This is a genomic window from Streptococcus sp. 2022WUSS083 (assembly GCF_044427155.1).
Taxonomy (GTDB): Bacteria; Bacillota; Bacilli; order Lactobacillales; family Streptococcaceae; genus Streptococcus; species Streptococcus hashimotonensis.
Map to the genome: position 1 here is coordinate 1 of NZ_JAOTGK010000004.1, position 115,343 is coordinate 115,343.

The following is a 115,343-nucleotide window of genomic DNA, read 5'->3' on the forward strand; positions in this document are numbered from 1 at the left end:
GGTTCTGTTGCAAAGTTTTAAATAAAGAATAAAATCCCTTACGGTATCTATGATTTAAGCTGGGATTCCCAATAATACCTTGATTTCAGTACAGACCGAAAACCCGAAGAGAGTGCCTTCTTTTCGGGTTTTCTTATATAATCCTCGGATGGCTTCCATACCTTTAATCGTGGTAGAGGCAGTGCGTAAACTTCGATAGAATTTATTGCGTCTCTTTACTGGACGATGGTCTTGTTCAATCAAATTATTCAGGTATTTAATGGTACGATGTTCTGTCCCTTGATAAAAGCCGTATTCTTTTAGTTTCTTAAAGGCACTTGTAATAGAGGGGGCTTTATCTGTGACTACAACCTTCGGTTCATCAAACTGCTTCACTAACCGCTTAAGAAAAGCATAGGCTGCTTGTGTGTCCCGTTTTTTACGTAACCAAATATCCAAGGTTAAACCATCTGCATCGATGGCTCGATACAAATAATGCCATTTTCCTTTAATTTTGATGTACGTTTCATCCATTTTCCATGAATAAAAGGATTTTTTATTTTTCTTTTTCCAAATTTGATAGAGTAGTTTGCCATATTCTTGCACCCAACGATAAATCGTCGTATGAGAAACGTTAATGCCACAATCATATAAGATTTCTTGAACTTCACGATAGCTAAGGTTATAACGAAGATAGTAGCCCACGGCTACAATAATCACATCCTGCTGAAATTGCTTTCCTTTAAAATGATTCATCGTCATTCCTCCTGCTATCTTTTTCTATTATTCTACCTTATTTGATAGTAGATTTAAAACTTTGCAACAGAACCCTTTAGATGATAATCCACAAATTTACCGCTATTCTTATAAGAAAACTACAACATATTTAACATATAAATTTCATCAAGCTCAATGATGACAATGCCGAAGACTACCGAGATCACTACATTCTATTCAATATTAATCCTTTCGAGAACAATATGCTCATCAGAAAATATGTTTACCTAAAGTCCGTTTACTCTACAAACTAAAAAGGAGTCTTATGCTCCTTTTAGTCTATACCACTTTCAATACCAAGCTCCAAATTTCTCAACATCAATTGAGAAATTTGGCTTTTTCCTTTGCTCAGTTAAAGCGTCCTTTAGTTGTATATTTCCTGTTATTATCCCTTTTGAAGCATAACATTGTTTTCAATGATCGCATCCGATTGTTGACACCCATTTTAGAACCTATTCTTTGATTTTCAATAAGCGTAAACTGTTTAATGTTACAAGTAAAGTTGCTCCCATATCAGCAAATATCGCTATCCAAAGTGTTAACCAACCGGGCATGACCAAAAGTAATGCCACTAATTTAATCGCCAAAGAGAAGGTAATGTTTTGCTTGATGATTGCTAAAGCCTTACGGCTTAATTTTATTGTATATGGCAATTTACTCAAATCATCAGACATTAAGGCGATGTCAGCCGTTTCTAAAGCTGTATCAGTTCCAGCACCACCCATTGCTACACCAACGGTAGATGCCGCAAGGGCTGGAGCATCATTCACGCCATCTCCGACCATCCCCACACTTTGATGTTTTTCTCGAAGTTCTTTAATAAAATTAAGCTTATCTTCTGGAAGTAAGTCAGCTTTAATATCCGAAACACCAACTTGTTTTCCGATGGCTGTTGCCGTTCTTTGGTTATCGCCTGTTAGCATCACTGTTTCGATTCCCATATTGTTCAACTTGCCGATAACTTCTTTAGACGATTCCCTCATTTCATCGGCTACGGCAATAAACGAAAGAATTTCTTTTTCTGTTCCTAACACCATCACCGTTTTACCTTGAGTTTGCATATCGGCAATTTTTTCTTTTTTATCGCTTGAAATGCTTCCGTGTAATTCCTCAAAAAGATTTTGACTTCCCACATAATACATTTCATTATTTATTTTGGCTTTAACGCCTTTACCTGTAATGGATTGAAAATCCTCTACTGTTACTTCATTGAATTTTAATCCATTTTCTTCTGCTTTTCGCATAATCGCTGAAGCAAGAGGGTGCTGCGATCCTTTTTCAATGGCTGATGTTATGGTTATTAATTCATTTTCATTTCTACCATATGTCACAATGTCTGTTACAGCTGGAATCCCTTTGGTTAATGTTCCTGTTTTATCAAATGCTATCGCTTTTAAGTGTCCTGCTGCTTCTAAATGGATACCACCTTTAATTAATACACCATTTTTCGCTGCATTTCCTATTGCTGTAACCACAGCAACTGGAGTTGAGACTACTAAGGCACAAGGACAACCAACCACTAATACAGCTAATCCTTGATAAATCCATTGGCTCCAGTCTCCGCCAAATAATGGTGGAACTACTGCAATTAAAAGAGCTAGTATGACAATAGCTGGTGTATAGTATTTTGCAAATTTATCGACAAACGCTTGAGAGGGGGCCCGTTCTGCTTGGGCTTCTTCTACCAAGTGAATGATTTTTGAAAGAGTAGTATCTTCAACTCGTTTTGTTACTTTAACCTCAAGTAACCCTTCTTCATTCAAGGTTCCTGCAAATACTTCATCATTTGTGATTTTCGTTACTGGAACACTTTCACCTGTAATCGCAGCCTGATTTAATGTCGATGTACCTTTAACCACTATTCCATCCATTGCTAACTTTTGACCAGGCTTAACTATCATGATGTCTCCAACTTGAATCTCATCAACATGAATCATCATTTCTTCATTGCCTCGTCGAATTAACGCTTCTTTTGGGGCAATATCCATTAAAGATTCAATAGATTGACGTGCTTTATCCATTGAATAACGCTCTAATGCTTCACTAATCGCAAATAGGATAACAACGGTTGCCCCTTCACCCCATTCACCAATAATTGCAGCTCCTATAATGGCAATAGTCATAAGCGTATTCATATCGAAATTTAATCTGCTTAAATTTTTGAGACCTTTAATAAATAACGAATATCCACCGATTAAAATGGACGCTGCATAACCAATTGTCGGTAGAACATGCTCTTCACCATACTGCTCTCCTAAGAACCAGCTAACTACAAGTAAAAGAGCTGATATATATACCTTAATGTTTTCTTTCTGCTTCCAAAAAGGTTCTCCTCCTACCCTTTGTTCTTTTTCATCTCGAATTTTTAAATTTTCAAATGCTCCTGCTTTTTCTAATTCTTCAATGGTTGTCGTCCCTTTAACATAAACTTTAGATGCTCCGAAATTTACTTTCGCATCCTGAACACCGGGAAGTTCTTTAACATTATTTTCAAAAATGGCTGCACAGTTAGTACAAGTAAATCCTTGAACACGATAGGCTTTCATTTCTTTTTCAGACTGTTTTGCTTTCCCTCTAGACATTGATCTTCACCTCTTTCTTATGTGCCAATGCAATCATCATAATTTGTCTGATATACTCATCATCTAAGGAATAAAATGCAAGTTTTCCCTCTTTTCGAAACTTAACAATCCCTTGCTTATGGAGCGTTCGCAGGTGATGAGAGGTATTTGCAACCGTAACACCTATAATATTTGCAATATCACACACACACAGTTCGTCATCTTGACACAATGCATAGGTAATTTTTGCTCTATTTTTATCTGCAATAGCTTTTAACATTTGGGCAACACTAGAAATATCTACTGTCTGTAAATTACCTTGTATTCGATTGACCTTTTCTTCGTCATAACAATAAATTTCACAAGTATCTTTTTTAATCATATTCTCACCTCAATATCATTCAAGTATTTGTTTGAATATAGTATAACCCTTTTCATTAATTAATTCAAGTGTTTTTTTGAATGAATAAAAAAATTCATAAAAAAAGACTTGGAGTACCCAATTCTAATAACAAAATAACCAATCTGCATAAGACTTTAAGTACATAACATTATTAGTATTGAACTTGTTGAGGAGGTGCTTTATGAATCAGCTTGAGTTTCAGCGTAATCACCTGCAAATGGACTATTATAGCGAGAGCTACCAAGATTTTGAACGTTACTTCTACCGCTACTCTAACATGAATATTCCATTGACCTTTCTGACAGATGATATCCTCAAAACAATGGCAACTTCTCGTAAGAATTATTGATTCTTTCAGTATAGGTTTGTTTTTGAAGTTCAAAACTACCTGACTGAGATTCGTCAAAAGTACTTACTCGACAATAGGCAGCAACACGCAACTTCTTAGTTTTAACATCAGTGAACTCTCGCTTTGCAGGAATAATTTCAACCGTTCTCTCAGATACAAATGCATCTCGAATTTTCTTCTGTTGACGAGTAATTTTAGAATTCCGTCTTACTATTGGTTTTACCTCCTTTCTAGAAATCTACATAATAATTATATATATTAACTACGATTTTCTAAATTAGAAGATAAAAAATGACCTAACCAAAAATCAGGCCATTTATACTTATAAATAAATTTTGAATTTTATGCCAAACTGGTACGAGTAAATGATTCCGCCCATCTAGAGTCTATGTAATATGAATTAGTTTCAAGGTCTTAGGCGATTTTGAAAGGTGGGTACGTTTCTATTCCCACAAACTCCTTGTCAATGGAAATAAACACGTACCCACAGGGTAAATGGAAATAGATTTTGATAATTTCTTGCTATCACTTCTACTCACTCCAAAAAATTACTTACTCTAACACTTCCCCACAACATAACAAAAAGCCTTGCAATCAAGGCTTTCATTACCCCTTTCATTCAAAGGTTTCTACTCCTTTACGAGCAGAGCTACACACTCGACGTGATGCGTATTTGGAAATAAATCAGTCGGCTGGACCTTCGTCAATTTGTACCCCAATTCCTCATAAAGTTTAATATCACGCGCCATGGTTGCCACATTACAGGAGATATAGACGATTTTCTCTGGTTTTACAGAAGTACTTGCTTTGATAAAACTTTCTGTCAAACCTTTTCTCGGAGGATCGACAAAGATCACTGTTGGTTTAATACCATCTGCCACCCATTTTTGCATAGCGGATTCTGCACTATCACAGACATAGGTAACATTATCAATCCCATTTCGAGCAGCATTCTTCTGACTATCAAGGACAGCCTTTTCAACGACTTCTACACCGTAAACATGCTTAACTTGTTTTGCAAAGGAGAGACCAATTGTCCCAATACCTGAATAGGCATCAATCACGACATCATCTGCCGACAATTCTGCAAAGTCAATGGCGGTCTGATAGAGTTTTTCAGCCATTTCTGTGTTGACTTGATAGAAAGACGGTGCAGAAATTTCAAATTCATTGCCCAACATGGTATCTGCAATAGTTTCACTGCCATGCAAAAGACGGAATTCTTGACCGAATATAGCATTGGTATTCTGGTCATTAATATTCTGAACGATAGAAACAAGATTTGGAAATTGGCTTGTCAAACGCTCAATAAGGGTTTCAACACGGAAAATCTTCGGACGAGTCGTAACTAAAACTAGCATCAACTGACCTGAATAATGACCACGACGAACAACAATATTTCTCACAAGTCCTGTCTGTTCTTTCTCATCGTAAGGCTTCAAGTCTAATTTTCTCAAGAGGTCACGTGTCGCTAGAACCAAGGCATCAATTTCCTTATGTTGAATGTAAAAATCCTCAATCGGAACTAAATCATGTGAATTTTTTCGGAAAAATCCTGTTTCTAACTGCCCATTCACACGACGAACTGGAACAGCTGCCTTATTGCGATAAGCAAGAGGATTGTCCATTCCCAAAGTATCTGCTACTGCTATTTCTGGCAGACCTGCAATCTTACGTAGATTATTCTCAACTTGTTTTTTCTTAAAAGCTAGTTGGGCTGGATAAGTAAGATGTCCCAAGTCAGCAATACCTGTTCTTAGATAGGTCAAATCCAAGTCCTGATTACGGTCTGGCGAGAAGCTCTGCCATTGCTCCACCTTACCAAAACCAATATTTTTCTTAAGTTTTAAGATGCGCATGGAAATTTTCTCGCCTGGAAGAGCATTGTCTACAAAGAAGACAAAACCATCAATTTTTGCCACACCCTGACCCTCATGTGTCAAATCTACTACTTCTACTTCGACAATATCGTTTTTCTTTAACATAATTCTACTTTCTATTTTTGGACCACTAAAAAAGTGACCGAAGTCACTTCTAGTATACCATATTTCTTAACGCAAGCCTAACTCAGCCAAGCGCTGCTGGTATTTTTCAAAATCAACACGAAGAGCCATACCACCATACATATCATAGTCGTCAATCCAGTCTCCATTTTCTGGGATTGTAACACGTTCGATACCATTTGCCGCATCCAATAGAAGGCCTGGTCCCTGTAGCCACATAAAGCTTTGTGGCACTGTTGTCGGAGTCATCGCCACAACCTTACCTATAGCTTCGGAGCCAGAGAATAGTTTCATTGGATTTTTAGCCTGTGTCATAACAGCAGATAACACTTCCTGTTGACGTCTCGTACGACCAAAATCACCTTCATCATCCGAACGATAGCGCGCGTAGTTAAGCAAGGTCTTACCATCCATCTGCTGTACACCGACCTGAATCGTTTGATAAGCAGGAGCATTTTCTTCCAGCTGTAAATCATTCGGCACTTCTACTGAGCTAACGACTTCACCATTAATAGTTGAAAACTGTGCATCAATCGTTACACCCTCAGGGAAAAGTGTATCAATCGTTGTCGCAAAGGTTGCAAAATCCACCATCGCATAGTACTTGACATCGATGTCAAAATTATTCTTCAACGCCTTCCGAACTTCTTCAGCCCCTTGCTGATTATCCTGTTCTCCCAAAGTATAGGCAGTATTGAGTTTATATTCATATCCCTCAATATCCACCAAGGTATCCCGCATAAAGCTAACAAGTTTGATTTTGTTATCCGTGTTATTCACATTTAGAACCATGATGGTATCCGTTCGAGTTTCACCTGAGCTTTCGCCAACACGACCGTCTGTTCCCAAAATTAAAATATTTGTCCCATTCGATGTATCTACGCCGTTGAAGACCTCAGCTACTGGCTTCTCACTCACGCTATTCATACCTTTGAAAAAACTATAGCCCATCGCTACAATCACTAGCGCTATAGCAAGCAATACGAAACCAATAAGGCGCTTGAAACCACCCTTTTTACGAGCTTTTTTAGGTTTAGGTACTTTCGCTTTGGGCTCGATACGAGGAGACTGAAACCGTTGAGGTTTGGTTTGTCTTGCTTTTCTGGATCTACGTTCAGAATAGCGAGGCAACAGTTCCTCTTGCTCATCATCCTCTTCAAAATAATCTTCCTCGAAGTCATCTTCGTAAGCCGTTGGTGTGAAGCTACGTAGAGATTGCCTTGGACTTCCATGCCGTTCTCTCAGCTCTTTTTTATATAATAGATAATCCAACTCACGACTTTCTTTGTCATTTAAGTAGTGGATATTTTTTTGCAAATAATCTAACCTCAATTGTTCATGATGGGTTAGGATATTATTGTTTTTATTCATCTGTCTTCATCCTAGCTGGTCATATAGACCAGGTAATTCCCTAGTACTTTATAGGTTATGTCTAAACTAGTCAATTCTTTTTGAGAATAGGCTAATAATTCCTCAGACTGATTATCAAGATCCAGTATGAAAAAATACTCACCCAAAGCCGTTTTCAGGGGTCGGCTTTCTATTTTTGTTAAGCTGATTCCTCTCCATGAGAAAACAGACATGGCCTTATACAAGGCTCCTGGCAGGTTATCTGGCAATGTCAGTGCAAGACTGACTTTTTTAGCTACTTGTTCCAGTGCAATAGACGGAGCCTTATCCCCCAAAATCCAAAAGCGTGTAAAATTCTCGCTAATTTCCTGGATGTCTTGCGCAATTACCTCCAGTCCATATTCAACTGCTGCCGCTTGCGGAGCAATTGCCGCGAATGGTTGTTCAGGGTGTTCTGCCACAAAGCGAGCAGCATAGGCTGTACTAGCTGTTATTTCAATACGAGCCTGAGGAAAATGTTCCTGAATATATTTCTTCCCCTGAGCAATTGCCTGCGGATGAGAATAGATAACCTCTACAGTTTTATCGGCACTCGTGGCTAACAGTTGTTGGGCAATCGGTTGAACAATCTCTGCAACCGCATGAATCTCCGCCTGATGAAAGAGATAGTCAATCGTTTCATGAACACTACCTTCAATCGAGTTCTCTACTGGAATAACGGAATAGGTAACTTCCCCCGTTTCGTAGGCCTTGATAACCTCTGTAATCGTTTCAAAAGCCTGCAAATCCGCAGTCGGAAAGGCCTGCTGGGCCACTTGATGTGTAAAAGAACCACGAGGTCCTAGATAGGCTACTTGCATAAAATTTTCCTTGCTACTTGTTCTGGATTCAGTTTATCTGTATCGATTACAGTATCGGCTAAACCTTGATAAAGTGCCATTCGTTCACGATAAAGGGCTTCAAACTCTTCCTTACTACACTGTAAAAAGAGAGGTCTTTGCGACTGTCTATCCTTACGAATTCTCTGATAGGAAACTTCAAAGGAGGCAGTAAGAAGTACATTGTCCTCCCTATTTGCCAACAGCAATTCCCTGTTTACTTCAGATTTAATCACACCACCACCAGTTGACACGATACAATTACTAGGTAAGTCCAGCAATTCTTTCAACACCTCTGTCTCCAGTTGTCTAAACGAAGCCTCTCCTTCAAGACTGAAATAGTCAGCAATAGGCATACCAATCCGTTCTTCAATGATATGGTCCATATCGTAAACGGGGAGATTTAACAAATGTGCTGTTGTTGTTTTTCCAACTCCCATAAATCCAAGTAAAACGATTGGCATACATTCTCCTAATCCATCAAACTATTTAAGTGTTCAAAGAAGGCAGGATAGCTAGTATTGATAGCTTCTGCTCTTTCCAATACAACTTCTCCATCTTTGGCCAACAAGGCGGCAATGGCAGTCATCATACCGATACGGTGGTCACCAAATGTATTGATTTCAGCACCATGTAAAGCAGTTGGTCCGTGAATAATCATACCATCTTCTGTTGGTTCAATAGTTGCTCCCATACTATTTAGAGCATCTGCAACAACCTGAATACGATCCGTTTCTTTAACTTTCAACTCCTCAGCATCACGAATAATCGTTGTTCCATGTGCTTGAGTCGCTAGTAAGGTAATAATTGGCAACTCATCAATCAAACGAGGTATCAATTCGCCTGCAATCTCCGTAGCCTTCAATTCCGACGTTTCAACTGTAATGGTAGCAGATTTTGCAAGTTCATCTATGTTAGAAAGAGTCATTTTACCGCCCATGGCTTTAATGACATCTAAAATACCAGTCCGAGTTTCATTGATTCCCACATTTTCAAGGACAATTTTTGAACCTGGTACGATTAAGCCAGCAACCAACCAAAAGGCAGCACTTGAAATATCTCCTGGAACTGTAATCTCTTGAGCAATAAACTCCTGAACACCTTGGATGCGGATTTCCTTGCCATTGACTTCCAACTGTCCACCAAACTGGACAATCATATCTTCTGTATGGTTTCGAGTCAACTCTTTTTCTACGATGACCGACTCTCCCTCAGCCTGCAAGGCAGCAAAAATCAGAGCTGATTTTACTTGGGCAGAGGCTACAGGGAGTTGGTAGCGAATTGGTTTTAAATTCTTATTCCCTTTGATGGTCAACGGAGGTAGGTCGCGTTCAGTTTGTCCAGAAATCTCTACTCCCATTTGACTGAGTGGAATAGTCACTCGGTCCATAGGACGTTTGGATAAGGAATCATCACCAAACATAGTCGCCTCAAAATCTTGACCTGCTAAAACGCCTGAAATCAAACGAATCGAGGTTCCAGAATTTCCCATATCCAAATCATTTTTGGGTGCTTGAAGACCATCAAAGCCAACACCGTGTACTTCAACAATATCACCATTGTCTTCAATTTTTACACCCAAGTCACGAAAGACCTGCATGGTTGACAAGACATCTTCTCCACGCAAAATATCGTGGACACGGGTAACACCTTTTGCAAGGGAACCAAAAATAATAGAACGATGACTGATTGATTTATCACCTGGGACACGAATCACACCCTGTAGTTTTTCTACGTTTTTTCTTAATTTCATATCCTTACCCCAAACTAGTATTACTTCCATTCTATCATATTTATTAAATATTTTCTGATTTTTATGACAATGACTTGCAAAAAAATCGATTTCCATTACATTTTTATCCAAAGTGTATGAATCAAAAATCGTTAACCTATTGTAAGTAAAATTTCTTAAATTTTCTTTATATAAAATATTCAGAATTTACTGTAAATTTCACACAAAATCATGAATATTGGTTTTAAATTCTTAAAAATAATGGTATAATTGAGAAATCTATAAATGAAAGAGGAAGACCTATTGTTTACACCAATCAGCGAAAAAATTGACATCAATCAAGTACGAGAACATTCAAAACTTTCTCCAGAAACACTTGCTAAAAAACAAGCTCGTGACCGTGAACTTGAAGCTATCTTAAAAGGTGAAGATGATCGTCTTCTCCTAGTAATTGGGCCATGTTCTTCTGACAATGAAGAGGCTGTCTTAGATTATGCTCACCGCTTGGCCAAGCTCCAAGAAGAGGTCAAAGATAAAATTTTCATGGTCATGCGCGTCTATACTGCCAAGCCACGTACCAATGGTGATGGTTATAAAGGACTCATGCACCAACCAGATACAGATGCTGCACCAAGCCTCATCAACGGAATCAAAGCAGTTCGTAACCTCCACTATCGTGTCATTACGGAAACAGGTTTAACTACTGCTGACGAGATGCTCTATCCTGAAAACCTGCCTTTGGTTGATGACTTGGTTTCCTACATCGCTATCGGAGCTCGTTCGGTTGAAAATCAGCAGCACCGCTTTGTAGCGTCAGGCATCGATGTTCCAACAGGCTTGAAAAATCCAACATCTGGTAACCTCAAAGTCATGTTCAACGGTCTTTTTGCTGCTCAGAAGAAGCAATCCTTCCTCTTCAACAATACTGAAGTTGAAACATCTGGCAATCCACTTGCTCACGTTATCCTTCGTGGCGCAGTCAATGAAAATGGTAAATACCTACCAAACTATTACTATGACAATCTTCTAGAAACCATTGAGCTCTATGACCAATTTGGCTTGAAAAATCCATTTATTATTATCGATACCAACCATGACAATTCTGGGAAAAATTATTTGGAACAAATCCGTATCGTCCGTCAAACCTTAATCAACCGTGACTGGAACGAATCCATTCGTAACTACGTTCGCGGATTTATGATTGAATCCTACATTGAAGACGGTCGCCAAGACAATCCAGATGTCTATGGAAAATCCATCACAGACCCTTGCTTAGGCTGGGAAAAAACACAAGAACTCATCCGAGAAATTTACAACAGATAGGAAGATATTATGGGAATTCACAAACGTAGCACCAGTTTAGACATCGATAAAGTAAAGGAACTTTCCAAGTTAGAAGGAGAATTTCTAGCTGCAAAAAAACAGCGCGATGAAGAACTGAAAAGAATTATCCGAGGCGAAGATGACCGTCTGCTCTTGGTTATCGGCCCTTGCTCATCAGATAATGAGGAGGCCGTTCTAGAATATGCACGTCGTCTCTCTAAGCTTCAAGAGGAAGTCAAAGATAAAATCTTCATGGTCATACGGGTTTACACAGCTAAACCACGTACCAATGGGGAAGGCTATAAAGGACTGGTTCATCAGCCAGATACTTCTAAATTACCAGACCTCATTAACGGAATTGCAGCCGTTCGTAATTTGCATTACCGTGTCATTACTGAGACCGGACTCACAACTGCTGATGAAATGCTCTACTCTGCCAACTACCCTCTTGTGGAAGACTTGGTGTCCTACCATGCTATCGGAGCACGTTCGGTTGAAGACCAAGAACACAGATTTGTTGCATCAGGTGTCGATATGCCAACTGGTATGAAAAACCCAACTTCTGGTAATTTGACCGTTATGTTCAATGGTATCTACGCCGCACAAAACAAACAGAACTTTATTTACCGCGACGCAGAAGTTGATACAGATGGCAACCCTCTAGCTCATGCTATCCTTCGTGGTGCCAATACTGAAAAGGGCGGTTATGAACCAAACTACTACTATGATATTCTCTTGAAAACCATCAAACAGTATGAACAATTTGGTCTTAAAAATCCATTTATTGTAATTGATACCAACCACGACAATTCTGGTAAAAATTACCTGGAACAAATCCGTATCGTCCGTCAAACCCTCATCAACCGTGATTGGAATGAAGCCATTCGCAAATATGTCCGTGGTTTCATGATTGAATCCTACTTAGAAGACGGCCGTCAAGATAGCCCTGAGGTATTCGGCAAATCCATTACCGATCCTTGCTTGGGTTGGGAAAAAACGGAAGCTCTGATTCGTGAAATTCATCAAACTGTCTAATTCTTTCCTTAATTTTTTATAGGATAAATAATTTGGAGGTAAGCTATGAACATTGATGGTTACACTCGTCTTGCTGCCGTTGTTGCAAATCCAATCAAACACTCCATTTCCCCCTTCATTCATAATCTGGCTTTTAAGGAAACAGGGGTAAACGGTGTCTATGTCGCTTTGGAAATTCCAGAAGAGGATTTGGCTGCTACTCTTGAAAATATCAAACGCTACGATATGTTTGGCATCAATCTTTCCATGCCCTATAAACAAGCTGTCATTCCTTATCTAGATGATTTAACAGCCTCTGCACGCCTGATTGGCGCTGTCAATACTGTCATTCATCAGAACGGCTTACTAATCGGTCACAATACCGATGGCATTGGATTCTTCAAAAGTTTAGAAAAACTAAGAAGATTCCAAGTACGCAACAAGCGACTGACCATTCTAGGTGGTGGTGGTGCTTCTACTGCTATCATAGCTCAGGCTACATTGGATGGTGCAAAGGAAATTACTATTTTCTGCCGCCAACAAAGCTTGGAAAGAACACAGGCGAGTCTTACACCTATTGCTCAAGCAACTGGAGTTCCTATGCAGGTCCTAGCGCTCGAAGATAGCCAATTACTACAGGAACATATTACCAACTCCGACTTACTAGTCAACGGAACCAGTGTAGGCATGGATGGGTATTCTCAACCTGTTCCTTCTACCATTCGCTTTCCTGAAAATCTTTTGGTTGCGGATGTGATCTATCAACCATTCGAAACACCTTTATTAAAACTAGCCCAATCTCAAGGCAATCCAACTATCAATGGTTTGGGCATGCTCCTTTTCCAAGCGGCTGAAGCATTCCAAACCTGGACTGGTAAGGAAATGCCGACTGACTTGATTTGGGACCAATTAGTCCAGAAATACGACATCAAATAGAGAGGAAATCTGATGAAACTGACCGTCAATCTTCCCAACACTCCCTACGACATCCTTATCCAAAGAGGAAGTTTAGCACAGACAGGTGCATGGGTCAAAGAACTTTGGAAACCTCAGAAAATCGCCATTATTACAGATGACCACGTTGGCTCACTCTACCGTGAAACAGTCCAGTCAAGCTTAGAACAAGCTGGTTTTGAAACCATTGCTTTTGAATTTCCAGAAGGTGAAGCCTCAAAAAATCTTGATACCGTCAACCAGGCCTACGAATTTCTCGTAAAAAATGGTATGACACGAAGTGATGGAATCATTGCTCTCGGCGGAGGAGTCGTTGGCGATTTGGCAGGTTTTGTCGCTTCTACCTATATGCGTGGTATCCATTTCCTACAAATCCCAACCAGCCTAACTGCCCAAGTCGATTCTTCTATCGGGGGAAAAACTGGCGTGAACACCCCATTTGCCAAAAATATGGTGGGGACCTTCTGCCAACCAGACGGCGTTCTCATCGACCCTGATACCCTCAAAACACTCGGCAAACGAGAATTGATTGAAGGAATGGGCGAGGTTGTCAAATATGGCTTAATAGATGATGTGGAGCTCTGGGAAACCCTAGACCAATTAGACGGCTCTGTCGAGAGCATTCTGGAGCATGCTGACTATATCGTCTACCACTCCTGTGAAGTCAAACGCAAGGTTGTTGTCGAAGATGAATTAGACAACGGTGTCAGACTCTACCTCAACTTCGGTCACACGATTGGACATGCTATTGAAGCGACCGCTGGCTACGGCCAGGTCATGCACGGTGAAGCTGTTGCTATCGGTATGGTACAAATCTCACGCGCAGCTGAGAAAAAAGGACTGATGCCAGCTGGTATGACAGAAAAGATTATCGCCATGTGTGAAAAATTCGGCTTGCCGACTACACACCAACCTTGGAATGTAGATGAATTATACGCCGCCCTAACTCACGATAAAAAAGCACGTGGCAAGACCATCAAACTCGTCATCGTCCCTCAATCGGGACAGGCTGCCATCCATCAAATTCCAATGGAAGAAATGCTAGAATTTCTACAAGTATAGTCTTTTAGTTCACATCAAAAGCCGCAGGTATAACTCAATGCTTTCTTGTTTCTAGGCGACCAGCTGATGTACTTCGCTTTTTTGTTCTCAGGCTCAGGTACGAATAGTCCACTGGACTATTCGTATCCCCCAGATTGCTTGCACAGTTAATGGACTGTGCAAGGTGGGAGATAAAAGAGCGAAGCAAGTCGCTTTTGCAAAATCAGGCAAGGCGAGTTCAAACAATCCAGTAGAGTGTTTGAAGTTGGAAATAAGGAAATGGAGTTTCCTCTTACGTCGAAGTAATAAAAGTCAACTAAATGACGAGATAAGAAAAATGACTACTGATTCAAAATCATCAGTAGTCTTATTTTTTATAAAATCATCTCATCGTCAGTTAGCTTTTCACCACTGTTTTTGTAGAAAAGGTCCATCAAGTTTTGAACGGTCAAGTTCTTCTTCTCTTCTCCTTCTACATCGACAACAATCTGACCACGGTGCAACATGACCAAACGATTACCATATTCAATGGCGTTTTCCATATTATGCGTAATCATCAGAGCTGTCAACTGGTGACTCTCGACAATCTTCTTGGTCAATTCCATGACCATATCGCTAGTTTTGGGATCAAGGGCTGCAGTGTGTTCGTCCAAGAGTAGAACCTTTGGTTTAACCAGCGAAGCCATCATCAATGTCAAGGCCTGACGTTGACCACCTGAAAGAAATTGCGTGTCAACCTTCATACGGTTTTCTAGTCCCAGACCAAGCTCTTTCAAGGCTTCCTTAAAAATAGCACGTTCACTATCCTTAACACCCCAGCCAAGACCACGTGACAATCCACGACGATAGGCAATAGCCATGTTTTCTTCAATGGTCAAGCGGGAAGCTGTTCCCATCTTAGGATCTTGGAAGACACGGCTGATGTCCTTAGAACGTTTGGCTGCTGAGACATGCTTAATGGATTTACCTTCAAGCAAAATATCGCCCGAATCAACCGTCAAGGCACCTGCAAGTGAGTTCATGAAAGTTGATTTACCAGCACCATTACCACCGATAATGGAGATAAAATCACCCTCTTTTACATCTAAGTTCAACCCACGAAGGACATGGTTCTCATTAACTGTTCCAGCTTCGAAGGTTTTATGAATATTTTGAATTGATAAAATTGTAGACATGACTTCCTCCTCCTAAGCATTTCCATTCAATTTTGGACGACGAATATTCAATTTCTTCTGCAATTCTGGCACATAGAGAACGGTTGCCAGAAGGATAGCTGAGAAGAGTTTAACAAGGTCTGCATCCATACCTGGAATTTCCAAAATCGCTAAGATAATCAAACGGTAAACAACTGCACCGAGAACAACCGATAGGAGTCTCCAACCCAGGCGTAAGTTACGCAAGATAACTTCTGCAATAATGACAGATGCTAGACCGATAACAATGGTACCAGTACCTGAATTGAGATCTGCATAGCCATTATTCTGAGTAAGAAGAGCTCCACAAAGGGCAATTAGACCATTCGACAACATATAGCCGTAGATTTTCATATTATCTACATTGATACCGTTGGCCTCACTCATTGGAATGTTATCCCCTGTTGAACGAATGGCTAGACCAATTTGTGTATTGAGCAAGAGCGTCAATAGGCCCACAACTGCTAGTACAAAGACCAGACCAATGACCAAAACAGCATTGGTTTTTGTCAAACCGAAATCCTGCAATTGGGTCACCAGTGTTTCTTGTTTGAGCAGGGCTACGTTGGCCTTATCCAAAATTTTCAAGTTGATGGAGTAGAGTCCCGTCAAGGTTACAATACCGGTCAAAAGGGCTGGAATTTTTAGTTTTGTATGAAGTAAACCAGAAATCAATCCTGCACCCATACCAGCTACCATAGCCATAAAGGTTGCCAGCAAGGGATTCACTCCGTTCACAATCCCTGTCGCACAAACAGCAGCTCCAAGCGGATAAGACCCCTCAGCTGTCATATCAGCAATATCTAAAATACGAAACGTCAAGTAAACACCAATCGCCATAACTGACCAAAGCAAGCCTTGCGAGATACTTGATAAAATAATATCCACGATTTTCTCCTTTTTCTAAATTCGTAGTCAATACTAGGTTCTATACTTACCGATCTTATTCAGATACAGCAAGCTTAGAAGTATCGATACCTAATTTCTGAGCCATTTCTTCATTAACGTGAAGACTGACGGTCTCTGGGTATTCTACCGCTGTTTCTGACACATTGGCTCCTTCGATAATCTTAATAGCCATTTTTGCAGTTTGACGACCTAAAGCTTCATAGTTGGTACCGTAAGTCAAAAGACCTCCTTCATCCACCATGTCCGTTGAACCACCGATTACTGGAACCTTATGCTCCACAGATAATTCACCGATCATGGTCATGGTTGAAGCGACAGTATTGTCTGTTGGAATAAAGAGAGCATCTACATCCTTCATCAAACTTGTTGTAGCATCTTGTACTTCATTAGTCGAAGTGATTCCTTTTACCACTACCTTATAATCTGCTTTTTCTAGCAATTTCTTAGCTTGCTCTACCTGGACTTCTGAATTACGTTCGCTAGTAGTGTACAAAATACCAACTGTCTTAGCATCAGGAACAGCTTGTCCTAGCAATTCAACCTGTTTGTCAATTGGAGCTTGATCAGAAGTACCTGTCAACAGTCCACCTGGTTTTTCAATGGATTCTACCAAGTCAGCTGACAAGGGATCTGTAACCGCAGTAAAGACAATCGGCGTTTCAGTAGACACAGTCGCTAAACTCTGGGCAGACGGCGTAGCGATTGCCAAGACAATATCATTTCCATCGATTAATTGTTCTGAAATGGTTTGAAGGTTAGCTTGATCACCTTGGGCATTTTGATAATCCAAAACCAATTTTTCACCCTCTTTATAGCCATTTGCTTCTAATTCCGCCACAAAACCCTCACGGGCAGCTGTCAATGATTCATGCTCCATATATTGGAGAACTCCAACTTTGACCACATCTGAGGAAGCTTGTTCTGATGATGAGGAACAAGCTGCAAGTGTTAGCAAACACATACTTGCTACTGAAATAGTTGCCAATTTTTTTACTAGCTTATAATACATAAACGTTTCTTCTCCTAAATATTTTACTCTTCTAATGCTTTTATAGTCGCTGCATCAATACCAACAGCTTTAGCCATTTCTTCATTGACGGTAATAGCCGCTGTATTTGGTTTTTCAACTGCTAAGTCAGCTGGCTTTTCACCCTTCAAAATCTTCACGGCCAATTCACCAGCTTGAACACCGATAGCATGGTAGTCGACACCGTAGGTAAATAGAGCTGCGTCAATAACTGCTGCGTCACTTCCCATAGCTGGAACTTTTGCTTCTTTTAAAATATCACCGATTGTTGAAGCTGTAGAGGCAACTGTGTTATCAGTTGGAAGATAGATAGCATCGACTTTTCCTGCAAGTGAAGTAATAGCTTGCTGAACATCGTTTGTCGTCGTGACAGTTGTCACTTCTACCTTTACACCTTTTGCTTCGAGTGCTTTTTTAGCCTGCTCAGCTTGAACCTCTGAGTTTACCTCGCTAGAATTGTAGAAAATACCGACAGTCTTCGCAGTTGGTACAACTTTGAGCAACATCTCGATTTGACCTTCCACATCAGTTGCATCAGTAGATCCTGTCATGGTCCCACCTGGTTTTTCCAATGATTCAACCAAACCTGCTTCAACTGGATCTGTGACAGCTGTAAATACACTTGATGTTTCACTATCTGCATTAAGCATGGCTTGGGCTGCCGGTGTTGCGATGGCAAAGTTAAGATCATTTTTCCCTGCCAATTTCTCAACCATTGTCTGTAAGTTTGCTTGATCACCTTGGGCATTTTGCAAATCAATCGTCAGATTTTCACCTTCCTTGTAGCCTGCTTCTTCGAGTGCCTCTACAAAGCCTTCACGAGCTGAGGTCAATGCTTCATGTTCAGCATATTGAATAATACCAACATTGACTGAACTTGAATCTGACGAATTGGAACTGCATGCAGCAAGCGTTACTGCTGACAAAAGTGCCACTGAACTAAGTATAATTTTTTTAAATCCCATGATTATTCTCCTTTTATAAATATAATTGCAAACAAGAAAGGACCGCTTAGACTACACTCTAAACGGTCCTTATATTTCATCTGTATAGGAAAACAGAATGAATTATCCGTGCCATCTAGATGTATCATCTATGGGCACATGTCAAAATAGCTACAGCCACATAGATACAAACTTTACGTTCCCGTGTTTGCATCCATGTTTACCATGTCTACAAACACTATCTAAAATAGCCGTAGAAATAAGTATGATTAGCTGAATGATTTTGACACATTTGTAACATCTCTGTTTCCCTTTCTCATTTATTTGTAACTATCATAACTGTTTTCAAATTATTTGTCAATAGGAAATTGCGTAAATTTTCAGATTTTTCAAGTTTTTTTGAATTTTTCTAAAAATAACCCCCTATATTATTAGCTATAAAACGATCTGTCAACAGCCGCAGCTATAACTCAATTTCTAGCATTGACTTGAATCAGTCTCCTAGATTGCTTGCAAAGTAAATGAACTGTTCAAGGTGGGAGATATAAGAGCGGAGTGCAAAATCAGGTCAACGACGACTGATCTTGATTTTCGAAGGGTATAAATGACTATATTTGATGTCACAAAAAGGTCTGAACCTAAGCCCAGACCCTACTAAAACAATTATTTTACTTCAACTTTTTCAGTCCAAGGACGCGCTGTAGTTGCTAGAACCTCGTTGAGTTCTTCTACGTTGCGGCGGCCTTGATCTGCCAACCAAGCTTTGGCTGCTTCTTCACCCTCGCTTGCAAAGATGGCTACTGCATCCTTCCAAGTCGCCCGACCACAAAGGACACCATTAAAGCTTGAACCGGCTTCTTTGGCAAAGACAAGTGTCTCTTGGAAGAGTTTAGCAGACACACCTGCACTCAAATAAATGAAGGGCAAGTGAGTACTGTCTGTTTGTTCCTTGAAGAAGGCCTTAGCTTCTTCAACTGTGTAGACTGGGTCTTCATCTGTGTAGCCTTCTACAAAGTTCATATTGACAGGCACTTCAACCTTGAGCACGTCGGCATTATAACGTGACTTGCTAAATTCACGCATGGCTCCATTGACCTTGTGTGGTTTGAGGGCTGCGTATTCACGAGAAGTCACATCCATATCGCTGGCATCGTAAGTCAAGATTTCGACGAAGTAAGGAATATCTTCTGCGATACACTCACTACCAATGCGTTCTACCCAGGCATGCTTAATGTCGTTGATTTCTGGCTTGTCATCCACATCATAGTAAAGCAAGATTTTTACGGCATCCGCTCCCAATTCTTTGATGCGTTTTGCAGACCAGTTTGGCAAAAGGTCTGGCAAACGACCTGGTGTGGACGCATCGTAACCTGTTTTTTCATAAGCAGCAATGAAGCCACAATCTGCATGACGTAATTCTGAAGCTGGAACACCATACTCAGCATCCAAGAGGATAGAGCTTGCATAAGGGGTCAAATCGCTTGAAATGACTTTCTTGAAATCAATCAAAATGTCATCTCCAAATTCGCCACCACCTGCTGCAGCAGCAAGCAAGCGTTTCAAAGCCCCCCGTTGGTCAATCGCCAAGGCCGCAATCACCTGTTCGCTGTTTGACAAGCGGGTCATGTGATTGAATTTAGCCTGAGAAAGTTGTAATTTTGTCATTAGTTTCCTCCTAAGGAATTTTATTAACCAAATCGTTTCACGCCATCTAGATAGGTCGCTTGTAAGCGTCCTGCATCATCTACGACGATAAAGTCTGCAGCTCGGCCTTCTGCAATCCGACCACAAATATGGTCAATATTGACAGAGCGAGCTGGTGCCAGAGAGGCCATACGAAGGGCATCAGGTAGGGACACCAAGCCCCATTTCACAACGTTCTGCACTGCTTCGATCAATTCTAAGATAGAACCTGCCAAACTACCACTTTCTTTTAAACGAGCAGTTCCATCTTTTACAACAACTTCAAATTCACCGAGGCGGGACTCCCCTTCACCCATACCGCCAGCTCGCATACAGTCCGTAATCAAAACAGTTTCCTCTGCTCCACGTGCTTTGACCACGATTTCTGCCGCAGCTGGATGAACATGGTGTCCATCACAAATCATTTCCGCATAGACATTTTTTAAATTCAAAGCAGCCCCGACCATACCTGGTTCACGGTGATGAAGCCCACTCATCCCATTGTAAACATGGACGAAGATATTGGCACCAGCTTCTACTGCCGCTTCCGCTTGCGCATAGGTCGCATCGCTGTGAGCCAAGGCAGTATGAATTGCCTTGCTGTTAGCAAACTCGATGAATTCTTTGACACCTTCACGTTCTGGAGCAATAGCAATTTTATTGACTAAACCTTTCGATAAGCTGTGCCAGTTGTCCAACTTTTCAATGGATGGATCGCTCATGTACTTAGGATTTTGTGCTCCCTTGTATTTTTCCGTAAAGAAGGGACCTTCTAAGAAAATACCTTGAATCTTGGCGCCTGTTTCCTGCCCTGCATAAGTCCCAATCGTTTCACAAACTGCATCTAAATTTTCAGTCGTATCTGTTAAGGTCGTTGGAAGCCAAGAGGTTACCCCACAAGACAAGAGGCCTTCTGAAATTACCTTGATCCCTTCAAAATCATTGTCCATAACATCGTGAGAAGCGTAGCCGTGGATATGTGTATCAACTAGCCCTGGTGCTAAATGAAAGTCAGAATAATCAACAATCTCCCCTTCAGGCTTTTCAGTCACAATCCGTCCAAACTGACCATTGTCAGTAATTTCCAAATAGGCTGATTTGACCTCACTCTCTGGTAAAATAATAGATTTTGCTTTTATAAATACTGTCATACTATCTCCTTTATTGATATATATACTTATCAAACTGGTTATAACCATATACTAAATATATTGTAGAACTTCTATTAGAAAATGTCAAGTAATTACCATAACTTTATAAGAAATGGATGCTGTGAGAAGGTAGAAAAAAGAGTTCTTACTCCCCAAAGTACCGTTTCTGAATCTGTACTTGGAGATAAGAACTCTACGTAAGCAGTGTATACTAGGCGTCAATCCATGACCTAACACCCTGCTCCTATCAAATATAAATATATTACAACAATTCGTTGAGAGGCTTGAAGATGATACGTTCCAAATCAGCTACATAAGTTCCCAACTGTTGTTGCTTGCTGAAATATTCCGTCAAAAGTGGATTTCCCTGAACTTTCTTGTTGAAATCCAACATTTTCTTTTGGTCAGCTTCAGTAGGAATTTCACCAGCCTGCAATTTAGATTGGATTTCTTTTTGGAAAGAAATATAACTTTCCAATATTTCTTTGGCTTCTGAATCCCCCTCAACTGAGACCTTAACGGCTTCCACCGCCTTATATTCAGGCAGGTTACGGATTGCACGTTCCAATTCATTTGCTATATCATAGATATTTGTTGACATAATTTTCTCCTAATCTAAATGAATTTTGTAAGTCGTCTGCTCTCTTAAACGTTTCGCAGCGTCTTCCAAATTTCCCTTGTTTTTAAACGTAATTTGTAAAATACCGTGTATATCTTCACGGTTCTCTTCATTGATACGAATATTGACAATGGAAATACCCCGTAAGACTTCCAAAACCTTCAAAATCGTATCTTCCTCATCAGGAACACTAAGGAATAAATCGTAGAAAGAATCAACACCTGCACGCTTGTGAATTTCCATAGCTTTACGAGTTTGACGTCCCTTATCAAAAAAATCCCAAATTGCTTTTTGATTGCCAGATCTGAGCACATCTGAAATTTCTGAAAGACGTTCTTGAAATTCCTCGATTCGATTTAGAATAGAATCTGCATTGGTCAGCAAAATGCTAGTCCACATGCTCGGCTCACTTTCCGCAATCCGTGTCATATCTCTAAATCCTCCAGCTGCAAAATTATTCGTAAAGGGATGATCTTGGGCATACTCACCAGCTTGATGCATCAAACTAGAAGCCAATACGTGTGGAAAATGTGAAATTTGACTGGTCACACGGTCATGTTCTGCTGCATCAATCTGAACAAAACGTGCCCCCGTTCCAGATAACAAATCTGTCAATCGGGGAACCGCATCCCGCTTGGTAGCCTGACACGGTGTCATAATGTAGTAAGCATTCTCAAATAGATAGAGATCTGCTGCACTGGCACCAGATTTATGACTACCTGCCATAGGGTGGCCACCGATAAAATTAATTTTTCTTGGCGCCAAATGTTCCTCTGCAGCAGCCACAATTGCAGACTTCGTTGAACCTGCATCTGTAATCAAGACCGTATCCTTCAATTCAAGGGCACTAAATTCTTCAATCAAACGCAAAGAAACTTGAATTGGAACACAAAGAAGAATCACATCTGCCTGCTTTGCTACACCCTCCAATTCCGTTGATACCTCATCAACCATCCCCTTGCCCAAGGCAATTTGGCATGATTGTTCGTTAGGATCAAAGCCAATGAGGTGATAGTCAGGATGGTCTTTGCGGATACAGAGCGCAAGTGAACTTCCAATCAACCCTAGACCTACAATTAAAATCGTTTTTTTCATTAATTACCTAGAAATTTTTGACATAGTCGCGATGACTGGCTACCGCAGCTTTCAATTCCTCCATATTGTCGGAAGAGAACTTCTCTAGGATTTCTGTCGCTAGAGTTGTAGCTACGACTGATTCCATGACTACACCAGCTGCTGGGAGAGCCGTTGGATCTGAACGCTCCACAGTAGCTTTATAAGGCTCATGAGTATCAATGTCAACCGACATCAATGGCTTATAGAGGGTCGGAATTGGTTTCATAACACCACGAATAATCAGAGCCTCGCCATTGGTCATACCACCTTCGAAACCACCTAGATTATTGGTTCGGCGTGTATATCCTTTTTCTTGGGACCAGAGAATTTCGTCCATGACTTGGCTCCCTTTGAGATAACCAGCTTGGAAGCCTACTCCAAATTCTACTCCCTTAAAAGCATTGATTGAAACAACAGCCTGCGCTAATTTTGCATCTAACTTTTTATCCCATTGCACATATGACCCCAAGCCAGCTGGAACTCCTCCGACAACAGTCTCAATCACTCCGCCAATAGTATCTCCATCTCGCTTAATTTGATCAATATAGGCTTTGATTTCTTCTTCACGCTCTTGGTTGACAATGGATACTTCGGACTGGGCTGCACGCTCTTTGATTTCTGCTACGCTTAAACCATCTGGGACATCAATTTCCTTCCCTCCGAAAACGACTACATGGTTAGCAATTTCAATATCCAACTCAGCCAAAATCCGTTTGGCAACCGCACCAACAGCCACACGCATAGTTGTCTCACGCGCACTAGAACGCTCCAAGGAATTACGCAAATCATCAAAGCGATATTTCATACCACCAACTAGGTCAGCATGTCCTGGGCGTGGATGTTTGATACGACGCTTACTTTTGAGCTTCTCTTCGATGTCCTCAACTGCCATAATATCCAACCATTTTTGATGGTCTTTGTTGGTCACATTCAATGTAATCGGGGCACCTGTTGTCTTACCGTGACGAACACCAGCAGTAATCTCTACGCGATCTGTTTCAATCTGCATCCGACTACCACGACCGTATCCCCCCTGGCGGCGTTTTAAATCTTCATTAATATCCTCAGCTGTTAAAGGAAGACCAGCTGGAACTCCCTCAATAATGGCTGTTAGACGTGGTCCATGAGACTCACCAGCTGTTAAATAACGCATACTTAATTCTCCAAAATTTCCAAAAACTTACGAGTATTGCCTAAAGACATCTGTCCAGGTGCAGATGTTTCATCTAAGCTGGCAAAAGTCCAGCAGGATCCTGTAATCACACCTGCAATACGCGTTAACTTCCCTAGTTCACCCATAGCGATTGTCGCAAATGTCTGCTCGGTGTTCAGCGATTTAAAACCACGAGTATAATTCATAACATCTAGGACATCCTGCTCTGTCTTAGCCATTACAGCCATTTTAACAACAGCTGGTGACAGGCTAGTTAGTTCAGACATGATTTCCATATAATTAGACGGTGTTTCCTCAAAATTATGATAACTCAACACAAGGTTAGGAAACTCCAACATCTGCTCAAAAACCAACTTATAAGAATAATATTCAAAATCAATATAATCTGGCTGATAAAGCGCTGCAACTTCTTTGATTAAATTGACATATTCTTGATCGTCCAAATCCAAGTGGCCACCTTCACGTGTTGTCCGAATAGTGAAAACCACTTCCTTACCATTACATTTTTCAAATATAGCAGGTGCTACTCTTAAAATATCATCTTTCGGAAGGTAGTCTGCTCGCCATTCAACAATATCTGCCTCTGCTAGACGTTCTACATCAATGGCCTCTACATCTTCCAGATTTCTAGGCATAATAGGAACTACTATTTTCATTTATCTACCTGTATCGTAAAGACCTTTAGGTAATTACTACTTTCATCATTTTTATTGATTACAAAATCGGCTGGCAAGCGATAACTTGCCTCATAACGGTGTTTTCTAACACCAAAACCTTTTTCAATCTGCCGCTTAAATTTTTCAACAGAAACATTTGCGGCGTTGGTCGAAGCGATAATAGTTCCACCTGTATTTAGTATTTCCAAAGATTGAGAAATCAACTTGTGATAATCTTTGGCTACTGAAAAGGTTTGTTTCTTATTTCGTGCAAAGCTTGGCGGATCTAAGACAATCACATCATAAGTCAAGCCTTTACGTTTGGCATATTTGAAATATTCAAATACATCCATTACCACAAAGTGATGATTATCTAAGTCTAAACTATTAACCTTAAAGTGAGCTTTAGAAAGTTCTCGCGAGCGTTTGGCTAAGTCAACAGAAGTCGTTTCCCCTGCTCCGCCCATGGCAGCAGCAATAGAAAATGCTGCCGTATACGAAAACATGTTCAAAAGTGACTTGCCTGCCGCCAGGCCATCCACCAAGGAACCACGTACCTCATGCTGATCCAAAAAGATTCCCGTCATCAGACCATCATTCATAAAGACCTGATAGTGAACTCCATTTTCCAACACAGTGAAATACTCAGGGGCTTCTTCTCCATAAAGATGAGCAGACTCAAAAGCCAAACCTTTAAAACGAATCTTCTCATAAGCTCCTCTTACTTCTGGAAATACCTGTTGAAAGGCAGCAACAATCATCTCTTTGACAGAATAAATAAAGGTATTATACCATGAAAAAACTGCGTATTCATCATACAAGTCAACCGTCATTCCACCAAAATTATCTCCATCTTGATTAAATAAACGAAAAGCATTCGTCATCTCAGATTGATAAAAATGTTGACGTTTCTGTTTGGCATCCACGAATAATTTAACAAAAAAATCCATGGTCAAGTCTTGATTGCTTCTACTAAACAGCCAGCCTATTCCCTTATTCTGTTTGGACAAATAAGCCTGGCCCAAATAGCTTCCAGACTCTGAATACAAAACAGCCAGCCTGTCCTCATCAAACGAAAAACCTGAAAAATCAGCGCTATCCAAGAGTTGAATCCCTCTGTTTATTTTCTGTTCTGCAATACGGTTTACCTTTATTTTCATAGAATTATTATAACATGTTTCTTCATATATGCCAAAAAAACTCTAAACTTTGAGGCTTATTTTAAAATTATGGTATAATGAACTAAGCTTTTAGAAAGGACCATGAGGCTTTATTGTGAAAAAACTAATTGACTACGTCAAGAAGATCGGACAAACTCGACTTGGCTTCGTCTTGATTTTGCTAATCATTTACTGGCTCAAAACACTCTGGGCCTACTATGTTGATTTTAATTTAGATACCCAAGGATTTTTCCAAAATTTTATCGCTATTATGAATCCTCTACCAGTAGGAATTTTATTGCTTGGTCTCTCGCTTTATATAAAGAATACGAAGGCATTCTATGGTGTAGCGATGACCATTTATATTGTTCTTTTCGCCTGGCTCTTTTCAAATGCAGTCTATTATAGAGAATTTTCCGATTATATCTCCATTTCTACCATGATGGCTACCTCTAGCGTATCTGCTGGATTAGGAGAAGCAGCTCTTAAGTTATTTAGGCTATGGGATATTGTCTATTTTCTTGATTTTATAGCTTTTGGTTTCTTAGTCTACCGTAAGGCATTTCACTGGGACAAAACTCCATTTCATAAAAAATCTAGCTTTGCCATCACAGCCTTTTCAGTATTATTATTCTCTATCAATCTCTTTTTAGCAGAAATTGATAGACCTGAGCTACTTACGAGAGGATTTTCTAATACTTATATCGTCAGAGCCCTTGGGTTACCAGCTTTCCTTGGCTACAATGCTAATCAAACCTACAATGCCCATAAGGATCGCTCTGGGGCCACCGCCTCAGACCTGGAGCCTGTAAAACAATATATTACAGAACATTATGCTCAGCCGAATGACAACTACTTCGGTATTGCCAAAGGGCGAAATGTTATCTATCTCCACCTAGAAAGCTTACAACAATTTGTTATTGACTATAAGTTGAATGTCAACGGTGTCGAATACGAAGTCACACCTTTCCTCAATTCTCTGTATCATTCTAGCTCTACTCTCGCCTTTTCCAATTTCTTTAACCAAGTTAAGGCAGGTAAGACCTCTGATGCCGAAACCATGATTGAAACCTCACTTTTTGGACTCAATCAAGGCTCTTTCATGGTCCAATATGGCGGAAGCAATACCCAGCAAGCTGCACCATATATTCTCTCTCAAAATGGTGGCTATACATCTGCTGTATTCCACGGAAATGCAGCCAGTTTCTGGAATAGGAACAACACCTATAAACAATGGGGTTACAATTACTTCTTTGATCAATCCTATTTCTCTAAAGCCACTGCTGAAAATTCATTCCAATACGGTCTGAATGATAAAATCATGTTCGCCGACTCTATCCAATATCTGGAACATTTACAGCAACCCTTCTATACCAAATTTATCACAGTTTCCAACCACTACCCCTACACAACCAGCTTGATTGGGGATGAGATTGGCTTTCCATTAGCCAATACAGATGATGAAACCATTAATGGCTATTTTGCTACTGCCAACTATCTCGATGCGTCCATAAAGGCATTTTTCGATTACTTAAAAGCGGCTGGCTTGTACGAAAACTCCGTCATCGTCCTCTATGGTGATCACTATGGAATTTCTAATTCACGCAATCCTGACTTGGCACCGTTGATTGGAAAAGATTCTCAGACTTGGTCAGATTTTGACAATGCCATGATGCAACGTGTTCCATATATGATTGTTGTACCTGGAATGACCAACGGTGGGGTTTTTGATACCTATGGTGGTGAGATTGATGCACTTCCTACTCTCGAACATCTTTTAGGAATTAAATCCGATAACTATCTTCAAGTTGGTCAAGACCTACTTTCCAGCCAACACAGCCAAATTGTGGCTCTTCGAACCGCTGGCAGTTTCATCACACCAAAATACACTAGCTATGAAGGTAAAATCTACTATACAGAAACTGGTCTTGAAATTACAAATCCAGATGAGACAACTCAGAAAGAAATTGATGCAATTAAAGAAGCTACCGCAGCACAACTAGCGACTAGCGATGCCATTCAAACTGGTGATCTTATCCGATTCTTCGACAATGGATTGCCAGCCTTGGATTCAAGTCAATATAACTACATTGACTCATTGGCTGCCGAGATTGCTCTGGAGAATAAACTTGGTACACAATCGACAAGTTTGTATAGTAAAAACGGCAATAAGTCAACTATTGAACTATTTAAAGCACCAAGCTACCTAGAACTTCACGGTAGTACAACTGCCACTAGCACACCAAATACTGGTACTAGCTCAACAAGTACCAGTTCAAACTCGCAATAATACACTAAAAGGCTTAGAATCATGTCAGTTACTACATTGATTCTAAGCCTTTTTATACTCAATGAAAATCAAAAACAGACTAGCTCCAAAGGTTTGGGGAACCTTTGGAGGTTGGAGATAGAGCGAACGTAGTTCGTTTCTACTTAGCAGATAGAACCCTGTTACTATTTTGTTTCAAGGTAACAGGCTGAAAGGCTCTACTGGAGCCTTTCACTCATCAAATCAAGTCAACAACGTCTGATTTTGATTTTCGAAGAGTATTAGACCACTATTTCAAATCACTCATCTCTATTGCATCAAGGAAATATAGAATCCTCACTAGACTCTTCCCCTGCTGATGGATTCTTAGGGACATCTATGGGTGCAACAGTACTACTTTCTGTTGCTTTTGTATCTTCTGTTGTAGTTTCAATGTCTGTTACAGTTTCTACTTCTGAACCAGGTGTCAACAAATCATCTAACCAGCCATCTGCATCCTCTTCTCCATTAGGGACATCTGGAGTATTCGGCAATGGATTCCCAGGCAACCAAGTATCATCTGGCTCAACTGTCCCATCTTTGCTATCACTTTCAACTTTATCGAAATGAATATCGTAGACAGTATCTTCCAAAATAGGTGTGTCCCATGCTACATTTGGAATAACAGGTTTTGTATAATCTCGTTTATAACCTGTATCACTCTTCAAAGATGGCGGAAAAATTCCAGCTTGGTTCAGTGTTAACCCTTTTCTAACAAGGTAAACAACTGTTTTACTAGTTCCCAAATGGGTCTGAAGTTGGCCGCCGTCACCTGCTCGAAATGCAAGAGCTACATAATTCTTTGGATCATGCCAATGGTAATTTGGATGTCTACTTGGATCATTGATGTCCGTTGGATTATCCGTATTTTCGGCAATATATGGCCCTATACGAGGAGCTGTTGTCCCAAATGCTGCCAAGCTCGTTGTGGCACTAACATAATCTGTATCTTTTTCTCCACCGGTAATAACTGTCCTAAACTCGATGAATTCATAATCTTTGCTTGGAACCGGTTCTGGTACAACAAGCCCCTGCTCCTTAGCTTGTTTCCAAGTTAAGTCAGATTTCACAAAGTATATGAACCCTGCTCGAATCTCACCATTTAATTTTAAACGACCATTGGCTATCGCACTATATTTAACAGGTACATAGTCTGATAGATCAATATTTGAAACATCATCACTTGGAGTGTAAATATTTTTTGTCGGCTTATGATAAACATTATCAAAATCAGCATAAAAACTCTGATGTTCTCTTGCCATCTTGCCAGACTTTGGCAAAGTAGCATTCCAACCATTAAAGACGCGTCCCTTTTGTTGAAGGGTCTGCGGGTAGGTGATGTTCAAATCTTCCCAGTTTAAATCTTTACGAACCAAATAATAAACTCTCTTCGTTTTTTTACCATTAACGACAAAATCACCAAAATCACTATTTGTACTGAATGTTACTAGAATGAAATTTTTAATATCCTGAAGCCCTTCTGGATGATACTTTTGATGGACACCATTACGTGTTAAATTTTCTGTTGAACCTTCTGTATAAAAAGGCCCATATACCGATTGTTTCTCAATAGCGAGATTTACCGTTTCGGTCTTAACATCACGCTCAGGATCATCTGGCAAACTAGGATCAATTTTATAAACGTGCGCATGGTCCCCATGGCGTACACTCATATAGTTCCCGTCAATTGTAATGTCCTCACGCTTGACTTTAAAACGCTCCATGTACTGCTTAATGAGACGTTCTTTTCTCTGTTCAAGAGTTTCTCCATCCTTTTGCTTAAGAATACGATCTTCTGGACTTTCAAACGGCTTCCTTGTATCAATTTCCTTTAATAAAACAATATGTGTGTGATCTCCATGCGGATACTCTAATCCAATTTGACCGTCAACGATGACTTTCTTAAAACGTGATGGCTCTAAATTCAGTTCTTTTGCTAAGTAGTCCAACTTGGTTTGATACTCAGTATTTTCTACCTCAGGTTGTGACTTCTTATCAGATTCTACATTTGGTTTATACTGATTCACAAGATAAGACCATTTACTCTTTTTCAATGTTTCAAAATGAATAAGATGCAAATGTTTCCCATGCCTTACTAGAATCCCGGTTTCCGTTACACCGCTGATATTTTGCCCATCAAACAAGAAACCATCACTCGTTTGAAAATCAATCCCGGGAATCCCTTCCTGTTGGTGAACGATAGGAAGAGTTGACGATTGACGACTACCGGAGGTCAATTGCCTGTGTGTCATACCACCTAAGCTTGATTTTAAAATATAGTGATAATGATCCCCATGCCGAACAGTATAGCCATTTGCATCCTCTGCGACAATATCTTTAGGATCAAAAACGTATTCATCTTCGGTCTGTTTCGAACCAGATGGTCGCTGATTTCTATTAGGTTGAGAAGAATGTGTTTTTTCTTGATAGTTCTCAGGAATTAAATAGGACCATTTTGTATTCTTTAAATCTGAGTAAAAGAAAAAATGCTTATGATCACCATGATTGACAATAATTCCTAAATCAGTTTTTTCCTCAATTTGTGACTCATCAGTGAGTAAAAAACCATCATCTGTCGCCTTATCAATCCCTGGAACTTCCTTTTTCGGATCTGAAGGAATCTCTTTTGATTGCTTTGATTGCGATGTTTCTATGCTTGTTGTTTTTTGATGGTTCGATTGCTCTTTATAATTTGACACTTGATAGGTTACCAATGCTACAGCACAAATAAGCGATACTCCTGCTACACAAAGCAAAGTCTTACCTTGTTTCATATCTATGTTTCTCTCCTTACTTACTATTATATTTATATTATTGACATGGTAAATGGATTCTACCATTGTAGAATGCCATCGCCATATCTATTTACTTTATAAAATAAAATTTGTCGCCTTTTTAATTTACCAGTTAAGTATATCGTTCATATTGAAATTTAGCAAGCTCTGTGCGAATTAAAACAAAAAAAGAGCTTGGCACACAGACCAAACTCTTTATTTTATATACTTATTTAGCAAGCTTTGCTTTAGCAGCAGCTGCAAGAGCTGTGAAAGCTGCTGCATCGTTTACTGCCAAGTCAGCAAGCATTTTGCGGTTTACTTCGATTTCTGCCAATTTCAAACCGTGCATCAATTGTGAGTATGACAAACCGTTCATGCGAGCAGCCGCGTTGATACGAGTGATCCACAATTTACGGAAATCACGTTTCTTCTGACGGCGGTCACGGTATGCATAGTAGTAAGAGTTCATTACTTGTTCTTTCGCAGTGCGGAACAAGAGATGTTTAGCTCCATAGTAACCTTTAGCTAATTTTAAAATACGTTTACGGCGTTTACGAGAAACAACGCCACCTTTAACACGTGCCATTTAATTTTCCTCCAAATAATTCAAATAATAAGTAGTGCTATATCAGTGCTTAGCGCATTTGAGTAAGCATTGACTTGATACGCTTGAAGTCACCTGAATGTACCATACCTGCTTTACGAAGGTGACGACGTTGTTTTTTAGTTTTACCGTGGAAACGGTGTGAAGTATAAGCGCGGAAGCGTTTCAATCCACCAGAACCTGTACGTTTGAAACGTTTAGCTGATGCGCGGTGAGTTTTTTGTTTTGGCATGTTAATTCTCCTTTTGCTTAAAAAGCTTATTTTTTATCTGAAGCTGGGGCCAATTGCATAAACATTTGACGTCCGTCCATCTTAGCGCGTTGTTCGATAATGGCAATATCTTGGGTTGCTTCAGCGAACTCAGCTAATACTTTCGCTCCAACTTCTTTGTGGGTAATCATACGACCCTTGAAACGGATAGAAACCTTAACCTTATTTCCTTTTTCAAGAAATTTACGGGCATGACGAAGTTTTGTCTCGAAGTCCCCTTTATCAATAACTGGACTTAGACGCACTTCTTTTACAGTGACAACACTTTGTTTTTTGCGTTGTTCTTTCTGTTTCTTCTGATATTCAAATTTGAACTTACCGTAGTCCATAATTTTCGCTACTGGTGGTTTAGCTTGTGGTTGAATCAATACTAAATCCACGTTGGCGCTATCAGCAATGGCCTGAGCCTCATTGAGCGGTTTGATTCCCAACTGTTCACCCTCAAGACCGATAAGACGAACTTCACGCACTCGAATTTCATCATTGATGAACAAATCTTGCTTTGCTATGGCTTTTCACCTCATTTTATATTTTTCGAGAAAAACGAAACGGACTTGCTAAACAAGTCCGCACTACACCATTATTCTTTCCGAAGAAATCTTAATCCGTAGAGCCAGACAACGTTAGTCGCAAGGCGAGAAGCTCTCACTTCTGCTTTTCTCAATACGACTATTCTAACATGTCTAAAACTACTTGTCAAGAATTTCTTTCGCTTTTTCGGAAATAAATTTCACTACACCTTCGATGGATACTCCTGTTGTATCAAAGGTAATGGCATCGTCTGCTGCCTTTAAAGGAGAAACTTCTCGATGGGAATCTTTATAGTCACGAGCCGCAATTTCCTGCTTTAGAGATTCCAAGTCGGTCTCAATGCCACGTTCCGTATTTTCCTTAAATCGACGGAGGGCACGCTCTTCAACAGAGGCAATAAGGAATATTTTGAGTTCTGCCTGTGGTAAAACAACTGTTCCAATATCGCGACCATCCATAACAATGCCGCCAGCCTGGGCAATTTCCTGTTGCAGGCGTACCAATTCTTCCCGTACTAGAGGAAGTGCTGCTACTGCTGATACATTATTTGTAACTTGGTTATCACGAATAGGCAAAGTGACATCTTCATCACCAACAAAAACTAATTGTTGGCCATTTTCATCACGCCCAAATCGAATAGGATACTGAGCAAGCAAGGCCACGATTCTATTTTGATCTGTGATCTCTATGCCGTTTGTCAAGGCTAGATAGGTAGCCGAGCGATACATAGCTCCTGTATCTAAGTAAGTATATCCAAAATTTTTAGCAATAATTTTAGCAACCGTTGACTTCCCACTTGAAGCTGGACCGTCAATTGCAATTTGAATTGATTTCATAACTCCTCTTTATCTAATACGGACTACATCACCTGGATGCGCAAGCCAAGACCCTGTGGTCATTTTCTCTGGATTTAACCGCTCTAACTCAGCAATTGAAATCCCGCCACGTGCGGCTAATTGTCCAACACCTTCACCTGCTTGAACAGTAAGGGTAGAGCCATCCGTAGCTTCTGCTAGACTGGAACTTGTTTCCGTTGTTTCTGTTTCTGTCGCATCAGTAGAAGTAGACTCCTGTGTTTCTGCAACTGAAGTTGAACTTTCTGCTACAACTGCCGCGGAGCTTGGATTATAAAATTCTTTAGTTGAATCTGTTTTACTACCTCCAACCGACAAATAGATGGCAGTGATACCAATAATCAGTACGATAACAAAGAAAATAATTGCCAAGACTGTAAATACTGTTGTACTTGCTACTCCCTTGTTTAGACGTTCTTTTCGACTAACTGTTTCTGTTTGATAAACTTCTTCATTCCATGGCTCTTGTGACATTATCGAGAAAACTCCTTGTATTTTTATTAAAATATGATTACAATACTAATATGAAAATAAAACTTATTCCTGAACGGTGCATTGCCTGCGGGCTCTGCCAAACCTATTCATCTATATTCGATTATGATGACGACGGTATCGTTATTTTTTCAGACGACTCACAATTTGAGAAAACGATTGAACCCAATCCAGATATTCTCAAAGCCATCAAATCATGTCCTACAAAAGCCATTTCAGCGGATTGATTTGGCTTTTTTTGTATAATACTCTTCAAAATAATCCTGTTTTATTAAATGGTCTATTAATTCAATCTCACCCTTGAAGCAATTATGAATAGCTAAATGGTTAATAAAGTATTTTTTCGGCCATTTGCGCATGTGATACACCTGCCCATTGGGAAATTCTTGTGAAAATATGCGAATGGCTAGATAAGAAACTTCAATTTTTTCTATGGTAGCAATTTCAATTTTCTGTACTGCAAAAGGATTAGCCGAAGCAATCCGTAAATGCTTTTCTTTTATCTCGAAATAGCGATGTAAGCCAAGCACTACTAATACAGCAAAGAGAGAGAGAAGTAAGATAAATAATCTTGAAACTCTCAACTTTTCCAATAAAAGTGTCATACCAATGAAAATAGGCGTGAAGGTAAGTGACCAGTAAATAATGGCCCATGATAAATCCGGTTGCCAATGGTAACGAATTTTACCAAAAATTTTGATCATATCGGACCTCCATCTATTATTCTAGCACAAAAAAAGAGATTTTCCTATGAAAACCTCTATCTTTTGAAATTTTTTATTACATTTACATGACAATATTAGTTAGTTTGTAAAACTTCTGAAATGCTTTTGAAATATTTTGAGTAGAAATTGGTGGGAACACAATGATTAACAACCAAAATATTTTAGCCGTTCGTCTCTTGACTCTTAACATAGTAACTCAGGAGAAACTTGGCAATAAACTTTGGCCAGAACAACAAATACATTTCATAGTCTTCTTTTGTACGAATATTGTTTTCAATGCTATTTGTCGTCTCAGATTCCTCATGGATACGATGATACATCAGTCTCTCATCTACAAAGGTAAAGCTCCCATTTTTTTGTGCAATCTGATACCAAGCAAACCAATCAAGAGAAACTTTCATTTCTTCATTAAACTTGAAATCATTCAGTTTCTTCAAATTATAGGTCACAGCTGGACAAGAAATTGGATTACCAAAGGCTAAAACCCTATTCCGCCAAAACTTCCATTTGGGAAACATGGCCATTGTCCGTAACATGAGTTGCTTGATTTTCAAATTTGAAGTTAAGGGAATAGCCACACCTTCCTTAACTTCCTGGTAATCTGAATAAGCAATCAACGTCTCCTCTGTCATCTGAGACATTATTTTTTCACAATAGTCTGGTAAATAAATATCATCTTGATGAGCAATTGTAGCATAAGGGGTTGTTACAAAAGAGAGTGCTAAATTCCAATCTTTTCCAATACCTCCTCCTTGTGCGGTATGCATTACGATTGCATTCTTTTGGCAAATTTGTTCTATATATTCACTCGGAGTACTAGTGTATAGGATGAGTTGTGATTGAAGTGTTTGCTGCTTTAACGAATGGATACATTCTTCTAGATACTTACTGTCTCCATAAGCACAGATAACAAATGTATGGTTATTCTGCATGATGCTCCTCCAACTCAGAGATTCTTTTTTTAGCCATTGATACTTCTTGAATTAAATTTTTAATCTGCTGCTTTTGTTGAGATAAAGCCATACTATGCAAAAATCCAATCACCAAGAGAACAAAAATTGCCACAGATAACAAGAAATTAGAAGTCAGACCAAACCCGAATAAGTAAGCCAATTTAATAGGAATAACATCAAAGAGCGCAAAAACAATCAGTCCGAAGCCAATAACAATCCACATAAAGGCATGTTCGAATAAAATCTTATTTTTATTAATATTCCTAAAAATAAAATACAAAAAACCTAGTGAGGCAAGAAACATAGCTAATGCTTGTATGGTCATTATTCTCCCTCCTTCATTAATGATGCAATCAAGATTGATGAACAAACCTCAACCATATAACGAATCGATTTTAGAGGTGTTATGGATGAAACCCCTCCCGCTCTTTCAAACATATTTGCCGGTGCTTCTACTACTTGGAAATTTTGCTTTAGTAAATGAACAGTTGATTCCGGTTCCGGATATTTAATTGGGTATCGTTTTGCAAATTGTGCAATCACTTTTCTATTTCCCAAACGATAACCTGATGTAGTATCCCAAATTCGGTTTCCAGTTGTTAATTTAATCATATTTGAAATAACACCTATTCCAAAACGCCTCATAAAGCTAGTTTGAAATTCCGACAAAGTATCACCAACAAAGCGTGAGCCAATCACCATATCAGCCTGACCAACTAAGATTGGCTGAATTAAGCTATTTAAGGAACGAATGTCATGCTGACCATCACCATCAAATTGAACTGCTACATCATAGTCATTGTCCAAGGCATATTTATATCCCGTCTGAACAGCTCCACCAATACCTAAATTTTGTACTAGGTGAACAGCATTTAATTTATTTTGAATCAAAATTTCTTTCGTGTGATCTGTTGAGCCATCATTAATGACAACATAATCCAATTGGAAATTCACACTATTTCTATAATCTATAATTCCCTGAACAGTTTGAAGGATACTTTCTTCTTCATTGTAGGCAGGGATAATCATTAATACTTTCATTTTTTCTCTCTAAAACTAGAATTCTATATAATTTTTCAGATTCTACTATTCATTTGAAGAAACTGTAATATAAATATTTTAGCATAGCTATCCTATTATTCATTAAAGTCGAAGTTTATGTCTGATTTTTGTCGCGATATTGCTGATCAATCTTGCATAACGCTCCAATCTTGTTGGATGCATATTTAAAGTCAGTAACTCTTTTATGTGACTTAAATTTGTATTTTGGTGTCCAGTATATTCTAAGTGATTGATGCCGTTCAGTATTTCTTTATAGGCAACCTCCGGTGTATATAGAGTACGTAAACGTTCCACATCAAGCCGAGCCCTATCTGAAAAATCCCTAAAGGATTCAAGCACTTGCTCTAACTTAGTCACCAACTCTTCTATATCGCCCAATTTATAAATTTGACCTGCTGAGAATATTTCAAATGCCGTCAAATGTCCTAAATTATCTGATAGAATTACTGGAAGCCCTCTTAAGATTGCTTCAACATAGACTAAGCCAAAAGTTTCCATAGATGAGGGGAAAACACAGATATCTCTATCAGTTACTTCTTCCCAAGGATTATCTAAGTTACCTAAAAATCTAACATTTTTCTGTAATTTATTTTCATGGATATATTCATCACAAATAGCTTTGTATTTACTATCCCATCCTCCAATAAAAACCAATTCAATATCTAATCTATTTAGTGTCTTATATGCTTTTATAAGTTCTAATTGATTTTTTCCTTCTGTTAATCGACCAACAGAAACAATTCTAACTTGGTTGCCTTTTTTTAAATCTTTTGTTTCTTGCTCAGTATAAGAAATAAACGGATGGACTCTCTTATTAAATAGTGGTGTTAAAAAATTATTTAACTCTCCAGTCACACTAAATAATTCTGAAGAATACTCTTCTATGAAGTCAATTTTATCAGCATAATAAGCAAACTCATTTTTAGGGAATTCATGAATTAGCCAAAAATGGGGAACCTTTTGACATGAGGCAGCAATTGCTCCCTGAAAAACATTAACAGTATTTGAAATAACCAAGTCTATCTCATTTTGCTCAATAATTTCAGCTATGTCTTGAACATTCTGGCGATAGTAGCTTGTAGCCTCTTCTCTATTAAGGATTTCTCCACCTGGTGCATCCGGCCACCACCACTTGACAGTTGGTAAATAGTAATTCTTAACCCCTATCATTTTATAAAGTTGCTCATGCTTATCTTGTGGTTCCCCTCCTATTGCATGAGTAACATTTATAACTGTGTGTCCCAGTTGAATAAGGTACTTCATTAGATAATAAACAGACTTCTCCGCACCATTATCCATACTAGTAGTAGGAGAAATAAACAAAATACGTTTCATTAGACTAACTCTTCTTTCAAAAAATCATTAATTCTATTTGCTGTAGTGCAATGATTCATTACAAATTCAAAAGCATTTTCTGCTATTTGTTCTCTCAAGTCTTGTTCAAGAATCAATCTCTCCAATTTACTTTCCCATTCGTTATCATCTGCTAGAACTCCAGTCACTCCATCTTGAATCATTTCTTCAAATGCTCCGAGATTACTTGCAACGGTCACAACTTTAACTGCTGCCGCTTCTATCCATTTAATTTCCGACTTTGCTTCATTAAAAGTTGTGGTTACAAGCGGCGCCAAGTTAATATCAACTTGTGAAATTAAATTTGGAAGCTTTCTCCAATCAACATACTCATGACTCACAATCTGTTTTTTGAATTTTTGGAATGGTTTAGGAATGTCTAAATATCCTACTATATGTAATTCCACTTGCGGGTACTTTTGAAGCAGATGTAGCAATGCTTGACTAATTAAATCAAAATTTTCGTTGTGTGTAATTGACCCTGAGAAATATCCTATTTTGACTTTATTGTCGTTCGAATTTTTCTTAACTTGTAAACTACGCTCAACTAATTCTTTAGACATGACGTTGCGATTCAAGATAACCTTGTTTTTATATTGTTCAAGCTCGTCTTTCAATTTCGAAGTTGATGTGATAGCATAGTCGCAGAGAGAAAGCATTTTTTTGTAAGCTAAGACACTTGTATCATAGCCTTTTTTCTCTCTCTTGCTCAAACCTTGGGTAAATTCAAGTTCATCTGTAAATTTTGTATCAAAAACCAAATCATCAATATCAAAATAAACAGGTCTGTTCTTTATGTGTGCCGCCCTACAAATTTCTTTCAGCATATCATTGAATGGAGCTCTATAAATAATAATATGACTAGCAAACTGTGCATCCTGAAGTTGTACAAGAGAATTATTTATCACTCGAACTGTATAACCAAGTTCTCGCAATTGCTCAGCCTTATTTAACACACGATAACGTGTACATTGTGGAATAATATTTTCGACACCATCAATAATCAAAATATAAGATTGATTTTCTCTAGTTTTAAAATCTTCTAATATAGAAGACACCACTTCAATCGGATAATCTGTTTCCTTAGCAATATACTCCATCAAATCCGGAATCTCAGATTCTCTTTCTAAACCATGCCAAAAATATTGTTCTCTGTCATAATTTCTAAAGGCCGAATACTTAACTAATGGACAACCTTGCTTTAATAATTTAAGCGGATGAATATACAATGCACTATCTTTCGTGTCTTTAATCAATGCATCATACTTAAAGCCTCGATCATAAAAATATTTTGCAAACACAGTTTCATGTTTTCCAATTGCCTTATTACGAGAATCCGTATCAGAGAGCTTTTCCCAATAATCATAAAATCCTTCATACCTAAGCAAGCTATTTTCAACAACAACAAAATATGATTGTAAGTGCTTAGGAATTTTACCATAAGGGTTATAACCAGTAAAGTCTAGCTGCTCCTCACCCATCGAAATTCCCCAAAAGTCTAGCTGATCGGAATTAAACTCAGAGAAAACCTCTTCCAAATCTCTAAAAGGACCAATATTCGTATCATTAACCAAGATGAGCTGATTATATTGTTGTAACGTCTCTTTTCCAGTATGTATTATCCCATGTCGGAAAGCCGCAACATCATACCCCTCATTTTCTCTTTCCACAACCTTACCATATTGTGCTAAACGATTTATATCAGCCTGTGGAAGTTTACCATTTACAACAATTAAAACATCTCGAGAAATTTTAGCCAATGCCTCTAAAAAAATTACTTTATAGTCCTGTAAAGACGATTGATGTTCATAAATTGTGTAAATCAAGTAACGATTTTTGATATCTGAATAATTATTTCTACGTTGTTTATCACGTTGTAAAGCTAGTAGAGTTCGCTTTATATATTTTGGAATTCTCCAGAAAAACTTTGCAATATTTTTGGTAAGCTCTAATATATAAAACAATAGCTTGTATTTACCTGATAAGATAAATAATCGCGTTGTGAAATTTCTAATCCACCTTTTCACAGTGTTACCAATCACTTTCTATTATTATCTACTTTTATAAATTTTCAAAAGTTTGTTTTGAATAAATGTTGATACATATATCCCCAGAACTCTGGTCATTAAACCTGAGATTCTAAACGAAACAAGTTCTACCTTCTGTGAATATTTTAGCAAATATCTAAATTTTTTCACAAACATTTTTATATCAGAATTATTCAGATATGGAAATACAAATGGCAAGATGGAAATATAAGAATTTGATAAATAAATCAAAAGTGCTTCTTGTTTCTCATGCGATAGTTGTTTAAAATTCTTTAAATTTTCTTCAATTCCTCTAAAGGCATGATAGACTTTTTTTTGTGTAATTTTGTTAGTAAAACTTCCATCTCTATTTTGTCTATACATATAATTAGAATTTTCAATGACACAACAACAAGTTATTATTTTTAATAGGTCTGCACACCAAATACCATCTTCGTACATTAACCCATCTGGAAACATCAAAGAATCTGCAAATAGTTCTCTGCGAACACACTTGTTCCAAACAGGAGCAATCAATGCGCCTGTTTCTACAAGTAGAACAGAATCAGTAATAATTTCATGTCTAGGTAATTTTTGAGGGAAATCACGAACTCTTATATCAGCATTACCATACCAGTATGAAAATGGATAAATTACTGCATCTACCACTTCCTCGTGAGAATGTAGTTCTTCATTGATTTCATCTAAAAAATGCACATCAGTCCAAAAATCATCACCATCTAGGAATAAAATATAATCACCACTAGCATTTTTTATTCCCGTATTTCTCGCAATTGATTGCCCACCATTAGTTTGATGAAATACCTTCACCCTATCATCTTTAGCTGCTAATTTATCGCATATATTGGAGGTTTTACCATCTGTAGAACCGTCATCTACCAACAATATTTCAAATTCTTCATAAGTCTGATTCAGTACACTATACACACATTCTTCCAGATAATCAGCAACATTGTACGCTGGGATAATAACGGAAAACTTCACACCTAGACTCCTTTTTGTAATCTAATTTTCCTATATTTCATGAATACAGGAATTAAGACTGTAATAATTTTATAACGCAACATAGGAAAAGGCTTCATAACCATGTTAAAAAGATTAAAGCAGAAAAAGTAAAGCTGCCAACCACTCTCAAATTGAGTACCACTCCATGGCGTCTGATTTAATGCAGAAACATAGTCCTCTCTAAATCGATGTTTATTTCCGATTCTCCATGGGCGTTCTTCGCCTAAAAAATGAACAATACGTGGTTGCTTACGAATTTTTACAAATTCTTCTTTTGAAATAAACGTTGAAGGACTACTTAATTTTTCCAATGTACGATATGGATAAACATCAAAAATATTAAAATAATTATAAGTGATTGAGAGTGTTTTTATCTCTTCTTTCAATGCTCCATTCAATGCATCTTGATCATTAGCAAAAAGCTCTCCATTTTTTTCTTTATAATAATCAAAAATAATTGTTCCTATACTTTTTGAACGCCACCGTTTCAAATCGATTAGAAGAACTCCCGCATTATGATATGTATACGTACCCAAATTTAAGCTTTCTCTTCTCTCAGACGAAGCTGTCGGTTCTGGGCACATTCCAAGGACTTTCCCCTCCAAATCTACTTCCCATAGCTCCCGAATATTTTCTAAAACTAAGGTATCTCCATCTAAATAGATGATTCTATCAACTTCTTCGGGCAGTAATTTATCTACAAGTAATCTTGCAAGTACAACCGAAGCCCAACCATTTGTGTCAACTTCAAAATCAAAATATGATTCCAAGTTTTCCAATTCAACGATTGTCAATTTATTTCCTCCGTCGGTAACAAATTGATGAAGTTTTTCTTTATTCTGTTGACTTATACCATCTGAGAAAAGATAAAAATGGCATGTATCGTCTTCGTTTAATGTTCGCATGATTGAGCCCATACAAGCCGCTACTTGCGGAACAAAAGCATCATTCAATGTAAATAATATATTCACGTTTCCCTCTTCCACTATCTTCTTACAACCAATAATAATCCACTATCAAAAATAGATACATGATAAAGTTAATGACTACTGTGCCAGTGATCAACCGTATCAAATACTTCTGTTTTACCGATACACTTACCTGCTCTTTTAATATTAAACATGCCGGAAATAGATAGACTAAAAACGGAGTAAAGTATCTTCCTTGTGCCCCCTGAGAAATTATTGCATTTGGTCCAATAGCTGTCGGTGTCCATGCAAAATACATGCCCGCTACAATGATAGCTACCTGAACAGGGAGTACAAATAACGAAGCAAGACCTTCTGTTTTACTTATCTTTAAATTTCCATCATTAAATAATAATAACGTAAAAATGAAAATATCTATGAAAATTAACCAGAGAGGTAGTTGAGTGACAAACCAGCCAAAATAACCAAAAATACCAACTGTTAAAATACCATTAAGATGATCATTTCTGTTATTGATAAATAAACTGTTTATCATCACTTTCACAAAGTGCACGACACCACCTCTGTTATGTAGGAATATATAGCTAACAAGTAAAACTAGTCCAAACCCTAAAATAAGAATTGGTAATCTTCTCTTTTGAATCCATTTTAAAAGAGAATTAAACTTAGATAAGACGCCTTCAAATTCAAAATCAACAAAAAACAATAGTGCCAAAAGTAAAATATTATTTGCTTTTGTTAAATATAGTAGCAAGGATAGTAATATTAAGTTGATAAATTTCCTGGTGGTCAGTACCTTGTCTACCAATAAGTTAACATAAAAAACAAAAAATGCAACAACAGCCAGATAGTTCACCACATCATAAGACAGTGAGCCAGCCTGCTGAATCATCATAGGTAAAAGTGAGACAAAAAACAGGGTCATCTTTCCATACTTTATTTTTTTTATCAAATAGTAGATACCTATAATATAGACTATTGTATTAAAAAGGCGCCCTATAGTGACCATCATACCATATGACGGATAAAGCAATTTTCCTACAACTAGACCAATTAGCTGAGGTGTACTCATTAACGATTTCAGAGAAAAATCGATAGATAATTTGTCCTTTGAAAAATCACGAATTTTGGTAAAAAGGCTTGAATATTCTGTAGAATCAACTGCATGAATCTCCGGTTTTGAATATGCAAAATCTGTTGTCCGTAATTCATTCATTGCCTCTGTATCTCTACTTGTCGGAGAATCAAATAATATATTCCACGACATAAAAGCATGTGTTGCTTCATCAGGAACCTTTGTCACAGGCATAACAAATATTGAAATTAACAAAAAGGGGATTGCTAACCTTAAAAATAATTTTTCTATCTTCATTCTTGTACTTCCCAATTCAAATGTTTTTGCAATTTTAGATATATTACTAAAGAAATTAAAAACCAAGTCCACATCGAACTAACAAAAGCAATAGCTGCCCCCAATATTCCATAATATTCTACCAGTGGATTAGAAATCAATATGGATAATAAACAAGAAATTGCAAATGAAATTACGAGATACTTTTGCTTCCTCAAAACAGTAAGCATGTTATCACAAATGGTTGCAAAGGTACTCGCAATTCCCCCAAGCATTGTTATAATAAAGCTGAGCCAATATTTATTAAGATTCGTTCCGTAGAGAATATTTAATGCTGGAATCCCCAATACTATTCCCCCAACCAAAACTAACACAGCTAATCCGACAACCATTTTAACGATACGCTTCTGATATTGTTTAAATTGATTATAGTCCCCAGCTCTTCTATATATAGCCAACTGAGTTATCATGGGTCTAAACAAAATCAACAAAATATTCATTGAAAAAACAGGCATAAATAAAATGTTAAAATCTCTTTGAACACCTGTTCCTATAACACCTCTCTCAAAAAAAGTATTGAGAGCATATTTAGGTTGATTATAGATAGTAACAAGTAAAAATGCATTAATAAATAACGGCAAGCATTCTGACAATATATTTTTAATGGCTTTCAAATTAATTTCTTCTTTGATAATCCTCGTAAATTGAAACAAATTCGGAACATCAAAAAAGAAAACAAATAAATATGAACTAATTACTAGATAGATTAATGAGAGTAGCAGGTTATTGGTTATAAACAAACCAATTCCAAATGTCAAAATCACAATAGAGTTTCTCAAAAAAAGTGATTTACCTGCAATATCTAGCCGAGCATTTTGTTGGAACAATCCTTGAAAAACGTCCGACAGAGCATCACTTCCGCGATACAAACATATTAGGAAAATACAAACAGATTTTTGAAATTCATATTTAGACAGAAAAATATAGCTTAAGGCAAGTAATAGCATAATAGTGATTGTTATAAGCCTTGTTGCAAGATACTGGCTAAACGAAAACTTTTTCGAAACATCAGTAGCTTGATAATCTCTTACCTGAAAACTAGCAATGATTACAAAAAGATTTGCTACTGCATAGGCAAAACTAAAAATATCAGCCTCTAATTCCGTCAACAAACGTGTTACTAGTAACAATAAAAATATTGATATTGCTGCTGAAGAAATACTTCCTAATAAATTCCAAATAAATATTGTTTTTGGTGATACTATTTTGCTCTTCACACTATCTTCCCCTTGTTTGTCATCCGTTATCCCTAATTTTTTAATAGAGATTTCTTTATCATCTTAAACACACTCACAATCCCAACAGATATTATCTTTAGTGTCCTTCTCAGTCCAATTTGTAAAAATTCCTTCTCTTCAATAATCAAACGCAATTCCCTTTCGCTGGAAAAACTAATCTTTTCCAATATTGGACTCACATTTTCAGTATTCTCGACCACTGCATAATCATTTGATAAATCCCACGCGCTATAAATAAATAATATTGGAACCAGCAATAATCTATCTTCTTTTGAAAAATCAATGTTTCTAAATTTCTCCTCAATCTTTTTATAGTGTTCTGTTTTTATCCAATACCAACTTACTTCTTCTCCGATTATATAAGGCACTTTATAAAAATTAACTTTCTTAGTTCTCGCAAGTGATTCATAGAGTATATTCAATTGACGAATAAGTTCTGGATTGGCCTCACGAAGGCTTTTTCTATCATATCTTTGATTAGTTGTTAAGTCTGGAATAACTACAGCCAAATTAGATTGTGATTCAAAATTAGAAATCACTGCATCAAATGATGTAAAAAACATTTTCCTCAACTGATACCTGTCAATAATATCCTCTACAGAATATTTTATTTCGTTTGTTTGTTTGACAGTTATATGAGCAAGATATTTGGCATCTCCCATATAGTTATTTACTATTTCAAAAAAATGCAATTCATCTGTGAGTTTTACAATCTGTGCTCTCAATTGGTAGGTGAATAAATATCTCTCAACTATACTAAAATTATTTGAAAAATCAGTTTCTGGCAATGTTATTAGTAACTGGCACCTATCGGCTATTTTGCATAACTCTTCAATATACTCTTCAAAAATAGACACTGATTCTATGTGAATACGAAGAAGCACCGATGTCGAATAACGAGCGGTTTCTGTTGTTTGCGAAACCCGTATTTGAGGAATAAAACTCGTACCCGGAATAATTATCTGCCTCAAATGCCTCTCGATTAATTCAACTGGATATTTCGTTTTCATCCTAATAAGATGTAATAAAGAATATATTCTGTCTGGATATTCGGTAAAACTCTTTATTTTTATGAATGGAACATTATTTTTAAGTATAACTTCTGGATATTCTAGTGTAATGTTGCTATTTTCAAGGCTTTTACAACAAATGGACGTATCTAATACACACTTATAGCTATAGCCCTCTGATAAAAGTATTTTTGTCAATTGGCTCTCATATAATTTTATAACATCTTGAATATCTGTTAACTCACTTACCGATGACCAAAAACCAACAAATGCTTGACTCTGCAAGATTCGTTTTTTAAATACCATAAAATATGACTGTAAATGTTCCGGGACAACTACACTATCTATTTTTGTCTCTAAGTGATTGGTCATCCCCCAAAAATCTACATCAACATCACTGTCAAATTGACTATAATAATCCTCTAGGTTCCAGAGGGGGCCGAAACATGTATCATTCATCAGAGTTACCGAATCATATTGATAAAATGTTACCTGATTCAGCCCTTCTTTCCATGCCGCAAAATCATAACCAATATTATCTCTTTGGATAAAAAAATCAATCAGTCGTTCCGACTGTAAATATTGTACTATGTCCTTTGAAACATGGCTGTTAGAAACAAAAACTATGTCTGAATAAATACTTCGTATCGACTTTAATTGATAATAAATATATTCACTGACAACATTATATTTATTATAGTGAACATATACCAACAAACGCGACATTCTGCCTCCGTTATATTTTATTATTCTAGTAGTTCCCATTGGCTATTTCTCTGAATAAACCCGGTTGCTGCGTCTTCCTCTGCAATATTATCAGTACTAAACTTCCTACTAATAAAAATAGCTGGTGTGTCAGAAGTCTTGGCAAATAATAACGGCTGCTTATTACTATTTCGTACTGACACCGCCATTTTTAATTTTGCCTGATTAATTGAAGGTAGCTTACATTTCACTCGGAAAAACTTCTCGCCTTTGCCAAACGTTTTTAAATCCATAGAATTGTCGTTATATACATCAAAATGACGTTCTAAATCTAAAAATGTAAATGCAACATGTGTTTCAATATCTTCTAAAACCGTATATCTAAACTCGATTTCAATTGATTCATCTGGTTCAATTTGATTTTTTGAGACCAAGTTAATCTGCAAATCTTTTACAATATCACTCTGATGCAGAGGTTCTTCGTTTTCTGTAACTTCGCTTATTGAGGCAAGCACATTATCAAAACTGTATTGATTAGCTACATCATCAGGTTCTCCTAATGCCTTGACGTATCCTTTCTCTATAAGAAGAGCTTTATTACAATACTTTTTCACAGCTCCCATATCATGGGTGACAAGAATGGTCGTTTTTCCACTTTTTTTACGCTCTAGAAAATAATCATTACATTTACGCTGAAAGGCCTCGTCACCGACTGCTAGAACCTCATCAAGTATCAGAATATCTCCTTGAGCTTTAATGGCAACTGAAAAGGCTAAACGTACCTGCATACCACTAGAATAATTTTTTAGCTTTTGATTCATGAATTCACTTAATTCCGCAAATTCAACAATATCATCATACATTGCATCAATTTCTTCTGCAGTAAATCCTAACATCGCACCGTTTAGGTATACATTTTCCTTACCAGTTAGTTCCGGATTAAAACCAACACCAAGTTCAATAAAAGAAACTAATTTACCATCCACAGCTACAGTCCCTCTTTCAGGAACATATATTTGAGATAAAATTTTTAACAGTGTCGACTTACCAGAACCATTGCGACCAACAATTCCAAAAAAGTCCCCTTTTTCAACTTCAAAACTGATATCCTGCAAAACATTATACTCTACGTAGCCTTTAATCCCTTTAAATAAATTGACTAAAGTAGTTCTTAGACTCTGACTACTCTCCGTTGGAAGCTTAAAACTCTTGCTAACATGTTCTACTTTTACAGCAATATTATTATTATTTTTTACCATTACAAAATCTCCGCAAACTTTTTGGCATTTTTTCTAAACACAGTTATACCCAATAGGTAAACAACGACTGGAAGAATATACGGAATTGCCACAATAACAGGATTTTCAATCAATTCACTAACTGTAGTATTCCCAGAATAAACAATAAAATGTCTCAAGTCTTGAATAATTTGTGCAACAGGGTTCAACATCATCAATTTAGCAAATGTTACTTGCCCACGCTGTAAAATAAATGTCAATGAATAAATAATTGGTGTCGCATACAATCCAGCCTGTAAGAACACTTCCCAAATTGGACCAATATCTCTAAATCTTACAAATAAAGAAGATAGGATGAAAGCTATACCTGTTGCTAGTAATGCCAATTCAAAAAACAGTGGGATTATAACTAAAACGGACCAAGTAAAGGGAACCCCATTAATAGCAGCAAATACAAACACAACCATTAAGTTAATGGCGTAATTAATTGCAGCTCCTGCAACTGAAGAAAAGACAATAATTTCTTTCGAAAAATTCAATTTACGCAACAAATCTCCACGAGAAACAATGGACATCATTCCCATGTTGGTTGCTTCAGTAAAAAAGTTCCAAGTAACCATACCAAGCAGTAAGCTTACTGCATAATGAGGTGTCCCATCATCAAAACGTAAAAATTGTACAAATACTAAGTACATAATTGTAAATAGCATTAGCGGTTTCAAAATCGACCATAGGTGTCCAATCAAAGAACCTTGATAACGCAGTTTAAAATCAGTTTTTACCATTTCTTTCAAAAGAATCTGGTTTTCTCTATTCAATAAGTTCATAACTATTCCTTATAAGCAAATTTTGTAATAATGAGTGTTATAAATACCAATGTATGGAAAGCCTTATTTTTCCTCAATCCATATTTTCTTAAAATCCTGAATCGTTCAAGCATTGGTTTATCCATAATGGTTACAAATGCTTCAATTAATTCTCTATTTGACTGAGATAGAGGCATTTGTAGTAAGTGGCGGGCTTGTTTTTGACTATTTTTTATCAAATCCCAATAGACAGCAAATAAAATATGAGGGCGAATCCATTTTTTAAAGCGTTTTGAGAGAGTTCGAGCTCCTAAAACATTATCAGAATGCTGGCGGTACAGCTCCCCTGGTTGATCAATAAATACCAAATTTCCAAAGGCTGACGCAAGCAGGGCCAGATACCAATCATGCATCAAAATATCCTCAGTTACTTGCCACATTTCAGCAAGATGATGATTAATCATGGCGACACCGCCAGTCACAGTATTCTCAGTCAACTCTTGCACCAATTCCGTATTGGCATGATGAGATTGAGATTTTACCATGCTTTCTGCCATAACCTCTAGATTTTGATTGACAACTTTGAGGTCCATATAAACCATCAATGGCAAATTTGTTGGATAGGCTTGTGCTTTTTTCAGGCTAACTTCCAGTTTATTTGGTAGCCAAACATCATCTTGGTCACTGAAAAAATAGAAATCAGCAGTATCATAATGAACTAGCCTATGAAAACTTTTGATGACACCGAGATTTTCATCTGTCTCAACATCTATGAAATGAATTCGCTGATCTTGTTCAACAAAATCTTTAATAAGCTCTCTTGTTCGATCACTGGAACCATCATCACGAATAAATAGTGTCCAGTCTGTGTAAGTCTGTTCTTGGATAGAGCGAATTTGCTCAGCTAAGAACTGTTGACCATTGTAGGTCGACATGAGTATGTTTACTTTCATTGTAAAAATAATTCCTCGTACTCTTGGACGATTTTTTCCCAGGTGTATTCATCCTTCATGTGTTTTTTCGCAATTTCTCCTAATTCCACCGCTTCAGCATTCTCATCAATTTGGTTAATTAATTGACTCAGGCTACCTGACTCCTTACTCCAATACCGAGCACTTTCTAGGGCAACTTTGCGGTTAAAATCGACACCTAAAACCAAATTTTCATTGGTTTGCGCCAGCGCTTCTAGGAGACTAGGATTGGTTCCTCCAACTTCATGTCCATGAATATAAGCTCGACATTCTTGGCGCAGATACTTAAGTAGTTCTTGGTCATATACTGTTCCTACGAACTTAATCCGCTTATCGGATATAAAGCCTGTCTCATCTTTCAATTTTTGAAAATAGGCAGAGCCTTCATGGTTTGCAACAATAACTAAATCACGTCTCGTGTTGCTTGCCATAAACTCCCTAATTGCTGTCACATAGTTATTCTCAGGTACAAAACGACCGATAATCAGATAAAATTCTTTCTCTTTCATGTCCCAATTTGTAAAATATTGGCGAACTTGTTCAGATTCTTTTGTTAACTTAGTCGGACTTAAATCTGTACCATAGGCAATAAAGCGTGTATTGGTAGCTAAGTATTCAGATTGAATATAATCCTCAATTCCCTCATTATCAGCAATAATCAAATCAGCATATTTGACCATCATTTTTTCAGAAAATTTTAGATACCTCTGGACTGGCTTAGCCCACTTGGCCCGTTTCCATTCCAAACCATCTGGATTGACAAACAAGATACCTCCAACAGAGTGAATCTTTTTCGCAAAAGGTGCTATGAAGCCACCTATGGTATTTCCCAAGATATAGAAAATTGGTCGCTCTATCTGCTGTTCCTTAATGATTTTAAGGGCATAAGCGATCGCCATCATATCATAAGCAATCACACGAGCCGGTCCAAGTTTTGGTGGATTAATGGTGAAGCAATCTGCACCTAAGTAGGTCGAATGTTGGTGATGACTTGTATCCGATAAACAAGCCACATGATAACAAATCTTCTCAGATTGCTGGTGACTGACCAATTGTTGGACAAAGGTCTCAAAGCCACCATATTTTGCTGGCAGTCCACGACTACCGATAATAAAAACGTGTTTCATGAATCCTCTCCATCAAATTGCAGTTCTTTTCATTATACCATTTTTTAGTTTTTTTTCCTAATTCTATCCTAGTTTGGCTATAAAGCCTTTTCTTTTTCTACACTTCTAACTCCACAGTATAGATAAAAACAAATTTTGAGTTAATAAGAAAAATTTGATATAATATGTACTGGCTTTTACATAAAAATATAAAACTTAGAATTGTTAATAAATATGAAATTAATCAAACAGCTTATTCACATACTAATCTCCATCGGATTGATTGGAAGTTTTTTTCTCTATGCACATCTCATTCAAAACGAATTAGGTTCTACCAAAAATGATGGAACTATAGAAATAATCGCAGAACAACCAAACCAAGTAATCGACAGCATCCAAATAAATGGACGCTATATTCATTCATCAGAAATTATAGAAAACCAATGGGGAATCAATGATACTGATTTAATTCCTAACTTCTCTTCTCTAGGTGAGGAAAATTCACTCATAATTAAATCATCCTCTTCTGTAAGAACCTTATCATTTGAATACTTTGTTAGTGAAAATCCGACTATTGTAAAAATTAAAGTTGGTGGACAATTGGTTGAATCCGTTGACACATCAACTGGAGATAAATATAAAAATTTAGCCTTTATTGAACTTCCCTATACTTTACGGATAACTAAAGATAATCATTTTTGGTATCTCCACTTAATAGTTCTTGCTTTAGGCCTATCATGCTTTATCTTAAATGGATCAACACGGAGAATCAAGAGAAGACATATCAGCATCTTAACAATATTATTAATCACTCAATATATATTCACTACTTTTACATTCCCACGTTTATATCGCAACGAACTAGTACTATTTAATTCCAGTTTTAATAAAATGGAAACTCAACAGCTATTAGTTGCACTGACTTACCTGATATTTTTTAGTCTTTTGGGATACAAACAACTCCGAGGTCATATCTCTAAAGCCTTCAAAACGATTAGTCTATCAGTGATTTATCTTCTAGTTCCCATTTTTTCATTATTTATTATTGAAAATAGCTATTCACAATTCTCTACTCTTTCCCCAAACAGTCTTTGGAACAATCTAATCATTATCGGAGTCCTCTACCTAATACTGGTCTTTACAACTAACCTACGATTTGCCAGCCTATTAATTCTGTCCGCTTCAGTATTTATTGGTATAAGTAACCAACTTTTGATTGACAGCCGTGGTGCTCCTCTATTATTTTATAATCTTTTTCAAATCACAGATGGATTAAATGTAGCTTCTAGCGTAGCGATTAATATCAACAATCGGATGCTACAAAGCATGGTATTTTCTTATATTTTATTGACCTTCTTTTTCTTTATCCCTAAATTATATTTACCAAAACTTCTACCTTCTAGAACGTTCTATTCTAGTTATGATTTCAAATGGCCGAAACGTTTCAGCAGAATCTTACTAGGATATATAACTTTAATAACAATCGTTCCAATGATTAATAAAACTGTCGTCTCTAATGCAAATATATCATTGAACTACTGGAGAATGTACGTGACCTACGGTCAATTTGGGCTGCCACTCTCGCTCGCCTCTTTCTATGAAGATAGTAAAATAACTAAGCCTGACGGATACTCAGTTCCCAAACTTAATGAAGTTCTTGAGAATTACTCTCCTGAAACAGAAAAACAAACAATCCGGCCTAATATTATCTTTATACAGAATGAATCACAGAGTGATTTTTCAAACTTACAGGGATTAAATATGGAGCCTGATCCACTTTCAAACCAACATGCTTTAACAGATAATGCTGTTCACGGTACATTAAACGTTTCTGTATTTGGAGGCGGAACAGCTAATACAGAGTATGAAGTTCTGACAAGTAACCCAATCAGTTTACTATCTTCTAATTTATTTCCATATCAACAGATTATCACACAAGAACGACCAAGTTTTGCATCCTATCTAAAAGATAAAAATTATGAGACCGTGGCTCTACATCCTCAATCTGGAAATAATTACAACCGTCATGCAGTATATCCTCTACTAGGGTTTAATAAATCTTATTTTTTAGATTCGGAACCTGCTATTAGTAGCTTAGCACCACTAACAATTAATCGCGGCTGGCCATCTGATCAATTCTTATTCAACGGAATAAAAGAACTTTATGCCCAAAAAGGAGACCAACCACTATTTAGCTTTGTTGTCACTATGCAAGGACATGGAGGCTATCCAAGTACGGAAGAAATTTACCCTCGTGAAGTCAGCATTAATGGTTCAACATCTGAATACTTAGCTGAAACAGAATTTTTGACCAGCATGAAGAAGACGGACGAAGCATTTGCTGATTTAATTACTTTCTTTAGCACTTACAAAGAGCCTACGGTCATCGTCATGTACGGCGATCACCAACCTAGTTTGAGTCAAGAATTTTACGCGCAGTTTATGGATGAAAATAATCCTGCTGCTAAATATTCTACCCCTTTTGTGATTTGGTCTAATTTTGATATTAAGGAACGTGAATCTACAACTATTAGCCCAAACTATCTCGTTCCATATTTGATGGATATTTTATCCGAATCCGACTATGCCATTCCTCGATCACCTTACCAACAATTTTTGAGCGATATGCAAATCGAAGCACCTATCATTACTAGTTGGGGAAACATCGATAATAGCGGTCAACAAATTGAAGACATGTCAAGCCTATCACTTTACCAAACCTACTTACAACTAGAATACAATAGTGCCGTTGATAAACGACCTCTAACAGATCTATATGAGTGATAAAAATAGCCTTGCTCGTTTTTGAGCAAGGCTATTTTATCATCAATCATCCAAAAAACTTAATCATCTAAAAGATAAAGCTTGTAATTCTCGATAATTGATCGTAATTTTTCACCATATTTCGGATCAGTAGCATATCCTGATTGTCTTAACGCAAGAATCGCTTGTTGATAATCAGTTGCCTCCCTAAAACTCTGGTAATTTTTTATTCTCCACGGAGTAGAGGTAAAGAACTTAGCATAGTCTGCTACACTTTCATTCCATGAATTATATTTTCTAAACAAGTGCTTTTCTTGCTTCTTCTCACCATCACGGTATTCATTGGTAATGATTTCAATTGTATCCCCCGTCCATGCAGCATTCGCTTTGATGCCAAAAAGATTATTCCCATGAGTCGCCAAGTATGACGTTCCCCATGCACTTTCTAGGATGGCTTGAGATAACATGACGCTAGAAAGGATAGAATTCGCTTTTGAATTTTGCTCAATTGCAGGCACTAGATTAGCTATGAAACTTTTCTGATCATTAGAAAGTTTTCCTGTTTCAATACCTGTACCTGCAGTTCCTACTTTCCCTCTACAGCACCATACCAGTTCATCACACCTTGTGCCAATGCTTTCGCAAGACGAGTGTGATAAGAATCTTGTTTGATAACTTGTAACTCCGAAGGATTATCCATAAATCCTAGCTCCACTAGAATAGCAGGAATTGCTGTCTCGCGAAGGACTGCAAAAGTTTCTCTTCTTACGCCACGGTTAACTGCACCTGTTTCCTTAATTAAACTCTCCTGAACCTTGTTAGCTAAAATCTCACTTTCAGCTAAACGAGTAGGGTTATTATGCATTTCTTTATTAATTTTAGGTTGGTATTCCGGATCGTATTGATACCAGTATGTTTCGATACCAGTTGCATTCGAAACTCCTGCACCCGTCGCATTAAAATGGATACTAATAAATAAGTCTGCGTTGCTTGCATTCGTCATTCGTGACCTCTCTGTTTTGAAGTCTACATCATAATCACCTGTACGGGTCATCAAAACATTGATTCCATATTTCAAGAGATTTTCACGCAACTTATTTGAAACAGACAAAGCAAGATTTTTTTCATGTACGCCTCCATAAGAAGCTCCTGAGTCTCGCCCTCCATGTCCTGGGTCAATATAGACTGTGTAGGAGCGCTGTACCGACGGGGTTGATAAATGAGTCGTTGTTCCACCTGCACCTGTTAGGCCACCACTTGAGTCCTTATAATATAAGTGAACCGTGTAGGTACCTGTACGATACTTATGGTCTTTCTTATTAACAGTTAACTTATAACTGCCATCTGATTGACGAGTGGCTTCATACCAACGTATATCGTCTGACTGAGACCAGGTAGGTAAGAGAACACTTGCTATATCTTTCGGCGATGAAACATTAGTAACACGAACATCGAAGGTACCTTGGGCATCGTTACGATTTTCAATTGTGATGGTACCTGTTGGCTTCACTTCTGATAAATGAGTCGTTGTTCCACCTGCACCTGTTAGGCCACCACTTGAGTCCTTATAATATAAGTGAACCGTGTAGGTACCTGTGCGGTATTTATGATCTTTCTTATTGACAGTTAATTTATAACTTCCGTCTGCTTGACGCTTTGCTTCATACCAACGTAAATCATCCGTCTGTGACCAAGTGGGTAAAATAACACTTGCTATATCTTTCGGCGATGAAACATTAGTAACACGAACATCAAAGGTACCTTGGGCATCGTTACGATTTTCAATTGCGATGGTACCTGTTGGCTTCACTTCTGATAAATGAGTTATTGTACCACCTGCACCTGTCAAACCACCATTTGAATCCTTATAATATAGATGAACCGTGTAGGTACCTGTGCGATACTTATGGTCCTTCTTATTAACAGTTAACTTATAACTGCCATCTGATTGACGAGTGGCTTCATACCAACGTAAATCATCCGTCTGTGACCAAGTGGGTAAAATAACACTTGCTATATCTTTCGGCGATGAAACATTAGTAACACGAACATCGAAGGTACCTTGGGCATCGTTACGATTTTCAATTGTGATGGTACCTGTTGGCTTCACTTCTGATAAATGAGTCGTTGTACCACCTGCACCTGTCAAACCACCACTTGAGTCCTTATAATATAGATGAACCGTGTAGGTACCTGTACGGTACTTATGATCTTTCTTATTGACAGTTAATTTATAACTTCCGTCTGCTTGACGCTTTGCTTCATACCAACGTAAATCATCCGTCTGTGACCAAGTGGGTAAGATAACACTTGCTATATCTTTCGGCGATGAAACATTAGTAACACGAACATCGAAGGTACCTTGGGCATCGTTATGATTTTCAATTGTGATGGTACCTGTTGGCTTCACTTCTGATAAATGAGTCGTTGTACCACCTGCACCTGTCAAACCACCACTTGAGTCCTTATAATATAGATGAACCGTGTAGGTACCTGTGCGGTATTTATGATCTTTCTTATTGACAGTTAATTTATAACTTCCGTCTGCTTGACGCTTTGCTTCATACCAGCGTAAATCGTCTGACTGTGACCAAGTGGGTAAGATAACACTTGCTATATCTTTCGGCGATGAAACATTAGTAACACGAACATCGAAGGTACCTTGGGCATCGTTACGATTTTCAATTGTGATGGTACCTGTTGGCTTCACTTCTGATAAATGAGTCGTTGTACCACCTGCACCTGTCAAACCACCATTTGAATCCTTGTAATATAGATGAACCGTGTAGGTACCTGTGCGGTATTTATGATCTTTCTTATTGACAGTTAATTTATAACTTCCGTCTGCTTGACGCTTTGCTTCATACCAACGTAAATCATCCGTCTGTGACCAAGTTGGCAAAATAACACTTGCTATATCTTTCGGTGACGAAACATTAGTAATACGAACATCGAAGGTACCTTGGGCATCGTTACGATTTTCAATTGTGATGGTGCCTGTAGGTTGTGTAACATTGACCGAACTGGAAGCTGTACTGACTCGAGCACTTGGAACACTTGTAGAGCCATTCGAACTTCCTGCAATCGTATTGGAAGAACTTCTGGTCAGCGAATTCGAAGTACTACTTGTTGTACCTGCTGTCAAACTAGAATTAACCGTTGAGCTTGTAGTAGCCGAAGTTGCTTCCTCCTCAATTTTAGACGAGATTGCATTGCTATTATTCAAAGCAGTAGGCTTCTCAGCCGCGCTTACAACATCCTTCTTCCACTCGAAACTATAATCTGATAAGGTCTGAAAACTTCCATCTGTTAATTGTGCTGTTAACTTCAGCGAAAAGACTTGGTCTTCCTCCGCAAATGTAGACCGATCCAAAACCGCTACGTATCTCCCCTGCTCATCCATTGAGAATGTGACAGTAATGCCGCTATTTGTTTCAGAGCTAAACTGGGCTGTAACACCAATAATTTCCCCTTGAATGTTCGATAGAATAGCTTTAATCTGACCAGCCTCATCAACGACAGATAGCTGCCCGCCAGTTTCAGCAACCTGAGATGAAGAAACTTGACTAGATGGGGCATTTACCATATCCGCTTGAACAAGCTGAGCATTCAACGCGGATGCACACAAAGAAAGAAATAACAACGTTCTTTTTTTCACAAATATCTCCTTTATGTATTTCACATGTAAAAACAACTATATTTCTCAAAATAGATGTAATTACACTAATCCTTTATTTTTCTTCTTGCTTCTTTGTCAATAGCCAACCAGCAAAAATTATTATGAGTCCTAGTACAGTTAATGGAAGACCAGATTTCCCTGAGGTTTTTGGTAGTACCTTAGCTTTATCATTTGGTATAACCTTTTTCTTATCTGCTTCGGAAATACTACCTTTTCCTGTAGCTACATCAGAAATCTGACCATCCACTTGACCTGAAACATCTTGCAAATCATTTGAGTCATTTGAAACGCTTTGACTTGTTTGTGCCCCAGTATTTTCAATATTAGCTGTACTTTTATCCTCGACTTTTGATTGTAGACTAGCAGTTAGTTCTGCAATCTGTCGGTCTATTTCTGAAAAATCATACGGAAATTTTGGTTGCGAAGCAGTTGCAAGAGCTTGACCATATCCTATAGTTGCAGATGTAATAGATTCTAAATTAGAGTTTCCACTTTCCAACAATCCAGCTAATTCTTGTCCAGTTGCTTCTGCATAAGCAATATAATTATCAATCGCTGCCGACTCTTTATTCAGTAGTTCAACGATAACTTCTCTAGCGTATTTCAATGCAGCCAACTCGGCTTCAGGAGTACTTGCATCATCTTCAGACTCGTACTTAGAAACTATAGCCGCTGCTTCTTCTCTTCCGCTTTTTCCAGCGACTGTAAGTGTCTCAAATAAGTAATGATAATGTTGAGCTATGCTACCAATTAAATTTGCTTTAAGTTCATCTAAAACAACAACTTGCTCTGCTGTTAAGCTTGCCTTCAAGTCTGCAATTTCTTCATCCCATGCAGCTTCAGCACTACTCGATGCCATTTCTTCCATCATTCCCTCAAGAAACGCCAATCTATATTCTTGCATATCGATAGTCATTTTAGCTTGAATATATTCACGTACGGCAACTTTTTCATCATCAGTTAAATGATAGGTCGTACCTTGACTTGTCTCTGCTGCTACAACTGGAACAGATCCGGACGGTAATATAGCACCTCCTAGTAAAGCAAGAAGGATTGCTGACGTCAACAACGGCTTAACAATCGCTTTCTTTTTCATACACATCTCCTGTAGACTATTTCTTTTCTTGTTTATAGAATGCTTCCAAAGCTTCTTGCCAAGTTGGGATGACAAAGCCTGTCGTCTTTGCCTTGTCCAAGCTCATGGTTGAGTTGAATGGACGTTTTGCCTTGGCTGGGAATTGGCTAGAATCCACTGGCAATACCTTGGTGTTAGTATCCTTGAGGATTTCCGTAGCAAAGTCAAACCAAGTCGTATCTTCTACTGCATCGTTTGACAAATGGTAGTAACCAAATGCTTGCTTGGTGTCCACCAAGTGTACCATGAATTCCGCAAGTGTGCGTGTCCAGGTTGGGCGACCGTGTTGGTCATTGACTACTGTTAAAGTGTCTCGTGTTTGAGCAAGATTTTGCATGGTGAAGACAAAGTTTTTGCCATAGTTACCAAAGACCCAAGCCGTACGCACTGTGTAGAACTTGTCTGCAAACTTCTCAACTGCTTCTTCACCCAAACGCTTGGTACGACCATATTCTGATTGAGGATCTGGTTGGTCATCTACTTGCCACTCTTGACCGACTGGCAAATCACCGTTGAAAACATAGTCTGTTGAGATATAGACAAGGGTTGCACCGTATTTTGCTGCTGCCTTGGCAACATTTTCAGAGCCTGTTACGTTAATCTTGTAGTTGAGTTCTTTGCCTTCATCTTCTGCCATATCAACAGCTGTATAGGCTGCACAGTGGTAAACAACGCTTGGCTTAACTTCTGCAAAAAAGGCATCCACCTTGTCGGCATCCGTGATGTCCATTTCTGCTACGTCAGCGGCAACGTACTCAACACCACGCTCATCCAAGAGATAACGCAACTCTGTACCCAACTGACCATTTGCACCTGTAATTAAAATCATATTTGCTCCTTATTTCAAGAAAGGCTTGGGCAAGAGCCCTAGCCTTTAATAGTCTTATTTAATAACTTCCTGTGTCTTAGCATAGTTGGCTTCAACAGCTTCTTTTTCAGCCTTCCACCAATCTTGGTTGTCTGTATACCACTGGATTGTTTCTTCCAAACCTTCAGAGAAGTTGGTAAACTGTGGTGTCCAACCAAGCTCATCACGAAGTTTGCTTGCGTCAATAGCATAGCGCAAATCGTGTCCTGCACGGTCAGTCACGTGGTCATAAGCATCTTTTGGTTGACCCATTTTTTCAAGAATCAATTCAAGCACTTCTTTGTTGTTTTTCTCACCGTCAGCACCGATTAGGTAAGTTTCACCCATACGGCCTTTTGTCAAGATTGCCCAAACACCAGTCGAGTGGTCATTAGTATGAATCCAGTCACGGACGTTTTTACCCTCACCGTAAAGTTTTGGCTTGATACCTGCCAAGATGTTGGTAATTTGGCGTGGGATGAATTTCTCAATATGTTGGTATGGACCGTAGTTGTTTGAACAGTTTGAAATCGTTGCTTTGACACCAAATGAACGCACCCATGCTTTAACAATCAAGTCTGAAGCAGCCTTGGTTGATGAGTATGGTGATGATGGGTTGTAGTTGGTTTCTGCAGTAAATTTCTCACCTGGACCTTCGCCATGACCTGGCAAATCTTCACGCAAAGGAAGGTCTCCGTATACTTCGTCAGTCGATACATGGTGGAAACGAATATCGTATTTACGAGCCGCTTCAAGAAGAGTATAAGTACCGATAAAGTTGGTATGGATGAATGGGCTTGGATCGTTGAGGGAGTTGTCGTTGTGGCTTTCTGCTGCATAGTGAACAATCGCATCTGCCTTAGCAGCCAATTTGTCAACCAACTCAGCATCTGCAATGTCGCCAACAACTAGCTCAACACGGTCACCAAGGATGGCTTCAATGTTAGCTTTGTTACCAGCATAAGTAAGTTTATCCAAAACAGTTACGTGAACGTCTGGATGATTGTTATAAACATAATGTACAAAGTTTGAACCGATGAAACCAGCTCCACCAGTTACGATAATATTTTTAAATTGAGACATTTTTTTCTCCGAATTTTTATTATTTTGATAGTTTCCTTAGGTAGTGGGGACGCCAGCAAACCTTCGGTTTCATGGCTAAATTTTGAACCTAAGGTTTCAAAATTTCCCTGCAAGATTACGTAAAACGTAATCTCGGAACCTGTATTCACAAGTGAAGTACTTTTATATAAGAGATAGTTTTTCGCTAATCAAGGCAGTTTTTTGAGGGAATACTGACTGTATTCTGAAAAAAAACTAACGATGAGTAGCTGAAAAAATAGCCTTAGATGAACGTACTGAACTATGAATGCAGGTTCCTATTTTCACTACGGCGGAAACTATCGCGATTGGCTCGCTTTCTTTACTTCAAGATTTCCTTCAAGTAAGCAATCTTGGCAAAGTCTTTTTGATTATTGTTTTCTGCACGGTAGGAATCTTTTGAAGAGGCTTGGTAGATTTTTAGGTATTGTCCAAGTGTCGGTAGGTAATAGCGAACACCTGCTGTTTCTAGTTCTTCCAAATCTTCTAGCTCTACACCAGCAAATTCAGGCAGTGAATGTAGGCCTCCGAATTCAACAGATAAGCCATCTTTATAAAATTCATGTTCGTGACGGTCAACCAGGACATAGCCGAGTTGATTCATCATGGCAATCAGCTCATCTGCACGGTAAATCCGTTCGTCGTCTGGGGCTTCCCAGCCACGTGGATCACTTGGAACATGAATATCTAAATCTCCTGCCTGCCAGTCCTTCCCTGTGCGCCTTTCCAAACCAACTGAGCCCATTAACAAGGGAGTGAGTCCTAACTTGTTTAACTGCTCTGCTATTTCCAAAAAGGCTTGAAACATTAGAGGTCCTCTTTTCTCAAAGGCTTAACGTCCTTGAGGAGTGGGTGATTCTCATCTGCTTCTGAAACTTCTGCTTCTTCTAGGTTTTCCCACTGGATGTCGAGGCTAGGGTCAGCGTAGTTGACGAAGGCATACTTAGGCTTGAGTTCCAAAGCCCAGTAGTCATTAACCAAGTAGCTGTAAGCCACGAAATCTGACAAAACTTGGAAACCATTGGCAACGCCACGTGGGACAAAGATACCTTTTGAAGCATCAATAACGGTTTGATAGGTATTACCGAAGGTTTCGCCTTCACGAAGATCTACCCAAGTTCCCAAAACCTTACCGCCATCTGCCACTGAAATGTATTTATCCCAAGGCTCAGCGTGAAGACCACGAAGAACATTTTTGCGAGAGAAGGAAACATTATTCTGCAATTTTCCTTCTGCAAAGAAGCTTTCAGGGAAGCCGAGAGGCAACATTTTTTCCTTTTGGAAGTTCTCCTTAAACCAGCCACGGTTGTCACCATGAACAGGAATGTCAAATTCTAACATTCCTGGAATAGCTTCAACTGGGCGAGCTGCTAGTGTTTTACCGAAAAAGTTTTCTGTCATTAGGCTTCTCCAATCAAACGGAGCAAGTATTGTCCGTATTCATTTTTCTTAAGTGGCTGTGCCAATTCATGTACTTGTTCTTTTGTAATATAGCCCATGCGGTAGGCAATTTCTTCCAAGTTAGCCACTTGAACGTTTTGCAAACGTTGAACCGTTTCGATGTACTGTGCAGCTTCCAAGAGGCTCTCATGCGTACCTGTATCCAACCAGGAAAATCCACGACCCATAAGCTCAACAGATAAGTCGCCACGCTCTAAGTAAGCCTTGTTGACATCTGTGATTTCCAACTCACCACGAGGTGAAGGCTTGATATTTTTTGCAATCTCCACAACATCATTGTCATAGAAATAAAGACCAGTAACCGCAAAATTTGATTTTGGCTCTTCAGGTTTTTCTTCGATAGAGATGGCATTCATATCTGCGTCAAACTCGACAACACCAAAGCGTTCTGGGTCTTTTACTTGGTAACCAAAGACAGTCGCGCCCTTTTCTTTGCTTGCTGCACGTTGCAACATCTTGGTCAATCCATTGCCGTGGTAGATGTTATCACCAAGGATTAAGGCTACATTGTCATCACCGATAAATTCTTCACCGATAATGAAGGCTTGCGCCAAACCATCTGGACTTGGTTGTTCTGCATATGAAAGTGAAATTCCAAGTTCAGAACCATCTCCTAACATATCCTTAAAACGTGGAAGATCTTGCGGAGTTGAAATAATCAAAATATCTTTGATTCCAGCCAACATCAATGTTGACAATGGATAATAGATCATTGGTTTATCGTAAATTGGCATCAACTGTTTTGAAGCTGCGCGCGTTAAAGGATACAAGCGTGTACCTGACCCACCAGCTAGAATAATACCTTTCATATAAGAGTACCTTCCCTAAATTAATATCAGTTCATTATACCATATTTTTAAAGATATTGTCATAAGAAAAAAGCCTGTAACAACAGACTTTAACAAATTATCCTAAGGCAACATCCAAAATCATCATGATGATAAAACCGGCCATTAAGCCCAGAGTTGCAATATCCGTATTGCCATTTGTCTGCGACTCTGGAATGAGCTCTTCTACGACGACAAAAATCATGGCTCCTGCCGCAAAGGAGAGGGCATAAGGTAAAATAGGTGTCATAAAGGTGACCGCAAAAGCCCCTATGACTGCTGCAATCGGCTCGACAATCGCTGACATTGATCCCCAGTAAAAAGCTTTCCACCTAGATGCACCGTCTGTACGAATTGGAATAGCCAAGGCTGCCCCTTCAGGAATATTTTGTATACCGATCCCAATAGCAAGACCGATTGCACCAATAAAAGCTGCTGGACTATAGTTAGAAGCAAGTGCACCAAATGTAACACCGACCGCCAAGCCTTCAGGAATATTGTGAATTGTAATAGCTAAGAAGAGCAGGGCTGTTTTGGATAGATTTTTTCTCTCCTTCTCACCACCGCCTTCTGCCTTATCTTTATCATTTCCCAAATGCAAATGCGGAACCCAGGCATCTACCAAGCGTAAAAAAATACCACCTGCTGCAAAGCCTACTGCTGCTGGTATCCAAGCCAAATTGCCGTATGAACTTTCAGCATACTCAATTGATGGGGCTAATAAAGACCAAAAAGAAGCCGCAATCATAACACCAGCTGCAAAGCCTAGCATGGTGTCTAGCAAACGACGACTAACTGTCTTAAAGAAAAATACAACGGCAGACCCCATAATCGTACAAAACCATGTGAATAAACCACCTAACAAAGCCTGTAGAACTACAGACTGATTAGTAAACCAAGTCATAACTAACATCCTATCCTGTTTAATCTTGCATATCCTATAAATTAAGATACCCTAATTTATTATAAAATTCAAGCTTTTTCACTTAAATAAATAAGAAAATATCTAAAAAATAAAAGACCTAAAACTACATTAAATGTCGTCTTGGTCTTTCCATAATCAGGTACTGATTAATTTATCACATATGTCTAAACGGATTGGTTGAAACAGTTGAAGGTAGAATTTCGACATCCCAACCTTCATTTGCCTTCCATGTTTCCAACAATTCAGCAATTTTCTTGATAAACAAGGCTTCGATATGGTGGCCTGGATCAATAGCCAGCAAGCCCTGGGTCAGCATGTCCTGCCCAGTATGGTAGTAAATATCGCCTGTGATGTAAACATCTGCTCCCTTGGCAAGAGCCTCATGGTAATAGGAACCACCACTGCCTCCACAGATGGCTACACGGCTGACATACTGCTTGGCTTGATGCCCATAGGTCACTAGACGGACAGCATCTAGACCAAAGACAGACTTGACTTTCAAAGCCAAATCCTCCAAAGTCTGCTCTGCTATTGTCCCCACACGACCAAGCCCCTGCCCCTCGGAAGTTTCAATCAAGTAGGTAGTATCTTGAATTTCTAATAGTTCACAGAACCAGTCGTTGAGCCCCCCCTCAACCACATCAATATCTGTATGACTGACATAGACTGCAATATCATGCTTAATCAAATCAAGATACATTTTAGTTTGCGGATTGTCAGCCACCAAATCCTTTATAGGACGAAAAATCGGAGCGTGTTTGACGATAATCAAATCCACCTTTTTATCAATCGCCTCTGCCACTGTTGTCTCACGAATATCCAGAGCCACCATGACACGTTGAATCTCTTTATTAAGGGTACCAATTTGCAGCCCTTTGACATCGCCTTCCATAGCTAAAGAAGGGGGACAAAAGGCTTGATAGCGCTCAATAACCTGACTAGCTAACATGGAGTACCTCCTGAATTTGTTGGATTTTTTGGGAAATGGCAAAGCGGTCACCTTGGCGTTCAGATGGAACTTGTTCCAAAGCAAAACTTAATTTTTCAAGTTCTCTTCTCCACTTTTTGACGAAAACTGGTGAAGCCTCCTCTAGTAGATAGGGACCAAAACGATGTTCAACTTCTGATAATCTCATCTGTCCTGATTCTGCAACGAGGATTTCATATAACTTGCCATTTTCTTCCAGAATCTTTTCAGCAACCAATCTAAAACCATTTTTTTCCAACCATCGACGCACATCATCTTCACGGTTATTTGGCTGGAGTATCAACCGTTCAATGGTCGCAAGCTTTTCTTTTCCTGCTTCTAAGATTTCCGCAATCAAGCGCCCTCCCATACCTGCTATGGTCACGGCAGTCATCTGGTCAGACGTCTCAAACGCACCTAAGCCATTTGCTAAACGGACTAGAATTTTTTCTGTTTGTCCCGCCTGCTCTACATTCTGGAGCGCTGACTGATAGGGACCTTGAACGACTTCCCCTGCAATGGCAAAATCAATACGCCCCTGCTCTACCAAAAAAAGAGGGAGATAAGCATGGTCACTCCCTACATCAACTAGACGTGCCCCTTGTGGGACAAAACTTGCGACTGTTTCCAGCCTTTTAGATAATTTTGTTTCCATATCAATCTTTCCAGAGATCCATTGCATCAAGAAAGTCACTTGAAACAGTCACATTCTTAGGAGTCTGAATTTCTCTTTCTGCATTTTTCGCTTCTACTTGCGCAACTGTAGTAATTCCCTCACGGCGCCAGTTTCGTAGAATAGCTTGGATGTATTTCCAATTTGTTTTGTTGTTAAAAACAGCTTCTTTCAAGGCTGCACGAACCAAATCAATCGAAGTTTTGTCTTCCTCAATAGTCTTCTGCAAATCTTCGATTTCAAACGGCGATAAAAAGCGGCCCAATTCACGTTCAAAATCACCCACCAAGGTCTTCAAATCATTCTCTGGCTGCACAATCTCAACTGCCTGTTTTGGAGTTAACAGAGCATCCAATTTTTCAAAAGCAGGAAGCGCATCGAATATCATTTCAATTTCACCAGCAATACTGATTGTCTTAAATTCTAAGAGTCCAGCATCTTGGAGATTTTCAATAGCTTGATTGACCTGGGCAACTGTTTTACCAGTAGCTTGAGCAATCTCACTAGGCGCTAATGATTCGATGGCTGAAGAATTTTGATAAAAGAAAAACTGCCAAATCAAAAAATCATCTGCCGACGGAAAAAGCTCTTGATAGTGGAATAATATTGCTGCTGGCAGGACCAAATGTCCCTGACGAAATTGCTGTGAATAGTTCATACTTCCTCTTTAAAGACTAGCTGACTGGGCTGATTGTTCAAAGATATGCCAGTCGTATGGAGTTTCTTGATAGACAGCGTAATTCACCCAGTTGGTAAAGAATTGTGCTGCTGGTAAATTCCAAGAGAGAGATGGTTTGCTTGTAGGGTCATCTTCTTTGAAATAATTTTCCGGTAAATGGGGATTTTTTCCAGCTATACAATCACGTTGGTATTCCTTAGCTAGGGTATCCCTATCATACTCTAAATGTCCAAAACTATAAATTTCTCTTAAATCCTTGCTGGCCAAAATGGACAGACCAACTTCTGGACCTTGTGATAAAATCGTCAACCCACTCAGATGGGCAATATCTGCTTCTCTTACTTCCGTATAACGGGAGTGTGGCGAACGAAATTCATCGTCAAATCCACGCATAAGAGGGCTAGTTGGATTAGTCACTTCTTGACAGTATACCCCTGATAGTTTTCGATACATACTGTGTTTGGGTACACCATAGCGTGCATACAAACCAGCCTGTGCTCCCCAACAAATGTGCAATGTTGAATAAACATGTGTTTTTGACCAATCAAAAACTTGAGTAAGTTCTTGCCAGTAATCAACTTCCTCAAAAGGTAAGTTTTCAACTGGTGCTCCTGTCACGATGAGCCCATCAAAATAGCTATCCCTGACCTGCTCAAAAGTCTTATAAAACTGCTTCAAATGGTCCGAGTGTGTATTTTTGGACTCGTGACTAGCCATGTAGAGAAATTCAACCTCTAGCTGTAAAGGAGTGTTAGCCAAAAGACGGAGCAACTGAGTCTCCGTCACGATCTTCTGTGGCATGAGATTGAGAATAAGGATTTTGATAGGACGAATGTCCTGATGACTAGCTCGGTCACTATCCATCACAAAAATATTCTCTTTTCTCAAAATTTCAACTGCTGGTAATGATTTTTCAATTTTAATTGGCATAAGCAACCTCCCAATTTTCTTATATTTATTATAAGACAGGTTGCTATGCAATTCAATTAGAATAAAAATAGGACCAGTTATAAGTTTTGGCTATAACCTTAGATTAATAGTGCATCAAAACCTTGTAGTCGTAATCGCCGATTGCTTCGCGGCCTTTCAAATCATCTAGCTCAATCAAGAAGGCACAGCCAGCAACGATACCGCCAAGCTTTTCAATCATTTCGATCGTAGCTTTTACAGTACCACCAGTTGCCAACAAGTCATCGACAATCAAGACACGTTGTCCTGGTGTGATTGCGTCTGCATGCATCGTCAATGTATCTACACCATATTCTTTTTCATAGTCAGCTGAGATAACCTCACGTGGTAACTTACCTGGCTTACGAACTGGTGCAAAACCGATTCCCAATTCAAAGGCAACTGGACATCCAACGATGAAACCACGCGCCTCTGGCCCAACAATCATATCTATTTGCTTATCTGTCGCATACTGAACGATTTCACGTACTGCATAGCTATAAGCATTTCCATCTGCCATCAAAGGGCTAATGTCACGGAATTCGATACCTTCTTTTGGATAGTTAGGAATTGTTGCGATGTAATCTTTTAAGTTCATTTGTCTCTCTCTTTTTAAAAATAATTTTTACTCTTCATTATACCATGAAATTGTTTTTTGGTACATTTCAGACCTATATCTTTAGCAAATCGTCTCCTCACATTCGCCACACAAGCTGCCCTACTATGTCCACCATAGGAAAAGCTCCCTTGCTGATTAAAGTAAGACTGCTCCCAGCCAACCTCATTTCTTCCTTTTTGGTAGCGACGAAAGCGAGTAGGCGATAAATAGACTCCCATCTTTGAGCGTAGCAATTCTTTCCGAAAAACGGGATCCAGCCTGCCAACTGGAGCCATATCAAGTTGTCTATGGCGCTTATTATTAGCTCTGGCATAATTGAAGGAAGCCCCGTTTACCACGCCATTGACCTGAGGTCGTTCTTCTAAAATCAAGGCAAATTGTCCATCTTGATTTAGGATAAATTCGCTGTGAAAATGAATCAAAATCTTCATATTGACTGGCAAGGTCTTCTGATTTTTCTTGCCGAACAGTTGTTTATTGTGTAGGCGGGCAGATTCTCGTAAGCGGTAAGACCACCGAGGTAGGCTACGTAAATAGGCTACCAGAGCCTGCCAGTCTGTTTTTCCTTTTCCAAACTGCTGACGTACCCAAACAGCCTGCTGATAGGAAATAAGGTAGCGCAGTTGATGGACCTGCCTGTTTAACGGCCGTTTGACTTCTAATTCTCGAACTGGAAAAGCCTTATCAACTAGCTTAGCAAAGTACCGCCAAAAGGGATGGTGTGGAGGACAATTCACATCCATCTTCTGCAAAAGTTCAGGTAATATCCCGTGACTTAATTCCTCAGGAAAATCTAACATATTCATACTTTGCTCCAATAAAGCCGTCGCTTTCTCTTGGCTTAAAGAGCGACTGTCAACTTTTATCAACTGATAAAAGCTAGTTGAGGCAAAAATGGCAGCTTCTTTTATGAAATTTTGAACAAATGCTGGGATGTCTTCTTGTTTTAGAGGCAACAGTTGTTTCAGGAAAACCTTTTTGATGGCTCTTTCTGACCATCCTACTCGCCGTAATTCAATCAGTGCGTGCTTTATTTCGGTTATCTGTTCAAGATTTTTCAACAGACTTTTTTGCCTGATAAACCTATAAGTGTAGAGAAGCATTCCAATCACTCCAACAACAACCAGAGCTTCTACTGTCATCAAACACGACCACATAGCCATTCATAAATTTCCTGAACGGTGCCAAGCGCCATCAACTCTTGTTGGATAACTGTTTCTTTCAATTCTTGATATATTTGACTTTCTGAAATCTCTCGCTTCTGCGCCTCTTTGTTGACCCGCATGACCCCATCCGTAATCGTGACGAATTCTAATTCTTGGAAAATCTGAATCATTTTAACCAATAGACTGTCCTTAATTTTTAAGTAACCAGCCAAATCTTTCAGTTTGTAGCGGACATCAAACTCATCAAATTGGTAAATAGTCTTGTACAATTTAGCGAATTGTTCTCGGCTACCATAACCATCTAGATAGTACGGTTTGGCAATTTCATTTTTAAAATAAATGGCTTCAAATTCTCTTTCCTGAAAATAGCTACGCAGACTACTGAGGTCCTCAGGCAAGTTAGCTAAGACAATTGCTTTGTTATCTGCTACTGGATTTTCAATGTCCAAAATTGGGACTCCAGCAGGAATAGGATGGTGCTTTCCACGAATATTATAAAGTTGAACACCATTGACCCGAGCATCAACCAACATGAGCTGAAGACTGGTATTGCCATTCCATTGATTGACAGACAAGGTGACAGCTAGTTCTAAGCTCTTGGCCTGTGAAAATTCCAAGGCTAGATTGCCCTTACCAAAAGCAACCACTTCAAATCCAGCAGCACCTTTAGTAATGCGTAGTTTCAAATGAGCATTATTCTGCCCCATGGTTCTTGCTGATTCTACCTGAAAGTCTCTGATGTAGAATACAGGCTTTTTATTATCCATGCCGTAAGGCGCAAGCTTCTCGAAAGATTTTAGAGTATCTAGGGTTAATTCCTCTAAATCCAATTCTTCATCTAAGACCAGCGAAGACTTGCTGGATAAATCCAATTTATTTTCGATAATGTAGTCTGCCAAGGTTAGAGCAAGCTCTTCAAGTTTGTCAACTTCCAAGGTCATACCTGCTGCACCAGCATGGCCACCAAAGGCGATAAATAGGTCCTGATGATCTTTAAGGGCCTTGAAAATGTCAACCGCTTCAACAGAACGAGCCGAACCCTTTGCCTTACCATCTTCAATGGACAAGACGATAACAGGCTGGTGCAATTCTTCTAGTAGGCGTCCTGCTACAATCCCTAAAACACCTGGGTTCCAACCTTCTTTAGCCAGAACTTGAACAGGTCTATCATGACGGAGCATGGTTTTTGCTTCATCGTAAATTGCTTGGACGACATCCTTACGCTCGACATTCTTACTGTCAATCATGAGAGCAATCTCATGGGCCTCTTCGTCATCAAAACCAGTCAGTAATTCGATGGCTGGATTAGGATCATCAAGTCGACCAAGGGCATTCAACCTCGGAGCAAGTTGGAAACCAACTGTTTCTTCATCAATACTGTCTATGTCAATACCAGCTATCTTTATCAACTCTTGCAAACCTGCTCGCTCAGTCTGTTTGAGAAGGGACAGACCATATTTGACCATGACACGATTCTCATCGGTCAAGCTAACCATATCAGCGATGGTGCCAATTGCGACCAAATCCAGCAAGTCTGCATGAACCGTTTCAAGAAGAGCACAAGCCAATTTGAAAGCCACACCGCAGCCTGCCAAATGTTTGAAGGGATAATTTCCCTCTGGATGCTCTGGATGTACAATCGCATAGGCATTGGGAAGGGTTTCCTGCATGGAATGGTGGTCAGTCACGACTACATCGACACCCATCTCCTGGGCATAGGCAATCGCTTCATGCCCCGCTACGCCATTGTCCACCGTCACAATAAGAGAAATCCCCTGCTGCTCGATAAAATACTTGTAAACTGACTGATTCGGCCCATAGCCATCTGTGAAACGATTGGGAAGATAAACTTGGACTTCTGCCCCCATTTCCTCCAGAGTTTCTTTCAAAATCGATGCCGAGGTCATGCCGTCTGCATCATAATCTCCATAAATCAAAATTTGTTCGTAATCTTCGATTGCTCGGCGAATCCGCTCTACCGCCTTGTCCATATCATGTAGTAAATAGGGATCGTGAAGGTCTTCTAAGCTTGGTTGTAAGAAAGTATGCAATTCTTCCGCCGAATGGATGCCACGTTCATACAGCAACTTAGCCGCTACCGGGTCCACTCCTTCTTTTTTAGCAATTTTGATAAATTGTTCATCAGAAAAACCGGTCAATAATTGCCAGTCATAATTGGGTTTTATCACGTTTTTTTACTCCTTAATACTCAAAATCACAAGTAACCTGTAACTTTTCCGAGTATAAACTATCTTTCTATTATACCATTTTCCAAGAAAAATGGAGCAAGGTAAGACCGAAACAGAATGTCGATCCCTTGCTCCATGAAGAACTAATAGTGCAATTTATAATAAAGGTGAAATAATTCGCAGTAGGGCTCCTCCCAAACGCTTATACCAAGAGTACGTTTTATGGAAGGTTAGAAGGTTAATTTGCTGTGATTTTTTGAAGGAATGAGCAAAGTCATCCTTAATAGCTGCCAAAACTGCCGAGTGATTGTAAATATAGAGGCCACATTCAAAATTAAGATAAAAAGAGCGAAAATCCATATTCACCGTACCAACAGTAGCTTTCTTATCATCGACCAAAACAACTTTGGAATGGACAAATCCAGGCTGGAATTCAAAGATTTCAATTCCTGCTTCCAAGTAAGTCGGAAAATCAGTACGAGCAGCCAAATAGGCTGATTTTTTATCATAGATGTGCGGGAGCAGAATGCGAACCTCGACTCCACGCTTCGCAGCATAAGTCAAATTATCAACCATTTCATCATCCAACACTAAGTAGGGTGTCATGATATAAATATAATCCGTTGCCGACTGAATCATGTCTAGGCAGACTCGTTTGGCTACCTCATCTCCATCAAATGGATTCTCGCCATACGGAAGGAAGAAACCTTCAGCATCAATGGTTTCCGTCTCTAAATCTTTATGCGTTTTGAGGTATTGTAGATCATCTGTCTCTGTCTTTTCATTGTAATTCCACATTTGAAGGAACATCAACGTAAAGTTTGCAACAGCTTCTCCCCTAATCATAATCGCTGCGTCTTTCCAGTAACCAAAACGCACTTTCTTGTTGATGTATTCATCTGCGATATTAATGCCACCAGTAAAGGCAACCTTTCCATCAATAATCGCAATTTTTCTATGGTCACGGTTATTTTGCACTGTAGATAAGGCTGGGATAATTTGAGAAAATACTTTGGCTTTTATCCCATATTTTCTCAAGGTTTTATAGTAATTATAGGGAAGATTGGTCAGTGAATTCATCCCATCATACATAAAACGAACTTCCACCCCTTGCGCTGCCTTTTCCTTCAAAATGTCAAGGATAGAATCCCACATATATCCCATATCGACAATAAAGTACTCCATGAAAATATACTGCTCTGCCTTTTTCAATTCTTCTAGTAGAGCTTCAAATTTTTCCTGACCTGTTGAAAAATAGACGGCATCCGTATTGGTATGAATTGGGTAGCCAACGTACTCACTCATGAAGTGAGCTAATTTCAATTGCTCCTTATCTTCCTGCTCCAATGCCTTCATGACCTTTTCAGACGTCTTACTATACTCCCGAAGTCTTTGTGCTTGCTTATGAAAATTTTTACGATAACGTTTGGTTTCAATGTTGGACTGCAAAATAAAATAGAATAGAGCACCAAAAATCGGAATACCAATGACAAAAATAATCCAGGTTAACTTAAAACTGGTATTCATCGGTCTATTGATGATTGAAATAGCCACAAAAATCGAAAAAATTTGCAAAACAATCAATAAAGCAGGCATATAGGTAGCTGCCGAACCTACCAACCAAAGAATAAGGAAAATGGTTAGAATAATCAAACTAATGACAATAAATGTCCGACTATATATAATTTTCCAAAGTTTTTCCATACATCTCTCCCTTATTTTTTTACCATTATAACAGATTTTAGTTCATTATCCTACTCAAAATAAATAGTCTCTATAATTCGATATTTCTGAATATTTTAAATATATAAACATATTCAATTTATATTGTAAAGACATATATTTTTTGATAAGATAGGCATGAAATAACCCGTTTTAATTTATTACCCCGTACACATTATCAAAAAGGAGGAAGTTCGTATGAAACTTTCATATAAGAAAAGGCTGTTGAATCAAGTCCTACTTGCCTCAACAGTTCTTTTAGCTGCATCTCTCGCTCAGGGAACGGTCTTCGCAAATACAGAGGAGATACCACCTACTACTAGTGAAACAGTGACTCCACTGCCTGAAGAGACTCCTATCATGGAAACTAGCACAAGCGGAGCTACAGATAATCTTGTAGAAGGGAAGGAGGCAGAAAAACAAACTGAAGAAATAGCAGATACTTCTCCTGCAGCTGTTTCCACAGAAGAAGATACAACATCTTCCGAGCCCAATGCCGAGGAAACTATGCTCAGAACAGCTAATAATGATAATCAGGATACTACAGAAGAAAAATCTGCCGTACCGACTATTGATACAGTTACACTCGAAACAAAAACTGTCTATCTATCGGAAGCAGTCACTATCACAGAATCCGCCACACTTCCAGATACGACTGAAAAAATAGAATGGACATTAGATGGAAAACCTATTTCCGAATGGAAAACCTGGAATTTGAAAGAGGGAGATTTCACAGGCGATACATTTATCACAGTAGAAGAAAGCAGACAGGATAACCAACTTCATTTGAATATCCAGCTCGCAGCTCTCTTTGGAGAAGATTTGAGTAAACGGACACCGAGTAATATTCGCCGTACCTATCGACATTTTATAAAAGATATGCTGTTGGAAGGTACTAGTGCCGATGGAAACTTGATAATTTCAAAAACTCTTCATTTCCGTCCTTATGAAGCCTACCGTACACATGAGGAAATGTTGACAGAGATTGAGGAAACTAAAAATAATGCTGCGACCGACCGCCTAGTAAGGATTGAGTCAATTGGTCAATCAGCTGAAGGTAGAGACATTAAAATGGCTGTTGTGGCTAAAGATCAAGCAAGTATTGATAAATATCTTACTGAGACAACACCACTCATGCTGACCCAACCCGACCAGATGCTGAAACAGTTGCAAGCTGGAACCTTCGACTATAAATTACCTATTCTCATCAACAACACTCATGCTGATGAACAACCCGGCATAGATGTGGTAACTAGCCTATTCAAAGAATTTGCACAAAAAGATACCATCACCTTCCCATCTACAGATGCCGATGGAAATCCTGTTACTCTTCATTTAAAAGTGACAGATTTGTTAGATAAATTTATCTTCTTGTTCAATTTCACAGAAAATCCTGATGGCGATGTTAAAAACTTGCGTTCACTAGTAAATGGTTTGGACCCTAACCGTGATACTGGTTTCCAAGTGAATCCAGAAACACAAGCCATCGTCCGTCAAATCCACAAATGGAATCCAATATCTGTTTTAGATATTCACGGTTTTGTATCTGGATTTCTCATCGAGCCTGCCACTCCGCCACATGACCCGAACTTTGAATATGATTTACTAGCCGATATTATGCTGGAAAAAGCTCATGAAATGGGCCGAGCAGGTATTGCAAATTCTAAATATGAACGCTACACCATCCCTAAAGTCCACTGGGGAGATGGTTGGGACGATTCCTTCTCAGGCTATACAGCGGTGTATGCAATGTACCACGGTATTCTTGGACACACAATTGAAATTCCAGAAGGAAATCAAGAATCATTCAAGGCTGGATTTTTTGCAGTTCTTGGTGGCATTCACAATATGGCAACCAAGCCAGACAGTCTTATGGAAATGCGTCTCAAATACTATTCACGCGGTGTCAATAAGGTAGAAGATCCAAAAGCAGAGTCTGAACTAGTCGGACCAGACGGAGCTGTTGTCGGACGTGTCAAAAAAGACCAGCCAAAATTCTTCCCAGACTACTATGTGATTCCTATGACGCTCGATAAACACAACGATATGCAAGAAGCATTTAAGATGATTGAATATTTCAATCGTAATGGGGTTGTTGTCAAGGAATTAACTGAAGATGTTGGAAACTTCCGCAAGGGCGACCTAGTTGTCGATATGGCTCAAGCCAAACGAGGATTCGCTAACCATGTCCTCTACGCTGGTTCTGATGAATCTGCTTGGGGAGCCATGTATGCTGAATTAGTGGTCAACTTCCCAGATATGAAAGGCTTTAGCGCCAAGGCTGTATTTGAAGAAAACGCCTTTAGCGGCAAATTAGGTAGCATCACATGGACAAAAGCTCCACGTACTATGGAAATTGATTTCAAAGCGCCTTATTATGTCGTCGCAAACACCTCTGAAAGCGCCGTTCAGGCCATTAATCAAGCCATCAAATCAGGCGCTAAGGTCTACCTTACAGACGATGGCTACATCATGGAAACTAACCAATTTAGTCACTTACTGGACACCTATGCTCTATACGGCGAGCCTCTCTATAAGAAGCCTATTGGACAAGAATTGAAAGCAATGAAGGTGTATGCTCCTTCTCACTCTTATAGTTGGGCAGGCGACTTTGCCATTCTTGCAAATGCTGCACTTGCGGTAGAACGAATGGGCTTTGAAATTGTCAATAGCGCAGATGAGGCTGATGCTATCATTCTCGAATCAGACCAATTCGATGCCAGTGTATTTGGTAAGAAACCAATTATCATCGTAGGTGGTATCGCCATGCAAAAACTGGAGGAATTAGGAATCTTAGCAGGTTTCAATGCGGAACAATTTACAGATGGTGGTGACTATGAAGGTCTCATGCGGGCTATTATTGATGATAAAGATCCATTAACAAGTGGCTACGCCATGAATGGACTTTTCTATTCCAACTCCGGTAATTGGATTGAAGGCATTCCTGAAGGATTTAAAACGCTTGTTAAAATTGCTGACAAAGATTATTATATCGCAGGTTGGTGGCCTGGTCATGACAAATTAGCCAATAAAATTGTCGCCATCGCTGGAAATTATCAAGACCAACCTGTCTTTATCTATGCAGGTAATCCAACAAACAAGGTCCACCCTGTTCACTTCTTCCGTTGGGTGTCCAACGCCCTATTTGGTAGCCAATTAGCAACCTTAGAAGACTTACCAGCTGTAGAAATTCTTGTACCACAACCTGAAATGCAAAAAAATATTCTGGATGAGGCGCCAAAAACTGCTACAGTAGTACATGCCACCAAGTCTACCGATGCAAAACAACTACCTCAAACAGGTGAAAAAACAAACTATATCGCTATCGCATTAGGTAGCCTACTTCTAGGCAGTATCGCCTTACGTAGAAAAGAGCGTAGCTAGTCTACACGAAAACGCCGAGTTTTATTTCGGCGTTTTTCTATGCTTATTTTAAATTAAATACTGTACTGGCCAAGTAGTCTGCTATTCTTGGAAAGAGAGTATAGAGTTTATGAGCAGCTGCTAGTGACCAAGGAAGGTTGATATCCCGCTTCTTCTTGCCCATAGCCGCCACAATCTTCTTGGCAACATAGTCTGGTTGCAGCAAGAAAGCCTTGACGCTCTCTTGATAGCTTCCGTCAGGATCTGCCTGATCGAAAAAGCTGGTTGCGATTGGACCTGGATTGACCGTAGTAACTGTCACACCATACTGGGCTAATTCCAAGCGAATGGTATTGGAAAATCCCATAGCTGCAAACTTGGTCGCCGAATAAACTGACGACTTGCTTGAAGCAATCAAGCCTGACATGGAAATGATATTGATAATCTGCCCGCTCCGTCTTGCCTTCATTCGTTTACCTACTAAACGGCACATGGTCATCAGAGCAAAAGTATTGATGTCAAACATAGCTTGCACCTGCTGGCTGGAAAAATTCTCAAAATCATCATATATGGCATAGCCAGCATTATTGACTAGAATATCAATCTGACCAAACTGACTATCCAGTTCATCGAAAAATGCCGTCAGAGCTATTTCATTTCGGATGTCTACATCAAAGACAGCCTTTTTTTCATGAAAGGCATAGAGTTGCTCGATTTTCTCCACATCTCGCCCTAATAAAATCAAGAAATCATCTTTGAGCAAAGGTACCATCTCCTGCACCAAACCTCCAGAAGCACCTGTTATCAGAATGGTTCTCATACTTCGATTTCCTCTAAATCCTTAACAATGTGGACATTTTCGAAGACGGTTCTAGCATCCTTGCGCAGCTGACTGACATCCTTGGCCAAAAAGCGAGGACTAATGTGATTGAGAAGCAGCTGTTTGACACCAGCATCCTTAGCAACCTGTGCGGCTTCCATATTGGTCGAATGCCCATGCTTGCGAGCAATCTTCTCATCGCCTTTTCCGTAAGTCGCCTCATGCACCAGCACATCAGCATTGACAGCTAAACGGACACTTGCATAGCACTTGCGCGTATCACCAAGAATGGTCACTACCTTACCAGGCCGAGGTGGAGAAAGATAATCACTCGCGATAATTTCAGTCCCATCTTCTAGCATTACATTTTGACCATTTTTTATTTGCCCAAAGAGGGGACCAAATGGTACACCCGCCGCGCGCAGAGCCTCTGCATCCAAGGTCCCTTCCAAATCTTTCTGGATGACACGATAGCCGACACAAGGAATGGTATGGTCCAGTTTTTCAGCGAATACCGTGAATTTGTCGGTTTCTAGGACCTGACCGACCGTATCAACATCAAATTCATGAAAATGAATGCGATAAGGTAGGCGTGTCCCAGATACTTTCAAACTTGCTAAGACAAAGGAACGAATGCCAACAGGACCGTAAATATCAATATCAGTCTGCTCCTCACTTGACTGGAAAGAACGGCTAGACAAAAAACCAGGTAGACCAAAAATATGGTCTCCGTGCAGGTGAGTGATAAAGATTTTTGCGACCTTTCGTGGACGAATAGTCGTTTCCAAAATTTGATTTTGAGTTCCTTCGCCACAATCAAAAAGCCAAACTTGATTGATTTCATCCAAGAGTTTCAAGGCCAAACTGGATACATTTCGAGCCTTGGAGGGCTGTCCAGCCCCCGTACCTAAAAATTGAATTTGCATTGTTTACTTTCTATTTTCTATAAATATTATCGCTGAGCGACCCGACCAGGCAAAAAATGACTGACCAGAAAAACCTTCCGCTACTTCCAGCACTTCTTCCTGATTAAAGCCTGAAATCTTGACCAAGCCTTCTCCTGTCTCCACTTGAGTCAAAAGGTAGTCTGTCTCAACTTCCTCTAACTCGGCGTCCTCAAAGGGATTGGCTTTCATGAAAATCTTGCCCTCCTCCACAAAGATGACATAGTGGGGAAAGACTTGGGCGATTTCAAAGAGCAAACTTCCTGTCACTTCCTCTACACCTTCCGAAAAAACCTGGGCCAGACCGTCCGCCGACACATAGGCAAATCCGAAGGACTTACCAGATAAATTCAGGCGGACAAAGGGCTTGTCCTCAGCAAAGCTGGGTTCTTTTGGAAAAAGGCTCAGCTGCTGAGATAGAGTGAGATAGTAGTTCGTCGCCTCTTCTGCTCCTTGTTTCTGGTAGATTTCCGCAAAATAAGCATTGATAACCGAAGGTGGTGGCGTGATAAAGTCTAGTTTTTGTTGGTCGGTCAAATCGGCTAATTTCTTAGCCAGATAAACCTTGTCCAGACTAGTAAAGCCACCGTATTTGATTGCCAAATCAAGATAATCTGTCATAAAATTCTTCCAACTTCCATTTATTGCTGGAAGCGATATAGCCTGATACCACTTCTACATCCTCTTCATAGGTTCGATTTTCTATCAGGGCAAGAGTTGCCAAATCATGCAATTTATAAGATTCAGCAAGTGGCACCCTGACCTCAAATCGTTCAAACATGGTCTTAATCTTGGCCAAGACCATCATTTGAATATGGCCTTTGGCATTTTCATCCTTAGCGGACAGCATGACATGAGGAAACTGACTAGGAGTAAAGCTGTCATCGGTCTTGTCCAACTTGTTGTAGAGAGCTAGACGTGGAATGTCCAGCATATCCAGGTCTTTCAAAATATCCAAGACCACCTGCTCCTGCTCACTGTGATTTGGGTCAGAGGCGTCGATGACATGGAGCAAGAGGTCCACATTCATGGACTCCTCCAAGGTTGACTTGAAGGCTGAAATCAACTCAGTCGGCAGGTCCTGAATGAAACCCACCGTATCGGTCAAGGTCACGTTGAACTTGTCAGCCAAGTTAATCTGCTTGGTCGTGGCATCCAGTGTGGCAAAGAGTTCATCTGCCTCATACTGTTGCTTGTCGGTCATGGCATTCATAATCGTGGACTTACCAGCATTGGTATAGCCAATCAAACCAATCTTGAAGACACCTGATTGTAGGCGGCGTTCACGGACAGTCGCTCGGTTTTTCTCAACTGTCTTGAGTTGACGTTCAATGTCGTGAATCTGATTGCGGATACTCCGTCGATTGAGCTCCAACTGGCTTTCACCTGGTCCACGAGAACCGATACCACCTGCCTGACGGCTAAGCATAATACCTTGTCCAACCAAGCGTGGCAACATGTACTTGAGCTGGGCTAGGTGGACCTGTAACTTGCCCTCGTGGCTTCGTGCCCGCATGGCAAAAATATCCAAAATCAACTGCATACGGTCAATGACTTTGACACCTAAAATCTCTTCCAGATTGACATTCTGACGGGGTGTCAGTCGGTTATTGACAATGACGGTATCAATCTCGTCAGCTTCGACCATCTGGGCAATTTCTTCTAGTTTCCCTGAGCCGACAAAGGTCTTGCTGTCGTATTTTTCTCGTTTTTGAGTGTAGACTCCCTTGACCAGAGCGCCAGCCGTCTTAGCAAGGCTTGCCAACTCCTCCATGGACATGTCAAAATTATCTATCTGCTGTAATTCCACTCCAACTAGGAGGGCACGTTCTTGTTCTTTCTGGGTTTCAATCATGTAAAAATTCCTCCACGGCGGTGAAAATCTGCGACTTGTAATCTGGATCGCCTACTGAATAGAAGGGAACCTGCATCCGATTTCTGAACCAAGTCAATTGGCGTTTTGCAAAGCGGCGGCTATTTTGCTTGACTTTATCAATTGCATCTTCTAGGCTGATTTGACCTGCTAAGTAGGGGAAAAACTCCTTATAGCCAATTCCCATAGCAGCTTGGGCATCTGGGTGTTCTTGGTAGAGCCAGCTAACTTCATCTAGTAAGCCCGCCGCCATCATCTTATCCACTCGCTGATTGATGCGGTCGTAAAGAACCTGTCTGTCATCCGTCAGGCAGATGTAAAGAGGCTCATATTCTGACTCTGTATTTTCTAAGTTTTTGCCAAATTTTTTCAACTCTAACCCACGAATGATTCTCCGTCGGCTGTTTCCCTCGACCATCAAACCTGCCTGCTCTGCCATTGCCACCAAAGCCTCATCCGACAAAAGGTCCAGTTCCGCCCGATAAGCAAGAACTTGCTCCTGGTCAACCAGCCCGCCCAGATGATAGCCTTCCAGTAGACTCTGGATATATAGGCCTGTTCCACCCACGATAATAGGCAACTTGCCACGACTAGTAATGTCTGCAATTAAAGCCTTGGCTTCTGCTACAAATTCATAAGCCGAATAACCCTCGGTCACATCTCGGACATCAATCAAGTGATGCACCGCAGCAGCCTGCTCTTCTGGGCTAGCCTTTGCCGTACCAATATCCAGTTTGCGATAGACTTGTTGGCTATCACCGCTGATAATTTCTCCCTTGTAGCGCTGGGCCAATTCAATTCCTAAAGCAGTTTTTCCTACCGCAGTTGGTCCAATGACCACAATAACTTTAGTTTTCATCTTTTTCCTTGAAAATATTTTGTTTTTTCGCTAAAATCTATTATAACACAACTAAAGGAGAAATAACTATGGCTAAAGGTTTTGGTAAAGGTTTCTTAACAGGTGTTCTTTCTACAGTTGCTCTTGCAGCAGGTGCAGTCTTCACCGTTCACAAAACAATCATTGAACCAGAAGAAAAGAAAGAAGCCTTCATTGAAGAAAATCGTAAAAAAGCTGCGCGCCGTCGTGTTGCACACTAATTTTTTACAATTGCTCAGGACAATAAGCTGAATTTAAGTTCATTGTCCATAAGTATAAAATCCTATCTCCTATGTGAGATAGGTTTTTTTATGAACATTTTTATTTCCAAAAACTTAAAAATAAATGTTTAGAACACGTGAATACATTGTTGTGATAGGGAAAAGATTTTTAAATATGTCAATTCAATGCATTTGAGTATTTTTAACTTTTAAATCATGTCAATTCAAAGCACTTCAGTATTTTTACTTTTTTAATAAGTCAATTCAATGCATTTGAGTATAATTAAATTTTTATATATGTCATTTCAATGCATTTCAGTTTTTTTATTTTTTTAAATATGTCATTTAACAATTTTGATGCATTTTACATTTTTAAAGTGATTATTGCATTCTCTGAATCCCATTTCGGAATCATAAAATTTCCCAGCCTACTTGTCACATATAGTAAGCATATAGTATAAAAAGGCTGGCCTAGACCAACCTAATCAACTATAAAATAATATCTTCTTTTTCAATCAGTACGATTGTCCACATCATAACTATTGTAACGAGAGCTAGAGCAATAATCAGAGGGAGCCAGCTATTAAATAAGGGGTAGCTGTAACCTAATAAACCTGGACCAACAGCTGCGATTAGATATCCACCAGTTTGCACCATCCCCGAAAGTTGAGCCGTTGCCTGACTGGAACTTGTTTTCATGGAAAAACTCAACATCATATAAGGAAATAGGGCTGCATTTGAAAAACTTAAAATAATGTGAAGTGCTGACCAAAGAATGAGATTGGTCGGAATCAATGCCATCATAGCCAAGCCAAGCAAGGTAACAGAGGAAATAGCCAGCATGATATTTCGACGCATTTCTTTTGTCTGACGGGAAAGAACAGCTGGGATAATCATAGACATGGGAATAGCTGTCATATTAAAGAAACCAGCCATTAGACCTGCTTCTGCCTTACTAAAGCCAACTGATTGAGAAATGGTTGGCAACCAGGTAATCTCTGTATAGTAGAGGACTGATTGTAGCCCACCAAATATCAAAAAGGTAATCGCTGCTTTATTTTTCCAGATAGATGATTTCTGTTTTCCTTGGTTCTCACTTGCAAATCGATGGTTATTTTTTACATTAGGCAACCAGATTAGGAAAGCCAGAAGCACCAATCCTGTAATTAACAGAATAAAAAATTCCCAAGAACTAGAGGATACAATTGGAACAGCAATCATGGATGCAACTGTTGCCGCCACCCCCATGAGAGTGATATAAATCGTCGTATACAGACCAATTTTCTTTGGAAAATTAGCCGCAACCAAACTTGGTAGCAAAACATTAATAAACGCTATTGTAGCACCAACAAGCATAGTACCAATGTAAAGGGCTGGTAAGTTGAGAACTCGCATCCCTGAACCAAGCACCATGACCAGTAAGACCAGGGCCATTAGTTTTTCCATGCCAAACTTAGCCGCAAGACGCGGTGCTAAGGATGAACAGAGGGCAAACATGATGAGCGGAATAGAGGTTAAAATTCCTAATGAACTCACTTCTACTCCCAGTCCTGCTGCAACATCTGTCAAAATAGCAGGTAAAGCTGTAAAGGGGGCACGCATCACGACCCCTAGCATGACGATTCCTGCAATTATAAAGGGTGATTGTTTTTTCATTTTTCTCCTAAGTCTCCTAATGTTCGGATTTCAGCACTTTCGATTATACCATAGTTGACAAATGATAGAAAGTTATTTCCGTCTTTTTTTCTAGTTATAGTTTTTAACTATGGATTTGCCATGAAAATAACTATTTTTCAAATGATAGCTTCTGAGTTAGAATAGGTTCATCACTAAAACGAAAGAGAGATACATATATGACAACTTCAAGATTCCAATTAGTCGGTTCACTTCTTCGACCAGCAAACTTAGGAGAATTTAAACGTAAAATTGAGCATCGTGACAATATCCAATACCCATTCTACGACGCCTTTGATGGCTATCAAGAAACTGAAGCTGCAACTATCGAGGCGATTGTAGCTGAACAAAAAGCAAATGGTATTGATATTGTAACAGACGGTGAGTTTTCAAAATCAATGTGGCATCTTGACTTTGTCTGGGGCTTCGATGGTATCGATCGTTACATTGCTGAGCATGGTTATCCTTTTAAAGACCATGATGGACAAATTTTTGAAACACGTAAGGATATTGGATTACGTATCACAGGTCCTCTTTCAGCAAAAAATCACCATTTCATTGACATTTATAAAAAAGTTAAAGAACTAGCTGGTGAAACTGATACAAAGTTAACTGTATGGGGACCTGCCCATGCCTTTACCGAGCTTGTTCTCTTCAATGGTCAAGTCGGTCCAGACCAAGTTTATAAAACACGTGAGGATTTGAAAGAAGGTTTATTGGCTGCCTATAGAGAATTTTTAGACCAGTACAAGGAAGCTGGTGGACAAATCGTTCAATTCGATGACTGCCTTTGGGAATTATTCGACCCTGCTAACCCTGTACCTTTCTTGCCACAAGACGATTCTGAAGCATTGGCTGCTTTGGCTGACGAGTTTGTTGCTATCAATAATGCTGTTATTGATTACGGACATGAAATTGGCTTAACCGTCTGGACGCACAACTGCCGTGGTAACTATGAAAGCCGCTCAGCAGCTGGCGGAACTTACGAAGCCATTGCTGAAAAATTCCTGCGTGACCAAAAATACGATCGATTCTTCCTTGAGTGGGATGATGAACGTGCAGGTGATTTAAAAGCTTTGGAAAGCTTGCGTGATAAGAATGTCGAAGTCGTTCTTGGTCTACTTTCAAGTAAAACTTCTGATTTGGATGATGAAGAACGTGTGTACAAATTACTCGAGGAAGCAAGCAAGATTATTCCAAAAGAGCGTCTCTACTTGTCACATCAATGTGGATTCGCTTCATGTGATTCAGGTAATGAATTAGCCATCCCGCAACAGTGGGCAAAAATTAAACAAGGCCAAGAAATTGCAGAGAAGTTTTGGTCTTAAGCCACTTCTTGTTATTCGTGCATAAAAGCCCCGCCATTTGGCAGGGCTTTTATTTGTTTGTTAATCAATCCTAATATAGCAAAGGCGCCAACAGTAAAATCACAAGTAAGGCTAACAAATGCCCAACTGTTACTAGGATAAACGAATACTTGAGTCCACGTTTCATACTTAATTTCGAAAGATTGTGGAAGGTAATCATCACGCCAGACTGAGGCACAACTGTCAAGATAGCTGATGCAACAACTACTACACGATGCAGCAACTCTGGATTAATCCCCATTTCTAAATAGGCAGGAAGGAAATTACTTGAAGCAATACCTACTGCACCAGAAGAGGAACCGATAATACCACTAACCAATGCTGTCGAAACAGATAAACTAATCAGCGGCGATCCTGGTATTTGTTGAATCCATTCTTGAATGACTGCAAAACCTGCTGACAAGGTTAACACCGTCCCAAATGCTACTGTACTAGAAGTTGCAAAAGCAGGCACTATAGATGCTGTTGTCGCAGCATTCAAAATTTCTTTTTGATTTGGCAGATATGGATAAAAAATCAAGGCTGATAGAAGAATAGAGACCAACAATCCGATTGCCAGGACATTCGGAGTTTTACTCATTAGGAAAATCGTCCCAATAAGACTGAATAGAGGCAAGACTGATAAAAATAGATTTGGTGTCTTATCAGCTACCACTACTGCAGTTTCATCCTCTTCTTCTGTATACGTCTCTCCATTTGCTAGACTTTTCTTGAGGCAGTAGGCCATGTAGAGCAAGCCAAATACTAATAGCGTCAAGCTGGCTGCCAAACTGATAATGGGTGCCGCGGTCAAGCTAGTTCCCAAAACTTTTGTAGGAATAACATTCTGGATGGAAGGTGCCCCAGGAAGAGTTGTCATCGTATAGGTACCTGCTCCCAAAAAGACAGGAATCGGAAAAAGTGCCCAGTTGATATTCAACTCTTTAAAAAGGGGGCGTGAAAGGGGAAGCAAGGTAAAAATAACTACAAAAATACTCACACCACCATAGGTCAGAATGGAAGCAATCAAAGTTATGGCTAACAAGCCCTTATAGGGACTATCTTTTTCCATTACTTTCAAAATACTATTGGCGATCGTCTGCGTGGCTCCACTTGCCTCCATATAACGTGCCAAGATAGACCCCAACATAAAGATGGCAAAATTATTAATCAAAAAACCTGCTAAGCCCGCCATATAAGACTGCTCTTTGCCCAACATAACTTCCAAAACATTCATCTGATTGGTCAGAATGATGATTAAACTAGCTAGTGGTGCAGCAATGATAACATGTAAATTTTTTGATGTCCAATAAATAATGGCTACAATAGCCAATAAAACTCCTAAAGTTGCTAAAATTGTCATAAAACTCCTTTACCTAATCTATCCTCTAATAAACCTAGTATCAGAGGCAACTATTTGAAAATTTTTATATCTTTTTGTTCCCCTAGTTCTGCAAGCAAGTCCGATACCACTTTTTTCAAAATTGGGTGACAGTAATCAGAAGCAATCTCAGCAAGAGGTTTGAGAACAAATGCTCTTTCATGGGCGTAGGGATGGGGAACAATCAGATTCTCTTCTTGAATCTTCTCTTCGTCCCAAAAAATAATATCCAAATCAATGGTGCGTTGGCCCCATTTTTCAATCCGTACGCGGTCAAGGTCCTGCTCAATCTCTTGGCAGAATGTTAAAAATTCCTGGGCAGACAAATCTGTTTCAACCTGACAGGCCAGATTGAGGAAATCAGCCTGATCTGTTTTGCCCCAAGCTGGTGTTTCATAAATGTTGGAAACTAAGCCAAGCTGGCAACCTAGATGACTGGCTAATTTGTCTAGGGCTGCCTGTAAATAAGCTTGCCGATTGCCCATATTCCCTCCGATACTGAGATAGGCTAGATGCTTCATGGTCGTTCACGCTCCAATTCAATTCCGACAGAATCATAGTGTCCAGCAATGGGCGGATTTTCCTTGTAAATGGCCAAGCGAATCTTCTCCACCTTTGGAAATTGATCAAAAATCTCCTGACAAATAACACCTGCTACCTTTTCTATAAGGATGTAGGGCTTGCCTTCCACAACTGCTTTAATGGTTTCAAAGACCATACCATAGTGAACTGTGTCTTCTAAATTGTCAGTTTGTGAAGCTGCTGTCAGGTCAACAAACAAATCACAGTCAACTGTGAAAATTTGACCAAGAACTTGTTCTTCTTTGAAGGCACCATGGTAGCCGTAAAAACGGCATTTATTGAGAGAAATCTTATCCATGTTGACCTCCAGAAGTCAATTGGTCCCAAACCTTAACGATATCACGGTTGGCAGCGACATTGTGGACACGGACCATTTTACAGCCTTTTTGGACTGCCCAGGCAGACAAGGCTGCCGTTGCTTGATCGCGGTCAGTTGGTAAACTATTTCCCCCAAGCAGATAATCCACCACACGCTTACGAGATATTCCAAATAGAACGGGATAACCAAGAGCAGTAATCTGTTCCAGACCTTGTAAGAGATCCAGATTATGTTGGACATTCTTTGAAAAGCCAAATCCTGGGTCTAACCAAATCTGGTCTGCGGAAACACCAGCATCAAGTGCTGCTTGGGCACGCTCAGCTAGAAAGTTTTTGACCTCTCCAACAACATCCGCATAGCTTTCGTCTTTCTGGTTGTGCATGAGAATAATTGGTACCTTATACTCCTCAGCCAGGGCCAACATATCTCCATCATAAAGTCCTGCCCAGACATCGTTTAAAATATCTGCACCTGCTTCCAAGGCTGCACGTGCAGTTCCTGTTTTATAGGTATCGACGCTGACCAGACAGTCATAGTTTTCTTTGATAGCGCGGATAATCGGAACCACGCGAGCAATCTCGTCTTCTTCAGACACAAATGTTGCACCTAGCCGAGTGGACTCACCACCAACATCAATGACGGTAGCACCCTCAGCCAACAACTTTTCTACTTGTACCAAGGCAGACTCCACCTCATTATAGTGACCACCATCTGAAAATGAATCTGGCGTCACATTGAGAATCCCCATAATGGTTACTTGATTCGCTAACTGTTCGATTGACATAGAACCTCCTATTTATTGTGAATCATGGACAAGAGTTCACGGCGCAAAATAGCATCTTCCTTATATTTGCCAAGGGCAACTGTGGTCACTGTCTTACTACCTGGCTTGCGAATACCACGCATACTCATACACATATGCTCTGCTTCGACCATGACAAAAACGCCTTCTGGTTCAAGGGCATCTTGAAGGGCATGAGCAACTTGATGAGTTAAACGCTCCTGCAATTGAGGGCGACGACTTGCTACCTCCACTGCACGCGCCAATTTGCTAAGACCTGTCACACGCCCCTTACTCGGAATATAGGCTACATGGGCAATGCCATAAAAGGGTACCAAATGGTGTTCACACATAGAATGAAAAGGAATATCCTTGACCAAAACAACCTCTTCATGACCTTCTGAAAAGACAGCTGTAAATTGGTCTTTGGGATCCTCTTCTAGGCCGTTAAACATTTCTAAATACATCTTAGCGACCCGTTTAGGCGTATCTAATAAACCTTCACGATTCGGGTCCTCACCCAATAATTCTAATAATTGATAAATTGTTTGTTCGATTTGTTCTTGTTTTGACATAGTGCATCCTAAATAGTTTGATGTTCTTATTATACCTCAAAAACTGTTTTCAGAAAAGGGCTTTCAGTATGCTAATCCCAAAACTGTCCCCTACCAGAGCACCAAGCAGGTGTCCCTACTCCCACCTTTGTGGTATAATAGGATAAATCAACTACAAGGAGCCTCTATGACCAAGAAACCCGTCCAACTCGCTACGATTTGCTACATTGATAATGGCAAGGAATTTCTTCTCCTTCATCGAAACAAGAAAGAAAACGATGTCCATCAAGGAAAATGGATTGGGGTCGGTGGCAAGCTGGAACCTGGCGAAACACCACAGGCTTGCGCTATTCGTGAAGTCTTTGAGGAAACTGGGCTTACTGTAACAAAGCATGCTCTAAAAGGAGTGATAACCTTCCCAGACTTTACTCCAAACACAGACTGGTACACCTATGTCTTTAAGATAACTGGTTTTGAAGGAAGTCTTATTGACTGCAATGAAGGTGACTTAGAGTGGGTTCCCTATGACCAAGTCTTGTCCAAACCAACTTGGGAGGGCGACCGGCATTTTCAAGAATGGCTATTAGAGGACAAACCATTTTTTTCCGCTTGCTTCCGCTATGATGGGGACAAACTGCTTGATTACAGTGTTGATTTTTATGAAGAATAAGCTAATAAAAAACGAAAAAAGCCTTGGAAATCCAGGGCTTCTTTGATATTACAAATACTTCTTCTTCGGCATTTGCTTGTTTAATACGACATCCAAGGGACCGGCTGACAATACTGTATCTACCAAACGTTTATCTGTAATTTTCTTATCAAGAAGGACTTGATATTCTAAAACAAGTGCTTCTTTTTTCTTTTTGTATTTAAGGGATAATAAATCAGACTGCTTGCAAGATTTACCAAATTGATTTTCAAAAAATTGATCGTAGTCAAAATTCATTGGCACTATCACCAAGAGATGACGACGATTTTGATTGACTTGGGCAAAGCTGATATTTTCAAAAATCAAGATACAAGCAGATAGGATGAGACAGCCAAACCTAGGAAGCCCATCCCTGTCGCTAGACCGATTGCCATCGCTAAGAGGACTGCAAGCATTTCCTTTGAAGAACCTGCTGCTGAGCGGAATTTAATTAGACTGAAAGTCCCTGCTACTGCAACACCCGCTCCCAAGTTACCATTAACTAATGCAATAATAACAGCAATCAATGCCGGCATCAGACTTAGTGTGATGACAAATTCCTTTGTATAATTAGATTTATATTTATAAACAGCCGCTAAGAGTACCCCCATGGATAGACTAACTCCAAAAACCATGGACATTTGCGCTAAGGTAATATTGCTATTGGCCGTTGAAAAGATACTATTAAACAGCTGCATGTTTGCTTACTTCCTCTCCAGTGATGTTGTGGGCAAGCTTATAGGCATTGCCATATTTTGAAAATGATTGCTTTTCGATTTGGTATTTTTCGAGCAGGGCTACCAACCAGTCTGGTCGTTCTTCTGGAACTTTTACTTCCATGATTACTTTGGTTGGGTCTAATAGGTTCTTACCAAATTTACCTTCCATTGCATCCACATCGTAGTCTCGATAAAGTAAGTTCTTATCGATTGTGAGACGAACTTTTTTGTCTTCGATTCCTTTATAGGATACGCGATCGTAGTAGATATACATCTTCGGCTTAATAGTACCGTAGCGTTCTCTCAACATTTCGAGTTCTGAGGTTACCTTATCATCCTTGATTGTGGAATCAATCACTCCATTTTCGATATAATTTGCTACAGAAACAGGGTTTGAAGTTAAACGGTATTTATAGCCAATTTTATTTTCTTTTTTCTTGATTTCAAGAAAAGCTTGACTCGATTCAGATGGTGTCGCATCATAGACACGCATCCGAATTTTCTCACGTCCATTCTTTTTGGCAAGTGAATCTTGAATCATATCAAAATCTTCATTATCAAAGTAGATATTGGTAATCGTTGATGTCGCAAACTCATCTGCCATCATGTACTGACGAAGTTCCTTTTCTAAAAGTTCAAAAGTTTTTTTATCAACGATATATTTAGTCTCTTTACGCTTAAACTGCTTTTGTACGATTCTTGTTTTCATTATTGTGCCTCTTCTATCCTAAATTTTGACAGGTCCCTGTCTTGTTTACAAGATATAGTTTACCGACCTAGCTTTAAATGAAACTGAAAATAAAATTAAACAAAACTTAAACTGCAATAAAGTTGAAATTCTTTTGTCACATTCTAATCTATGCTACAATAGTCCTATCAATAGTAAGGCAAGGAGAAACCCATGTACGAATTTGTCCTAGAATACGGCTCTTTCCCCGTAAAACTCATCGACGGTTTTGTCAACAATCGCTCAGAAATCCCTGATTTTCTCAAAGAAGACGAAGAAATGATTGCCCGCTTGAATGAGATTAACGAACTCTTCCACCAACTTTTCTTAACCATCGAGTGCAAGTTTGACTACATCGGCAAACAATTTCCTGACAAGATTGAACAACTACGAGAACTCTATCATCCCCTGGCAGACGATTTACTAGCCAAGTATGGCAACCAGATAGAGTTGAAGATTGAACCCTTTATTTTGTAAGACAAAAGAGATGACCGCAATCATCTCTTTTCTTCTATTCTGTATTCCAAACCATATTGGTCGCGCGACAAGTAGCCGTAGTCCACCAGGTAGCGTCTCAATATAGCATAATCATCATAGACTTCAGCTAGAAAGGCATTAACCTCTTTTTCGGTGAATGTTGAGCCTTTCTTAGCTAACTCTTCTTGTAAATAAGCAAACAAGACCTGCTTACTTTTTAATTTTTTAGGAATAACGATAAGCTTGCCTTCTCGAAAAAATTTTTCTTGAATATCTTGAGTGTTCATACTTCCCTCCAAAAAATCCTAGCCCGCTGACTAGGATTTCACAAGATTTACATGTTAACGGATTTCAGCTCCAAGCTCAACCAAAGCCTTACTAATTTTCTCCATGTACTTAGCTACTTCTTCATCCGTCAAGCTATCCGTAGGATTTTGGAAGGTCAGGTTATAAGCCATAGACTTCTTACCAGCCTCAATATTATTGCCCGCATAGACATCAAAGAGGGTCACCTTGGTCAAGCGTTTCACGCCCGCACCAGCAATGGCATCCAGGACATCCTGATGCTTGACATCACTGCTCAAAAGTAGGGCAATATCACGGCTAACCGCTGGGAATTTAGAGATTTCGGTAAATGGCTGAGCAGGCTGGAGAGCTTCTTCAATCGCATCCAGATTGATTTCAGCCACATAAGTCTCAGGAATACCGTAGTCCTTGGCCGTTTGAGGATGTACCTGACCGACAAAGCCGATCAAAGCCCCATTCAAATGGATTTCAGCTGTACGACCTGGGTGCAGAGCAGCAATCTCACTGGTCGCCACAAAGTCAACTGCCAACTTGTAATGAGCAAAGATAGCTTCCAAAATACCTTTAGCATGGAAGAAATCAACGGGTACAGCAGGTGTCTGGAAGTCTTTCTCAGCTACCAAACCTGTCAAAACAAGGGCAAATTTATTGATTTCTTGTGGCAGGTCCTCTTTTGGATTGCCAGACTGTTCAAAGATTTTACCGATTTCGTAGAGGGCCAAGTTCTTGTTCTTACGAGCCACGTTGTAAGCTACCGTTTCCAGCATACCAGATACCATGTTCTGACGAAGGGCAGAGCGGTCAATGGTCATCGGCCACATGAGTTCGGTGACTGTGGTTGGACGAGCCGCAAACTCCACAGCCTTTTCAGGTGTTGTCAAGGCATAGGAAATGATTTCTGTCAGACCTGCACCTTCTGCCAGGCTACGTACTTGGCGACGGATGTTCTGGGTCAGGGTCAACTCACCTGCTGTACCGTCCTCTTTCGGAAGAGTGGTCGGCAGATTATTATAGCCATAGATACGTGCGATTTCCTCTACCAAGTCTGCTGGGATGCGAATGTCCCAACGACGACGCGGTACTGCTACTGTAAACTGACTTGCATCGCCAGTTGTTTCCATACCTAAACGACGGAAAATGTCTGCGATTTGGGCATAGTCAAGATTGGTCCCGAGCGAGCGGTTGACATAATCAATGGTCGCTGTGACTGGGACATCAGAAGTGTCCACGCTACCCGCAGAAACGATGCCAGACAAGACCTGACCGCCAGCCAGTTCTGCAACCATAGCAGCTGCTGTGTCCATAGCCTCCTTCAAAGTTGCTACGTTGATGCCTTTTTCAAAGCGAGAAGAGGACTCAGAGCGAAGGTTGAGGCGACCTGAGGTCTTGCGGATAGACTTGCCGTCAAAGAGGGCAGCTTCCAGCACAACCGTCTTAGAGTTGTTGTCAATTTCTGTGTTGGCACCACCCATGACACCACCAAGGGCAACTGCCTTGTCCGCAACGGAAATGACGATGTCATCAGTAATCAAGTCACGCTCTTCGCCGTCAAGCGTTACCAAGTTCTCACCCTCTCTTGCCTGGCGAGCCACGATTTTCTTGCCGTCAAACTTGTCAAAGTCAAAGGCGTGCATTGGCTGACCGAAGTAGAGCAAGATGTAGTTGGTGATGTCCACCACGTTGTTGAGCGGGCGGATACCTGCGTTCATGAGCAGGTTTTGCAACCACTGTGGACTCGGTGCGATAGTCACATTTTCAATGACACGGGCTGTGTAGGCAGTCACCTTGTCTGATTCAATAGCCACTTCAATCACATCGCTGGCCTTCTTGTCGCTTTCCTCCAAGGTCACAGGCTTGAAGTTGACCTTGCTGTCATAGATAGCCGCCACTTCGTGAGCCACGCCACGCATAGAGAGGGCGTCGGCACGGTTCGGCGTGATAGACAGCTCGATAATCTCATCGTCGAGGTCAAGATATGAAAAGACTGGCTCACCCACGACTGCATCTTCAGGCAGGTGGTAGATTCCGTCCGCATAGACTTTTGGCACCACAGAGTCGGACACGCCGATTTCGCTCAATGAGCAGAGCATACCCAAGGACTCAACTCCGCGGATTTTGCCTTTCTTGATCTTGTAGTTGCCAGCGATACGAGCTCCTGGCAGAGCGGCGATCACCTTGATTCCTGGCTTGACATTAGGAGCACCGCAAACGATTTGCGTGATTTCCTCACCAACATTGACCTGGCAGATGTTGAGGTGGGTATCTGGAATTGGCTCAGCAGACACAACCTGACCGACAACCAACTTAGACAGGCCAGCACTCTTTTGCTCAACCCCTTCTACCTCAATCCCTGTTGTTGACATTTTTTCAGACAAGTCATGGCTTGTCGCATCAAAGTCAACGAGTTCTTTTAACCATTTGTAACTTACTAACATAACTTTTCTTTCTTTATTTTTTTAGAAAACACTACTTTTTCAACTGTAAACCTAGTGAGAGGAGTAGGTAGACCGCTAGAGCAGCTACCGCTTCTCTCAATCTACTAACTTTATCGGATTACGACGCTCTAATGTTGAAAACGACATTTTTTCAACATTAGAACTAGTGAGGGGAGTAGGTAGACCGCTATAACAGCTACCGTTTCTCTCAAACAACAATTTACTAACTTTAGCAGATTACGACGCTCTAATGTTGAAAACGATATTTTTTCAACATTAGAGCTAGTGAGACGATTAGACAGTTCGCCAAAGCGACTGTCGTCTCATAAATAGGTGCTTCAGCACCATTTATGAGTATCGAATTACGACGGATTTCAAGCAAAACGATATTTTTTGCTTGAAATCCTAGTAAGGTAGCTAGGGAAGTCGCAGAATAGCGATTCCCGTCTACTTAAGAGCTGACTTTATCAGCCTTAAGTAGTGCTACGTTAAAATTGCTCCGAGAATCGTACATCGCCTTGATAGAATCCACGAATATCGTTGATACCGTAACGGAGCATGGCAATGCGTTCCTGACCGAGACCGAAGGCAAAGCCAGAGTACTTGGTTGAGTCAATGCCGCTCATTTCCAATACTTGTGGGTGGACCATGCCGGCACCGAGGATTTCAATCCAGCCTGTTTTCTTACATACGTTACAGCCGTCACCACCGCACTTGAAGCAGGAAACATCCACCTCAACAGAAGGCTCGGTGAATGGGAAGTATGATGGACGGAGGCGAATTTGACGCTCTTCACCAAACATTTTCTTGATGATCATTTCAAGCGTACCTTTGAGATCACCCATGGATACATTTTCACCGACAACCAAGCCTTCAATCTGGTGGAACTGGTGGCTGTGGGTCGCATCGTCCGTATCACGACGGAAAACACGGCCTGGCGAAATCATCTTCAAGGCACCTTTTGAGAAGTCATGCTGGTCCATGGTCCGTGCCTGAACAGGTGAGGTATGGGTCCGCATAAGGATTTCTTCGGTGATGTAGAAAGTGTCCTGCATATCACGTGCTGGGTGGTCTTTTGGCAAATTCATGCGCTCAAAGTTGTAGTAATCTTTTTCCACTTCAAATCCGTCAACGATTTGGAAGCCCATGCCCAAGAAAATATCTTCGATTTCTTCAGAAGTCTGAGTCAAGACATGGCGTTTTCCGACCTTAACCTGACGACCTGGCAAGGTCACATCAATGGTTTCTGAAGCTAATTGCTGTTGAATTTTTGCGGCTGCAACCTTCTGAGCGGTTTCTTCAAAGGCAGCAGTCAGCACATCACGGACTTCATTGACCTGCTTACCAACAATTGGTTTCATGTCGTTAGATAGGTCTTTCAAGCCTTTCAACAAGTCAGTCAAGGACCCTTTTTTACCCAAAACCGCAACACGCAGGTCTTGTAGTTCTTTTTCTCCTTGGTGCTGGATTTCTTTTAATTGTTCAAGTGTAGTTTGGCTTAATTCAGCCAACTGTTGTTCAATGTTTGACATAATTCCTCCAATAAAAAAACGCATGACACCACTCATATCGGAGCGTTGTCACGCGGTACCATCCGTTTTCATCTGCTAGGCAGACCTTAGTTCTAAGTCTTTGCGTGAGTGAATTCGACCAATTTTCACTGATTGAGCTTACAGTCACGGCTCAACTCCCTGGACAGTTTCCATAGGTGTACTAGTCTCACAGACTTCTATTCAATTAAGAATATTCTATCAAAAATAAGAAAGTTTGGCAAGAAATCTTCCTAGAAAACTCCCTCTATCTAGGATAGAAAGGAGTTTACATTTAGAACATGTACTTACAAGCGAAGCACTTTTAAATAAGAACTAGTTTTTCGCTCATAAAGATAGTATTTTGAAAAAACTAGCCTTAGATGAAAGTGCTAAACTGTTGATACAGGTTCTTATAGTTTTGCCTGCCATTTATTGGCCCAAACATTCTCATTTGGCACACCAAAGAATGCATCTTTTCCTTCTAATTTATCAAGTAAGGATTCGATAGTATTTTTATTGTGATGGTAGGCATTGATAGCAGTTTTGACCATGGTAACATCGTGAAGGTGAGTTGTATAGTTTAGTGAAACGAAAATGGTTGGAACTTCATGTACATACCAAGGAACTTCATTGGACATGGCCGTTTTCCACTGGATGCGGTAATTATTCTGCGCTCCATATCCAATGACATTGGCAACAGTCAAGGCTAAATCAACTTCTTCTCGGTATTGCAGCGTTTTACCTTTGATTCGAGTCGTACCATCATTGACAGTCACTTCATAACCACGCGCTTCCAAGGCAGCTTTAAGGTTATCAACCACTTCTGTACTTGCCGCCATAATCCCTTCTTTTTCACCTTCTAGGTAATACAATCGGATTCTGCGATGGGTTTCTGGACTGATTGGAAGATTTTTCTGTGTATCTTTCAACAGCGTAATTGCTTTATCTGCTGCTTCACGTTGCCAAGCCAAGTGTTCTTCACAGCCGATAATAGCCAATTCATCAGCTGATTTTAGTAAGGTTCCTTCTGCTTGCTTGATATGCAGATTGAGTTTGGCTTTCAGACCTAAAATGCGACGGAGAGCATCATGAAGGCGTTCGTCAGTAATCACTCCCTTGCGGTAGCCATTGAGCATAAATTCAAAATCTTCTTCTAAGTTATTGAAGAATAAGAACATATCGCAACCCGCAGCAATGGCTGCAGGTACGTAGTCTTCACGACGCATGGCTGCTGTCATCCCCAACATGTGGCTGGCATCTGTTATGACTAAGCCATTGAATTCCAGTTTTTCTTTCAATAAATCTTGAATCAATTCAGGAGCCAGTGTTGCGGGCAAAATGTCTTCATCCTTCAAAGTTGGATTGAGTCGTTGTTGGTAATATGGCAAGGCTATATGACCCGCCATAATCATCTCAACACCAGCTTCAATATGATGACGATAGACACGACCAAAACTATTGTCCCATTCTTCTGGAGAGAGCTCATTGACACCGAGGACTAGGTGCTGATCACGTTCTTCTGTACCATCTCCTGGGAAATGCTTGATACATTGAATAACATCTCTTTCAGCAGTCAATCCTTCTAGATAGGCGCTGGTATAGGCAATAACATCATCCGCATTTGTGCCGTAGGCTCTGGTATTGACGATGGTATTGCGCCAGTTCTGAACAATGTCCACGCAAGGATCAAAGTTGACATTTACACCTAATGCAGTCTCCTCGCGCGCAGATACGAGACCTGCTAGGTAGGGAATACGAGGATCCCGACTGGCTTCCGATTGAGCACCTGAGGAAATATAGGTTCCGCCTTTCACAGCTCCATCTCCACCTGAGTCACAGTTCGCTGCAACCAAGAGAGGTACTTTTGAATAGCTTTGCAACTCGTTAATCAGTCCTTGTACCTGTTCTGGACGGCCATTCATATAACGAGCACCACCTATGTGATATCGGTTCATCAATTCCTGATTACTCAGATTGTTTCCACTAAAGGCATCCCCTCCGAAGAAGAATAGATTAACAAACAATTGACCGATTTTTTCTTCATCAGTCAGATGAGCCAAGGTATTTTCTACCCAGGCAATCTGCTCATCATTCAAACAATAGGGTTTCTTCCGCAAATCAACCAATCTAGGCATTCTTTCCTCCTTATTTTCCGCGCCAAATACGTGTATCTAGTAAACCACAGTAGGCATCTACAGGCGATACTCCTGTAAAGTCTGACTCTCCTGCTAGTTTAGCAACCAAGGCTTCTAATGTGACAGGCAAGCCATCGTAGGCATTGATATAGGTTGCAACCTGTGGCATATCTGCAAGTGCAAATGGGTGCTGAACAGAGACAACAATGGTTGGAATTTCGTGAACATAGAAAGGCTGGTCTGGTGTTCCCTTGGCAGCTGGCCAAATAATCCGCTGAGTTGTTCCTCCTGAGTTGACATCAACTAAATTGATAATCAAATCATAGTTATCTGTGATTTCGGCAATTGGACGCTTGGAAGCATAGACATTTGCAATCGCTGCTGGTCTTTCTTCTTCTGGCAATTTGGCAATCCGTGCCTCCGTATTTTCCCAGATAGATACTTGGTGACCTCGAGCTTCTAATAGTTCTTTCAGCGTATCGGCTGCTCTCTTCTTGCCAGCATTGATCATGGCACCAAAACCACCCTTATAGCCATCTACTTCTACCAACAAAATACGTTTGTAGCGTTCTGAATTGACGGGGAAAATTCCTTCTTGTTTGGCTTTTACCAAGGTAATCGCCTTGTCAGCTACTTCTTTTGCAAGCTGTTTCGCCTCATCTCTACCAATCAAAGCCAGCGCTTCTTCTTTTGGCAACATGATTTCCTGATGACGACCTTCAAACTGATGCAGACCGAGTTTAGCTTTCAAGCCCAAGGTACGACGAAGGGCATCATGGAGACGTTCCTCAGAAAGCAGACCATTTTCCAATCCTTCTTTCATCCATTGCAAATCTTCTTCTGGATCATTGAAGAAAAGGAAAAGATCACATCCTGCCTCAATAGCTGTAGGCAATAGCTCACGACGCGGCATAGAGGCTGTCATACCGATCATGTGACTGGCATCCGTGACGATGGCACCATTGTAACCTAACTCTCCACGAAGCAATTCATCCAAGAGGGTTTTATTCAGCGAAGCTGGCAACATGTCATCCAATTCACGTTCGGGATGCATTTCTTTCTCAACATTTGGCAAATGAATGTGCCCCGCCATAATACCTGGGAGACCTGCGTCAGCCATCTCACCATAAATCCGTCCAAATGTTTCCATCCATTCAGATTTGGTCATGGGATTCGAAGCAAAAGAGAGATGATGGTCACGTTCATCAATACCATCGCCTGGGAAGTGCTTAGCAAACGGCACAATGCCATGCTCCATAATGCCACGCATGTATTCTTTGGATAATTCAATGACTTGGTCTACATTAGCTCCCCATGTTCGGTTTGCAATGATTGGATTGCGCCAATTACGGCTGAGGTCCATAATCGGTGCAAAGGAGGCATTGCAACCTACCGCAGCTGCTTCAAGTCCTGCAACTTTCCCCATTTCATAAGCATAGCGAGGTTCGGCTGTCGCAGCAATCTTGATTTCATCCCCAATTTTCGTTCCGTCCGTAACAGCGCCATTCCCACCAGATTCGGTATTGGCTGCAATCAAGAGAGGAATTTTAGACTTGGTCTGCAAAATATAGTTTTGCTCCCAAATATCTGCAGCAGGTCCAGGATTGTAACGAACAGCAGCAATCTTATAATCATTTAATACTCCAGTCAGATATTCTTCTGTCCGCTGGCTCCCCATGTTGACAAAGAGGTGACCGATTTTTTCATCCAAGGTCATCTGAGCAATGGTTTCTTCAATCCAAGAAATAGCCTCTTCATCAAGGCTGTAAGGTTTCTTCCGTAAATCTACTAAATGTGTCATGTTTGCCTCCAAAAAAGCTAGAGGGCATAGCGCCTCTAGCCCTTCTCTAGTCGTCTAAATTATTCCAAAATGCCTGTATCAATTCTGTTTCTTTCTCATCTGTGAATGCTTGATGAGCAAATTCATCTGCAATCGTTTCTGTCAAATCTGCCCAAGATTGCATCTCTCGTCCTACTAAAATAGGATAGAAATGGACACCGTTCAATTCCGCCGCCTTCAAATCACCAGGCGAGTCACCAATCATCATAATCTTATCAGGACAATACCCTTCCTCTATTAACAGTTTAATGACATCTTCTTTCTTGCCACGGTCTTGACAGTACAATTCTGTAACAAAGGCCATCAAACCCTGGTCTGTCCACTCTTCTTCTACTGCTTCCTTATTAGCAGAAGAAACCACGTAGACTTTTCCTAACTGGCTCAATTTTTCCAAGCCCTTGTGAACGCCGATGAAGGCTAAAACAGGACCGCTATAATGCTTAATGGCTTGATTGACTTGAGTGGACCATTTTAAGGCTAATTCCAAGTCTTTTGACGGCTGCTCCTCTATCAATCTTTCCAGAGAAGCATTTGACAAAGAATCTGTGGTCGCGACCCAATTTTTCAAGTTGTCTATACCAGTCACACCTGCAAATTCTAGGCCTTTAACTAAGCCAACAAAACGGTTAATGCCACGTTCTCGTGAGTAGAGATTAACTCGATTCCATTCAGCTAAAAATGGTTCTTTATCTTCAACACCAAAAACTTCCGCAGCCAAGGGGCCGAAAAAGCGTTTATGTTTGTAGGTCATGGTGTCCATGGCGCAGCCATCAGAGTCCACACAAAATACGTATTCCATCTTCATCATTAGACTCCTGAATAGGCTGAGAAGCCACCGTCAATCGGTAAAACAACACCGTTGACAAAACTTGCCAAATTCTCATCTGCCAAGAAGAAGACCCCTCCGACTAGCTCTTCCGCTTCACCAAACCGTCCCATTGGTGTATTGGTCAAAATCTTGTTGGCACGTGCGGTCGGTTGACCTGACTCGTCAAATAGCAAGCCACGGTTTTGGTTGGTAACCAAGAATCCAGGCGCAATTGCATTACAGCGGATGCCAACTTTTGAAAAATGGACTGCCAACCATTGGGTAAAATTACTAATAGCAGCCTTGGCACCTGAATAGGCTGGAATTTTTGTCAAAGGAGTAAAGGCATTCATGCTGGAAATATTGATAATATTTGCTCCCGAGCGACCAATCATATCCTGGGCAAAGACCTGTGTTGGCAATAAGGTTCCCAAATAGTTCAAATTGAAAACAAAGTTGATACCGGCCTCATCCAAGTCGAAGAAAGTTTTGGTCTCAGCTGGTAGTCCAATCTCATGGAATTCATTGTCCGTTGTCGCTTTGGGATTATTGCCTCCTGCACCATTGATTAATATATCTACAGGACCAAAATCTGCTAGGACTTGCTGGCGAACTTCTTCCAAATTTTCCTTAGAAAGAACGTTAGATTTATAGGCTTTCGCAACGCCTCCTGCTGCTGCAATCTCATCAACGAAGACCTGAGCCGCAGCCTCATTCAAGTCCAAAAGCGCAACCTTTGCACCTGCCTTAGCAAATTCTTTTGCCAAATAGCCACAAAGAACACCACCTGCTCCTGTAATAACAACAACCTTGTCCTTAAACTCAATAACACGTGTCATACTAGCTCTCCTTATTTCCGACTGTTTTTACTTTAATTCCAAAATCTGGTGTCTTACCCGCTGCTCGCATATTGGCTTCATAGAGACCGTTAAAGTAGGTTGCCCCAAGTGCACGGTCATACAGACCATAACCAGGTGTCTTGGTCTGGTCTCCCCAGATACGACGACCGTGGTCTGGACGTAAGGCTCCAGCCCAGTCATAGTCCACCAATAATTTAACAACAGCATTCATGTCAATGTCACCAGCCTGTGACAAATGTGCTGTTTCTTGGAAGCCCCAAGCACCTGCCGTCACATTGCGCGTATGCATAAAATTGATGCGATTGCGTTTGAGAGCGTATTCTGTCATGGCAAGGACATCATTTTTCGGATCAGAAGCATAGGATCCGACACACATGGTAATTCCATTGTACTCTGAATCATAGAGATTCAAAAATCGTTCAACGGCTTCTTGACCAGTAATAATACGTGGCAATCCGAAAATTCCATACGGAGGGTCATCAGGGTGAATGGCCATTTTGACGCCAGCCTTCTCAGCTGTTGGTAGAATTGCTTTGATAAAATACTCCAAATTCGCCCATAAATCTTCTTCGGAAATATTCTGACGATAATTTTCAATAATAGCCTTCATTTCTTCCTTGGAATAGGACGAATCCCAACCTGGTAAGTTCAAATCATCCGCCACAGGATCAACACCTGCTAAATCAGATTTAAGAAAAGCTAAAGAGGTTGAACCATCTGGAAGTGGATGGTGTAGATCTGAGCGTGTCCAGTCAAACACAGGCATGAAATTATAGCATACAACTGGAATACCTGCAGCCCCTACATTACGGATGGAAGTCTTATAGTTTTCGATTAAGGCATCACGATTTGGCTTCCCTTGTTTGATGTCTTCATGAACAGGAATGGATTCAATAACCGTAATTTCAAGTCCTGCCTCTTCTACCATTTTTTTCAGCTCTAGAAGGTTTTCAAGGGGCCAAGCTTGACCAACTGGCACATCATAGACAGCTGTCACAATTCCCTGCATACCAGGAATTGCCTTAATCTCTTCAAGTGTCACAGGATCCTTTTTCCCATACCATCGAAATGACATTTTCATGATTTACTCTCCTTTATTGTTCAAAAAATTCTTTGGCATTGTAATAGGATATGGCTTCTACAAGCTGGCCTAAACGATTGTAATCTTCAGGCACTTCTTCATCAACAATCCATTGGCCGACATAAGTCGCTAAAATGCGTCTGAAATAATCATGCCGTTGATAAGATAAAAAGCTACGCGAGTCTGTCAACATACCAACAAAATTAGCAAGCATACCCTGTTCTGCATAGGCATTCATCTGGTCAATCATGCCCAACTTGGTATCATTGAACCACCAACCAGCACCAAATTGTAGCTGACTACGAAGCCCTTCCTCATTGGACTGGAAATTCGCCAAAGTATTGGCTAGAGCAATGTTGTAACTTGGATTGAGATTGTACCAAATCATTTTTGGAAGGGCATTTTCCTTGACCAAGTTATCTAACAAACGATTCAAATTCACAGTCAGACATGTCTGGTCTCCAATTGAATCCACACCTACATCTGCTCCAAGTTTTTCAAACAGTCCGGTATGGTTGTTCCGTAAGGCACCAAAGTGAACTTGTGTCACAAAGCCATGTTTCTTGTACAATCGGCACAATTCTCTAAAGATGGCAGTCTGCCATTTATTGATACTGGATTGACCAGCCTCTTTACCTGCAAGTCTTGCTAGTAAAATATCATCAAGCTCTTCAAGGCTTGCTTCTTCGTATGAAATAGCCGTAAAACTGATGTCACTTGCTCGGCAACCGTGTTGAGCAAAATAGGAAACACGCTGACCAAGTGCCTCTACAAAACTTGCAAAATCTCTTACTGTTACCCCTGTTACTTCCTCCAAGCGTTTAATAAATGGATTGAAATTTCGATGTTCTATAAAGGCTTCATCTGGGCGGAAAGTCGGTGCCACTACAGTATCTATAGTTGAGTCCTCAGCCAAGCGCTTATGCCATTCCAAGCTATCAAGAGGATGGTCAGTTGTCCCAATAAAGGTCACCCTAGCATCCGCAATCAGCTTCCGTGGACTAACTTGATGTTCTTGCAAATAAGCATTGAGCTGCTGATAGAGTCGCTCTGCATTTTCTTCGGTCAACAATTCCTCAACACCGAAAACCTGTCGCAATTCCAAATGGCTCCAATGATAGAGAGGATTTCCGAAAGCCCGTTCCAAGGTCCTTGCCCAGGCTTTAAACTTATCTAGTTTACTTGCTGAACCTGTGATTTCTTCTTCTGAGATACCATTAGCCCGCATCAAGCGCCACTTATAATGGTCACCCCCCAGCCACAGATCAACAATATCTTCATAAACCTTATCTTCAAAAATTTCCTTCGGATCCAGATGACAATGGAAATCATAGATAGGAAGCTCTGCTATTTTCCCGTAAAGCTCCTTAGCAGGCTCGTTTTTTAGCATAAAGTTTTTGTCATTAAAACTCATTTCATCCCTCCAAAGCTGCAACAAAACTGCGAGCAATCGTCGTTACACTTTCATAGCCTTCAGCCTGCACTCGACTTGCCAGAGCCGAACCGACTCCAACAGCACAAGCACCTGCCTTTTTCCAATCTGCAACATTTTCAACCGATACGCCACCAGAAGGCATCAAATCCACTTGGGGCACTGGTCCGTGAATATCCTTGATAAATCCAGGCCCCAAGACACCACCAGGGAAAAGCTTGATAATAGGACATCCCGCCTGACTAGCTGTGACAATCTCTGTTGCAGTTGCACAGCCTGGGAAGTAGAATACCTCAGCCTCTTGCGCCAAGTCTTGAATTTCTTTATCAAAATGAGGACTAACCAGGAAACTAGCACCTGCATCAATGGCCGCTTGTGCCAGCTTAAGATTCATCACTGTTCCCGCCCCAATGACTACGGATGAATCATCTGAGAACTCCTCTTGTAATTCTTTGATAACTGTCGCTGCATTTGGAGTCGAAAATGTAATTTCAATATTTCGAATACCTCCCAAAATCGCATGGCGGGCGATTTCTTTCGCATCTTCTTCATCTTTTCCGCGAATCACTGCAAAAAAGTAATTTTCTTTTAATTGCTTTAACATCTTGACCTCCAATTAGAAAGCGTTGTCATTTATAGCTATAGTATACAATTCATCAGATGATTTGTCAATAAAAAAGCAAAAAATACCCAGAAGAATTCTTCTGGGCTGTCTATTTTTTATTTCTATTTATGATCGTTGAGACCATGCAAGGTCATATCTTTATCGAACCATTCGCTTAAAACAACCTGTCTTACTGAAATGATATGTGCTAACATGCTATCATATGCTGCAACAGGGTGACGTTGCTTGATAGCCATTAAGATGTTCCTGTGGGCCTGTAAACTATCCGATTTCATCTGACGATTTGAATAGTTTTCATTGATTAGATGAATAGATTGATTAATGACTGGCATGAGACTTGTCATAGCCAGATTCCCACTCATCTCAGCCAGCATACAGTGGAATTTCACATCCAACTCCAGATGCTTCGTGTCTCCAGCAGCAACGGCCTCTTCAATAGCAAGGACAATTTCTTCTAGTCGAGCAATGTCTTCGTCCGAAGCAAACTGAGCGACACGCTCCGCAATTCTCGGTTCAAGCAAATACCGCACTTCAAACAAATCTGTCGTCAACTTCACACGGTCTCTTACTAAAGAAAAACCTAGGGGATCCTCTGATACTCCTTTTTTAGAGCTGATATAGGTTCCCGACCCTTGGCGCACCTCCAGAATATTTCGAGTAGCCAAACTTCGCACAGCTTCACGAACAGTCGAACGTCCAACTTCTAAATCTTGGGCCAATTCATACTCATTTGGAAGCTTATCACCAACTTCATATCCTCTTTCCAAAATCAATTCCAATAAGCGCTCTGATGCTTTTTCTACCAAGGGTTTCGCCATGTGCTTGGTCCTCCAATACAACTTTCTATTTGCTACTATTATAGCTCATTTCCTCTTATAATGGTAGTTTGGAATGGCAGTCCAACGTTTCTTGATTTCTCTTACAATTTGCTTGGGTTGTCTATTTCTTGAGAATAATCCTTTGTGATTTCCTTGAATGCGAATGATACCGACTGTAGTTTCAAAATCAGCAAAATTCCATACCTGCTCACCCACTAAATTAGGAATAGAATCAAAGACGCGATGGTTCATATCGTAGTAATCCACCTGAAATTCCTCTGTATAAGGAATATCCCACATCGAATGCAAACCTGGAAGAGTATCTGCACCATATTCCGTAATCAAAATTGGCTTGTCAGGATAAAGTTTTTGCCAAGTCTCCAACTCTTGACGGAGCCCTTTCTCTGCCGCCTTCAAGTCACCATGAGCAACATACCAACCATAGTAACGATTGAGACAGGCAACATCGACCAAATCCATAACCTCATCCTTATCAGGCGTTGCTGTCATAATATTGACCAAGGTCACAGGACGCTTAGACGGATCTCTGTCCCTCATGCGCTGAATCAGAGGTTCAAAGTAAGCACGTGCTCCCTTTTCATGCCCTGCCGGTTCATTGGCAACAACCCACATCACTACAGAAGGATGATTCTTATCACGCGCTATCAATTCATCAATCACCAGCTCATGAGCCTCCTTGGTTTGCATAACTTCCCAAGTATTTTTTGCTTCTTCAGAATCATCTGTCAAATTCAAGGCTGCATTGAAAAGCTGGAATAGGCCAACTGCTGGCACTTCATCAAGGATGACAATTCCCAAACGATCTGCCAGCCGCATCATTTCCTCAGAATAGGGATAATGAGATGTCCTAAAGGAATTTGCTCCAATATCTTTAAGCAAATTCAAATCCATCAGATTAGCTGCTTCATTGAAACCTCGCCCATTGATGAAGGTATCTTCATGTTTACCAAATCCCTTGAAATAGAAAGGTTTTCCATTGATGAAAAACTGCCCATTTTCAACCGCAACACTACGAATACCGAATTGTTCTGAGTAGGTATCTAGCAAGTTTTCTCCGTCAAATAATTCAACTTTAGCAGTATAGAGATAGGCATCCAAGACCTCCCAAAGGCGTGGATGTTCAATGACCATTTGTCCATTTTCAAGAAGACCTACTTCCTGTCCCTCTTGATCTAAAATAGACATACGGATGGAATCGTACTGCCCAACCGTCTTCACATCAACATTCACTACCGCCTGAGTCAAATCTTGATTTAGCTCCGTCCGAATAACAATATCCTCAATCCTATTTTTTGGACGTTTATAGAGATGAACTGTCCGCTGGATACCAGCATAGTTGAAAAAGTCAAAATTTTCCTTGACGGTCTTCACAATTTGACCATTCTCATCCACCTCTTCACTATAATTCCCTACTGGAAGGGTTGTATAATTTAGTTCATTATTGGCACAAACCGTCAATCGGAATTGGTCAGCATCGTATAAGTTTGATGGAATCAAGCATTCAAAAGGGGTAAAACCGCCCTTGTGTTCCCCGATTAAATGACCATCTGCATAGACTTTGGCCTGATGTGTCACCGAACCAAAACACACAACCAACTCTTCATCATCAGCTACTACTGGAAGAGCTACCATCAGTTCATACCAATTATCTCCGACAAAACGACGTTTGTCCTTATCAACAACAAGATCATTAAAAGAACTTGGTACAACCATTACTTCATCTGTATCTAACAGAGTATGAGCATCATTTTGTCCTTGCTTAAATTTCCATATTCCATTTAAGGAATAGACTGAGCGAGTTTTTGTTTGAATTGGATACAACATACTTTTTCCTTCTTTCTATCGTTTTATTTCACGTGACCCTTTTTTCAATAACAAATCAATATCTGATTGACTGATGACATTAATGTCCCCTTCAATGGTATGTTTGAATTGAAAACTAGCCATCCCCAAGTCGACTATTTCCTGTGGCGTTTTTTCCTGCAAATAGCCCAAAATAATTCCTGCTGTAAAGGCATCCCCTGTCCCAACTCGGTCCAAAACTTGAATGGATTCTTTTTCCGTTTCATAAAGCATACCATCTTGATACAAGTATGCCTTCAACAAATATTCATTATTGTAGGTCATTTCCCTCTGGGTAAAAGCAAGACCCTGCAAAGAATAAGTCTCCGCCAGACCTTTAACCACCGCCAACAAGACTTCTTTATTTTTATAAGGGCGCTTCAGCCCCAATTCATCCTTCATATCTTTTCCAGATTCATTGAAGAGTTGAATAGGCTCTAGACCAAAGCAAATATCTGCTAAACCTACAAAAGGAGATAATTTCTCCCTCGCTTCTTCAAAAGAAGACCACAAACTTTCTCGATAATTCAAGTCAAAGGAAACCTTGACACCCTGCGCCTTTGCTATCTCCATTAAGCGAAAAGCTAGGCGATAAATATCTGGATTCAAAGCGACCGTTATACCACTGACATGAAACCAATCGACACCGTCAAACATACCTTCCAAATCATAATCTTCTTCCTTAGATAAGCTGAAAGCAGAATAATCACGGTCGTAGGTCACCTGGCTAGGTCTAAGAGAGAAACCCTTTTGATAATAATAAAGCCCCAGCCTTCCTTTTTTTCGAATCAGATGCTTCTGTCCAATCTGCCGTGCAAAGAGAAAGTGTTCTGCCATCTTTCCCACTTCATTTTCAGGAAGTGCCGTCACCAACTCAACTGAATGCCCCAGCTGAGCCAAGCTGGCTAAGACATTCAACTCCGAACCACCAAACTGACAATCTAAACTGGTAGCCTGTGTTAAAGTCTGATAATGAGGAGGAGATAGCCGCAACAAAACTTCTCCAAATGCTAAGATTTTTTTCATACCGCCTCCTAGATGAAAGACCCAGCTGGACTCCTCCAACTAGGTCGTTATTGTATTATTTATCGTCGTATTGGTCAACCTTATATTGAGTTACATCTACATAATCCATATCAGATAATGGAACATTTTTCGCAATTGCACGCACACGCTCCTCATCTTTTGCCGCTTTCATAACATGGATTTTCTCTTGAATACGTGCCATTTCTTCACGGTCTAGTTTGTAGAATTTCATCAAGAACAAGGATACACTCAATACCGCTGCTGGAATCACTGTCAATAGGACAATCAGTGCCATTCTCAAATCTGTTGAGAATGCTGTTTCAACGGTTGGGTACTCTTTACCAAAACCGATACCTGCTAATACAAATCCAACAACCATTGGGGCAAATGAAGAAGCAATTGAGTCTGTCAATGAGAAGATAGTCCCAATCATACCTGACAAGTAACGACCAGATACTGAAGTTTCATAGTCTGTAATATCCGCACCCATGGTCAATACCAAACCAGATGGAGCACTAGATGCGTAGCGAGCAACGATATAAACAACAAAGAAGCCGATTGTGTAGAGATTCCAATTTGTCAAATCCAACATACCTGGTTTAGCTGAAAAGAGCATCGCTGCCAAGATCACAAGACCAGCAATCCCAAGTTGAAGCGCTGTAATATAGGCAAAACGTAAACCTTTACGACGAGCCAATTGCGCAGCACCAACTGTTACAAGAATACCTGGCAAAATCAAAAGCATAGACATTTTTCCAGAAAGAGCATAGTCACCGAAGATAATACCATACAGCATAACCCCGATAACGGAATCTCCAAACAGTTGAGCAACAAATTTTACAAAAGCTGCAGAGATTGAAAGAACCTGCAAAGGTTTGTTTCCTTTGATAACTTTCCAGTAGTCTTTCAACTTAGTTTCTTGTGTCTTCTCACCAAGACCAAAGTATTTCTTATTGTCTTTCTCCCAAATACCGATAATAGCAAGAATACCCAGAACAGCTGAAATTACTACTACACCGAGGAACAATTCTTGGAAGAAACTTGGAGTGAAACCGCCATGTTTCGGAACCAATGTCCCTGACACAACAACCTGACTACCAGTCATCAACACAGTTGTCGCAATACCATCAACAATATTAAAGATTGGACGTTGCTTTGGATCATTGGTAAGCGCAACTTGTCCTGCTTTTGTGATTGTCTGTTGAAGTGAATATCCAATTTTATGGATAATCAAAACAAGGATGAATAGAGGAAGACGGAGACTCTCATTAACTCCACTTAAACCTAACATCATAAAAAGAGAAGCTGCTGTAATGATATTCCCCAAAACCAAGATAGGACGATATTTACCAAACTTAGTATCCGTTTTATCAATGATAACTCCGATTGTAGGATCAATGAAACCATCAAAGATACGAATATAGCCCATGAGTTGACTAACAAACAGGGCTGCAAGACCAAGCACACCTGTCGATAAATAAGTCACGAAAGTAAAAGCAACCAAGTAAATATTCGTCGATGAATTGTTCATCGCAAATAATATGATTTGCCATAACTTGGCTTTGTTATAAGTAACGTCTTCGACACGTTGCTCAACATGTTTTTCCATTGGAAATTCCTCCTAAATGTTTTCTACGACAAAGTCGTAAGCGTTTTCTTTAACTATATTCTAATATTCGTCAGATGATTTGTCAACTGTTTTTGTAAATATTTTTAATTATACGCAAAAAAAGACGATTTCACGTGAAAATCGTCTGATATATTTGATTTAGCGAGGAAGAATTCGTCTGACTATTTATTGATTTACTGCAATTTCCCCACTATGATAGTTGATACTGAGACCACTCTGCACATTTGGAACGAACACATTGAACTCTAGGCTACCATCTGCTGCTTTTGCCTCTAGATGACTTCCGACAGGAACAAGGTCTTCACTCTCAGCATACACCAAGGTCACACGATAGCGGACACGCTTATTTTTATCCAAGGCCCGCCGAATCTGACTTTCAAAATAATTCTGCCCAGTTGAAGTTTGGTCGTTAGCTTGGTTGGACCAAGCTGTTTGAACTGCAATATTCTTAGGATTGCTGGTTGAAGCATCGAAGCCAGACAATCCACCAATCAAAGCATAACCTAGGAGGTGACCACGGTCCACTGCATGGTCATATTCTCCAGTTAAATCATGGATCTGATGCCAACCCGCAGGTGTCCAAGAAGTCCGACCATTTCCTGTTTCTTCACGATCCTTATACTGACGTGTAGATTTAGCTAAAAGCGCATTGGCTACGGTTGGAACCGTCTCTCCCTGGACAGTTTTTGTCTTATTATCACCATAAGGAACACTGGCAACCGATGCATCTAAATCCGTTTGATTACCGTTAATAATAAATGCTCCAGCACCATTCCATTCAATCGAATTCCCCAGTTGCTTTTTTACATCTTCTGTCAATACCGAACTAGCCAGTTCCTGACTAGGTGTGCCTTCACTTGCCTTAGACTGATTGACATAATAGGAATAATCAGCAACGTTACTGCTCTTGTTATCACTTAAAAGATAACCCCCCGCTACTACAACAATCGTAGCCAATAAGCTGAGCAGACTCATTGCTTGTTTTTTTACATTTTTCTTCGCCATTTTCTCTCCATCAAAAAAGCAGGTCCAGCCTACTTTCCTGTAAATTTACCGATTAGTTCTTGCCACTTAGCTGGTGACAACACCGCAAATACATTGTCTCCATCTCCTATGACACCGTAACCAACCATTAATCCTAAAATAAACACCAAAATAGCAATCAACAAAACAACTGCTACTAAGATTAAATTTTTACCAACATAGCTAAGATTATCCTTATCCATTTTCATCTTCTCCACTCACACGTTCAATCGTTGCACCTAAAGCAGCTAATTTCTCATGAAAACGATAGTAACCTCGATCTAAGTGCGTTAATTTACCTACAATCGTCTCACCTTCAGCAACCAAACCAGCCAGAATCAAAGCGGCACTTGCTCGTAAATCAGTAGACATAACCTGAGCACCTTGCAGAGCAAGTCCTCCCGTGATGATAGCTGTATCTCGTAAAATTTCCGAATGCAAATCCATCCGACGCATTTCTTCCAAATGCTGGAAACGATTCTCAAATACCGTTTCAATCATGGTAGATTCACCCTTTGCAACTGCCATTAGAGCTGTAAATTGAGCTTGCATATCCGTTGGGAAGCCTGGGTGTGGCAAAGTTTTTACTGTTACAGGTTTAAGCTTATCCACTTGCGAACGAACTCGAATCCCTTCAGCTTCTTCCGTCACCTCAACTCCCATTTCCAACATCTTAGAAATGAGTGGACGGTTGTGCTCCCAGACAGCATCCTTGACCAAGACATCGCCACCAGTCATTGCCGCTGCCACCATAAAGGTACCCGCTTCGATACGATCTTGCACCACTTGATGTTCTGCGCCAGTCAATTCTTCTACACCAGTAATCGCAATCGTCTCTGTACCTGCCCCCTTAACTTTTGCCCCCATTTTGTTTATGAAAATAGCCAAGTCAACAATTTCAGGTTCTCGCGCAGCATTTTCCAATACCGTTGTACCCTGCGCCAGAGTTGCAGCCATCATCAAATTTTGCGTTGCCCCAACACTTGGGAAATCAAGATAGATATGAGCTCCCTGCAAGTTCTCTGCACTCGCTTCAATATAACCAGCGCGTTGTTTAATTTTAGCCCCCATAGCTTGCAAACCTTTTAAGTGCAAATCAATTGGACGACTACCAATTGTACAACCTCCTGGCATAGAAACCTTAGCATAACCATTGCGTGCCAAAATCGGACCAAGAATAACAATAGAGGCGCGCATTTGACTCACATACTTATAAGGAGTTTCGCTACCAAGTTTACCTGTTGCATCAATATCGATAGTCTTTGTTTCCTCGTCAAATTTCACACGAACTCCCAGACCACGTACAACATTATTCATTGTATAGACATCAGACAAAATAGGAACCTGAGTCAATTTGGTTTGCCCTTGACTTGCTAGAACTGTTGCTGCCAATAAAGGCAGAACGGCATTCTTCGCCCCCTCAATCTCAACCTGTCCCTTCAAACCGTTTTTACTACCTGTAACAATAATTGTATCCATTTCTTATCCTTTTCTTACTTAAATCACATATTTGCAAAAGAGCGTCCCACCATCAACAATTCTAAAAAGAAAGTCGAGACTAAGTACCCCAGTGCTATTGCCAGAAAGAGAATCAGCAAATTGATTTTACGCTGATTGTCCCCAGTCACCTTCAACCACCGCGACCAATCAACTGTTGTAACCAAGAGATGATGAGCCAAATAGATAAACAATATATGACTAAAAAACTGTAAAATTGAAATTACCATGTTTCCATTATACCATGAAATTAAAAAATGGAACTGAACCAAGTTCAATCCCATATAGATTAATGTTTCCCAACACGAATACGATTTATCGCACGTTGGAGGGCGACTGTTGCACGCATCTCCATATCAATATTACGAGCAGTCTGTGCTTCTTCCAATTCACGTTCTGCGCGTAATTTCGCACGTTCTGCACGACTAATATCAATATCCCGTTCCCGCTCAGCGGAATCAGAAATGACCGTAATAATATCCTTGTTGACTTCAATGATTCCACCATTGACCGCAATCCAGTCTACATGGTTTTCATCATCAACACGACGCACTTTCATTTCACCGATTTCCAAAACTGCAATCAGTTCTTCATGTCCAGAATAGACACCCATCTCACCATCAACCGTTTTGACCAAAACAAATGCTGCATGATGGTCATATTTGATACCGTCTGGTGTTACGATTTGTACAGTCATTTGTCCCATAAGCCACCTCTAGAATTTCATTTTAGCAGCTTTAGCGACCACATCCTCAATTGAACCAACATTTCGGAAGGCATCTTCTGGTAGATGGTCGTGTTTGCCGTCCAAGATTTCCTTAAAGCCTTTCACCGTTTCAGCTACTGGCACATAAGAACCTGGCATACCTGTAAATTGCTCCGCAACGTTGAAGTTTTGAGAGAGGAAGAATTGGATACGACGAGCGCGACCAACCAAGGTCTTCTCTTCATCTGACAATTCATCCATACCGAGAATGGCAATAATATCTTGCAATTCTTGGTAACGTTGAAGGACACGTTTTACTTCCATAGCTACTGCATAGTGCTCTTCACCAACAATTTGTGGAGCAAGTGCACGTGATGACGAAGCCAATGGATCCACCGCAGGGTAGATACCCAGCTGAGTCAACTTACGCTCCAAGTTAGTTGTTGAATCCAAGTGAGCGAAGGCTGTCGCTGGAGCTGGGTCTGTATAGTCATCGGCAGGTACGTAAATAGCCTGAATAGATGTAACAGAACCCTTCTTGGTTGAGGTAATACGCTCCTGCAATTGTCCCATCTCAGTTGCAAGCGTCGGCTGATAACCAACGGCTGACGGCATACGACCCAAGAGGGCTGATACTTCTGAACCAGCCTGCGTGAAACGGAAGATATTATCGATGAACAGAAGAACATCCTGCCCTTCCACATCACGGAAGTATTCCGCAATGGTCAAACCAGTAAGAGCAACACGCATACGAGCTCCTGGTGGCTCATTCATCTGACCAAATACCATAGCCGTTTTTTCAATAACACCTGATTCTTTCATTTCCCAGTAAAGATCGTTCCCTTCACGGGTACGCTCGCCAACTCCGGTAAATACAGAGATACCACCGTGTTCTTGGGCAATATTGTGAATCAATTCTTGGATAAGGACGGTTTTACCAACACCGGCACCACCGAAGAGACCAACCTTACCACCTTTTAGATAAGGTGCTAGAAGGTCGATAACCTTAATCCCTGTTTCCAAAATTTCGCTTGAAGTAGATAATTCGTCAAAAGCCGGCGCTTTCTTATGGATAGGCTCACGTTCAAAATCTGCCGGAAAAGACTCTTCAAGGTCAATGGTATCTCCCAACACATTGAAGACACGACCCAGCGTTTCTTTACCGACTGGAACAGAGATGGGACGACCTGTATCGAGAACTTCCATCCCACGTGTCAATCCATCCGTTGATTCCATGGCAATGGTCCGTACAACGCCATCACCAAGTTCCAAAGCCACTTCAAGCACGACTTTTTGTTTGGAATCATCATTTTTATATACAACGAGTGCGTTGTTAATCTCAGGAAGTTTATCTTCTGCTGCAAACGCAACGTCTACAACTGGTCCGACAACCTGAGTAATTTTGCCTGAACTCATTCTATTTCCTCTATTTCTATTACTCAAGGGCTGAGGCACCAGCTACAATCTCAGTAATTTCCTGAGTGATAGCTGCCTGACGAGCCCTATTGTATTGGATTGTCAAATCGTTAATGACATTCTTAGCATTATCCGTCGCTGTCTGCATGGCTGTCATACCTGCTGCATTTTCAGCAGTTTTGGCATCCAAAATCGCTCCATAAATAGTTGATTCTGCATATTGAGTCAAGAGTTGTTCCAAAATAACCTCACGGTTTGGTTCCAACTCAAAGGTAGCTGTATAACCATCTGCTTCATTGTGGTCCAAATCTTCTACAGGAAGCATCTGTTGTACACGCACCTGACTGGTCAAACTATTGACATGGTGGTTATAACAAACATACAACTCATCAAAGAGTTCATTCTTGTACATCTCAACAGACTTAGAAATGATTTTTTGAACCTCTTCAAAACTTGGATTGTCTGCTAAACCACGCAATTCAAAGACAGGATTGATACCACGGGCACGGAAGAAATCAGCTCCCATACTACCAATGGCAATAATCTCATACTCGTCTTTCGACTCATGATCCTGTTCAATCATCCCCATCACAGCCTTCAAAATACTGGAATTATAAGAACCTTTTAGTCCACTGTCAGAGGTAATGACAATATAACCAGATTTTTGAACTGGACGACGAATCAGCATTGGATTGCTTGTATCTGAAGCCATCAATTCTCCACGCAAGAGGTCCGTTGTAATCTGACGAACCTTACTAGCGTAGATTTGAAAGGATTGCGCTAATTGCTCTGATTTGGCTAGTTTAGAAGCCGAAACCATCTGCATGGCACCGGTGATTTGACTGGTTTTCTTAGTAGATGCAATTTTTGACTTGATTTCATTGAGAGAACCTGCCATTATTCACTCCTTTACTTAAAGACAGACTGGTCTTTGAAAGCTTGGATAGCAGCATTCAATTCATCTGTATCAGGAAGATCTTTTGTTGTACGAATAACATCCAAAAGACCATCGTAGTGCAAATCAAAATATGCGTATAGTTCTTCTTCAAATGCCAAAATATCATCAATTGGCACTGAATCCAAGAAGCCATTTGTCAAAGCATACAAAATCAAAACCTGTTTTTCAACTGGAAGCGGCTTATGCAATGGTTGTTTCAACACTTCCACAGTCCGACGACCACGATTGAGTTTGGCCTGAGTAGCCGCATCCAAATCCGAACCAAATTGAGTAAAGGCTTCTAATTCACGATAAGAAGCTAAGTCGATACGAAGGGTACCTGCAACCTTTTTCATGGCCTTAATCTGTGCAGAGCCACCTACACGTGATACAGAAGAACCCGCATCAATGGCTGGACGGATACCAGAGTTGAATAAATCGTCCTTCAAGAAGATTTGTCCATCCGTGATTGAAATCACGTTGGTCGCGATGTAAGCTGAAATATCTCCCGCTTGTGTTTCGATAAATGGTAGAGCTGTAATGGAGCCACCGCCCAATTCATCTGAAACCTTTGCTGAACGCTCTAGCAAACGACTGTGCAAGTAGAATACATCCCCTGGATAGGCTTCACGACCCGGAGGACGACGAAGCAAGAGAGATAATTCACGGTAAGCTACCGCTTGTTTTGACAAATCATCGTAAACAATCAAGACGTGTTTGCCTTCATACATGAACTCTTCTGCCATCGCAACACCAGCATAAGGAGCCAAGAAAAGCAATGGAGACGGTTGTGAAGCAGATGCAGTTACTACAATTGTGTAATCCAAAGCACCATATTGACGAAGGGTTTCAACCTGAGTACGAACAGTTGACTCTTTCTGACCAATAGCCACATAGATACAAATCATGTCTTGGCCTTTTTGGTTGAGAATAGCATCAATAGCTACAGATGTCTTCCCTGTCTGACGGTCACCGATAATCAATTCACGCTGACCACGACCAATCGGAACCAAAGCGTCAATAGCCTTAAGACCAGTTTGAAGCGGTTCATTAACCGACTTACGTTGCATAACACCTGGTGCTGGATATTCAATCGGACGAGTCTTACTAGTACGAATCTCACCAAGACCATCCACAGGTTGACCAAGTGGGTTGATGACACGACCAATCAAAGCCGAACCAACTGGTACTTCCATAATTTTACCAGTACGACGAACAACTGACCCTTCACGAATATCGGTAAATTGTCCGAGAATGATAATACCAACATCGTTGGTTTCTAAGTTTTGTGCCATACCAATGGTGCCATTTTCAAATACCAAAAGCTCTCCACTCATGGCATTGTCAAGACCTTGCGCACGGGCGATACCGTCACCGATATAGGTTACGACACCAGTCTCTGTGTAGTCAAAGTCAGGCTGAAAGCCTTCAATTTGTTGTTTTAGTAAAGCGCTAATTTCTTGTGCATTAATCAAAAGAACACCACTTTCTATTTTCTAAAGTTTTTTTCTAACGTCCTTCAACTGTGTCCGAACGCTTGCATCGATTACCTTATGGTTAACCGTTACAATAAAACCACCGAGGAGACTTTGATCAAGTTCTTCCGTGATATTGCGTACACGCAAGGAAAATCGTTGTTCTACCAAGTGACGGAGACGCTCTTTTTGAGCTTCTGTCAACGGATAGACTGAAACCACACGGGCTTCAAATTCATTTTTAAATTTACTGATTTGTAATTGGACACGCTCAAGGGTTTCAAGAAGCAAGTCTGCATGACCATCACGAATAACATCTTCAATCAAGTCATTGATTTGCCAGAAACTAGATTGACGTACCGTCCTTACAAAGTCAGCCTTTTCTTCTCTCGATACTGTCGCTGACAGCAAGATTCGATTCAGCTTACTATCATGAATGATGGAAATCAAGTCAGAAA

105 protein-coding genes, 3 pseudogenes and 1 other annotated feature (1 of these 109 running past the window's edge) are annotated in these 115,343 nt (G+C 40.0%); of the genes and pseudogenes, 14 read left to right on the forward strand and 94 right to left on the reverse strand.

Annotation, left to right across the window (positions count from 1 at the left end; translation table 11 throughout):
• Positions 1 to 54: 54 nt before the first annotated feature.
• Positions 55 to 735 carry an IS6-like element IS1216 family transposase gene (locus ODU41_RS05880; RefSeq protein ID WP_161941131.1) on the reverse strand — a complete coding sequence of 227 codons (681 nt, stop codon included), beginning with the start codon at positions 733 to 735 and terminating at the stop codon, positions 55 to 57.
• Positions 736 to 881: 146 nt separating this feature from the next.
• On the opposite strand from ODU41_RS05880, the gene ODU41_RS05885 reads away from it, so the two are divergent.
• Entirely contained in the window at positions 882 to 1,010 is a 129-nt protein-coding gene (locus tag ODU41_RS05885; protein WP_398578838.1) for a DUF5960 family protein, read from the forward strand.
• Between the two features lie 198 nt (positions 1,011 to 1,208).
• On the opposite strand, the gene ODU41_RS05890 is transcribed toward ODU41_RS05885, so the two are convergent.
• Both ODU41_RS05890 and ODU41_RS05895 read right to left on the reverse strand, forming a co-directional pair.
• Positions 1,209 to 3,338 (reverse strand): heavy metal translocating P-type ATPase, encoded by a 2,130-nt coding sequence (locus ODU41_RS05890; protein ID WP_044679566.1) that lies wholly within the window; start codon positions 3,336 to 3,338, stop codon positions 1,209 to 1,211.
• Positions 3,331 to 3,699: a metalloregulator ArsR/SmtB family transcription factor gene (locus ODU41_RS05895; RefSeq protein ID WP_044679564.1), complete on the reverse strand. Its 369-nt coding sequence runs from the start codon at positions 3,697 to 3,699 to the stop codon at positions 3,331 to 3,333. Before ODU41_RS05895 ends, ODU41_RS05890 begins: the two co-directional genes overlap by 8 nt.
• Before the next feature lie 202 nt (positions 3,700 to 3,901).
• Here ODU41_RS05895 and ODU41_RS05900 point away from each other — a divergent pair.
• A pseudogene (locus tag ODU41_RS05900) lies at positions 3,902 to 4,066 on the forward strand (DUF5960 family protein); the annotation flags it as partial.
• On the opposite strand, the pseudogene ODU41_RS05905 reads toward ODU41_RS05900, so the two are convergent.
• From ODU41_RS05905 to aroA, 6 genes and pseudogenes are all read right to left on the reverse strand, one after another.
• Positions 4,059 to 4,283 (reverse strand): annotated as a pseudogene (locus ODU41_RS05905) (recombinase family protein); the annotation flags it as partial. The pseudogenes ODU41_RS05900 and ODU41_RS05905 overlap by 8 nt on opposite strands.
• A gap of 415 nt (positions 4,284 to 4,698) precedes the next feature.
• Positions 4,699 to 6,054, reverse strand: a complete 1,356-nt coding sequence (gene rlmD / locus ODU41_RS05910) for a 23S rRNA (uracil(1939)-C(5))-methyltransferase RlmD (protein ID WP_398578760.1) — start codon at positions 6,052 to 6,054, stop codon at positions 4,699 to 4,701.
• 66 nt (positions 6,055 to 6,120) lie between these two features.
• Positions 6,121 to 7,443, reverse strand: coding sequence for an LCP family protein (locus ODU41_RS05915; protein ID WP_398578761.1), 1,323 nt, complete (start codon positions 7,441 to 7,443; stop codon positions 6,121 to 6,123).
• An 11-nt stretch (positions 7,444 to 7,454) separates the two neighbouring features.
• Complete coding sequence (gene pheA, locus ODU41_RS05920) at positions 7,455 to 8,282, reverse strand: prephenate dehydratase (RefSeq protein ID WP_398578762.1); 828 nt, start codon at positions 8,280 to 8,282, stop codon at positions 7,455 to 7,457.
• On the reverse strand, positions 8,273 to 8,764 hold the full coding sequence (locus ODU41_RS05925) for a shikimate kinase (RefSeq protein ID WP_024393608.1): 492 nt from the start codon (positions 8,762 to 8,764) through the stop codon (positions 8,273 to 8,275). Before ODU41_RS05925 ends, pheA begins: the two co-directional genes overlap by 10 nt.
• Positions 8,765 to 8,772: 8 nt before the next feature.
• Positions 8,773 to 10,053 (reverse strand): 3-phosphoshikimate 1-carboxyvinyltransferase, encoded by a 1,281-nt coding sequence (gene aroA, locus ODU41_RS05930; RefSeq protein WP_074391891.1) that lies wholly within the window; start codon positions 10,051 to 10,053, stop codon positions 8,773 to 8,775.
• A 264-nt stretch (positions 10,054 to 10,317) separates the two neighbouring features.
• Here aroA and ODU41_RS05935 point away from each other — a divergent pair, with 264 nt between their 5' ends.
• The 4 genes from ODU41_RS05935 to aroB are packed head-to-tail and all read left to right on the forward strand — an operon-like array spanning position 10,318 to position 14,385.
• Complete coding sequence (locus ODU41_RS05935) at positions 10,318 to 11,355, forward strand: 3-deoxy-7-phosphoheptulonate synthase (RefSeq protein ID WP_024395871.1); 1,038 nt, start codon at positions 10,318 to 10,320, stop codon at positions 11,353 to 11,355.
• A gap of 9 nt (positions 11,356 to 11,364) precedes the next feature.
• Positions 11,365 to 12,390, forward strand: a complete 1,026-nt coding sequence (locus tag ODU41_RS05940) for a 3-deoxy-7-phosphoheptulonate synthase (protein ID WP_398578763.1) — start codon at positions 11,365 to 11,367, stop codon at positions 12,388 to 12,390.
• A 45-nt stretch (positions 12,391 to 12,435) separates the two neighbouring features.
• Positions 12,436 to 13,305: a shikimate dehydrogenase gene (locus tag ODU41_RS05945; RefSeq protein ID WP_398578764.1), complete on the forward strand. Its 870-nt coding sequence runs from the start codon at positions 12,436 to 12,438 to the stop codon at positions 13,303 to 13,305.
• A gap of 12 nt (positions 13,306 to 13,317) precedes the next feature.
• Positions 13,318 to 14,385 (forward strand): 3-dehydroquinate synthase, encoded by a 1,068-nt coding sequence (aroB, locus tag ODU41_RS05950; RefSeq protein ID WP_044763564.1) that lies wholly within the window; start codon positions 13,318 to 13,320, stop codon positions 14,383 to 14,385.
• A gap of 353 nt (positions 14,386 to 14,738) precedes the next feature.
• Here the strand turns inward: aroB and ODU41_RS05955 are convergent, their stop codons facing one another.
• From ODU41_RS05955 to ODU41_RS06005, 11 genes are all read right to left on the reverse strand, one after another.
• Positions 14,739 to 15,539, reverse strand: coding sequence for an ABC transporter ATP-binding protein (locus ODU41_RS05955; protein ID WP_002940641.1), 801 nt, complete (start codon positions 15,537 to 15,539; stop codon positions 14,739 to 14,741).
• 12 nt (positions 15,540 to 15,551) lie between these two features.
• Complete coding sequence (locus ODU41_RS05960; RefSeq protein WP_074391888.1) at positions 15,552 to 16,445, reverse strand: ABC transporter permease; 894 nt, start codon at positions 16,443 to 16,445, stop codon at positions 15,552 to 15,554.
• 55 nt (positions 16,446 to 16,500) lie between these two features.
• Positions 16,501 to 17,475 (reverse strand): ABC transporter substrate-binding protein, encoded by a 975-nt coding sequence (locus ODU41_RS05965; protein WP_044684205.1) that lies wholly within the window; start codon positions 17,473 to 17,475, stop codon positions 16,501 to 16,503.
• A gap of 23 nt (positions 17,476 to 17,498) precedes the next feature.
• Positions 17,499 to 18,458: an ABC transporter substrate-binding protein gene (locus ODU41_RS05970; RefSeq protein ID WP_024400040.1), complete on the reverse strand. Its 960-nt coding sequence runs from the start codon at positions 18,456 to 18,458 to the stop codon at positions 17,499 to 17,501.
• Between the two features lie 642 nt (positions 18,459 to 19,100).
• Positions 19,101 to 20,102, reverse strand: a complete 1,002-nt coding sequence (lacD, locus tag ODU41_RS05975; RefSeq protein WP_074391887.1) for a tagatose-bisphosphate aldolase — start codon at positions 20,100 to 20,102, stop codon at positions 19,101 to 19,103.
• Positions 20,103 to 20,125: 23 nt separating this feature from the next.
• Positions 20,126 to 21,271, reverse strand: a complete 1,146-nt coding sequence (gene nagA / locus ODU41_RS05980) for an N-acetylglucosamine-6-phosphate deacetylase (protein ID WP_074391886.1) — start codon at positions 21,269 to 21,271, stop codon at positions 20,126 to 20,128.
• A gap of 262 nt (positions 21,272 to 21,533) precedes the next feature.
• Positions 21,534 to 21,872: a YlbF/YmcA family competence regulator gene (locus tag ODU41_RS05985; RefSeq protein ID WP_024401417.1), complete on the reverse strand. Its 339-nt coding sequence runs from the start codon at positions 21,870 to 21,872 to the stop codon at positions 21,534 to 21,536.
• A gap of 9 nt (positions 21,873 to 21,881) precedes the next feature.
• Positions 21,882 to 22,985, reverse strand: coding sequence for a prephenate dehydrogenase (locus ODU41_RS05990; RefSeq protein ID WP_398578765.1), 1,104 nt, complete (start codon positions 22,983 to 22,985; stop codon positions 21,882 to 21,884).
• A gap of 7 nt (positions 22,986 to 22,992) precedes the next feature.
• Positions 22,993 to 24,159, reverse strand: a complete 1,167-nt coding sequence (gene aroC, locus ODU41_RS05995) for a chorismate synthase (protein ID WP_002940623.1) — start codon at positions 24,157 to 24,159, stop codon at positions 22,993 to 22,995.
• A gap of 2 nt (positions 24,160 to 24,161) precedes the next feature.
• Positions 24,162 to 24,836: a type I 3-dehydroquinate dehydratase gene (gene aroD, locus ODU41_RS06000; protein ID WP_398578766.1), complete on the reverse strand. Its 675-nt coding sequence runs from the start codon at positions 24,834 to 24,836 to the stop codon at positions 24,162 to 24,164.
• Positions 24,833 to 25,996, reverse strand: coding sequence for a class I SAM-dependent rRNA methyltransferase (locus tag ODU41_RS06005; protein ID WP_024380798.1), 1,164 nt, complete (start codon positions 25,994 to 25,996; stop codon positions 24,833 to 24,835). Before ODU41_RS06005 ends, aroD begins: the two co-directional genes overlap by 4 nt.
• Positions 25,997 to 26,111: 115 nt before the next feature.
• Between ODU41_RS06005 and ODU41_RS06010 the strand changes: the two genes are divergently transcribed.
• Complete coding sequence (locus ODU41_RS06010) at positions 26,112 to 28,286, forward strand: LTA synthase family protein (RefSeq protein ID WP_398578767.1); 2,175 nt, start codon at positions 26,112 to 26,114, stop codon at positions 28,284 to 28,286.
• A gap of 296 nt (positions 28,287 to 28,582) precedes the next feature.
• Here the strand turns inward: ODU41_RS06010 and ODU41_RS06015 are convergent, their stop codons facing one another.
• The 6 genes from ODU41_RS06015 to ODU41_RS06040 all read right to left on the reverse strand — a co-directional run bounded on the left by ODU41_RS06015 (position 28,583) and on the right by ODU41_RS06040 (position 33,815).
• A complete protein-coding gene (locus ODU41_RS06015) occupies positions 28,583 to 31,078 on the reverse strand; it encodes a pneumococcal-type histidine triad protein (RefSeq protein WP_029171604.1) in 2,496 nt (831 codons plus the stop codon).
• 229 nt (positions 31,079 to 31,307) lie between these two features.
• The gene (gene rplT / locus ODU41_RS06020) at positions 31,308 to 31,667 is read right to left on the reverse strand and encodes a 50S ribosomal protein L20 (RefSeq protein WP_029171603.1); all 360 of its coding nucleotides are present in this window, start codon (positions 31,665 to 31,667) and stop codon (positions 31,308 to 31,310) included.
• 49 nt (positions 31,668 to 31,716) lie between these two features.
• Positions 31,717 to 31,917, reverse strand: coding sequence for a 50S ribosomal protein L35 (gene rpmI, locus ODU41_RS06025; RefSeq protein WP_002940607.1), 201 nt, complete (start codon positions 31,915 to 31,917; stop codon positions 31,717 to 31,719).
• 26 nt (positions 31,918 to 31,943) lie between these two features.
• On the reverse strand, positions 31,944 to 32,450 hold the full coding sequence (infC, locus tag ODU41_RS06030; protein WP_002940606.1) for a translation initiation factor IF-3: 507 nt from the start codon (positions 32,448 to 32,450) through the stop codon (positions 31,944 to 31,946).
• A gap of 40 nt (positions 32,451 to 32,490) precedes the next feature.
• Positions 32,491 to 32,619, reverse strand: a sequence feature (ribosomal protein L20 leader region).
• 26 nt (positions 32,620 to 32,645) lie between these two features.
• Positions 32,646 to 33,323 (reverse strand): (d)CMP kinase, encoded by a 678-nt coding sequence (gene cmk, locus ODU41_RS06035; RefSeq protein ID WP_099831389.1) that lies wholly within the window; start codon positions 33,321 to 33,323, stop codon positions 32,646 to 32,648.
• Positions 33,324 to 33,332: 9 nt separating this feature from the next.
• The gene (locus ODU41_RS06040; RefSeq protein WP_015646683.1) at positions 33,333 to 33,815 is read right to left on the reverse strand and encodes an SAG1386/EF1546 family surface-associated protein; all 483 of its coding nucleotides are present in this window, start codon (positions 33,813 to 33,815) and stop codon (positions 33,333 to 33,335) included.
• Positions 33,816 to 33,865: 50 nt separating this feature from the next.
• Between ODU41_RS06040 and ODU41_RS06045 the strand changes: the two genes are divergently transcribed.
• On the forward strand, positions 33,866 to 34,060 hold the full coding sequence (locus tag ODU41_RS06045; protein ID WP_024385576.1) for a ferredoxin: 195 nt from the start codon (positions 33,866 to 33,868) through the stop codon (positions 34,058 to 34,060).
• Here ODU41_RS06045 and ODU41_RS06050 read toward each other — a convergent pair.
• The 15 genes from ODU41_RS06050 to cps2T all read right to left on the reverse strand — a co-directional run bounded on the left by ODU41_RS06050 (position 34,049) and on the right by cps2T (position 50,414).
• Entirely contained in the window at positions 34,049 to 34,537 is a 489-nt protein-coding gene (locus tag ODU41_RS06050; protein WP_014637746.1) for an EbsA family protein, read from the reverse strand. The genes ODU41_RS06045 and ODU41_RS06050 overlap by 12 nt on opposite strands.
• 182 nt (positions 34,538 to 34,719) lie before the next feature.
• A complete protein-coding gene (locus ODU41_RS06055; RefSeq protein WP_141590877.1) occupies positions 34,720 to 35,490 on the reverse strand; it encodes a glycosyltransferase in 771 nt (256 codons plus the stop codon).
• Complete coding sequence (locus tag ODU41_RS06060) at positions 35,480 to 35,836, reverse strand: DUF2304 domain-containing protein (RefSeq protein ID WP_002937073.1); 357 nt, start codon at positions 35,834 to 35,836, stop codon at positions 35,480 to 35,482. The genes ODU41_RS06055 and ODU41_RS06060 overlap by 11 nt, the downstream gene beginning before the upstream one ends.
• Positions 35,836 to 36,552: a glycosyltransferase family 2 protein gene (locus ODU41_RS06065; RefSeq protein ID WP_014637743.1), complete on the reverse strand. Its 717-nt coding sequence runs from the start codon at positions 36,550 to 36,552 to the stop codon at positions 35,836 to 35,838. Before ODU41_RS06065 ends, ODU41_RS06060 begins: the two co-directional genes overlap by 1 nt.
• Positions 36,553 to 36,654: 102 nt before the next feature.
• Entirely contained in the window at positions 36,655 to 37,908 is a 1,254-nt protein-coding gene (locus ODU41_RS06070) for a glycosyltransferase family 4 protein (RefSeq protein ID WP_044669875.1), read from the reverse strand.
• Positions 37,908 to 39,968, reverse strand: a complete 2,061-nt coding sequence (locus ODU41_RS06075; RefSeq protein WP_044669876.1) for a rhamnan synthesis F family protein — start codon at positions 39,966 to 39,968, stop codon at positions 37,908 to 37,910. Before ODU41_RS06075 ends, ODU41_RS06070 begins: the two co-directional genes overlap by 1 nt.
• A 9-nt stretch (positions 39,969 to 39,977) precedes the next feature.
• Complete coding sequence (locus tag ODU41_RS06080; RefSeq protein WP_141590874.1) at positions 39,978 to 40,958, reverse strand: glycosyltransferase family 2 protein; 981 nt, start codon at positions 40,956 to 40,958, stop codon at positions 39,978 to 39,980.
• A 2-nt stretch (positions 40,959 to 40,960) separates the two neighbouring features.
• Positions 40,961 to 41,950, reverse strand: coding sequence for a glycosyltransferase family 8 protein (locus ODU41_RS06085; protein WP_024403174.1), 990 nt, complete (start codon positions 41,948 to 41,950; stop codon positions 40,961 to 40,963).
• A gap of 22 nt (positions 41,951 to 41,972) precedes the next feature.
• On the reverse strand, positions 41,973 to 43,280 hold the full coding sequence (locus tag ODU41_RS06090) for a DUF2142 domain-containing protein (RefSeq protein ID WP_044674149.1): 1,308 nt from the start codon (positions 43,278 to 43,280) through the stop codon (positions 41,973 to 41,975).
• A complete protein-coding gene (locus ODU41_RS06095) occupies positions 43,277 to 44,536 on the reverse strand; it encodes a polysaccharide biosynthesis C-terminal domain-containing protein (RefSeq protein ID WP_024384362.1) in 1,260 nt (419 codons plus the stop codon). The genes ODU41_RS06090 and ODU41_RS06095 overlap by 4 nt, the downstream gene beginning before the upstream one ends.
• Positions 44,537 to 44,568: 32 nt before the next feature.
• A complete protein-coding gene (locus ODU41_RS06100; protein WP_232051791.1) occupies positions 44,569 to 46,332 on the reverse strand; it encodes a rhamnan synthesis F family protein in 1,764 nt (587 codons plus the stop codon).
• The gene (locus tag ODU41_RS06105; protein WP_024389880.1) at positions 46,314 to 47,531 is read right to left on the reverse strand and encodes an ABC transporter ATP-binding protein; all 1,218 of its coding nucleotides are present in this window, start codon (positions 47,529 to 47,531) and stop codon (positions 46,314 to 46,316) included. The genes ODU41_RS06100 and ODU41_RS06105 overlap by 19 nt, the downstream gene beginning before the upstream one ends.
• Positions 47,531 to 48,337 (reverse strand): ABC transporter permease, encoded by an 807-nt coding sequence (locus tag ODU41_RS06110; RefSeq protein WP_024389879.1) that lies wholly within the window; start codon positions 48,335 to 48,337, stop codon positions 47,531 to 47,533. The genes ODU41_RS06105 and ODU41_RS06110 overlap by 1 nt, the downstream gene beginning before the upstream one ends.
• Before the next feature lie 2 nt (positions 48,338 to 48,339).
• Positions 48,340 to 49,269 carry a glycosyltransferase family 2 protein gene (locus ODU41_RS06115; protein ID WP_024389878.1) on the reverse strand — a complete coding sequence of 310 codons (930 nt, stop codon included), beginning with the start codon at positions 49,267 to 49,269 and terminating at the stop codon, positions 48,340 to 48,342.
• Positions 49,266 to 50,414 (reverse strand): beta 1-4 rhamnosyltransferase Cps2T, encoded by a 1,149-nt coding sequence (gene cps2T, locus ODU41_RS06120; protein WP_208546108.1) that lies wholly within the window; start codon positions 50,412 to 50,414, stop codon positions 49,266 to 49,268. Before cps2T ends, ODU41_RS06115 begins: the two co-directional genes overlap by 4 nt.
• A 213-nt stretch (positions 50,415 to 50,627) precedes the next feature.
• On the opposite strand from cps2T, the gene ODU41_RS06125 reads away from it, so the two are divergent.
• Positions 50,628 to 53,177, forward strand: a complete 2,550-nt coding sequence (locus ODU41_RS06125; protein WP_208546107.1) for an LTA synthase family protein — start codon at positions 50,628 to 50,630, stop codon at positions 53,175 to 53,177.
• 59 nt (positions 53,178 to 53,236) lie between these two features.
• Here ODU41_RS06125 and ODU41_RS06130 read toward each other — a convergent pair whose 3' ends face one another.
• The 17 genes from ODU41_RS06130 to cls form a co-directional block, all read right to left on the reverse strand.
• Positions 53,237 to 53,674: a glycoside hydrolase family 73 protein gene (locus ODU41_RS06130; protein ID WP_253182536.1), complete on the reverse strand. Its 438-nt coding sequence runs from the start codon at positions 53,672 to 53,674 to the stop codon at positions 53,237 to 53,239.
• Positions 53,675 to 53,742: 68 nt separating this feature from the next.
• Entirely contained in the window at positions 53,743 to 56,850 is a 3,108-nt protein-coding gene (locus ODU41_RS06135) for a GBS Bsp-like repeat-containing protein (protein ID WP_208546106.1), read from the reverse strand.
• Positions 56,851 to 56,887: 37 nt separating this feature from the next.
• Positions 56,888 to 57,931 carry an LPXTG cell wall anchor domain-containing protein gene (locus ODU41_RS06140; protein WP_208546105.1) on the reverse strand — a complete coding sequence of 348 codons (1,044 nt, stop codon included), beginning with the start codon at positions 57,929 to 57,931 and terminating at the stop codon, positions 56,888 to 56,890.
• Positions 57,932 to 57,947: 16 nt separating this feature from the next.
• Complete coding sequence (gene rfbD / locus ODU41_RS06145; RefSeq protein WP_074391874.1) at positions 57,948 to 58,799, reverse strand: dTDP-4-dehydrorhamnose reductase; 852 nt, start codon at positions 58,797 to 58,799, stop codon at positions 57,948 to 57,950.
• Between the two features lie 54 nt (positions 58,800 to 58,853).
• Positions 58,854 to 59,900 (reverse strand): dTDP-glucose 4,6-dehydratase, encoded by a 1,047-nt coding sequence (gene rfbB, locus ODU41_RS06150; RefSeq protein ID WP_024411830.1) that lies wholly within the window; start codon positions 59,898 to 59,900, stop codon positions 58,854 to 58,856.
• A gap of 340 nt (positions 59,901 to 60,240) precedes the next feature.
• On the reverse strand, positions 60,241 to 60,726 hold the full coding sequence (locus ODU41_RS06155; RefSeq protein ID WP_208546104.1) for a phosphoribosylanthranilate isomerase: 486 nt from the start codon (positions 60,724 to 60,726) through the stop codon (positions 60,241 to 60,243).
• Positions 60,726 to 61,319, reverse strand: coding sequence for a dTDP-4-dehydrorhamnose 3,5-epimerase family protein (locus ODU41_RS06160; protein ID WP_014637724.1), 594 nt, complete (start codon positions 61,317 to 61,319; stop codon positions 60,726 to 60,728). The genes ODU41_RS06155 and ODU41_RS06160 overlap by 1 nt, the downstream gene beginning before the upstream one ends.
• The gene (gene rfbA, locus ODU41_RS06165; RefSeq protein WP_105179889.1) at positions 61,319 to 62,188 is read right to left on the reverse strand and encodes a glucose-1-phosphate thymidylyltransferase RfbA; all 870 of its coding nucleotides are present in this window, start codon (positions 62,186 to 62,188) and stop codon (positions 61,319 to 61,321) included. Before rfbA ends, ODU41_RS06160 begins: the two co-directional genes overlap by 1 nt.
• Before the next feature lie 97 nt (positions 62,189 to 62,285).
• A complete protein-coding gene (locus ODU41_RS06170) occupies positions 62,286 to 63,110 on the reverse strand; it encodes a ZIP family metal transporter (RefSeq protein ID WP_024410284.1) in 825 nt (274 codons plus the stop codon).
• Positions 63,111 to 63,285: 175 nt separating this feature from the next.
• Entirely contained in the window at positions 63,286 to 64,080 is a 795-nt protein-coding gene (locus ODU41_RS06175; protein ID WP_398578768.1) for a Nif3-like dinuclear metal center hexameric protein, read from the reverse strand.
• Complete coding sequence (locus tag ODU41_RS06180) at positions 64,070 to 64,753, reverse strand: tRNA (adenine(22)-N(1))-methyltransferase TrmK (RefSeq protein WP_024411835.1); 684 nt, start codon at positions 64,751 to 64,753, stop codon at positions 64,070 to 64,072. The genes ODU41_RS06175 and ODU41_RS06180 overlap by 11 nt, the downstream gene beginning before the upstream one ends.
• A gap of 1 nt (position 64,754) precedes the next feature.
• Entirely contained in the window at positions 64,755 to 65,429 is a 675-nt protein-coding gene (locus ODU41_RS06185) for a DnaD domain-containing protein (RefSeq protein WP_105133837.1), read from the reverse strand.
• Between the two features lie 9 nt (positions 65,430 to 65,438).
• Positions 65,439 to 66,380: a homoserine O-succinyltransferase gene (gene metA / locus ODU41_RS06190; protein WP_105133836.1), complete on the reverse strand. Its 942-nt coding sequence runs from the start codon at positions 66,378 to 66,380 to the stop codon at positions 65,439 to 65,441.
• Between the two features lie 103 nt (positions 66,381 to 66,483).
• Complete coding sequence (locus tag ODU41_RS06195; RefSeq protein WP_105133835.1) at positions 66,484 to 66,996, reverse strand: adenine phosphoribosyltransferase; 513 nt, start codon at positions 66,994 to 66,996, stop codon at positions 66,484 to 66,486.
• Between the two features lie 14 nt (positions 66,997 to 67,010).
• Complete coding sequence (locus tag ODU41_RS06200) at positions 67,011 to 68,180, reverse strand: DUF3114 domain-containing protein (protein WP_105133834.1); 1,170 nt, start codon at positions 68,178 to 68,180, stop codon at positions 67,011 to 67,013.
• The gene (gene recJ / locus ODU41_RS06205) at positions 68,159 to 70,372 is read right to left on the reverse strand and encodes a single-stranded-DNA-specific exonuclease RecJ (RefSeq protein WP_105133833.1); all 2,214 of its coding nucleotides are present in this window, start codon (positions 70,370 to 70,372) and stop codon (positions 68,159 to 68,161) included. The genes ODU41_RS06200 and recJ overlap by 22 nt, the downstream gene beginning before the upstream one ends.
• Positions 70,373 to 70,528: 156 nt before the next feature.
• Positions 70,529 to 72,076, reverse strand: coding sequence for a cardiolipin synthase (cls, locus tag ODU41_RS06210; RefSeq protein ID WP_398578769.1), 1,548 nt, complete (start codon positions 72,074 to 72,076; stop codon positions 70,529 to 70,531).
• A gap of 216 nt (positions 72,077 to 72,292) precedes the next feature.
• On the opposite strand from cls, the gene ODU41_RS06215 reads away from it, so the two are divergent.
• Positions 72,293 to 75,478, forward strand: a complete 3,186-nt coding sequence (locus tag ODU41_RS06215) for a M14 family zinc carboxypeptidase (protein ID WP_398578771.1) — start codon at positions 72,293 to 72,295, stop codon at positions 75,476 to 75,478.
• A gap of 43 nt (positions 75,479 to 75,521) precedes the next feature.
• Here the strand turns inward: ODU41_RS06215 and ODU41_RS06220 are convergent, their stop codons facing one another.
• From ODU41_RS06220 to miaA, 5 genes are read right to left on the reverse strand one after another with little or no spacing between them, the layout of a single operon-like run.
• Positions 75,522 to 76,277, reverse strand: coding sequence for an SDR family NAD(P)-dependent oxidoreductase (locus tag ODU41_RS06220; protein ID WP_398578772.1), 756 nt, complete (start codon positions 76,275 to 76,277; stop codon positions 75,522 to 75,524).
• Entirely contained in the window at positions 76,274 to 77,203 is a 930-nt protein-coding gene (gene rnz, locus ODU41_RS06225) for a ribonuclease Z (protein WP_398578773.1), read from the reverse strand. The genes ODU41_RS06220 and rnz overlap by 4 nt, the downstream gene beginning before the upstream one ends.
• A gap of 3 nt (positions 77,204 to 77,206) precedes the next feature.
• Positions 77,207 to 77,842, reverse strand: a complete 636-nt coding sequence (locus ODU41_RS06230) for a cystathionine beta-lyase (protein WP_398578774.1) — start codon at positions 77,840 to 77,842, stop codon at positions 77,207 to 77,209.
• Positions 77,826 to 79,076, reverse strand: coding sequence for a GTPase HflX (gene hflX, locus ODU41_RS06235; RefSeq protein WP_398578775.1), 1,251 nt, complete (start codon positions 79,074 to 79,076; stop codon positions 77,826 to 77,828). The genes ODU41_RS06230 and hflX overlap by 17 nt, the downstream gene beginning before the upstream one ends.
• Complete coding sequence (gene miaA / locus ODU41_RS06240; protein ID WP_398578776.1) at positions 79,069 to 79,953, reverse strand: tRNA (adenosine(37)-N6)-dimethylallyltransferase MiaA; 885 nt, start codon at positions 79,951 to 79,953, stop codon at positions 79,069 to 79,071. Before miaA ends, hflX begins: the two co-directional genes overlap by 8 nt.
• Positions 79,954 to 80,021: 68 nt before the next feature.
• Between miaA and ODU41_RS06245 the strand changes: the two genes are divergently transcribed.
• Complete coding sequence (locus tag ODU41_RS06245) at positions 80,022 to 80,192, forward strand: DUF3042 family protein (RefSeq protein WP_002941416.1); 171 nt, start codon at positions 80,022 to 80,024, stop codon at positions 80,190 to 80,192.
• A gap of 489 nt (positions 80,193 to 80,681) precedes the next feature.
• Here ODU41_RS06245 and ODU41_RS06250 read toward each other — a convergent pair whose 3' ends face one another.
• Positions 80,682 to 81,848 carry an MFS transporter gene (locus ODU41_RS06250; RefSeq protein ID WP_398578777.1) on the reverse strand — a complete coding sequence of 389 codons (1,167 nt, stop codon included), beginning with the start codon at positions 81,846 to 81,848 and terminating at the stop codon, positions 80,682 to 80,684.
• Between the two features lie 197 nt (positions 81,849 to 82,045).
• Between ODU41_RS06250 and ODU41_RS06255 the strand changes: the two genes are divergently transcribed.
• Positions 82,046 to 83,194 carry a cobalamin-independent methionine synthase II family protein gene (locus tag ODU41_RS06255; protein WP_105133826.1) on the forward strand — a complete coding sequence of 383 codons (1,149 nt, stop codon included), beginning with the start codon at positions 82,046 to 82,048 and terminating at the stop codon, positions 83,192 to 83,194.
• 70 nt (positions 83,195 to 83,264) lie between these two features.
• On the opposite strand, the gene ODU41_RS06260 is transcribed toward ODU41_RS06255, so the two are convergent.
• The 5 genes from ODU41_RS06260 to folE are packed head-to-tail and all read right to left on the reverse strand — an operon-like array spanning position 83,265 to position 86,850.
• Positions 83,265 to 84,575, reverse strand: coding sequence for a GntP family permease (locus tag ODU41_RS06260; RefSeq protein ID WP_105133825.1), 1,311 nt, complete (start codon positions 84,573 to 84,575; stop codon positions 83,265 to 83,267).
• 50 nt (positions 84,576 to 84,625) lie between these two features.
• Positions 84,626 to 85,114: a 2-amino-4-hydroxy-6-hydroxymethyldihydropteridine diphosphokinase gene (gene folK / locus ODU41_RS06265; protein ID WP_398578778.1), complete on the reverse strand. Its 489-nt coding sequence runs from the start codon at positions 85,112 to 85,114 to the stop codon at positions 84,626 to 84,628.
• Positions 85,111 to 85,473, reverse strand: coding sequence for a dihydroneopterin aldolase (folB, locus tag ODU41_RS06270; protein WP_012027113.1), 363 nt, complete (start codon positions 85,471 to 85,473; stop codon positions 85,111 to 85,113). The genes folK and folB overlap by 4 nt, the downstream gene beginning before the upstream one ends.
• The gene (folP, locus tag ODU41_RS06275) at positions 85,466 to 86,278 is read right to left on the reverse strand and encodes a dihydropteroate synthase (protein ID WP_258784485.1); all 813 of its coding nucleotides are present in this window, start codon (positions 86,276 to 86,278) and stop codon (positions 85,466 to 85,468) included. Before folP ends, folB begins: the two co-directional genes overlap by 8 nt.
• An 8-nt stretch (positions 86,279 to 86,286) precedes the next feature.
• On the reverse strand, positions 86,287 to 86,850 hold the full coding sequence (gene folE / locus ODU41_RS06280; protein ID WP_002938082.1) for a GTP cyclohydrolase I FolE: 564 nt from the start codon (positions 86,848 to 86,850) through the stop codon (positions 86,287 to 86,289).
• Between the two features lie 166 nt (positions 86,851 to 87,016).
• On the opposite strand from folE, the gene ODU41_RS06285 reads away from it, so the two are divergent.
• A complete protein-coding gene (locus ODU41_RS06285) occupies positions 87,017 to 87,499 on the forward strand; it encodes an 8-oxo-dGTP diphosphatase (protein WP_024381385.1) in 483 nt (160 codons plus the stop codon).
• A gap of 48 nt (positions 87,500 to 87,547) precedes the next feature.
• Here the strand turns inward: ODU41_RS06285 and ODU41_RS06290 are convergent.
• Both ODU41_RS06290 and ODU41_RS06295 read right to left on the reverse strand, forming a co-directional pair.
• Positions 87,548 to 88,215 (reverse strand): annotated as a pseudogene (locus ODU41_RS06290) (DUF4956 domain-containing protein).
• The gene (locus tag ODU41_RS06295; RefSeq protein ID WP_012027116.1) at positions 88,202 to 88,945 is read right to left on the reverse strand and encodes a polyphosphate polymerase domain-containing protein; all 744 of its coding nucleotides are present in this window, start codon (positions 88,943 to 88,945) and stop codon (positions 88,202 to 88,204) included. Before ODU41_RS06295 ends, ODU41_RS06290 begins: the two are co-directional and overlap by 14 nt.
• Before the next feature lie 192 nt (positions 88,946 to 89,137).
• Between ODU41_RS06295 and ODU41_RS06300 the strand changes: the two genes are divergently transcribed.
• The gene (locus tag ODU41_RS06300; RefSeq protein WP_002938072.1) at positions 89,138 to 89,440 is read left to right on the forward strand and encodes a hypothetical protein; all 303 of its coding nucleotides are present in this window, start codon (positions 89,138 to 89,140) and stop codon (positions 89,438 to 89,440) included.
• Positions 89,441 to 89,460: 20 nt separating this feature from the next.
• Here ODU41_RS06300 and ODU41_RS06305 read toward each other — a convergent pair whose 3' ends face one another.
• The 23 genes from ODU41_RS06305 to ODU41_RS06415 all read right to left on the reverse strand — a co-directional run.
• Positions 89,461 to 89,727 (reverse strand): DUF2087 domain-containing protein, encoded by a 267-nt coding sequence (locus ODU41_RS06305; protein ID WP_012775169.1) that lies wholly within the window; start codon positions 89,725 to 89,727, stop codon positions 89,461 to 89,463.
• Between the two features lie 54 nt (positions 89,728 to 89,781).
• Positions 89,782 to 92,181, reverse strand: coding sequence for a phenylalanine--tRNA ligase subunit beta (gene pheT / locus ODU41_RS06310; protein ID WP_398578779.1), 2,400 nt, complete (start codon positions 92,179 to 92,181; stop codon positions 89,782 to 89,784).
• A 488-nt stretch (positions 92,182 to 92,669) separates the two neighbouring features.
• Positions 92,670 to 93,713 (reverse strand): phenylalanine--tRNA ligase subunit alpha, encoded by a 1,044-nt coding sequence (pheS, locus tag ODU41_RS06315; RefSeq protein ID WP_024400731.1) that lies wholly within the window; start codon positions 93,711 to 93,713, stop codon positions 92,670 to 92,672.
• A 410-nt stretch (positions 93,714 to 94,123) separates the two neighbouring features.
• Positions 94,124 to 95,848 (reverse strand): glycoside hydrolase family 3 protein, encoded by a 1,725-nt coding sequence (locus ODU41_RS06320; protein WP_398578780.1) that lies wholly within the window; start codon positions 95,846 to 95,848, stop codon positions 94,124 to 94,126.
• Positions 95,849 to 95,858: 10 nt separating this feature from the next.
• On the reverse strand, positions 95,859 to 97,649 hold the full coding sequence (locus ODU41_RS06325) for a glycoside hydrolase family 3 protein (RefSeq protein ID WP_398578781.1): 1,791 nt from the start codon (positions 97,647 to 97,649) through the stop codon (positions 95,859 to 95,861).
• A 46-nt stretch (positions 97,650 to 97,695) separates the two neighbouring features.
• On the reverse strand, positions 97,696 to 98,496 hold the full coding sequence (locus tag ODU41_RS06330; RefSeq protein ID WP_398578782.1) for an HAD family hydrolase: 801 nt from the start codon (positions 98,494 to 98,496) through the stop codon (positions 97,696 to 97,698).
• The gene (locus ODU41_RS06335) at positions 98,496 to 99,335 is read right to left on the reverse strand and encodes an SDR family oxidoreductase (RefSeq protein WP_023369921.1); all 840 of its coding nucleotides are present in this window, start codon (positions 99,333 to 99,335) and stop codon (positions 98,496 to 98,498) included. Before ODU41_RS06335 ends, ODU41_RS06330 begins: the two co-directional genes overlap by 1 nt.
• A gap of 1 nt (position 99,336) precedes the next feature.
• The gene (locus ODU41_RS06340; protein WP_398578783.1) at positions 99,337 to 100,437 is read right to left on the reverse strand and encodes a mannonate dehydratase; all 1,101 of its coding nucleotides are present in this window, start codon (positions 100,435 to 100,437) and stop codon (positions 99,337 to 99,339) included.
• A 13-nt stretch (positions 100,438 to 100,450) separates the two neighbouring features.
• Positions 100,451 to 101,851, reverse strand: coding sequence for a glucuronate isomerase (gene uxaC, locus ODU41_RS06345; RefSeq protein ID WP_398578784.1), 1,401 nt, complete (start codon positions 101,849 to 101,851; stop codon positions 100,451 to 100,453).
• A gap of 1 nt (position 101,852) precedes the next feature.
• Positions 101,853 to 102,473 carry a bifunctional 4-hydroxy-2-oxoglutarate aldolase/2-dehydro-3-deoxy-phosphogluconate aldolase gene (locus ODU41_RS06350; RefSeq protein WP_023369915.1) on the reverse strand — a complete coding sequence of 207 codons (621 nt, stop codon included), beginning with the start codon at positions 102,471 to 102,473 and terminating at the stop codon, positions 101,853 to 101,855.
• A 122-nt stretch (positions 102,474 to 102,595) separates the two neighbouring features.
• Positions 102,596 to 103,312: a FadR/GntR family transcriptional regulator gene (locus tag ODU41_RS06355; RefSeq protein WP_002938037.1), complete on the reverse strand. Its 717-nt coding sequence runs from the start codon at positions 103,310 to 103,312 to the stop codon at positions 102,596 to 102,598.
• Between the two features lie 45 nt (positions 103,313 to 103,357).
• Positions 103,358 to 105,157: a beta-glucuronidase gene (gene uidA / locus ODU41_RS06360; protein ID WP_398578785.1), complete on the reverse strand. Its 1,800-nt coding sequence runs from the start codon at positions 105,155 to 105,157 to the stop codon at positions 103,358 to 103,360.
• Between the two features lie 15 nt (positions 105,158 to 105,172).
• Positions 105,173 to 106,201 (reverse strand): PfkB family carbohydrate kinase, encoded by a 1,029-nt coding sequence (locus ODU41_RS06365; protein ID WP_398578786.1) that lies wholly within the window; start codon positions 106,199 to 106,201, stop codon positions 105,173 to 105,175.
• Between the two features lie 55 nt (positions 106,202 to 106,256).
• A complete protein-coding gene (locus ODU41_RS06370) occupies positions 106,257 to 107,810 on the reverse strand; it encodes an MFS transporter (RefSeq protein WP_013730405.1) in 1,554 nt (517 codons plus the stop codon).
• A 186-nt stretch (positions 107,811 to 107,996) separates the two neighbouring features.
• Positions 107,997 to 108,836, reverse strand: coding sequence for a DNA/RNA non-specific endonuclease (locus ODU41_RS06375; RefSeq protein WP_023369907.1), 840 nt, complete (start codon positions 108,834 to 108,836; stop codon positions 107,997 to 107,999).
• Positions 108,837 to 108,865: 29 nt separating this feature from the next.
• Positions 108,866 to 109,057: a DNA-directed RNA polymerase subunit beta gene (locus ODU41_RS06380; RefSeq protein WP_012775177.1), complete on the reverse strand. Its 192-nt coding sequence runs from the start codon at positions 109,055 to 109,057 to the stop codon at positions 108,866 to 108,868.
• The gene (murA, locus tag ODU41_RS06385) at positions 109,050 to 110,333 is read right to left on the reverse strand and encodes a UDP-N-acetylglucosamine 1-carboxyvinyltransferase (RefSeq protein WP_398578787.1); all 1,284 of its coding nucleotides are present in this window, start codon (positions 110,331 to 110,333) and stop codon (positions 109,050 to 109,052) included. Before murA ends, ODU41_RS06380 begins: the two co-directional genes overlap by 8 nt.
• A 23-nt stretch (positions 110,334 to 110,356) precedes the next feature.
• On the reverse strand, positions 110,357 to 110,635 hold the full coding sequence (locus tag ODU41_RS06390) for a DUF1146 family protein (RefSeq protein ID WP_009910026.1): 279 nt from the start codon (positions 110,633 to 110,635) through the stop codon (positions 110,357 to 110,359).
• A gap of 5 nt (positions 110,636 to 110,640) precedes the next feature.
• Complete coding sequence (locus ODU41_RS06395) at positions 110,641 to 111,057, reverse strand: F0F1 ATP synthase subunit epsilon (RefSeq protein WP_002936007.1); 417 nt, start codon at positions 111,055 to 111,057, stop codon at positions 110,641 to 110,643.
• A 9-nt stretch (positions 111,058 to 111,066) separates the two neighbouring features.
• Positions 111,067 to 112,473, reverse strand: a complete 1,407-nt coding sequence (gene atpD, locus ODU41_RS06400) for a F0F1 ATP synthase subunit beta (RefSeq protein WP_002936008.1) — start codon at positions 112,471 to 112,473, stop codon at positions 111,067 to 111,069.
• A gap of 19 nt (positions 112,474 to 112,492) precedes the next feature.
• A complete protein-coding gene (locus ODU41_RS06405) occupies positions 112,493 to 113,371 on the reverse strand; it encodes a F0F1 ATP synthase subunit gamma (protein WP_002939795.1) in 879 nt (292 codons plus the stop codon).
• Positions 113,372 to 113,382: 11 nt separating this feature from the next.
• The gene (atpA, locus tag ODU41_RS06410; protein WP_032497571.1) at positions 113,383 to 114,903 is read right to left on the reverse strand and encodes a F0F1 ATP synthase subunit alpha; all 1,521 of its coding nucleotides are present in this window, start codon (positions 114,901 to 114,903) and stop codon (positions 113,383 to 113,385) included.
• Positions 114,904 to 114,906: 3 nt separating this feature from the next.
• Positions 114,907 to 115,343, reverse strand: the 3' portion of a protein-coding gene (locus tag ODU41_RS06415) for a F0F1 ATP synthase subunit delta (RefSeq protein WP_002936016.1). The gene runs 97 nt beyond the window's last position; the window shows 437 of its 534 coding nt (coding positions 98-534); its start codon lies beyond the right edge, outside the window; its stop codon occupies positions 114,907 to 114,909.

Bases quoted from the DNA above. Each gene is read 5' to 3' on its own strand.
- ODU41_RS05970 (WP_024400040.1), bottom strand. From the start codon at position 18,458: ATGGGATTTAAAAAAATTATACTTAGTTCAGTGGCACTTTTGTCAGCA.
- atpD (WP_002936008.1), bottom strand. From the start codon at position 112,473: ATGAGTTCAGGCAAAATTACTCAGGTTGTCGGACCAGTTGTAGACGTT.
- ODU41_RS06405 (WP_002939795.1), bottom strand. From the start codon at position 113,371: ATGGCAGGTTCTCTCAATGAAATCAAGTCAAAAATTGCATCTACTAAG.
- ODU41_RS06390 (WP_009910026.1), bottom strand. From the start codon at position 110,635: ATGGGATTGAACTTGGTTCAGTTCCATTTTTTAATTTCATGGTATAAT.
- ODU41_RS06055 (WP_141590877.1), bottom strand. From the start codon at position 35,490: ATGCAGAATAACCATACATTTGTTATCTGTGCTTATGGAGACAGTAAG.
- rnz (WP_398578773.1), bottom strand. From the start codon at position 77,203: ATGCAAATTCAATTTTTAGGTACGGGGGCTGGACAGCCCTCCAAGGCT.
- folE (WP_002938082.1), bottom strand. From the start codon at position 86,850: ATGTCAAAACAAGAACAAATCGAACAAACAATTTATCAATTATTAGAA.
- ODU41_RS06220 (WP_398578772.1), bottom strand. From the start codon at position 76,277: ATGAGAACCATTCTGATAACAGGTGCTTCTGGAGGTTTGGTGCAGGAG.
- ODU41_RS06045 (WP_024385576.1), top strand. From the start codon at position 33,866: ATGAAAATAAAACTTATTCCTGAACGGTGCATTGCCTGCGGGCTCTGC.
- ODU41_RS06195 (WP_105133835.1), bottom strand. From the start codon at position 66,996: ATGAACTTAAAAGATTACATCGCAACAATTCCTAACTATCCAAAAGAA.
- ODU41_RS05990 (WP_398578765.1), bottom strand. From the start codon at position 22,985: ATGAAAAAAACGATTTTAATTGTAGGTCTAGGGTTGATTGGAAGTTCA.
- rfbD (WP_074391874.1), bottom strand. From the start codon at position 58,799: ATGATTTTAATTACAGGTGCAAATGGTCAGTTGGGTACAGAGTTGCGT.
- hflX (WP_398578775.1), bottom strand. From the start codon at position 79,076: ATGATTGAAACCCAGAAAGAACAAGAACGTGCCCTCCTAGTTGGAGTG.
- cmk (WP_099831389.1), bottom strand. From the start codon at position 33,323: ATGAAATCAATTCAAATTGCAATTGACGGTCCAGCTTCAAGTGGGAAG.
- ODU41_RS06260 (WP_105133825.1), bottom strand. From the start codon at position 84,575: ATGACAATTTTAGCAACTTTAGGAGTTTTATTGGCTATTGTAGCCATT.
- ODU41_RS06320 (WP_398578780.1), bottom strand. From the start codon at position 95,848: ATGCCTAGATTGGTTGATTTGCGGAAGAAACCCTATTGTTTGAATGAT.
- uxaC (WP_398578784.1), bottom strand. From the start codon at position 101,851: ATGAGTTTTAATGACAAAAACTTTATGCTAAAAAACGAGCCTGCTAAG.
- ODU41_RS05940 (WP_398578763.1), top strand. From the start codon at position 11,365: ATGGGAATTCACAAACGTAGCACCAGTTTAGACATCGATAAAGTAAAG.
- miaA (WP_398578776.1), bottom strand. From the start codon at position 79,953: ATGAAAACTAAAGTTATTGTGGTCATTGGACCAACTGCGGTAGGAAAA.
- ODU41_RS06060 (WP_002937073.1), bottom strand. From the start codon at position 35,836: ATGACCATACAAGCATTAGCTATGTTTCTTGCCTCACTAGGTTTTTTG.
- ODU41_RS06230 (WP_398578774.1), bottom strand. From the start codon at position 77,842: ATGACAGATTATCTTGATTTGGCAATCAAATACGGTGGCTTTACTAGT.
- folK (WP_398578778.1), bottom strand. From the start codon at position 85,114: ATGAAGCATCTAGCCTATCTCAGTATCGGAGGGAATATGGGCAATCGG.
- rfbB (WP_024411830.1), bottom strand. From the start codon at position 59,900: ATGTCTCAATTTAAAAATATTATCGTAACTGGTGGAGCTGGTTTCATC.
- ODU41_RS05890 (WP_044679566.1), bottom strand. From the start codon at position 3,338: ATGTCTAGAGGGAAAGCAAAACAGTCTGAAAAAGAAATGAAAGCCTAT.
- ODU41_RS05925 (WP_024393608.1), bottom strand. From the start codon at position 8,764: ATGCCAATCGTTTTACTTGGATTTATGGGAGTTGGAAAAACAACAACA.
- ODU41_RS06070 (WP_044669875.1), bottom strand. From the start codon at position 37,908: ATGAAACGTATTTTGTTTATTTCTCCTACTACTAGTATGGATAATGGT.
- aroD (WP_398578766.1), bottom strand. From the start codon at position 24,836: ATGAAAATAGTAGTTCCTATTATGCCTAGAAATCTGGAAGATGTAGAG.
- ODU41_RS06100 (WP_232051791.1), bottom strand. From the start codon at position 46,332: ATGGGAACTACTAGAATAATAAAATATAACGGAGGCAGAATGTCGCGT.
- aroA (WP_074391891.1), bottom strand. From the start codon at position 10,053: ATGAAATTAAGAAAAAACGTAGAAAAACTACAGGGTGTGATTCGTGTC.
- ODU41_RS05880 (WP_161941131.1), bottom strand. From the start codon at position 735: ATGAATCATTTTAAAGGAAAGCAATTTCAGCAGGATGTGATTATTGTA.
- ODU41_RS06215 (WP_398578771.1), top strand. From the start codon at position 72,293: ATGAAACTTTCATATAAGAAAAGGCTGTTGAATCAAGTCCTACTTGCC.
- ODU41_RS06325 (WP_398578781.1), bottom strand. From the start codon at position 97,649: ATGACACATTTAGTAGATTTACGGAAGAAACCTTACAGCCTTGATGAA.
- ODU41_RS06365 (WP_398578786.1), bottom strand. From the start codon at position 106,201: ATGAAAAAAATCTTAGCATTTGGAGAAGTTTTGTTGCGGCTATCTCCT.
- murA (WP_398578787.1), bottom strand. From the start codon at position 110,333: ATGGATACAATTATTGTTACAGGTAGTAAAAACGGTTTGAAGGGACAG.
- ODU41_RS05955 (WP_002940641.1), bottom strand. From the start codon at position 15,539: ATGTCTACAATTTTATCAATTCAAAATATTCATAAAACCTTCGAAGCT.
- folP (WP_258784485.1), bottom strand. From the start codon at position 86,278: ATGTCAATCGAACAGTTAGCGAATCAAGTAACCATTATGGGGATTCTC.
- ODU41_RS06160 (WP_014637724.1), bottom strand. From the start codon at position 61,319: ATGACAGAAAACTTTTTCGGTAAAACACTAGCAGCTCGCCCAGTTGAA.
- ODU41_RS06175 (WP_398578768.1), bottom strand. From the start codon at position 64,080: ATGTTAGCTAGTCAGGTTATTGAGCGCTATCAAGCCTTTTGTCCCCCT.
- ODU41_RS05895 (WP_044679564.1), bottom strand. From the start codon at position 3,699: ATGATTAAAAAAGATACTTGTGAAATTTATTGTTATGACGAAGAAAAG.
- pheT (WP_398578779.1), bottom strand. From the start codon at position 92,181: ATGTTAGTAAGTTACAAATGGTTAAAAGAACTCGTTGACTTTGATGCG.
- ODU41_RS06115 (WP_024389878.1), bottom strand. From the start codon at position 49,269: ATGAAAGTAAACATACTCATGTCGACCTACAATGGTCAACAGTTCTTA.
- ODU41_RS06350 (WP_023369915.1), bottom strand. From the start codon at position 102,473: ATGTTAAAGCAATTAAAAGAAAATTACTTTTTTGCAGTGATTCGCGGA.
- ODU41_RS06305 (WP_012775169.1), bottom strand. From the start codon at position 89,727: ATGAACACTCAAGATATTCAAGAAAAATTTTTTCGAGAAGGCAAGCTT.
- ODU41_RS06300 (WP_002938072.1), top strand. From the start codon at position 89,138: ATGTACGAATTTGTCCTAGAATACGGCTCTTTCCCCGTAAAACTCATC.
- lacD (WP_074391887.1), bottom strand. From the start codon at position 20,102: ATGACAAAATTACAACTTTCTCAGGCTAAATTCAATCACATGACCCGC.
- ODU41_RS06250 (WP_398578777.1), bottom strand. From the start codon at position 81,848: ATGAAAAAACAATCACCCTTTATAATTGCAGGAATCGTCATGCTAGGG.
- uidA (WP_398578785.1), bottom strand. From the start codon at position 105,157: ATGTTGTATCCAATTCAAACAAAAACTCGCTCAGTCTATTCCTTAAAT.
- pheA (WP_398578762.1), bottom strand. From the start codon at position 8,282: ATGCAAGTAGCCTATCTAGGACCTCGTGGTTCTTTTACACATCAAGTG.
- ODU41_RS06375 (WP_023369907.1), bottom strand. From the start codon at position 108,836: ATGGCGAAGAAAAATGTAAAAAAACAAGCAATGAGTCTGCTCAGCTTA.
- ODU41_RS06155 (WP_208546104.1), bottom strand. From the start codon at position 60,726: ATGTTTCAAGCCTTTTTGGAAATAGCAGAGCAGTTAAACAAGTTAGGA.
- ODU41_RS05965 (WP_044684205.1), bottom strand. From the start codon at position 17,475: ATGTATTATAAGCTAGTAAAAAAATTGGCAACTATTTCAGTAGCAAGT.
- ODU41_RS06180 (WP_024411835.1), bottom strand. From the start codon at position 64,753: ATGGAAACAAAATTATCTAAAAGGCTGGAAACAGTCGCAAGTTTTGTC.
- ODU41_RS06370 (WP_013730405.1), bottom strand. From the start codon at position 107,810: ATGGAAAAACATGTTGAGCAACGTGTCGAAGACGTTACTTATAACAAA.
- ODU41_RS06015 (WP_029171604.1), bottom strand. From the start codon at position 31,078: ATGAAACAAGGTAAGACTTTGCTTTGTGTAGCAGGAGTATCGCTTATT.
- nagA (WP_074391886.1), bottom strand. From the start codon at position 21,271: ATGACAGTATTTATAAAAGCAAAATCTATTATTTTACCAGAGAGTGAG.
- ODU41_RS06040 (WP_015646683.1), bottom strand. From the start codon at position 33,815: ATGTCACAAGAGCCATGGAATGAAGAAGTTTATCAAACAGAAACAGTT.
- rfbA (WP_105179889.1), bottom strand. From the start codon at position 62,188: ATGAAAGGTATTATTCTAGCTGGTGGGTCAGGTACACGCTTGTATCCT.
- rpmI (WP_002940607.1), bottom strand. From the start codon at position 31,917: ATGCCAAAACAAAAAACTCACCGCGCATCAGCTAAACGTTTCAAACGT.
- ODU41_RS06140 (WP_208546105.1), bottom strand. From the start codon at position 57,931: ATGAAAAAGAAAGCGATTGTTAAGCCGTTGTTGACGTCAGCAATCCTT.
- ODU41_RS06340 (WP_398578783.1), bottom strand. From the start codon at position 100,437: ATGAAAATGTCATTTCGATGGTATGGGAAAAAGGATCCTGTGACACTT.
- ODU41_RS06295 (WP_012027116.1), bottom strand. From the start codon at position 88,945: ATGAAAACAAGAATCGTACAAAAGCAGTTTAAGCGTAAAGAGACTAAA.
- rplT (WP_029171603.1), bottom strand. From the start codon at position 31,667: ATGGCACGTGTTAAAGGTGGCGTTGTTTCTCGTAAACGCCGTAAACGT.
- metA (WP_105133836.1), bottom strand. From the start codon at position 66,380: ATGCCAATTAAAATTGAAAAATCATTACCAGCAGTTGAAATTTTGAGA.
- ODU41_RS06335 (WP_023369921.1), bottom strand. From the start codon at position 99,335: ATGACACGTGTTATTGAGTTTAAGGACAAGGTTGTTGTTATTACAGGA.
- ODU41_RS06050 (WP_014637746.1), bottom strand. From the start codon at position 34,537: ATGATCAAAATTTTTGGTAAAATTCGTTACCATTGGCAACCGGATTTA.
- ODU41_RS06110 (WP_024389879.1), bottom strand. From the start codon at position 48,337: ATGAACTTATTGAATAGAGAAAACCAGATTCTTTTGAAAGAAATGGTA.
- ODU41_RS05915 (WP_398578761.1), bottom strand. From the start codon at position 7,443: ATGAATAAAAACAATAATATCCTAACCCATCATGAACAATTGAGGTTA.
- ODU41_RS06395 (WP_002936007.1), bottom strand. From the start codon at position 111,057: ATGGGACAAATGACTGTACAAATCGTAACACCAGACGGTATCAAATAT.
- folB (WP_012027113.1), bottom strand. From the start codon at position 85,473: ATGGATAAGATTTCTCTCAATAAATGCCGTTTTTACGGCTACCATGGT.
- rlmD (WP_398578760.1), bottom strand. From the start codon at position 6,054: ATGTTAAAGAAAAACGATATTGTCGAAGTAGAAGTAGTAGATTTGACA.
- ODU41_RS06285 (WP_024381385.1), top strand. From the start codon at position 87,017: ATGACCAAGAAACCCGTCCAACTCGCTACGATTTGCTACATTGATAAT.
- pheS (WP_024400731.1), bottom strand. From the start codon at position 93,713: ATGTCAAACATTGAACAACAGTTGGCTGAATTAAGCCAAACTACACTT.
- ODU41_RS06355 (WP_002938037.1), bottom strand. From the start codon at position 103,312: ATGGCGAAACCCTTGGTAGAAAAAGCATCAGAGCGCTTATTGGAATTG.
- ODU41_RS06005 (WP_024380798.1), bottom strand. From the start codon at position 25,996: ATGAAAATAAAGGTAAACCGTATTGCAGAACAGAAAATAAACAGAGGG.
- cps2T (WP_208546108.1), bottom strand. From the start codon at position 50,414: ATGAAACACGTTTTTATTATCGGTAGTCGTGGACTGCCAGCAAAATAT.
- ODU41_RS06200 (WP_105133834.1), bottom strand. From the start codon at position 68,180: ATGGCTATGTGGTCGTGTTTGATGACAGTAGAAGCTCTGGTTGTTGTT.
- ODU41_RS06105 (WP_024389880.1), bottom strand. From the start codon at position 47,531: ATGGTAAAAAATAATAATAATATTGCTGTAAAAGTAGAACATGTTAGC.
- ODU41_RS06185 (WP_105133837.1), bottom strand. From the start codon at position 65,429: ATGAACTATTCACAGCAATTTCGTCAGGGACATTTGGTCCTGCCAGCA.
- ODU41_RS06255 (WP_105133826.1), top strand. From the start codon at position 82,046: ATGACAACTTCAAGATTCCAATTAGTCGGTTCACTTCTTCGACCAGCA.
- ODU41_RS06090 (WP_044674149.1), bottom strand. From the start codon at position 43,280: ATGAAGATAGAAAAATTATTTTTAAGGTTAGCAATCCCCTTTTTGTTA.
- ODU41_RS06380 (WP_012775177.1), bottom strand. From the start codon at position 109,057: ATGGATAAGGATAATCTTAGCTATGTTGGTAAAAATTTAATCTTAGTA.
- ODU41_RS05945 (WP_398578764.1), top strand. From the start codon at position 12,436: ATGAACATTGATGGTTACACTCGTCTTGCTGCCGTTGTTGCAAATCCA.
- ODU41_RS06330 (WP_398578782.1), bottom strand. From the start codon at position 98,496: ATGATGAAGATGGAATACGTATTTTGTGTGGACTCTGATGGCTGCGCC.
- ODU41_RS06170 (WP_024410284.1), bottom strand. From the start codon at position 63,110: ATGACTTGGTTTACTAATCAGTCTGTAGTTCTACAGGCTTTGTTAGGT.
- ODU41_RS05935 (WP_024395871.1), top strand. From the start codon at position 10,318: ATGAAAGAGGAAGACCTATTGTTTACACCAATCAGCGAAAAAATTGAC.
- ODU41_RS06065 (WP_014637743.1), bottom strand. From the start codon at position 36,552: ATGAAAGTATTAATGATTATCCCTGCCTACAATGAAGAAGAAAGTATC.
- ODU41_RS06125 (WP_208546107.1), top strand. From the start codon at position 50,628: ATGAAATTAATCAAACAGCTTATTCACATACTAATCTCCATCGGATTG.
- cls (WP_398578769.1), bottom strand. From the start codon at position 72,076: ATGGAAAAACTTTGGAAAATTATATATAGTCGGACATTTATTGTCATT.
- ODU41_RS06245 (WP_002941416.1), top strand. From the start codon at position 80,022: ATGGCTAAAGGTTTTGGTAAAGGTTTCTTAACAGGTGTTCTTTCTACA.
- aroC (WP_002940623.1), bottom strand. From the start codon at position 24,159: ATGCGTTATTTAACAGCTGGTGAGTCTCATGGACCACGTCTAACAGCC.
- ODU41_RS05985 (WP_024401417.1), bottom strand. From the start codon at position 21,872: ATGTCAACAAATATCTATGATATAGCAAATGAATTGGAACGTGCAATC.
- aroB (WP_044763564.1), top strand. From the start codon at position 13,318: ATGAAACTGACCGTCAATCTTCCCAACACTCCCTACGACATCCTTATC.